The 112,211-nt window shown below is 52.3% G+C and carries 111 protein-coding genes, 1 pseudogene and 2 CRISPR repeat arrays (1 of these 114 running past the window's edge); of the genes and pseudogenes, 71 read left to right on the top strand and 41 right to left on the bottom strand.

Going from position 1 to position 112,211, the window contains the following annotated elements:
- From gatD to A0127_RS00540, 4 genes are all read left to right on the top strand, one after another.
- Positions 1-875: the 3' portion of a Glu-tRNA(Gln) amidotransferase subunit GatD gene (gene gatD / locus A0127_RS00555; protein WP_062386488.1), read on the top strand. Its footprint begins 448 nt before the window's first position; the window shows 875 of its 1,323 coding nt (coding positions 449-1,323); its start codon lies off the left edge, out of view; its stop codon occupies positions 873-875.
- Positions 876-880: 5 nt separating this feature from the next.
- The gene (gene gatE, locus A0127_RS00550; RefSeq protein ID WP_062386485.1) at positions 881-2,770 is read left to right on the top strand and encodes a Glu-tRNA(Gln) amidotransferase subunit GatE; all 1,890 of its coding nucleotides are present in this window, start codon (positions 881-883) and stop codon (positions 2,768-2,770) included.
- 33 nt (positions 2,771-2,803) lie between these two features.
- The gene (locus A0127_RS00545) at positions 2,804-3,313 is read left to right on the top strand and encodes a hypothetical protein (RefSeq protein WP_156471129.1); all 510 of its coding nucleotides are present in this window, start codon (positions 2,804-2,806) and stop codon (positions 3,311-3,313) included.
- A 108-nt stretch (positions 3,314-3,421) separates the two neighbouring features.
- Positions 3,422-4,078: a hypothetical protein gene (locus A0127_RS00540; RefSeq protein WP_062386479.1), complete on the top strand. Its 657-nt coding sequence runs from the start codon at positions 3,422-3,424 to the stop codon at positions 4,076-4,078.
- Here the strand turns inward: A0127_RS00540 and hmgA are convergent.
- Together hmgA and A0127_RS00530 are read right to left on the bottom strand one after the other, a co-directional pair.
- The gene (gene hmgA, locus A0127_RS00535; protein WP_062386476.1) at positions 4,075-5,301 is read right to left on the bottom strand and encodes a hydroxymethylglutaryl-CoA reductase (NADPH); all 1,227 of its coding nucleotides are present in this window, start codon (positions 5,299-5,301) and stop codon (positions 4,075-4,077) included. The two genes, A0127_RS00540 and hmgA, sit on opposite strands and share 4 nt — an antisense overlap.
- Positions 5,302-5,315: 14 nt before the next feature.
- Entirely contained in the window at positions 5,316-6,062 is a 747-nt protein-coding gene (locus A0127_RS00530) for a MinD/ParA family ATP-binding protein (protein WP_062386473.1), read from the bottom strand.
- Between the two features lie 183 nt (positions 6,063-6,245).
- Between A0127_RS00530 and tdh the strand changes: the two genes are divergently transcribed.
- From tdh to truA, 6 genes are all read left to right on the top strand, one after another.
- Positions 6,246-7,298 carry an L-threonine 3-dehydrogenase gene (gene tdh / locus A0127_RS00525; RefSeq protein ID WP_062386470.1) on the top strand — a complete coding sequence of 351 codons (1,053 nt, stop codon included), beginning with the start codon at positions 6,246-6,248 and terminating at the stop codon, positions 7,296-7,298.
- A 128-nt stretch (positions 7,299-7,426) separates the two neighbouring features.
- On the top strand, positions 7,427-8,932 hold the full coding sequence (gene pheS / locus A0127_RS00520) for a phenylalanine--tRNA ligase subunit alpha (RefSeq protein ID WP_062386466.1): 1,506 nt from the start codon (positions 7,427-7,429) through the stop codon (positions 8,930-8,932).
- A gap of 39 nt (positions 8,933-8,971) precedes the next feature.
- Entirely contained in the window at positions 8,972-9,190 is a 219-nt protein-coding gene (locus A0127_RS00515) for a hypothetical protein (protein WP_054841162.1), read from the top strand.
- Positions 9,157-9,597 (top strand): putative toxin-antitoxin system toxin component, PIN family, encoded by a 441-nt coding sequence (locus tag A0127_RS00510; RefSeq protein ID WP_231855773.1) that lies wholly within the window; start codon positions 9,157-9,159, stop codon positions 9,595-9,597. The genes A0127_RS00515 and A0127_RS00510 overlap by 34 nt, the downstream gene beginning before the upstream one ends.
- A gap of 5 nt (positions 9,598-9,602) precedes the next feature.
- Positions 9,603-11,309 (top strand): phenylalanine--tRNA ligase subunit beta, encoded by a 1,707-nt coding sequence (gene pheT / locus A0127_RS00505; RefSeq protein ID WP_062386464.1) that lies wholly within the window; start codon positions 9,603-9,605, stop codon positions 11,307-11,309.
- Between the two features lie 237 nt (positions 11,310-11,546).
- Complete coding sequence (gene truA, locus A0127_RS00500) at positions 11,547-12,350, top strand: tRNA pseudouridine(38-40) synthase TruA (RefSeq protein ID WP_062386461.1); 804 nt, start codon at positions 11,547-11,549, stop codon at positions 12,348-12,350.
- On the opposite strand, the gene A0127_RS00495 is transcribed toward truA, so the two are convergent.
- The gene (locus A0127_RS00495; protein ID WP_062390797.1) at positions 12,306-13,691 is read right to left on the bottom strand and encodes a DEAD/DEAH box helicase; all 1,386 of its coding nucleotides are present in this window, start codon (positions 13,689-13,691) and stop codon (positions 12,306-12,308) included. The two genes, truA and A0127_RS00495, sit on opposite strands and share 45 nt — an antisense overlap.
- Before the next feature lie 70 nt (positions 13,692-13,761).
- Between A0127_RS00495 and A0127_RS00490 the strand changes: the two genes are divergently transcribed.
- A complete protein-coding gene (locus A0127_RS00490) occupies positions 13,762-15,027 on the top strand; it encodes a UbiD family decarboxylase (RefSeq protein WP_062386458.1) in 1,266 nt (421 codons plus the stop codon).
- Here A0127_RS00490 and A0127_RS00485 read toward each other — a convergent pair whose 3' ends face one another.
- A complete protein-coding gene (locus A0127_RS00485) occupies positions 15,028-15,858 on the bottom strand; it encodes a hypothetical protein (RefSeq protein WP_062386454.1) in 831 nt (276 codons plus the stop codon).
- A 98-nt stretch (positions 15,859-15,956) separates the two neighbouring features.
- Between A0127_RS00485 and A0127_RS00480 the strand changes: the two genes are divergently transcribed.
- From A0127_RS00480 to A0127_RS00450, 8 genes and pseudogenes are all read left to right on the top strand, one after another.
- A complete protein-coding gene (locus A0127_RS00480) occupies positions 15,957-16,172 on the top strand; it encodes an LSm family protein (protein WP_011249884.1) in 216 nt (71 codons plus the stop codon).
- A 10-nt stretch (positions 16,173-16,182) separates the two neighbouring features.
- Positions 16,183-16,917: a molybdopterin-guanine dinucleotide biosynthesis protein B gene (gene mobB, locus A0127_RS00475; protein WP_062386451.1), complete on the top strand. Its 735-nt coding sequence runs from the start codon at positions 16,183-16,185 to the stop codon at positions 16,915-16,917.
- A 301-nt stretch (positions 16,918-17,218) separates the two neighbouring features.
- On the top strand, positions 17,219-18,229 hold the full coding sequence (locus A0127_RS00470) for a TAXI family TRAP transporter solute-binding subunit (protein ID WP_062386449.1): 1,011 nt from the start codon (positions 17,219-17,221) through the stop codon (positions 18,227-18,229).
- An 87-nt stretch (positions 18,230-18,316) separates the two neighbouring features.
- Positions 18,317-18,694, top strand: a complete 378-nt coding sequence (locus A0127_RS00465; protein WP_331710446.1) for a DUF1850 domain-containing protein — start codon at positions 18,317-18,319, stop codon at positions 18,692-18,694.
- 2 nt (positions 18,695-18,696) lie between these two features.
- Positions 18,697-21,001, top strand: a pseudogene (locus A0127_RS00460) (TRAP transporter permease).
- Between the two features lie 82 nt (positions 21,002-21,083).
- Positions 21,084-21,233 carry a hypothetical protein gene (locus A0127_RS10570; RefSeq protein WP_197463585.1) on the top strand — a complete coding sequence of 50 codons (150 nt, stop codon included), beginning with the start codon at positions 21,084-21,086 and terminating at the stop codon, positions 21,231-21,233.
- 102 nt (positions 21,234-21,335) lie between these two features.
- Positions 21,336-22,310 (top strand): beta-ribofuranosylaminobenzene 5'-phosphate synthase family protein, encoded by a 975-nt coding sequence (locus A0127_RS00455; protein WP_062386443.1) that lies wholly within the window; start codon positions 21,336-21,338, stop codon positions 22,308-22,310.
- Entirely contained in the window at positions 22,310-23,101 is a 792-nt protein-coding gene (locus A0127_RS00450; RefSeq protein WP_062386440.1) for an N-glycosylase/DNA lyase, read from the top strand. The genes A0127_RS00455 and A0127_RS00450 overlap by 1 nt, the downstream gene beginning before the upstream one ends.
- A 63-nt stretch (positions 23,102-23,164) precedes the next feature.
- Here the strand turns inward: A0127_RS00450 and A0127_RS00445 are convergent, their stop codons facing one another.
- The 4 genes from A0127_RS00445 to A0127_RS00430 form a co-directional block, all read right to left on the bottom strand.
- Positions 23,165-23,899, bottom strand: a complete 735-nt coding sequence (locus A0127_RS00445; RefSeq protein ID WP_054841167.1) for an acetate--CoA ligase family protein — start codon at positions 23,897-23,899, stop codon at positions 23,165-23,167.
- Between the two features lie 3 nt (positions 23,900-23,902).
- Positions 23,903-25,327 (bottom strand): acetate--CoA ligase family protein, encoded by a 1,425-nt coding sequence (locus tag A0127_RS00440; protein ID WP_062386437.1) that lies wholly within the window; start codon positions 25,325-25,327, stop codon positions 23,903-23,905.
- Between the two features lie 100 nt (positions 25,328-25,427).
- Positions 25,428-26,198: a sugar phosphate isomerase/epimerase family protein gene (locus tag A0127_RS00435; protein ID WP_062386434.1), complete on the bottom strand. Its 771-nt coding sequence runs from the start codon at positions 26,196-26,198 to the stop codon at positions 25,428-25,430.
- Positions 26,195-27,391, bottom strand: a complete 1,197-nt coding sequence (locus A0127_RS00430) for a magnesium transporter (protein ID WP_231855772.1) — start codon at positions 27,389-27,391, stop codon at positions 26,195-26,197. The genes A0127_RS00435 and A0127_RS00430 overlap by 4 nt, the downstream gene beginning before the upstream one ends.
- A gap of 112 nt (positions 27,392-27,503) precedes the next feature.
- Between A0127_RS00430 and A0127_RS00425 the strand changes: the two genes are divergently transcribed.
- Complete coding sequence (locus tag A0127_RS00425; RefSeq protein ID WP_054841168.1) at positions 27,504-28,109, top strand: potassium channel family protein; 606 nt, start codon at positions 27,504-27,506, stop codon at positions 28,107-28,109.
- Positions 28,102-28,677 carry a potassium channel family protein gene (locus A0127_RS00420; protein ID WP_062386428.1) on the top strand — a complete coding sequence of 192 codons (576 nt, stop codon included), beginning with the start codon at positions 28,102-28,104 and terminating at the stop codon, positions 28,675-28,677. The genes A0127_RS00425 and A0127_RS00420 overlap by 8 nt, the downstream gene beginning before the upstream one ends.
- 4 nt (positions 28,678-28,681) lie before the next feature.
- Here A0127_RS00420 and A0127_RS00415 read toward each other — a convergent pair whose 3' ends face one another.
- Positions 28,682-29,386 (bottom strand): nucleotidyltransferase domain-containing protein, encoded by a 705-nt coding sequence (locus tag A0127_RS00415; protein ID WP_062386424.1) that lies wholly within the window; start codon positions 29,384-29,386, stop codon positions 28,682-28,684.
- 82 nt (positions 29,387-29,468) lie between these two features.
- Between A0127_RS00415 and A0127_RS00410 the strand changes: the two genes are divergently transcribed.
- Positions 29,469-29,891: a hypothetical protein gene (locus tag A0127_RS00410; RefSeq protein WP_062386421.1), complete on the top strand. Its 423-nt coding sequence runs from the start codon at positions 29,469-29,471 to the stop codon at positions 29,889-29,891.
- On the opposite strand, the gene A0127_RS00405 is transcribed toward A0127_RS00410, so the two are convergent.
- The 6 genes from A0127_RS00405 to minD all read right to left on the bottom strand — a co-directional run bounded on the left by A0127_RS00405 (position 29,885) and on the right by minD (position 36,335).
- Positions 29,885-31,024 (bottom strand): hypothetical protein, encoded by a 1,140-nt coding sequence (locus tag A0127_RS00405; protein WP_231855771.1) that lies wholly within the window; start codon positions 31,022-31,024, stop codon positions 29,885-29,887. The two genes, A0127_RS00410 and A0127_RS00405, sit on opposite strands and share 7 nt — an antisense overlap.
- A 111-nt stretch (positions 31,025-31,135) precedes the next feature.
- Positions 31,136-32,155, bottom strand: a complete 1,020-nt coding sequence (locus A0127_RS00400) for an L-threonylcarbamoyladenylate synthase (RefSeq protein ID WP_062386415.1) — start codon at positions 32,153-32,155, stop codon at positions 31,136-31,138.
- 95 nt (positions 32,156-32,250) lie between these two features.
- Entirely contained in the window at positions 32,251-33,285 is a 1,035-nt protein-coding gene (locus A0127_RS00395) for a glycosyltransferase family 4 protein (RefSeq protein ID WP_062386411.1), read from the bottom strand.
- 21 nt (positions 33,286-33,306) lie between these two features.
- Positions 33,307-34,758 (bottom strand): asparagine synthase (glutamine-hydrolyzing), encoded by a 1,452-nt coding sequence (gene asnB / locus A0127_RS00390; RefSeq protein ID WP_062386407.1) that lies wholly within the window; start codon positions 34,756-34,758, stop codon positions 33,307-33,309.
- Between the two features lie 99 nt (positions 34,759-34,857).
- A complete protein-coding gene (locus A0127_RS00385; RefSeq protein WP_062386404.1) occupies positions 34,858-35,601 on the bottom strand; it encodes an ATP/GTP-binding protein in 744 nt (247 codons plus the stop codon).
- The gene (gene minD / locus A0127_RS00380; RefSeq protein ID WP_062386401.1) at positions 35,598-36,335 is read right to left on the bottom strand and encodes a cell division ATPase MinD; all 738 of its coding nucleotides are present in this window, start codon (positions 36,333-36,335) and stop codon (positions 35,598-35,600) included. Before minD ends, A0127_RS00385 begins: the two co-directional genes overlap by 4 nt.
- 97 nt (positions 36,336-36,432) lie before the next feature.
- Between minD and A0127_RS00375 the strand changes: the two genes are divergently transcribed.
- The 3 genes from A0127_RS00375 to A0127_RS00365 all read left to right on the top strand — a co-directional run bounded on the left by A0127_RS00375 (position 36,433) and on the right by A0127_RS00365 (position 39,324).
- Complete coding sequence (locus A0127_RS00375) at positions 36,433-38,241, top strand: PINc/VapC family ATPase (protein ID WP_062386398.1); 1,809 nt, start codon at positions 36,433-36,435, stop codon at positions 38,239-38,241.
- A gap of 49 nt (positions 38,242-38,290) precedes the next feature.
- Entirely contained in the window at positions 38,291-38,656 is a 366-nt protein-coding gene (locus A0127_RS00370; RefSeq protein WP_062386396.1) for a hypothetical protein, read from the top strand.
- A gap of 101 nt (positions 38,657-38,757) precedes the next feature.
- Entirely contained in the window at positions 38,758-39,324 is a 567-nt protein-coding gene (locus A0127_RS00365; RefSeq protein ID WP_062386393.1) for a Maf-like protein, read from the top strand.
- Between the two features lie 578 nt (positions 39,325-39,902).
- Here the strand turns inward: A0127_RS00365 and A0127_RS00360 are convergent.
- The 4 genes from A0127_RS00360 to A0127_RS00345 all read right to left on the bottom strand — a co-directional run bounded on the left by A0127_RS00360 (position 39,903) and on the right by A0127_RS00345 (position 43,769).
- The gene (locus A0127_RS00360; RefSeq protein WP_062386390.1) at positions 39,903-41,144 is read right to left on the bottom strand and encodes a sugar phosphate nucleotidyltransferase; all 1,242 of its coding nucleotides are present in this window, start codon (positions 41,142-41,144) and stop codon (positions 39,903-39,905) included.
- Between the two features lie 88 nt (positions 41,145-41,232).
- Positions 41,233-41,499, bottom strand: coding sequence for a winged helix-turn-helix transcriptional regulator (locus A0127_RS00355; RefSeq protein ID WP_054841503.1), 267 nt, complete (start codon positions 41,497-41,499; stop codon positions 41,233-41,235).
- A gap of 34 nt (positions 41,500-41,533) precedes the next feature.
- Positions 41,534-43,522 carry a ferrous iron transport protein B gene (feoB, locus tag A0127_RS00350; RefSeq protein WP_062386379.1) on the bottom strand — a complete coding sequence of 663 codons (1,989 nt, stop codon included), beginning with the start codon at positions 43,520-43,522 and terminating at the stop codon, positions 41,534-41,536.
- A gap of 19 nt (positions 43,523-43,541) precedes the next feature.
- Positions 43,542-43,769 (bottom strand): FeoA family protein, encoded by a 228-nt coding sequence (locus tag A0127_RS00345; protein WP_062386374.1) that lies wholly within the window; start codon positions 43,767-43,769, stop codon positions 43,542-43,544.
- A 251-nt stretch (positions 43,770-44,020) separates the two neighbouring features.
- Between A0127_RS00345 and A0127_RS00340 the strand changes: the two genes are divergently transcribed.
- The 3 genes from A0127_RS00340 to A0127_RS00330 are packed head-to-tail and all read left to right on the top strand — an operon-like array spanning position 44,021 to position 46,212.
- Entirely contained in the window at positions 44,021-44,386 is a 366-nt protein-coding gene (locus A0127_RS00340) for a DUF4870 domain-containing protein (protein ID WP_062386371.1), read from the top strand.
- Positions 44,387-44,417: 31 nt separating this feature from the next.
- A complete protein-coding gene (locus A0127_RS00335; protein WP_062386368.1) occupies positions 44,418-45,236 on the top strand; it encodes a DUF7411 family protein in 819 nt (272 codons plus the stop codon).
- A complete protein-coding gene (locus A0127_RS00330) occupies positions 45,208-46,212 on the top strand; it encodes an AIR synthase family protein (RefSeq protein WP_394347085.1) in 1,005 nt (334 codons plus the stop codon). The genes A0127_RS00335 and A0127_RS00330 overlap by 29 nt, the downstream gene beginning before the upstream one ends.
- A gap of 1 nt (position 46,213) precedes the next feature.
- Here A0127_RS00330 and A0127_RS00325 read toward each other — a convergent pair whose 3' ends face one another.
- From A0127_RS00325 to pepQ, 4 genes are all read right to left on the bottom strand, one after another.
- Positions 46,214-47,287: an mRNA surveillance protein pelota gene (locus A0127_RS00325; protein ID WP_062386362.1), complete on the bottom strand. Its 1,074-nt coding sequence runs from the start codon at positions 47,285-47,287 to the stop codon at positions 46,214-46,216.
- 11 nt (positions 47,288-47,298) lie between these two features.
- Positions 47,299-47,559: a type II toxin-antitoxin system RelE family toxin gene (locus A0127_RS00320; RefSeq protein ID WP_054841506.1), complete on the bottom strand. Its 261-nt coding sequence runs from the start codon at positions 47,557-47,559 to the stop codon at positions 47,299-47,301.
- Positions 47,549-47,746: a hypothetical protein gene (locus A0127_RS00315; protein WP_054841507.1), complete on the bottom strand. Its 198-nt coding sequence runs from the start codon at positions 47,744-47,746 to the stop codon at positions 47,549-47,551. The genes A0127_RS00320 and A0127_RS00315 overlap by 11 nt, the downstream gene beginning before the upstream one ends.
- 78 nt (positions 47,747-47,824) lie before the next feature.
- Positions 47,825-48,871 (bottom strand): Xaa-Pro dipeptidase PepQ, encoded by a 1,047-nt coding sequence (pepQ, locus tag A0127_RS00310; RefSeq protein WP_062386360.1) that lies wholly within the window; start codon positions 48,869-48,871, stop codon positions 47,825-47,827.
- Positions 48,872-48,962: 91 nt separating this feature from the next.
- Between pepQ and A0127_RS00305 the strand changes: the two genes are divergently transcribed.
- The 4 genes from A0127_RS00305 to A0127_RS00290 all read left to right on the top strand — a co-directional run bounded on the left by A0127_RS00305 (position 48,963) and on the right by A0127_RS00290 (position 52,219).
- Positions 48,963-49,616, top strand: coding sequence for an HAD family hydrolase (locus tag A0127_RS00305; protein WP_062386357.1), 654 nt, complete (start codon positions 48,963-48,965; stop codon positions 49,614-49,616).
- 79 nt (positions 49,617-49,695) lie between these two features.
- Complete coding sequence (locus A0127_RS00300) at positions 49,696-49,956, top strand: 50S ribosomal protein L35ae (protein WP_062386354.1); 261 nt, start codon at positions 49,696-49,698, stop codon at positions 49,954-49,956.
- A 45-nt stretch (positions 49,957-50,001) separates the two neighbouring features.
- A complete protein-coding gene (locus A0127_RS00295; protein ID WP_062386351.1) occupies positions 50,002-51,141 on the top strand; it encodes a tRNA (guanine(10)-N(2))-dimethyltransferase in 1,140 nt (379 codons plus the stop codon).
- Positions 51,125-52,219, top strand: coding sequence for a VIT1/CCC1 transporter family protein (locus A0127_RS00290; RefSeq protein WP_062386348.1), 1,095 nt, complete (start codon positions 51,125-51,127; stop codon positions 52,217-52,219). Before A0127_RS00295 ends, A0127_RS00290 begins: the two co-directional genes overlap by 17 nt.
- Here the strand turns inward: A0127_RS00290 and A0127_RS00285 are convergent.
- From A0127_RS00285 to A0127_RS00265, 5 genes are all read right to left on the bottom strand, one after another.
- A complete protein-coding gene (locus A0127_RS00285) occupies positions 52,216-52,623 on the bottom strand; it encodes a type II toxin-antitoxin system VapC family toxin (protein ID WP_231855770.1) in 408 nt (135 codons plus the stop codon). The genes A0127_RS00290 and A0127_RS00285 overlap by 4 nt on opposite strands.
- Positions 52,604-52,825 carry a type II toxin-antitoxin system VapB family antitoxin gene (vapB, locus tag A0127_RS00280; RefSeq protein WP_054841510.1) on the bottom strand — a complete coding sequence of 74 codons (222 nt, stop codon included), beginning with the start codon at positions 52,823-52,825 and terminating at the stop codon, positions 52,604-52,606. The genes A0127_RS00285 and vapB overlap by 20 nt, the downstream gene beginning before the upstream one ends.
- 72 nt (positions 52,826-52,897) lie before the next feature.
- On the bottom strand, positions 52,898-54,265 hold the full coding sequence (locus tag A0127_RS00275) for an MATE family efflux transporter (protein ID WP_062386345.1): 1,368 nt from the start codon (positions 54,263-54,265) through the stop codon (positions 52,898-52,900).
- A gap of 98 nt (positions 54,266-54,363) precedes the next feature.
- Positions 54,364-54,555 carry a 50S ribosomal protein L37e gene (locus A0127_RS00270; RefSeq protein WP_011249926.1) on the bottom strand — a complete coding sequence of 64 codons (192 nt, stop codon included), beginning with the start codon at positions 54,553-54,555 and terminating at the stop codon, positions 54,364-54,366.
- A gap of 20 nt (positions 54,556-54,575) precedes the next feature.
- On the bottom strand, positions 54,576-54,806 hold the full coding sequence (locus A0127_RS00265; protein ID WP_062386341.1) for an LSm family protein: 231 nt from the start codon (positions 54,804-54,806) through the stop codon (positions 54,576-54,578).
- A gap of 160 nt (positions 54,807-54,966) precedes the next feature.
- On the opposite strand from A0127_RS00265, the gene A0127_RS00260 reads away from it, so the two are divergent.
- From A0127_RS00260 to A0127_RS00205, 12 genes are all read left to right on the top strand, one after another.
- Positions 54,967-57,264: an alpha-amylase family glycosyl hydrolase gene (locus A0127_RS00260; RefSeq protein WP_062386338.1), complete on the top strand. Its 2,298-nt coding sequence runs from the start codon at positions 54,967-54,969 to the stop codon at positions 57,262-57,264.
- Positions 57,265-57,357: 93 nt separating this feature from the next.
- Positions 57,358-59,070, top strand: a complete 1,713-nt coding sequence (glyS, locus tag A0127_RS00255) for a glycine--tRNA ligase (RefSeq protein ID WP_062386335.1) — start codon at positions 57,358-57,360, stop codon at positions 59,068-59,070.
- A gap of 21 nt (positions 59,071-59,091) precedes the next feature.
- Complete coding sequence (locus A0127_RS00250) at positions 59,092-59,856, top strand: sulfite exporter TauE/SafE family protein (RefSeq protein WP_062386332.1); 765 nt, start codon at positions 59,092-59,094, stop codon at positions 59,854-59,856.
- An 86-nt stretch (positions 59,857-59,942) separates the two neighbouring features.
- On the top strand, positions 59,943-60,938 hold the full coding sequence (locus A0127_RS00245) for a TIGR01177 family methyltransferase (RefSeq protein ID WP_062386329.1): 996 nt from the start codon (positions 59,943-59,945) through the stop codon (positions 60,936-60,938).
- A gap of 495 nt (positions 60,939-61,433) precedes the next feature.
- Positions 61,434-63,548: a CRISPR direct-repeat array (repeat unit 29 nt; unit sequence GTTTCCGTAGAACGTAGTCGTGTGGAAAT).
- Between the two features lie 183 nt (positions 63,549-63,731).
- Positions 63,732-64,445 (top strand): CRISPR-associated endoribonuclease Cas6, encoded by a 714-nt coding sequence (gene cas6, locus A0127_RS00240; protein WP_062386326.1) that lies wholly within the window; start codon positions 63,732-63,734, stop codon positions 64,443-64,445.
- 8 nt (positions 64,446-64,453) lie between these two features.
- Entirely contained in the window at positions 64,454-65,782 is a 1,329-nt protein-coding gene (locus tag A0127_RS00235; protein ID WP_062386323.1) for a hypothetical protein, read from the top strand.
- Positions 65,769-66,752 (top strand): type I-B CRISPR-associated protein Cas7/Cst2/DevR, encoded by a 984-nt coding sequence (gene cas7i / locus A0127_RS00230; RefSeq protein ID WP_062386319.1) that lies wholly within the window; start codon positions 65,769-65,771, stop codon positions 66,750-66,752. Before A0127_RS00235 ends, cas7i begins: the two co-directional genes overlap by 14 nt.
- A complete protein-coding gene (gene cas5, locus A0127_RS00225; protein ID WP_331710445.1) occupies positions 66,745-67,437 on the top strand; it encodes a CRISPR-associated protein Cas5 in 693 nt (230 codons plus the stop codon). Before cas7i ends, cas5 begins: the two co-directional genes overlap by 8 nt.
- A gap of 461 nt (positions 67,438-67,898) precedes the next feature.
- Positions 67,899-68,995: a CRISPR direct-repeat array (repeat unit 29 nt; unit sequence GTTTCCGTAGAACGTAATCGTGTGGAAAG).
- Between the two features lie 77 nt (positions 68,996-69,072).
- On the top strand, positions 69,073-70,026 hold the full coding sequence (cas1b, locus tag A0127_RS00220; protein ID WP_062386311.1) for a type I-B CRISPR-associated endonuclease Cas1b: 954 nt from the start codon (positions 69,073-69,075) through the stop codon (positions 70,024-70,026).
- Positions 70,026-70,283, top strand: a complete 258-nt coding sequence (gene cas2 / locus A0127_RS00215) for a CRISPR-associated endonuclease Cas2 (protein WP_062386307.1) — start codon at positions 70,026-70,028, stop codon at positions 70,281-70,283. The genes cas1b and cas2 overlap by 1 nt, the downstream gene beginning before the upstream one ends.
- Complete coding sequence (gene cas4 / locus A0127_RS00210) at positions 70,283-70,783, top strand: CRISPR-associated protein Cas4 (protein ID WP_231855769.1); 501 nt, start codon at positions 70,283-70,285, stop codon at positions 70,781-70,783. The genes cas2 and cas4 overlap by 1 nt, the downstream gene beginning before the upstream one ends.
- A gap of 3 nt (positions 70,784-70,786) precedes the next feature.
- The gene (locus A0127_RS00205) at positions 70,787-72,877 is read left to right on the top strand and encodes a CRISPR-associated helicase/endonuclease Cas3 (protein ID WP_062386304.1); all 2,091 of its coding nucleotides are present in this window, start codon (positions 70,787-70,789) and stop codon (positions 72,875-72,877) included.
- Between the two features lie 8 nt (positions 72,878-72,885).
- On the opposite strand, the gene A0127_RS00200 is transcribed toward A0127_RS00205, so the two are convergent.
- From A0127_RS00200 to A0127_RS00180, 5 genes are all read right to left on the bottom strand, one after another.
- Positions 72,886-73,623, bottom strand: coding sequence for an endonuclease/exonuclease/phosphatase family protein (locus A0127_RS00200; RefSeq protein ID WP_062386300.1), 738 nt, complete (start codon positions 73,621-73,623; stop codon positions 72,886-72,888).
- A 45-nt stretch (positions 73,624-73,668) separates the two neighbouring features.
- Positions 73,669-74,322: an alanyl-tRNA editing protein gene (locus A0127_RS00195; RefSeq protein WP_197463603.1), complete on the bottom strand. Its 654-nt coding sequence runs from the start codon at positions 74,320-74,322 to the stop codon at positions 73,669-73,671.
- Between the two features lie 77 nt (positions 74,323-74,399).
- On the bottom strand, positions 74,400-75,806 hold the full coding sequence (locus A0127_RS00190) for a CGP-CTERM sorting domain-containing protein (RefSeq protein WP_062386293.1): 1,407 nt from the start codon (positions 75,804-75,806) through the stop codon (positions 74,400-74,402).
- 116 nt (positions 75,807-75,922) lie between these two features.
- On the bottom strand, positions 75,923-77,212 hold the full coding sequence (locus A0127_RS00185; protein WP_062386290.1) for a dicarboxylate/amino acid:cation symporter: 1,290 nt from the start codon (positions 77,210-77,212) through the stop codon (positions 75,923-75,925).
- 99 nt (positions 77,213-77,311) lie between these two features.
- Entirely contained in the window at positions 77,312-78,010 is a 699-nt protein-coding gene (locus A0127_RS00180) for a biotin--[acetyl-CoA-carboxylase] ligase (protein WP_062386287.1), read from the bottom strand.
- Between the two features lie 84 nt (positions 78,011-78,094).
- Between A0127_RS00180 and fba the strand changes: the two genes are divergently transcribed.
- From fba to A0127_RS00120, 12 genes are all read left to right on the top strand, one after another.
- Positions 78,095-78,940 carry a class I fructose-bisphosphate aldolase gene (gene fba / locus A0127_RS00175; protein ID WP_062386284.1) on the top strand — a complete coding sequence of 282 codons (846 nt, stop codon included), beginning with the start codon at positions 78,095-78,097 and terminating at the stop codon, positions 78,938-78,940.
- 191 nt (positions 78,941-79,131) lie between these two features.
- The gene (gene oadA, locus A0127_RS00170) at positions 79,132-80,931 is read left to right on the top strand and encodes a sodium-extruding oxaloacetate decarboxylase subunit alpha (RefSeq protein ID WP_062386281.1); all 1,800 of its coding nucleotides are present in this window, start codon (positions 79,132-79,134) and stop codon (positions 80,929-80,931) included.
- 171 nt (positions 80,932-81,102) lie between these two features.
- Positions 81,103-82,842 (top strand): carbon starvation CstA family protein, encoded by a 1,740-nt coding sequence (locus A0127_RS00165; RefSeq protein WP_062386279.1) that lies wholly within the window; start codon positions 81,103-81,105, stop codon positions 82,840-82,842.
- 40 nt (positions 82,843-82,882) lie between these two features.
- Entirely contained in the window at positions 82,883-83,167 is a 285-nt protein-coding gene (locus A0127_RS00160) for a hypothetical protein (RefSeq protein ID WP_062386274.1), read from the top strand.
- A gap of 12 nt (positions 83,168-83,179) precedes the next feature.
- Positions 83,180-83,461 (top strand): hypothetical protein, encoded by a 282-nt coding sequence (locus A0127_RS00155; RefSeq protein WP_062386270.1) that lies wholly within the window; start codon positions 83,180-83,182, stop codon positions 83,459-83,461.
- A 10-nt stretch (positions 83,462-83,471) separates the two neighbouring features.
- Positions 83,472-84,467 carry an ArsA family ATPase gene (locus tag A0127_RS00150; protein WP_062386266.1) on the top strand — a complete coding sequence of 332 codons (996 nt, stop codon included), beginning with the start codon at positions 83,472-83,474 and terminating at the stop codon, positions 84,465-84,467.
- Positions 84,457-84,741, top strand: coding sequence for an iron-sulfur cluster assembly protein (locus A0127_RS00145; RefSeq protein ID WP_054841518.1), 285 nt, complete (start codon positions 84,457-84,459; stop codon positions 84,739-84,741). Before A0127_RS00150 ends, A0127_RS00145 begins: the two co-directional genes overlap by 11 nt.
- A 1-nt stretch (position 84,742) precedes the next feature.
- Positions 84,743-85,396: a hypothetical protein gene (locus A0127_RS00140; RefSeq protein ID WP_062386263.1), complete on the top strand. Its 654-nt coding sequence runs from the start codon at positions 84,743-84,745 to the stop codon at positions 85,394-85,396.
- Positions 85,397-85,454: 58 nt separating this feature from the next.
- Positions 85,455-85,739 (top strand): AbrB/MazE/SpoVT family DNA-binding domain-containing protein, encoded by a 285-nt coding sequence (locus A0127_RS00135; RefSeq protein ID WP_231855768.1) that lies wholly within the window; start codon positions 85,455-85,457, stop codon positions 85,737-85,739.
- A complete protein-coding gene (locus A0127_RS00130) occupies positions 85,736-86,140 on the top strand; it encodes a type II toxin-antitoxin system VapC family toxin (RefSeq protein ID WP_054841520.1) in 405 nt (134 codons plus the stop codon). Before A0127_RS00135 ends, A0127_RS00130 begins: the two co-directional genes overlap by 4 nt.
- 3 nt (positions 86,141-86,143) lie before the next feature.
- Positions 86,144-86,923, top strand: coding sequence for an alpha/beta hydrolase (locus A0127_RS00125; RefSeq protein ID WP_062386256.1), 780 nt, complete (start codon positions 86,144-86,146; stop codon positions 86,921-86,923).
- A gap of 21 nt (positions 86,924-86,944) precedes the next feature.
- Entirely contained in the window at positions 86,945-87,742 is a 798-nt protein-coding gene (locus tag A0127_RS00120) for a hypothetical protein (RefSeq protein ID WP_062386252.1), read from the top strand.
- On the opposite strand, the gene A0127_RS00115 is transcribed toward A0127_RS00120, so the two are convergent.
- Positions 87,739-88,758, bottom strand: coding sequence for an adenylosuccinate synthetase (locus tag A0127_RS00115; protein ID WP_062386248.1), 1,020 nt, complete (start codon positions 88,756-88,758; stop codon positions 87,739-87,741). The two genes, A0127_RS00120 and A0127_RS00115, sit on opposite strands and share 4 nt — an antisense overlap.
- Positions 88,759-88,867: 109 nt before the next feature.
- Here A0127_RS00115 and A0127_RS00110 point away from each other — a divergent pair, with 109 nt between their 5' ends.
- Both A0127_RS00110 and A0127_RS00105 read left to right on the top strand, forming a co-directional pair.
- Positions 88,868-89,137: a hypothetical protein gene (locus A0127_RS00110; RefSeq protein ID WP_062390792.1), complete on the top strand. Its 270-nt coding sequence runs from the start codon at positions 88,868-88,870 to the stop codon at positions 89,135-89,137.
- Positions 89,138-89,173: 36 nt separating this feature from the next.
- Entirely contained in the window at positions 89,174-90,100 is a 927-nt protein-coding gene (locus tag A0127_RS00105; RefSeq protein ID WP_062386244.1) for an SDR family oxidoreductase, read from the top strand.
- Between the two features lie 15 nt (positions 90,101-90,115).
- Here A0127_RS00105 and pfdA read toward each other — a convergent pair whose 3' ends face one another.
- A complete protein-coding gene (pfdA, locus tag A0127_RS00100) occupies positions 90,116-90,556 on the bottom strand; it encodes a prefoldin subunit alpha (RefSeq protein ID WP_062386241.1) in 441 nt (146 codons plus the stop codon).
- 313 nt (positions 90,557-90,869) lie between these two features.
- On the opposite strand from pfdA, the gene A0127_RS00095 reads away from it, so the two are divergent.
- The 3 genes from A0127_RS00095 (at position 90,870) to A0127_RS00085 (ending at position 93,545) form a co-directional block, all read left to right on the top strand.
- On the top strand, positions 90,870-91,079 hold the full coding sequence (locus tag A0127_RS00095; RefSeq protein WP_054841524.1) for a hypothetical protein: 210 nt from the start codon (positions 90,870-90,872) through the stop codon (positions 91,077-91,079).
- A gap of 185 nt (positions 91,080-91,264) precedes the next feature.
- Positions 91,265-92,311 carry an MFS transporter gene (locus tag A0127_RS00090; RefSeq protein WP_231855767.1) on the top strand — a complete coding sequence of 349 codons (1,047 nt, stop codon included), beginning with the start codon at positions 91,265-91,267 and terminating at the stop codon, positions 92,309-92,311.
- A 97-nt stretch (positions 92,312-92,408) separates the two neighbouring features.
- Positions 92,409-93,545 (top strand): iron-containing alcohol dehydrogenase, encoded by a 1,137-nt coding sequence (locus tag A0127_RS00085; RefSeq protein ID WP_062386238.1) that lies wholly within the window; start codon positions 92,409-92,411, stop codon positions 93,543-93,545.
- Positions 93,546-93,574: 29 nt separating this feature from the next.
- Here A0127_RS00085 and A0127_RS00080 read toward each other — a convergent pair whose 3' ends face one another.
- Positions 93,575-95,059: an MFS transporter gene (locus A0127_RS00080; protein WP_062386235.1), complete on the bottom strand. Its 1,485-nt coding sequence runs from the start codon at positions 95,057-95,059 to the stop codon at positions 93,575-93,577.
- 87 nt (positions 95,060-95,146) lie between these two features.
- On the opposite strand from A0127_RS00080, the gene A0127_RS00075 reads away from it, so the two are divergent.
- From A0127_RS00075 to A0127_RS00060, 4 genes are all read left to right on the top strand, one after another.
- Positions 95,147-97,906, top strand: a complete 2,760-nt coding sequence (locus A0127_RS00075) for a DEAD/DEAH box helicase (protein WP_062386232.1) — start codon at positions 95,147-95,149, stop codon at positions 97,904-97,906.
- Between the two features lie 258 nt (positions 97,907-98,164).
- A complete protein-coding gene (locus A0127_RS00070; RefSeq protein WP_062386228.1) occupies positions 98,165-98,596 on the top strand; it encodes a DUF835 domain-containing protein in 432 nt (143 codons plus the stop codon).
- A gap of 44 nt (positions 98,597-98,640) precedes the next feature.
- The gene (gene smc / locus A0127_RS00065; RefSeq protein WP_062386225.1) at positions 98,641-102,207 is read left to right on the top strand and encodes a chromosome segregation protein SMC; all 3,567 of its coding nucleotides are present in this window, start codon (positions 98,641-98,643) and stop codon (positions 102,205-102,207) included.
- 3 nt (positions 102,208-102,210) lie between these two features.
- Positions 102,211-102,876 carry a segregation and condensation protein A gene (locus A0127_RS00060; RefSeq protein WP_062386222.1) on the top strand — a complete coding sequence of 222 codons (666 nt, stop codon included), beginning with the start codon at positions 102,211-102,213 and terminating at the stop codon, positions 102,874-102,876.
- Here the strand turns inward: A0127_RS00060 and A0127_RS00055 are convergent.
- On the bottom strand, positions 102,873-103,295 hold the full coding sequence (locus tag A0127_RS00055) for a hypothetical protein (protein ID WP_062386219.1): 423 nt from the start codon (positions 103,293-103,295) through the stop codon (positions 102,873-102,875). The two genes, A0127_RS00060 and A0127_RS00055, sit on opposite strands and share 4 nt — an antisense overlap.
- A 129-nt stretch (positions 103,296-103,424) precedes the next feature.
- Here A0127_RS00055 and A0127_RS00050 point away from each other — a divergent pair, with 129 nt between their 5' ends.
- Complete coding sequence (locus A0127_RS00050; protein ID WP_197463584.1) at positions 103,425-103,823, top strand: DUF5658 family protein; 399 nt, start codon at positions 103,425-103,427, stop codon at positions 103,821-103,823.
- Between the two features lie 2 nt (positions 103,824-103,825).
- Positions 103,826-106,258 carry a DEAD/DEAH box helicase gene (locus A0127_RS00045; RefSeq protein WP_062386216.1) on the top strand — a complete coding sequence of 811 codons (2,433 nt, stop codon included), beginning with the start codon at positions 103,826-103,828 and terminating at the stop codon, positions 106,256-106,258.
- A 95-nt stretch (positions 106,259-106,353) separates the two neighbouring features.
- Here the strand turns inward: A0127_RS00045 and A0127_RS00040 are convergent, their stop codons facing one another.
- Positions 106,354-107,193, bottom strand: coding sequence for a M55 family metallopeptidase (locus tag A0127_RS00040; protein ID WP_062386213.1), 840 nt, complete (start codon positions 107,191-107,193; stop codon positions 106,354-106,356).
- Positions 107,194-107,343: 150 nt separating this feature from the next.
- Here A0127_RS00040 and A0127_RS00035 point away from each other — a divergent pair, with 150 nt between their 5' ends.
- Positions 107,344-107,580 carry a hypothetical protein gene (locus tag A0127_RS00035; protein ID WP_062386208.1) on the top strand — a complete coding sequence of 79 codons (237 nt, stop codon included), beginning with the start codon at positions 107,344-107,346 and terminating at the stop codon, positions 107,578-107,580.
- Here A0127_RS00035 and A0127_RS00030 read toward each other — a convergent pair.
- From A0127_RS00030 to A0127_RS00020, 3 genes are all read right to left on the bottom strand, one after another.
- Complete coding sequence (locus A0127_RS00030) at positions 107,569-108,333, bottom strand: geranylgeranylglyceryl/heptaprenylglyceryl phosphate synthase (RefSeq protein ID WP_062386204.1); 765 nt, start codon at positions 108,331-108,333, stop codon at positions 107,569-107,571. The genes A0127_RS00035 and A0127_RS00030 overlap by 12 nt on opposite strands.
- A gap of 213 nt (positions 108,334-108,546) precedes the next feature.
- Entirely contained in the window at positions 108,547-108,750 is a 204-nt protein-coding gene (locus tag A0127_RS00025) for an antitoxin family protein (RefSeq protein WP_062386201.1), read from the bottom strand.
- 11 nt (positions 108,751-108,761) lie between these two features.
- Positions 108,762-109,190, bottom strand: coding sequence for a GIY-YIG nuclease family protein (locus tag A0127_RS00020; RefSeq protein ID WP_054841531.1), 429 nt, complete (start codon positions 109,188-109,190; stop codon positions 108,762-108,764).
- A 63-nt stretch (positions 109,191-109,253) separates the two neighbouring features.
- Between A0127_RS00020 and A0127_RS00015 the strand changes: the two genes are divergently transcribed.
- The 3 genes from A0127_RS00015 (at position 109,254) to A0127_RS00005 (ending at position 112,159) form a co-directional block, all read left to right on the top strand.
- Entirely contained in the window at positions 109,254-109,661 is a 408-nt protein-coding gene (locus A0127_RS00015; RefSeq protein WP_062386198.1) for a DUF2095 family protein, read from the top strand.
- Between the two features lie 88 nt (positions 109,662-109,749).
- Complete coding sequence (locus A0127_RS00010; protein WP_062386195.1) at positions 109,750-111,528, top strand: ribosome biogenesis/translation initiation ATPase RLI; 1,779 nt, start codon at positions 109,750-109,752, stop codon at positions 111,526-111,528.
- A 79-nt stretch (positions 111,529-111,607) separates the two neighbouring features.
- Positions 111,608-112,159, top strand: coding sequence for a ferritin family protein (locus tag A0127_RS00005; protein ID WP_062386191.1), 552 nt, complete (start codon positions 111,608-111,610; stop codon positions 112,157-112,159).
- Positions 112,160-112,211 lie beyond the last annotated feature (52 nt).

Genomic DNA, 112,211 nt, shown 5'->3' with positions numbered 1-112,211 from the left:
ACATGAAACCAGAGTACTGGAAGAGAATAGCTCACGAAACAGCTAAAGCGCTAAACTCCGGCGAAGACGGAGTCGTTATTGCCCACGGAACGGACACTATGGGCTATACGGCAGCTGCACTAAGCTTCATGCTCAAGAACCTCACAAAGCCCATAGCTCTCGTGGGTTCCCAGAGGAGTTCCGACAGACCGAGCAGCGACGCGGCGATGAACCTAATCTGCGCCACGAGGATGGCAGTTAGCGATGTTGCCGAAGTTATGGTGGTTATGCACGGAGAAACCAGCGACACCTACTGCCTCGCCCACCGCGGAACCAAGGTCAGGAAGATGCACACGAGCAGGAGGGACACCTTCAGGAGCATCAACGACGTACCGATAGCGAAGGTCTGGCCGGAAGGGAAGATCGAGTATCTAAGGGACGACTACAGGAAGAGGAGCGAGGGCGAGGTTGAGGTTGACGACAGGTTCGAGGAGAGAGTAGCCATACTCAAGATCTACCCAGGCGTGACCAGCGAGCTTCTTGAGTTCTTGGTTGACAAGGGATATAAGGGAATCGTCCTTGAGGGAACAGGCCTCGGCCACACGCCAAACGATATGATTCCAGCCATTGAGAGGGCCGTTGAAAACGGTGTAGCGATATGCATGACGAGTCAGTGCCTCTACGGAAGGGTAAACCTCAACGTTTACTCGACCGGAAGGAGACTCCTAAAGGCGGGCGTTATACCCTGCGAGGACATGCTCCCTGAGACTGCCTACGTCAAGCTCGGCTGGGTTCTTGGGCACACGGACGACCTTGAGGAAGTGAGAAGAATGATGCTGACCAACTACGCCGGCGAGATAACACCCTACACAAGGTTTGACACGTTCCTGAGGTGATGATGATGGCCGATAAGTTCAACTACGAGGAACTCGGTCTTAAGGTCGGCCTTGAGATACACAGACAGCTCGACACCAAGAAGCTCTTCTCACCCGTCCCGAGCGAGCTCACCGAGGAGGTTGACTTCACCTTTGAAAGGAGACTAAGGCCAACGATGAGCGAACTGGGAGAGATTGACCCTGCTGCCCTTGAGGAGTTCAAGAAGGGAAGGAAGTACATCTACGAGGGCAACTACAGGCTTACCGACCTCGTTTACATGGACGAGGAGCCACCGAGGGGGCCGGACAGAGAGGCCCTTGAGGTTGCCCTCCAGATAAGCTACCTACTCAACGCCAAGCCCGTCGATGAAGTTCATTTCATGAGGAAAATAGTCATAGACGGCTCAAACGTCTCCGGCTTCCAGAGGACGGCGATAGTGGCTGTAAACGGAAAGGTTGACACCCCCTGGGGAAGCGTTGGAATCCCAACAGTGTGCCTTGAGGAGGATGCATGTAGAATCGTCGAGAGGAAGGAGAAGGAGGTAATCTACCGCATCGACCGCCTTGGAATTCCGCTGGTCGAGATAAGCACTACCCCTGACATTCACCACCCGGAGCAGGCTAAGGTCGTGGCCAAGTACATAGGCGACGCTTTGAGGGCCACCAGAAAGGTCAAGCGCGGTCTGGGAACCATCAGGCAGGATCTCAACGTCTCGATCAGGGGAGGAGCGAGGGTCGAGATAAAGGGTGTCCAGGAGCTTGATATGATCCCGCTCATCATAGAGAGGGAAGTTGAAAGACAGCTTAACCTGCTTAAGATAAGGGACGAGTTGAAGAAGAGAGGCGTTAGGCCTGAGGACATCAAGGAGGAGTTCCACGACGTGACGGAGATCTTCCAGAACACGGAATCGAAGATAATCGTGAGGACGATAAAGAAGGGCGGCAAGGTTCTCGCGGTAAAGCTCCCTAAGTTCCGCGGATTAATCGGAAAGGAGATTCAGCCGGGAAGAAGGCTCGGAACGGAGATGGCCGACAGAGCCAAGAAGTACGTGAAAGGAATATTCCACATCGACGAATTACCTAATTATGGAATTACAGAATTAGAGGTTAATGCTGTTATTGAAAAACTTGGTCTTGGCGAGGATGACGCCTTCGTTCTGGTTGCCGCTGAGGAAGAGACTGCCAAGAACGCGCTCCGCGAGGTAGTCAAGAGGGCTAGAGAAGCCATTGAAGGAGTTCCGGAGGAGACAAGGAGGGCTTTACCCGACGGCAACACCCAGTACATGCGCCCGCTCCCAGGGAAGGCGAGGATGTACCCCGAAACCGACATACCCTCAATATTCATCCCGCCGGAGGAGAAGGAGAGAATAAAAGCAAACCTGCCTGAACTCCCGCAGGAGAGAGTAGAGCGCTATGTCAAAGAGTACAAGATCGACAGGAGCTTAGCGGAGACCCTGGTAAACGACGAGCGCGATGAGCTCTTCGAGGAGCTGGTAAAGAAAGGAGTTAAACCGTCATTAGCGGCCTCAATACTCGTCGTTGTTCTCAAGGGGCTCAAGAAGGAAGTCCCGATCGAAAACATTACCGACGGGCACATCAGGGAGGCCTTTGAGCTCTACCTCGAAGGGAAGATAGCGAAGGAGGCCTTTGAGGAGATATTCAAGGAGCTGGCACTCCACCCGGAGAAGACTGCAGATCAGGTGGCTGAAGAGAAGGGGCTGACGCTCCTCAGCGAGGAAGAAGTCGAGAAGATCATCGATGAAGTTATCCAGCAGAACATTGAAGTAATCAGAGCCAAGGGCATGGGGGCCATGGGAATGATAATGGGAAGGGCAATGGCGAAGCTCCGTGGAAGAGCCGATGGAAAGCTCGTCAGTTCCCTCGTAAGGAAGAAGATCCAGGAGATAGCGGGCTGAAGTTTTTAAGCCCTTTTTCTCCCATCCTCTTTTGTGAGGGAAATGAAAGCCAGGTTTATCGTCTTCTACTGCATAATGGACGATCAACCTCGAGGTCTTGACATAAATGGCTACCTCAAACTTTTCGAGCCTGACACCCAGACTCTCACCGGTGCTCTCTTTCAGGTCGCTCAGACTTCAGAGGTAATAACCGTTCTGAATGCCACTGCAGGCAATTATTCCGTTATTTACGTTGTTCCTGGCAAGATCGAGGAACTTCAGTGCAGAGAAGCTTATGAGTTCCTTGTTCAGAGGGAGAAAGGCCTCTCAAAAGTGGCAGAGGATATAATTGGTAGGGATTCAAGAAGATCTATCCTGACCGGGGCTTTAGTTCTGGCTGGCATAGGGATCCTGTTCTACGTCGGCTACTACTATCACGCACTCTCCGAGATAAACAACCTGCTCCTCTTTATCGGACTTTTTCTCAGCCTTCTCGGTGGAGTGCTCAGGGGTTATCAGAAGAAGAGGGTCAGAGCATCGGCTCCTCGTCACAGGTCGGAGTGAGGGAAACTGCTCATCATCCCCCTCTGAACATCTCATGGAATGTTTTTAGGTTTAGCTTTTTCCACTCAGAACACAACGCTTTTAAAATCTGGAGTAGTATTTCGATTGATGGAGACTGGTGAAAAGTTCCACAGAGTTCTTCCCACTGGGAAGCCCAAAAAATACGTGATGTACGCGCAAATTAGGTGTGATGTTCTTTCAACCTGCGCCTCAAAGATTGAGACGATTTTCAAAATGGCTGGAGTTGAGTTCGTCAGGCTTCTTGAACCCGACCCCGAAACTCTCGCCTCTTACTCGGACAGGATCTACTCGGGAAAAGCAGTTGAAATAATTGAGCTAACCGACGGAATGAGCAGGATGTTCTACCTGGCCGCTCCACTGGCTCCAGTTAGACTCGAGGAAGGGCTCAAACCCGAATTTACCCTCTTTTTTAATGTGAAGAGTAGGGAAGCGCTCGAGGCACTCCTTAGGGTAATAGGTGGAAAGAGAATCAGCGGGAGAAGGTACAAACATCGTTCCGAGATAAACTTTGCGATAAGCTTTCTCGGCAGTCTTCTTCTTTCATCCCTCCTCAATACTGGGAACTATTTCCTTCAGTTACTTCTCCTGCTTGCTCTAACTCTTCTGATATATCTTGCACTCGACTACCCCTTCTCCTTTCTCTATCTCAAAGGCATTGAGGTTCTCTCATACGATCCCTTTGCAAAGAAGAGCGTTAAAATAGTCAAAGTTGTGAGAATAAAACCAAAACAAGAAGAAATCTAACGTCCAAGCTCCTTATGGGCCTTTGCCAGGTGCTTCGCCGCTATCGCCGCCAGCAGGGAAAGCTCGCCAGCGAGGACTGCTCCAGCGACTATCTCTGCGAACTTCTTGGCATTCGTTCCCGGCGGGTCTCCACCTCCGGCAACGCCCATAATCGAGAGAGCCTCCCTCTGCGTGGGGACTCTTGTACCCCCACCAACTGTCCCAATCTCAAGGCTCGGCATGGTGATGCTGATGTAGAGGTCCCCCTCCGGAGTTACCTCCGCGAGAGTTATACCGTGTGATCCTTCCGTTATCTGGGCTTCGTCCTGTCCGGTAGCGAGAAATATTGCGCCGACGATGTTTCCGAAGTGGGCGTTGAAACCGTACGAGCCCGCCTGCGCTGAACCAACGAGGTTCTTGCGGTAGTTCACCTCGGCTATGAGTTCAGGCGTTGTCTTCAGCTTCTCCTCAACGATCTTCCGAGGGATCACGGCCTCGGCAATGACGGTCTTACCCCTCCCAAGGAGGAAGTTCGCTGCGTTGGGCTTCTTGTCGACGCAGAGGTTACCGGAGAGCGCAAGGTACTTGACATCGGGGAACTCTTCTTCGATTACCTTCATTATCTCCTCGCTTGCTATCGTGACCATGTTCATACCCATTGCATCGCCGGTCTCGAACTCAAAGCGGAGGTAGAGGTTGTTGCCCACGATAAAGGGCTTAACACCCCTCAGCTTCCCGTGCCTGGTGACCTTTGAGACGGCCTTCTCCTGGAGGTAGTCTAGGTTGTCCTTTACCCACTCTGCAACTTCCCTTGCCCTCCTCGCGTCAGGACACTTGAGAAGTGGCGCGCGCGTCATCTTGTCGTCTATCAGGGTCGTCTTAACGCCTCCAGCAGCAGTCAGGGCAGAACAGCCGCGGTTAACACTTGCAACCAATGCCCCCTCAGTCGTGGCGAGGGGGATGTAGAACTCCCCTTTCGCGTACTCACCGTTAATTTTAAGCGGCCCAGCGACACCCATCGGTATCTGGACGACGCCGATCATGTTCTCAATGTTCTTTCCTATGACCTGGTTAGGGTCTATTGAGTAGTGCCCGATGTTCTCAAGCTTTATCCCGAGCTTTTTCTCAAGGGCCTTTCTCCTTATTTCAGTCGCTAGCTTTTTGTCTCCGTTCGTGTACTTCTCGACCTGGTAGAGCTTAATTTCGCCGCTTGCCACCCTACCAACAAGCTCTTCAATGTTCATTTTAACACCCCCGGTTATTCGCCAAAAATCCATTCCTCAAGAACATCGCCTATCTCCTTAAAGGCTATCGCAGCATCGCTGTTTGGCATGTATTTAACTATTGGAACACCTGCATTTACGGAGGCTGGAACATTTGAGTCAAAGGGCACCCACCCCAACACCGGCACATCGAGGTCGGTTTCAATGGCGTTTATAATCTCATCAACTACATCTTCACTTTCACGGACTTTGTTGAGAACCACCCCAATGTTGAGGTTGTACCTCTCTCCCAAGGCTTTGAGCTTTTCAATCTCGTTTTTAACCATGACTTCAAAAGAGTATATTGGAGAGCGCTCTATCTCGACAACTATGATTTGGTAGTTGGCCAGCTGAAAAGTTGGGAGTGTATCAAAAGGCACTCCTGTTGGAGAGTCTATGAAAACCACTCCAAACTTGTAGCGAACCTTATCTATAACATCCACGAGCTTTCGCGGGGATATCCCCAGAACGTCCTGAAGCTGGGTGCTTCCGGGCATTACATAGACGCCGGTCTCTCTGTGCTTGTATATTGCCCATTCTGGGTCTATATCTGGGTTCTTCATAAGGGTGTGCACAGAATACTTCACGGCGTCCAGACCAAAGTGAAAACCGAGATTTGGTAGATAAAGGTCTCCATCAATCGCCAGAACGCGGTACTCTTTCATGGCGAGGTGAGAGCTTAAGTTGGCCGTTGTCGTTGTTTTTCCAGCCCCACCTCGTCCTGTCACGACGATCACTGCCATCCCTATCCCTCTAGCCATTAGTGTGCAGTTTATGGGATATAAGGTTTCCGATTTTCTCCACAGATAATCTTCGAAATTTTACACACATATGTCCCCTAAAGAATAACCTTGAACGCATGAACACAAAAGGTTTATATCTCAAGCTGTTTAGACTGTGATTGTAAGGTTAAGGAGATGATCGCTATGGCCGAGAAAATGCAGGCTATTATGAAAACTAAGCCGGCCTACGGCGCCGAGCTTGTAGAAGTTGACGTCCCAAAGCCCGGGCCGGGAGAAGTCCTCATCAAGGTACTCGCAACGAGCATCTGTGGGACTGATTTACATATCTACGAGTGGAACGAGTGGGCACAGAGCAGGATAAAGCCGCCCCAGATAATGGGTCACGAAGTTGCCGGGGAGGTCGTCGAGGTTGGTCCCGGCGTTGAAGACCTCCAGGTTGGGGATTACATCAGCGTTGAAACCCACATCGTTTGTGGTAAATGCTATGCCTGCCGGCACAACCGCTATCACGTCTGCCAGAACACCAAGATATTCGGCGTTGACATGGATGGCGTCTTCGCTCATTATGCCATAGTCCCGGCCAAGAACGCCTGGAAGAACCCGAAGGACATGCCGCCGGAGTACGCGGCCCTTCAGGAGCCGCTTGGAAACGCCGTCGATACCGTTCTTGCAGGCCCGATTGCTGGAAGGAGCACCCTCATCACCGGTGCTGGTCCTCTCGGCCTTCTAGGTATAGCCGTAGCAAAGGCGAGCGGCGCTTACCCAGTCATAGTCAGCGAGCCGAGCGAGTTTAGAAGAAAGCTGGCCAAGAAGGTCGGGGCCGATTACGTCGTCAACCCCTTTGAGGAAGACCCTGTCAAGTTCGTTATGGACGTAACCGACGGAGCGGGCGTTGAAGTCTTCCTCGAGTTCAGCGGTGCCCCGAAGGCCCTTGAACAGGGCCTCAAGGCGGTGACACCCGGAGGACGCGTCTCACTCCTTGGCCTCTTCCCGAGAGAGGTAACCATAGACTTCAACAACCTCATCATTTTCAAGGCCCTCGAAGTCCACGGCATAACCGGAAGGCATCTCTGGGAGACCTGGTACACCGTCTCAAGCCTCATCCAGAGCGGTAAGCTGAACCTCGACCCGATAATCACCCACAAGTACAAGGGCTTCGAGGAGTTCGAGGAAGCCTTCGAGCTTATGCGCGCTGGAAAGACCGGAAAGGTAGTGTTCTTCCCGCACAAGGGATAATTTCTTTTTCTCCTCCCCTATTGTTCTCACTTTAGTGAATCTCTGAGGCTCGGCATTCCAGTTATCTTAGACTTCCTAACCGCAATTCTCTTAAGTTCTCCCTCTCACTCACACCGGGAGGTGGCAGTATGGAGCTAAGCTACCAGGAAAAGCTCACACTCATTAAGCTCGCAGAGCTCAAGAGGGCTAAGGTTGAGGAGCTTGTAAAGGAGAGCGGTCTCGAACAGGTCGCGGTGATGCGCGCCCTTCTCGGACTCCAGGCAAAGGGGCTCGCAAAACTCCACGAGAGGAGCGAGAGGGTTGTCAAGCTCACCGAGATCGGAAAGAAGTACGCTCAAATCGGCCTTCCAGAATGGAGGGCTTTGAAGGTTCTCCGCGAGAAGGGTAAAGTAACGCTTGACGACCTTAAGGATGTTCTCAGCGAGGACGAGCTGAAGCCCATCGTTGGCCTTCTCAGAAGGGAAGGCTGGGCAAACGTGAGGAAGGAAGAGGGAAAACTAGTTCTAGAGATAACAGAGAATGGAAGGGAAGCTTCAGAAAGACCCATTGACAGGGCCCTGAAACTCCTCGCCGGGAGGGGCGAAGTTCCGGTTAAGGAAATCGAGAAGCTTGTACCGGTAAAAGAGCTGAAGAGGAGAAAGATCGGCGAGGAGGATGTTATCACTGAGAGGGAAGCCGAGATAACCAGAGAGGGAGAGGAACTCGTTAAGAAAGGCCTTGAGCTTAGGAAAGAGGTCTCAGTCCTTACACCCGAGCTCATAAAGTCCGGCAAGTGGAAGGAAGTTGAGTTCAGGAAGTTCGACATAACAGCCCCCGTAAGGAGGATTTATCCGGGCAAGAAGCAACCGTATAGGGCCTTCCTCGACAAGATAAGGAGAAGGCTCATAGAGATGGGCTTCATCGAGATGACCGTTGACAGCCTCATAGAGACCCAGTTCTGGAACTTCGATGCACTTTTCCAGCCGCAGAACCACCCGGCAAGGGAGTGGACTGACACTTACCAGCTCAAGTACCCGAAGGTCGGCTCTTTACCTGAGGATGAGCTCGTGGCGAGAGTAAAGGCGGCGCACGAGCACGGCGGCGATACTGGCTCAAGGGGCTGGGGCTACGTCTGGTCGCCGGAGAGGGCGATGCTCCTTATGCCTCGCGCCCATGGAACAGCACTCGACGCCAGACAGCTCGCTAAGGGCGTTGAAATACCTGGCAAATACTTCACGATACAGAGAGTTTTCAGGCCCGATGTCCTCGACAGGACACACCTCATAGAGTTCAACCAGATAGACGGCTTCGTAGTTGGGGAAGACCTCAACTTCAGGCATCTCCTTGGAATACTCAAGCGCTTCGCCGTCGAGATAGCCGGGGCGAAGAAGGTCAAGTTCCTTCCGGATTATTATCCGTTCACTGAGCCGAGCGTCCAGATGAGCGCCTACCACCCGGAGCTCGGCTGGGTCGAGTTCGGAGGTGCAGGAATATTCAGGGAGGAAATGACAAAGGCCCTTGGAATCGACGTACCCGTGATAGCCTGGGGAATAGGAATTGACAGGTTAGCCATGTTCAAGCTCGGAATAGACGACATCCGCTACCTCTTCAGCTACGACCTGCGCTGGTTGAGAGAAGCGAGGCTGGTGTGGTGAGGTGATCGAGTAGTAAAAGGCCGTTGAAAGCCAGGGGTGATGCCCGTGCCCAAGATTGTTGTCCAGATCCCAGAGGGCGTGAGAAAGGAATTTGTAGAGCTCCAGATTAAGCGGGCTATTGAGGCCGAGAGAGCGAGGATGGAGTTCATTGAGGACATCGTGCGGAGGCTCGGGATTGACGAGGAGGACATTGAGGCGATAGAGAAGGCGAGGGATGAGGCTTGGTGGGAGTTCAAGAAAGAATTAGGGCTGGAGTAATCCTGGACACTAACGTCATAATCTCCGCCCTCATACCTAAAAACTCGAAGCTAAGAGGGTTCCTGCTTACAACCGAAATACCGCTCCACGCTCCTGATTATATGCTTAGAGAGCTTGAGAAGTACTGGAGAGTCATTGAGAAAAAAGCCAAAAAAAGAGGCATAACCGAGCCCGAATTAGCTCACTTCAGAGAAGAGCTCCTAGGGAGGATTATTTTTCATCCGCTTTCCGAGTACCGCGGCTTTATAAATGAAGCCTACAGAATATGCAGAGAGTTTGATGAGAGGGATACTCCTTTCGTTGCACTCGCCCTCTCGCTGAGGCTTCCGATAGTAACCAATGATAAGGATTTGCTAGCCCACGCTGGTGAGTATGAGGCAATTCCTCTGAACGATGTTTTGAGGTGATGTTCATGCCGAAGTTCGACGTTTCAAAGCGCGACCTTGAGAGGCTCGTTGGAAAAGAGTTCAGCGTCGAAGAGTGGGAAGACCTCTTCCTCTACGCCAAATGTGAGCTGGACGACGTCTGGGAAGAAAACGGTGAAATCTACTTCAAGGCTGACTCAAAGGACACGAACAGGCCCGACCTCTGGAGCGCTGAGGGAATAGCGAGGCAGGTGCGCTTCGCCCTTGGCTTCCAGAAGGGTTTGCCGGAGTACGAGGTTGAAAAAAGCGACGTGGTCGTTTACGTTGACGAGAAGCTGAAGGACATAAGGCCCTACGGTGTCTATGCCATCGTTGAGGGCCTGAACATCGATGAGGAAGCCCTGAGACAGATGATAAACCTTCAGGAGAAGGTAGCACTCACCTTCGGAAGGAGGAGAAGGGAGGTCGCGATAGGCATCTTCGACTTCGACAAGGTCAAGCCGCCGATATACTACTGCGCCGCCGAGAAGACCGAGAAGTTTATCCCGCTCGGCTACGACGAGGAGATGACGCTTGAGGAAATCCTTGAGAAGCACGAGAAGGGCAGGGAGTACGGACACCTGATAAAGGACAAGCCCTACTATCCGCTCCTCGTGGACAGCGAGGGCAAAGTTCTCTCGATGCCTCCAGTGATCAACTCAGAAACCACAGGAAGGGTCACCACCGAGACCAAGAACGTCTTCGTCGACATAACCGGCTGGGACTTGAATAAAGTCATGCTTGCCCTTAACGTCGTCGTCACAGCTCTCGCCGAGCGCGGTGGAAGGATAAAGAGCGTCAAGGTCGTCTATCCTGACTTCGAGATAGAGACTCCCGACTTAACGCCTAAGGAGTTCGAGGTCGAGCTCGACTACATCAGAAAGCTGGCTGGTCTCGACCTGAGCGACGAGGAGATTAAAGAGCTCCTTGAGAGGATGATGTATGAGGTCGAGCTTGAGGATGGAAGGGCAAAGCTCCGCTATCCGGCCTTCCGCGACGACATAATGCACGCGAGGGACGTTCTTGAGGACGTTCTCATCGCCTACGGCTACAACGAGATCGAACCTGAGGAGCCGAAGCTCGCTGTTCAGGGAAGAGGGGACAAGTTCGTCGAGTTTGAGGACGCCGTTAGGGAGCTTATGGTAGGCTTTGGCCTTCAGGAGGTCATGACCTTCAACCTCACGAACAGGGAGGCCCAGTACGAGAGGATGAACTTGGAGTTTGGAAAGGACTACTTCAGCCACCCGCCCGCTGAGCTCGTGGAGATAGAGAACCCGATAAGCCCGAAGTGGTCTGCCCTTAGGAACTGGCTCATACCGAGCCTTCTCGACTTCCTGAGCCAGAACACCCACGAGGAGTACCCGCAGAAGCTCTTCGAGGTGGGGAAGGCGACTCTCATAGACGAGAGCAGGGAGACGAAGACGGTCAGCGAGAGCAAGCTGGCCGTTGCTTTAGCTCATCCGCGCGTGACATTCACGGAGGCAAAAGAAATCCTAGACAGCGTTATGCGGCACCTCGGCTTCGAGTATGGACTTGAGGAAGCAGAACACCCGAGCTTCATTCCTGGTAGGGTTGGTAAGATCATCGTCAACGGAGAAGTGATAGGAGTCATAGGGGAGATACACCCGGCGGTGTTGGAAAAGTGGGGCATTGAGATGCCAGTTGCGGCCTTCGAGCTGTTCCTGAGGCCGCTCTACACGGAGCCCTATCTATGATTTCTCCCTTTCCAAACTTTTCTCGAAGATGGCCTTCATTATCTCAAAGTTCTCAAGGTTTGCCATTATCTCGATATCAACTATCATTTTCATCACCGGTTCTACCTGTGCGACAGTGTTTATCAACTTTTTCCAGATATCTCTGTCATCTATTCCAGATTGAATTTTACAAACATCAAGTTCTCTGCCAGGGTGTCAAGGAAAACCATTTTATACCGTTCCCGAAAAGTGGATGCCATGAAGCTCGCACTGAGGGTGGCCTACGACGGGAGTGCATTCTACGGCTTCCAGCGCCAGCCAGGCGTAAGGACCGTTGAGGGCGAGTTAATTAAGGCTCTACAAAAGCTTGGGATAATCGACAGTCCAGAAGAAAACGACTTCAAGGGGGCTTCAAGAACAGATAGAGGGGTATCTGCATTCTTCAACGTGGTCTCCTTCGTCCCATCTGGGAGGCCAGACCTTGCCCGTCCGGAGGTTCTCAACCACCATCTAAGCGACGTCTGGGTTCTCGGTGTTGCTGAGGTTCCCGATGATTTTCACCCGCGCTTCTGGGCGAGGTCAAAGACCTATCGTTACTATCTAGTGAATGAGGGCTTCGACCTCAGTGCCATGAGGGAGTGTGCGAGCCTTTTCGTTGGGAGGCATGACTTTTCGGCCTTCGCAAAGCTCGAAGCAGGGAGAGATCCAATAAGAGAAGTCGAGAGAGTTGAAATCGTCGAGAGGCAGGGCTACATCGTGATTGAAGTCCAGGGAAAAAGCTTCCTGTGGGAGATGGTGCGGAGAATTGTAAATGCCCTCCGCTTCTGCGGGCTTGGCCTTCTCGAAGCTGAAGAAGTTGAAAGTATGCTTTCAGGAGAGTATGTGAAAAAAATACCGCCGGCGCCGCCTGAGGGGCTGGTACTGTGGCACATAGAGTACCCGGGGATTGGGTTCGAAGGTGATGAAAAGGGCATCAAAAAGGCCAGGAGAGACATTTTTGAGCGCTATTCAAGGGCCTTAACGAGAGCGGCGCTTTTTGGGGACTTTCTCCTCGAATATTAACTCCATTCCCTTGTCGTAGTATTTCCCGTAGTATTGCTTGAGGGCCTTTTGACGCTCTATGAAGTGCGTGTAGAGGAGCGGGTCGTCGTCCTCGATGTCAACTATAAGGGCCTTCATTCCCTTCTTTGGCCTCAGCGCACGCCCTATTGTCTGAATCGTCATTATGTCGCTCTTTCCGCCGCCGGCAAGTATTATAGCCGATATCTCCGGTATGTCAACGCCCTCCTTGAGAAGGGTCGAGATTAAGACCGGAATTTCGCCGTTCTTGAACGCTTCCAGTATCTCCCAGCGGTTCAGGCTCTGGGAACTTAGAAACTCGGCCTTGACTCCCTCCTTCTCCAGCATCTCCTTCAGAATTTTTCCGTGCTCAATCCTCCTGACGTCTATGAGAACCCTGTGCCCCTTCTTGGCGAGTTCGACGGCCTTCTTCACTATCGCCCTGTTCCGTTCGTCGTTGTTCATGATCATGTCCTCATAAAGCTCCTTGTAGCGTTCGCTGAAGGAAGGCATCTTTGATTCGTAGGTTATGATCTCGAACTTTGGCTTTGCCAAAAAGCCCTCTCTTATGAGGTCTTCGGCCTTGACCTCGTAGATTATCGGTCCAACCACCGCCTCAATCTTGATCTCCTCTCCCCTTACGCGCCTCCACGGAGTTGCCGAGAGGCCGAAGCGGTAGACCTGAGGGAGGCTTATGCCGAGCTGGTAGAACTTTTCAGCTGCTGAAGTCCTGTGGCACTCGTCGAAGAGGACTATTGCATAGTCCCTCTGGAGCTTATCAACGCCTCTCGACAGGAGGGTCTGTATCATGGCAACGGTCACCGGGCCCTCTTCCCACTTGTTGTCTCCCACGATGCCAGCCTTTATCCCGAGGACTTCCTCAATCCTCTCCGCCCACTGGTAGAGGAGCTCCTTGGTGTGGACGACTATAAGAGCAGAGAGGTCAAGCTCATGGATTATCCTGAGGCCGACTATCGTCTTTCCGCTCCCGACAGGGAGAGCCAGAACGCCCATCTTCTCCTTCAGTGCCTTCTTGACGGCCCTCCCCTGGTAGCGCCTCATCTGGAACTTCTCGTTCCAGGTTGAGTTGAGCTTTTCGCCGCGTATCTGCCTCTCGTCCTTTATCCTAACGCGGTAGCCCTTGCTGTTGAGGAACTTTTTCACCCTGGGTAGAAGGCCGACGGGAAACGTCTTCTCGTAGGGGTCGTAGAGGCTCTCGGGTTTCTCCCATTTCCCGTAGTCCTTCTTGTAGGTGAGCAGGTCATAGATCTTGAAGTAGACGCTCGGGTCAGCTTTCTCTATGTACACCAGTGCTGAGCCATCTGGAATCCGCAGGACAACCATGGGCATGGCCAATCGCCGAAAGTTTAGAAAAAGGCTTTATAGACCTTTTGGAAGTTGGTATGGTGATAGCATGCTGGGGGAGATACTCTCACGGTTTGAAGACCTGGTTGTTATCAAGGAGCCCGTAAAGAAAGAGCTGGAGATAACCCGCTATCTTTTGAAATATCCCGACAGGCCTGTTCTTTTTGAGGACGTAGAGGGCTGGAAGGTTGCTGGAAACATCTGGAGCACCCGCGAGAGGATAGCATCTTACCTCAACACCACGAGGGAAAAGCTCATCCACCTGATAGCGGAGGCAATGGAGAACCCGAGGCCTTACAGAATGGCTGAGGACGCTCCCTTCCTTAAGAACCCAACTGGGGATTTCTCCCTCAAGGAGCTCCCAATACCCAAGTACTATCCCAGGGACGGCGGCCAGTACTTCACCTCGGCTATGGTCATAGCGAAGGACGATAACGGCTTTGTTAACGTGTCCTTCCACAGGATGATGGTGCGCGATGAGAAAAGCGCCGCTATAAGGCTCGTTCCGAGGCATCTCTACTCAATGTGGAAGGAGAAGGCCGAGAGGGGAGAAGACCTAGATATTAGGATAGTGGTTGGCAACCCAGTACACCTCCTCCTGGCCGGGTCCGTGAGCACGGCCTATGGGGTTAGCGAGCTGGAGATAGCATCGGCCATGAGCGAAATGGCCTTTGGAAGACCGCTCGAAGTAATAGACCTTGGCGGGATTCCAGTTCCGGTAGAGAGTGAGTTCGTTTTCGAGGCCAAGATAACGCCGGAGCTCGTCGATGAAGGACCCTTCGTTGACATAACCGGGACATACGATATAGTCAGGAAGCAACCGCTAGTAGTGTTTGAGAAGATGTACCACGTTGAAAATCCCATCTTCCACGCCCTGCTCTCCGGCGGTTATGAACACTACATGCTGATGGGCCTTCCAAAGGAGCCCCAGATATACGCGAGCGTGAAGAGAGTCGTGCCAAAGGTTCACGGGGTAAGGCTGACCGAAGGCGGGGCAATGTGGCTCCACGCCGTCGTTTCGATAACCAAACAGCACGAGGGCGACGGAAAGAACGCAATTTTAGCCGCTTTCGCCGGCCACCCGAGCCTGAAGAGGGTTATAGTGGTCGATGAAGACATAAACATATACGATGACAGAGAAGTCGAGTGGGCGGTAGCTACCCGCTTCCAGCCGGACAGGGACCTGGTGATAGTTCCGAACGCTAGGGGAAGTTCCCTCGACCCCTCAGCTGAGAAAGGACTTACGGCGAAGTGGGGAATTGACGCGACGAAGCCTCTGAGCAGAGAAAAAGAGTTTGAGAGGGCGAGGGTGTAATCACTCTCCCATTTCCCTGATCTTCCTGACTTTTCCTCCCTTTATTTCGATGTACCCGAGCTTCTTCAGGAGCTTGAGTGTCTCCTCTATGGCCTCCTTTGAGTAGTTTATCACAAGGGTTCCCCTGGGCGTTGGTATCGCCATTGGAGCGGCCCTCATGAAGTTTTTCACAAGTTCTTCCTCCGGGATCTTCCTGTCCTTTAGAACTCTCAGGATTTCCTCCGCGAGGATGCCCCTGCTTATGAGGGCAAAGTAAGCCTTGAGTAGAACTTCCTCCGGGAAGTACTTGCCCGCTATTGAGCCGATTTTGTTTATCCTAGCTATGTCCAGCTCCAGGAATTCAAACTCGTACTCGGGAAGGAGGTCCGTAAACACGAACTGCTTGGCTACCTTTTCAGCCTCTTCAGGATTGTGGACGATGTTGAACGGGAACTTAAACTCGAACCTTATGGAAGATGGATCAGTGCCTTCCCTGAGCTTAACGGTCTTTCCATCGTAATCAAGCACTCCGGCCCTGTGGAGCTGGTCGAGAATGTCTCCAACCCAAGCCCCTTCAGAAAGGAGCTTTTCAGCCTCTTCCCCAACTTTCAGGTGCTCAAGTATGTGGCTCACACTCTCCTTAAATGAGATGAAGCCCTCTCTCAAAGCCTCTTTATCAACGCCCTCAATGCTTTCAATAGTCTTTTCGATCTCATCAATGGTCCCCGTGAGCATGTAGCCAATAAAGCCGTCGTAGCCGAGCCTCTCCCTGACCTCAAACTTTATCCCTTCCTTCCGCAGTTCGGCGGCGAGGGAATCCCTGATGTGCTTACCTCTAACGATCAGTCTCATGATACCACCCCTCAGCCTGGGGAAGGGACATTTATAGGCTTTGTGGAGAACACGAAAGTTAAAAAGCCCAAGTCATGTGCAGGATTGGGGGAGAAACCATGAGTGAGAAACAGTACCTGCTTGATAAAACACTCGAGCGCTGGAAGGGACAGAGGGTTGCTGTAGGGATTGGAAGCGAGATCAGTTTTTCGGGAATTCTTGAGGACTTCGACGAAGAAGTGATACTGCTCAAGAACGTCACTGACTACGCAGGCAATAAGGCGAGGGAGCTTATCGTGAAGATAGACGATATGAACTGGATAACGCTCCTGTGAGGTGCCTGCGATGAGAGCGGTAGCGTTTGTGGGCTACAAGAAGAGCGGGAAGACGACCACAGTAGAGGCCGTCGCCAGAGTTCTCAAGGAGAGGGGTTACAGGGTGGCAATAGCGAAGAGCATGCACGCGGAGTTCGACAGGAAAGGCACTGACACTTGGCGGTTTTCCCGAGTGGCCGACGCCGTTCTGGTTAGGGCAGAGGATACTGATGCCATTCTCTTCAAAGCCAAGGACATAAACGCGCTCTTCTCAATGGTCAGCGCTGATTTTCTGCTCCTTGAGGGATTCAAGTCTGTGGAGCACGTTCCGAGGGTAGTTTGTGCTAGAGCGCCAGAAGAAGTCGAAGAACTTGACAAAGGACTTGCCATAGCGGTTAGCGGAGTTGTTGCATCGAGGGAGATAACCAAAATCAAAGGCCTCCCAGTTATCGATGCCACCAGAGAGCCAGAAAAACTCGCAGACCTAGTGGAAGAGAAGGCCTTCATGCTCCCTAACATTGATTGCGGCCTCTGCGGCTTCCGCTGTGCTGAGATGGCGAGGATGATAGTGAGAGGCGAAAAGACCACCCAGGACTGCGTTGTCCTTAGCCAGAAGCCGAAAGTCATTGTCAAGATAGACGGACAGGTTCTTCCCATGAAGGACTGGGTTCAGGAGCTCGTAGAGAAGACAATAAAGGGCATGCTGTCAGCGATGAAGGGCTACCGTGAAGGCAAGAAAATTGAGATAATAGTGAGGAGTGATTGAGAAGAACACTCTCCCTATTAACACTTTCAATAGTTAGAAAAATGCATCCTTATGCACTCTTCTTTCTGAATGTAAAGATTGCTTTCCTTTTTGGAGTTTTTCAGGGAAGTTTTATTTGCTAAATAAAATGGTATCATAGAAAAATTTCCAGGAAAAAATCGAAAAATTGTGAGTCTTTTTGATTTACAGTCGCGTAAAAGTTTACAACCGTAAAGTATATAACCGTGCTCCAAGATAAAAATGTTCTGAAATGCACTTTAGCATATTTGAATGAACATAAATGAAGAATGAGGTGGAGAAAATGAAGATGAAAGCTCTAGGCCTCGTGGCCCTTTTGGTCTTTGCTCTTGTGGCCAGCGGTTGCATTGGTGGAGGGGGTGAAACAGCCTCCTCCGAAACTAAGGCAACGTACAGCGGAACCATTACAATCTACACCGGTGGAACCAGCGGTGTCTACTTCCCGCTTGGCTCTAAGTATGCCGAGATACTCAATAAGAACGGTATAAAGGCCAAGGCAGTTACGAGCGGTGCCAGCGTTACCAACGCCAAGGCCATCGGCGAAGGAAAGGCTCAGGCAGCTATTCTCCAGAACGATATAGCCTACTACGCCTACAACGGCCTCTACATGTTCCAAGGACAGGCCGTTAAGAACATACGCGGTGTCGCGGCGCTTTACCCTGAGACCATCCAGTTCGTCGTAAGGGCGGACAGCGACATTAAGTCTCTCCAGGATCTCGCCGGTAAGAAGGTTGCCATAGGTGCCGCAGGAAGCGGTACTGCAGTTGCCGCCGAGCAGATACTCAAGGCAGCTGGCGTCTGGGACAGCATTCAGAAGGTCAACCAGAAGTTCAGCGAGGCCGCTCAGAGCCTTAAGGTCGGCCAGATAGATGCCGCTGTTATCGTCTCCGGTGCCCCAACCCCGGCCGTTAACCAGATAGCCGTCCAGACCCCGGTCAGGGTTCTCCCGATTCCGGACGACATCCTCAACAAGCTCCATGACCAGGGATACATATTCTACGTCAGGCAGGTTCTTCCGAAGGACACCTACAACGGCATGACTGAGGACACCCCGACCGTTGCCGTTAAGGCAATCCTCGCCGTCAGCGCCGACCTTCCAGATGACGTCGTCTACCAGATGACCAAGATACTCTTCGACCCGAACAACCTCGCCGAGCTTCACAAGGTACACGCCAAGACCAAGTACATAAGCCTCGACACGGCCCTCGATGGTATGAGCATCCCGCTCCACCCAGGAGCGATTAAGTTCTACGAGGAGAAGGGCATAAAGGTCCCGGACAAGCTTAAACCGTGATGGGTGAGGTATTTGAGGAAGTCCTTTCTTTTTTTGACATTCTTCTTGATTTTACTGGTTTTCTCTGTTGCTGAGAGGAGTGTTCTCGTGATAACGGATGGGAAGGCCGAGAAGGTGTATCCCCTGGGTGAGCACGAGATAACGATAGAGTACATCCACAGCGTGGAGCGGAGTGAGGTGATAGAGACGCTGGTGGTAAACCGGAGTGGCATCTACGCAACTGGCATGAAGTGGAAGGACTTCGGTGCTGGCCTTCCAGAGGACTTCCAGGACTGGAACGGGAGCTGGTACGAGAAGAGGATCAACATCTATCTCGGAAAGAGCCTTGACTACTGGTTCATCCCGGTAAACCAAGCTAACATAACGGTTGACGGTTCCCTTGCCTTTGCTCCTCGCTCCGATACATTGATTAAGTTTCAGATCAAATCATGTCCTATACTGCTGACTGCGATTGGGAGGTGCTGATAATGGGTGAAGAACCGCCACAGTTTGAGAAGGCCAAGGAAGTCGTTATAGAGAGAATTAGAACTCTTCCCCCAATGCTCGATAACGTCGTTAAAACAGCCGCGATCCTGATAGGTATCTACGAAATACTGTTCATCTTCAACTTCAACTACACCCTCTACGACATGTTCCAGAAGATGGGGATAAGGATCGGAATCCTCCAGGCGACTTTCCAGACAAAGCAGGGCGAGGCCTTCGTCCTGGCCATGATACTCATAATCACCTACCTGCTCTACCCAATAAGGCGAAAGGAGAAGTACCTTCAAAAGGTTCAGTGGTACGATTATGTTCTGGCCATACTCGGTGCGATCTCGTCTCTCTATCTCTTCGTCGTCTATCAGAGGTACGCCGAGTTTGCCGACGTTTATACCACCGATGTCATCTTTGGAATCCTAGCCATAATCCTCGTCCTCGAGGCAACGAGGAGGGTTCTTGGATGGGTTCTTCCAGCGGTCGTTGTCGTGTTCCTCGCCTACGGCATCCACAACATAGGGTTTGACTGGATACGCTTTACTCAGCAACTCTACTTCGACGAGGGAATCTTCGGCATACCGTTCTTCGTCATGACGATATACGTCTTCGCCTTCGTGTTCTTCGGCGCTTTCCTGCTGAAGATAGGCATAAGCGACTACATAACGGAGTTCATGATAACGCTCTTCGGTTCGAGACCCGGTGGACCGGCAAAAGCCGCCGTCATCTCCAGCGGCCTGATGGGAACGGTGAGCGGTTCAAGCGTCGCCAACGTCCTGACTACAGGAACTTTCACCATACCGCTGATGAAGAAGGCAAGGCTATCCACCTGAAATAGCCGGTGCCGTTGAGCCCGTTGCCTCAACTGGCGGCCAGCTAATGCCACCGATCATGGGCGCTGCGGCCTTCATCATGGCGGAGTTCCTTGGGGTTCCCTACAACAAGCTCATCATAGCCGCCGTTATCCCGGCGCTCGTCTACTACGCAGGCGTTTACCTCTTCATTGACCTCGAGACCAAGAGACTCGGCCTCAAGGGAATGCCGCGGGAGCACTTCTCAGGCCTTGACTACTTCATAAGGAAGCTCTACATTCTCCTGCCAATAGTTGTCATCACCGTCGCCTTAGTCTGGGGTATTCCGCCGCACATCTCGGCAATTTCATCCCTCGGCGTGGCCATCTGGGTTGCCTGGATTTCAAAGGACAACATAAAGGGCCACGAGGGGCTCTACGTTGCTGTTGTCCTGCTCGCAACCACCCTGATGTTCACGGGCAAAACCCTGGCCACCCCTGTCGCTGGGCTCTCGCTCATGATCCTCCTCGGACTTGCTGCCGTAGGATTCATAAGCGACAAGGTCGAGTTCAACGAGAAGTTCTACATAACGGCACTCTTCCTCCTCTTCATAGCCCTGACCAAGTACATAGGAATGACAAAGGAGCAGATACTCCTGCTCAGTGGTGTCTTCGGCATAATTTTCTCCCTCATCATCGGCTGGTACTCGAAGAGCGAAGATGGGCGGGCAATGTACCGGGCTACCTACGAGTCCATGATAGACGCTGGAAAGACGAGCACGAGCGTCATGCTTGCGGCGGCGAGCGCAGGCCTTATACAGGGTGTCCTCACTATGACCGGCCTCGTCACGAGTCTCGGCTATCGCCTCGTTGACCTCACAGCGGGCAACCTCTGGCTCCTGCTGATGCTCACGATGGTCTTCAGCCTCATCCTTGGAATGGGCGTTCCAACGACGGCCAACTACATCATAACCTCTTTAGTTGCGGCTCCGGCCATATTCAACGCCGTCCAGGGTCTCTACCCGTACTCAGACCCTGTTCCAGGATTTGCAACTCCAATAGCACTGCTGGCGGCACACTTCTTCGTATTCTACTTCGGAATCCTTGCCGACGTTACTCCCCCTGTTGCACTTGCGAGCTACGCCGGTTCAGCATTAGCTGGCGGAGACTTCTGGAAGACGGCGATGAACGCGGTCAAGTACGCCCTCGCGGGATACATTGGGCCGTACATCTACTTCACGCACCCGGAGATGTTCATCATAACAGTCAAGCACTGGACCGCGATGACTGCCCTTCAGGTGCTCTACGACCTCGGTGCAACACTGCTCGTGATGTACCTCCTCGCAATAGCGCTGACCGGCTGGTTTGGAAAGCACCAGAGAAAAGAGGTCAGGGGACTTGCGGGGGCACTCGGCATTATCTCAGCAACCCTCAATCCAGTGATAGTTGGGGTTAGCTTTGTCTTTGTCTTAGCCCTTAGGGTCTTTGGGGCAAGGCTTTCTTCCTGACTCTTCTTTTTGTCTCTTCGACAGCTGTCGGTGAGTTAGATTTATAAACCTTTGACAGCCTGACAATAGATACGGTGGGAATATGAAGTGGGAGCTCACGCTCTACGGCGGGGAACACCACGGAAAAACCCTTGTCGTCGAGGCGGAAAATGTTGAGGAAGCCCGGAGGATAGCCCTCCGGGAAGCAAGGCGGAAGGACGCCCTCACCTACGAGCTTGCAAAGATTGAGTGATCCATTCTTACGCTCACCTTCTCCCATTATTCCCGTTAGTTCCCCCTAAGCTTCATTAGGGTTAAAAGGCCAGCTTTCCTTTGCATTTGTGGTGGTGGGATAGTGATAGTGCGCACACCGAGGAGACTCCACCTCGGCCTCATCGACCCCACTGGCAGCCTCGGCAGAAGGTTTGGGAGTTTGGGGGTTGCGCTCGAAGGTGGCTACGAGGTAAGGGTTCTTTCCTCAGAAAAGCTGGAGATCAGAGCTCACGGAGAAGATATCAAGACAATCGAAAGAACCATAGAGAAAATGAACGCTGCATTTGGGACGGGAGTAAACTACCTCGTTGAAGTCAGACGTGGAATTCCGAGGCACGTTGGCCTTGGCTCCACTACCCAGCTCAGCCTGGCCGTTGGAACTGCAGTGGCAAGGCTCAACGGGATTCAGGTCTCGATCGGGGAACTTGCTAGAGTCCTTGGAAGGGGTAAGAACAGCGGCGCTGGAATATACACCTTCGCCTACGGCGGCTTTGTGCTGGATGGCGGTGTCAAGAACTCCATCCCGCCGTTAGTACTCCGCGAGGACTTTCCAGAGGAGTGGGCTTTCCTCTTAGTAATCCCGAAGCTTAAGCGCGGCCCAGATGAGGAGGAGGAAAAGCCCGCGATGGAGTCCAGCTTTGGCAACGTTGAAGCGGCCAGAGAGATAAGCCACAGGGTTCTGCTCGGCCTTTTGCCAGCCCTCAAGGAGCGCAACATAAAGGCCTTTGGAGAACACCTGAGCATTATACAGAAGCTCGTGGGCAGACACTTTGCTGGATTCCAGGGCGGGGAGTTCAGGGAGGACATATCTCTGATAGTGGAGTTCCTCAATGAAAAGACGTATGGAGCAGGTCAGAGCAGCTGGGGACCGACGGTCTACGGCCTGATCCTTAAGTCCGAGTTCCAGAGACTCAGCAGTGGGGTTTTCGACTACCTAAAGGATCACGGGATAAAGGCCAGGATTGAACTGGGAGTTCCAAGGAACAGTGGGGCAGAGGTCGTGGAGGAGAACGCCTTCCTGAGCAGGATTATAAAAAGCGTTGCCGGTGGTCAGTGATGAGCCTGGAGCGTTTTGTGAAAATAAAGTACAGGACGAACGAGGAAAAAGCCGGCAAACTTATAGAAGGTCTTAAAGAGCTGGGTATCGAGTGCGCGAGGACTATCGAGGAGAGGGTAGACCTTCAGTTCGACGCCCTCAACCACCTCCACGAAAACCTGAACGACGATGAGACTTTCATCAAGCTGGTAATAGCCAACTCCATAGTCAGCTACCAGCTAAGCGGTAAGGGAGAGGACTGGTGGTGGGAATTCTCGAATTATTTCTCCCAAAACCCTCCAGGAGAGAGCATAGTTGGGGCATATTCCAAGTTTTTACCCTCATCGAGGACCAACCGCCGTCTCGTTGCCGGAAAGATCAAGAGGTTGGAAAAGCTCGAGCCGTTTCTAAACTCGCTGACGCTCCAGGAACTTAGGAGATACTACTTCGAGGATATGGTGGGACTGCGGAACGACATTGCAGAGGTCTTGGGCTCTCCAAAAACTGCAAAGACCGTGGTTTTCGCCGTCAAGATGTTTGGCTACGCGGGAAGAATAGCTTTTGGGGACTTCGTCCCGTACCCAATGGAGATAGACATTCCCGAGGACGTCAGAATAAAAGCTTACACAGAAAGGATAACTAATGAGCCGCCGGTGAGCTTCTGGAGAAAAGTCGCCGAAGAAACGGGAATTCCACCGCTCCATATAGACTCAATCCTGTGGCCAGTGCTTGGGGGGAAGCGGGAAGTAATGGAACGGCTGAAGAAGGTCTGCGAGAAGTGGGGGCAGGTTCTTGAGCTGGGCAACCTGTAAGAGTATTGCTCAGAAATGCCCAAAAGTGACAAAAGGGCAAAAAAGAAAGTTGTTGAGGGTTTTTCACTCCTTTTTCTCCTCTGGAGCCTTCGCTATTATCCTGGCATCAACGACAACGGCTCCCTTGCCCTTCTCGTAGACGAAAACCGGATTGAGGTCCATCTCCTTGATGTAGTCCCTGAGCTCGTCAACGAGCTGAGATACTTTAAGGAGCATGTCCACGATGGCGTCTATGTCAGCAGGCTCCTCACCTCGCGCTCCAGCAAGAATCGGATAGCCCTTGATCTCTGTTATCATCTTTCTTGCATCCTTCTCGGTTATCGGGATTATCCTGAAGGTCACGTCCTTGAGCACCTCGACGAAGATGCCGCCGAGACCGAACATTATCGCGTGGCCGAACTGCGGGTCTTCAGTGACACCGATGATGATTTCCCTTCCAGGCCTGAGCATCGGCGCTATGAGGACGCCGAGAATCTCGGCATCGGGGCGGTACTTCCTCGCGTTCTCGTGAATCTCCTCCCACTTCTGCTTCAGCTCCTCGGGGGACTTTATATTGAGCATGACGACCTTGGCGTCGCTCTTGTGGAGTATCTGAGGCGACATGAGCTTCATAGCAACCGGATATCCAATCTCTTCGGCGTACTCCAGTGCTTCATCAAGGGTCTTGGCAAGCTTTTCGTTTGGGACGGGCAGGCCGTAGGCCTTCAAGACCTGCTTGGCCTCGTACTCAACGAGCGCAGTCCTTCCGGACTTCAAAACACTCTCAATAACCTTAAGGGCCTCTTCTCTGGCGCTCATACTTCATTCCCCCTTAACCTTGCGGAGGTATTCCGCATACCTCACGAGGCCTGCCATGGCACGGACTCCCCTCTCAGGGGTCGGGTAAACGGGGACGCCCCTCTCCTCAAGCATCCTCGCGTAGCGGTCAGTCTTCCTTCCGCCCATTGCAACGGCAACTATCGGCTTGTCGCTTTTCTTCTGGTAGTCGGCGAGTATCTCGATGATCTTCTCCTCTTCGAGGAGCGGAACCTGGAAGAGGACGATGATGACTATGGCATCGACGTTCGGGTCCTTCGTGAAGGCCTCGATAGCTATCCTGTACCTCTCGGCATCAGTGTCGCCGACGACATCGGTCGGGTTCCCAGCTACCGCGTGCGGCGGAAAGTTCTCCTTGAGGAACTTTATGGTTTCGTCACTCAGCTCGGCCATTTTGAGGCCGAACCTTGCTACGGCATCGCTCGCCATAACGCCCGCTCCACCGCCGTCGGTGATTATGCCTATCCTGTCGCCCTTCGGGAGCTTGTGGCCAAGGGCTGCGAAGGCCTTAGCTAAGTCGAACATGTGCTCAAAGTCCTCAGCACGGATTATGCCCGTCTGCTTGAAGACGGCGTCGTAGATGGTGTCAGCTCCAGCGAGCGAGCCAGTGTGTGAAGAAGCGGCTTTAGCACCGTACTCCGTTCTCCCACTTTTCAGGGCTATGACAGGCTTAACTTTGGTTATCTTTCTGGCTGCATCCATGAACTTCCTTCCGTCCTTGACACCCTCGATGTAGAATGTCACAACCTTTATCTCGTCGTCGTGGATGAAGTACTCCATTAGATCGGCGTCGTCAACGTCTATCTTGTTGCCGTAGCTGACCATCTTTCCGATGCCAACATCCTCGCCGGCCGCCCAGTCGAGCATAGCAGCAGCAAAGGCTCCGCTCTGGCTGACGAAGGCTATTGGTCCGCTCTTTGGCCTGTCCATCTTCTCCTCGGGCAGGAAGACGGTATCAACACCCGTGTCTGGAACGTAAACGCCGACACAGTTGGGGCCGATGACCCTTATTCCGTTTGCCCTCGCTATCTCAAGTATCTCCTGCTCCATTCTCTTGCCTTCCTCGCCGAGCTCACCGAAGCCCCCGGTGATGATTATGACGGCCTTGATGCCCTTCTCAGCTATATCCCTCATTGTTGCTGGAACGAACTTGGCTGGAATCGCAATAACGGCCAGATCAGTGTCATCGGGGAGCTCTTTAACGTCGTGATAAACCTTATAGCCCTCTATCTCGTCGAGCTTGGGGTTAACGGGGTAGATCTTGCCCTTGAAAATTCCACGCTCCTTGTTCATTCTGAAGTTCTCAAAAATAACGTTTCCGACCTTTCCCTTCTTGTCGGTGGCGCCGATGATTGCGACTGCCTTCGGTTCGAAGAAGGGCTTGAGTTCTTCAACGATCTTTTCTGCCATTTCTATCCCTCCTGAGAAAGCAACTTTCGAGTAAAAATTCCGTGGAAATGTATAAAAATGTTGCGCAGAGAAAAATTCGAGCGCTGATGAATTTAAAAGTTCACCAGTGGACTGATTTTATGAAAAGAAGCCCCTTCCTCCCCTCTTCAAGCCCCTTGACTTCCAGAACCCATGGGACTTTTGGAAGCTTTTTGAGAATCCTTCCCCACGGAGCGTTTCCCTCGCCGGGTGTTAGATGCTCGTCAGAGTTGCCATGGTTATCGTGTATGTGAACGGCCACTATCCTGTCCCCAAAAAGCTTTAAAAAACCTTCAAAGTCTCTCGTTGTCGTGTTTAAGTGCCCTATGTCAAATGTGATCCCGATGTCTATGCCGTCCACGAGGAGAGCAAGTCTCTCGGGCATTTGTGCATCAAGGATTGGGAACTTCGGCATGTTCTCAACTCCAACTGGGACCCCATACTCAGTTGAAATCCTCGCCAAGGCCTTAAGAGACCCCCTATGAATCTCTATATACTCCTTTTGGTACTTCCTGCTCACTGGGGAGCAGTGGCCGGGATGGACGGTAACCGCTTTCACCCCCAGCTCCGAGGCAAGCCTTATCGTCTCTTCGAGGATTTTAAGGGAGGCTTTCCTTATTCTCTCGTTGAAGGAGGCTATGTTAAGGTCGCTGAAGGGGGCGTGGACCGTTACGTTAAGCCCAACGCTCTCAAGAACCTCCTTGAAGAGGGGCAGATTCTCCCTACTCAGGAAGTGGGGCCATTCGCTCACTATCTCCACTCCCTCGAAGCCAAGGGCTTTCACCTTCTCGGCCCATCGGGGGAAGGCATCCATCCTCTTCCCTGGATAAGCAGTCATGGAGAGACTTATCATGCTCCCACCATCAGCTTTGCCAATAATACAATGAAGAGCGTCCCCATAACGTCGGATATCGTAGTAACAGTCGGTATTGCCACATTGTCGGGATCAATATCAAAGCGATGGGCAATGTAAGCTACGATTATTCCTATAAGCATATTCACAAGAACCAGGAAGGGATAACCCAAAACAAATGGCCAGATAATCTCTCCCTGATGACCGATTAGACGGGTGACGTAGACGGCAATATAGTTCGTTAAGAAGCCGATTATGGGTGCGAGGAGAAGAAGACTGCCAACATCGAGATAAAAATCGTGAGTTTTCAGCGCCTTAACTCCTGAAAGGTTAAGCCTAGTGGAGGTAGTTGCAGCAGCTATCGAGGCGAAGTTGCCGACACTGTCGAGGACGGAAGGATAGATAACGCTAAGGATTATCACCTTGGATATCACATCGCTGAAGGACTCGAGGGTTGAACCGGAGAATATCTCGATAATCCCAAGGACTGTGAGAACCGTTGCAACCTCCTTAAAAGCCCTCCTATGCTCGCGAGTGTAGTGGGACTTCAGAAGCAGGACGGCAAAAAGAACCAGCATAACGGCAGTAAAGATGTAGAACAGCGAGGGATAATCTTCATAGAAGAAGATCAGGTAGATTAGACTGGGAATCGTGACTATATCTGCCACCGAAGTTATCAGGGGGGCAGCAATCATGTCAGGATCCGCTCCCCAACGGTACGGGAAGATAGTTATCAGGGCAGTGGCGTAGCCGAGCAGAAGGCCAATAATGAGAATAGAGGCTATAACTATGAGAAGAACCACAAGAGATGAACTCGAGAAACCAAGCTTTATCGCCCCAGCGACCCAGAGGACAAGGAGCGGTATCGTAGAACTTCCAATGGCCATGGAGATGTTGGTCGTAACTTCCTTGTCAAGGATCCCCCTGATTTTACCGAGGTGGAGTGCAGTCGTCATTCTGGATGCCATAGCACCAAAGACGTTCCCACGAAGGTCGCTGAGGCCGGGGAGAATCACAAGAAGGAGGGGATAACTCGTTGCTATCATTGAAAAGTGCTTACCGAGAACACCGCCACCGATGAAATCAAGGACTAAGCAGAGCAATAAAGCCGGAAACGTTACCAGAAACGTCTGCTTTAGCCTCTCGCGCCAGTCTCTCGTACCGACGCTTACTTCCACTGGCAACATCTTCATCACCTTCCACTCTGCTCACCCCCGGCTTTGTTTAGGATCATTTTTTATAAACATTGTGAGACGAAAAGTAAATAAGCACTTTTCCGTGACTTCTGAACGGAGGAGAGAGTCTATGGAAGAATGGGACGAGGTCGAGGTTCCCGATAATGTTAAAGACATCTTCGTCGAGATGAAGAACACCGCAGAGCTCATGGTTGATCTTGCCTATTCGGCGGCTCTCTTCAAAGAGAAGGAAATGGCGGAAGAAGTTCTCAAGCTGGAAGAATACTTGGATCTCCTTAACTACAACTTAACAGTCCGGGCGGTTCTATCGGCCAGAAACATCCGTGATGCTGAGAGGATAACTTCGATACTTCAAATGGCTAGGGCCATAGACGATATTTCGAACGCAGCTGCAGATCTTGCCAAGATGGTTCTGGAAGAGAAGATACACCCACTGATAACTGAGGTTATCCTCGAGAGCGAGGAGACGATAGGAAAGGTTGTTGTTTCTCCCGAGTCCGTTCTCGTTGGAAAAACTCTTGACGAGCTCGATCTTTCCACAAACACCGGAGTGTGGATAATCGCGATAAGGCGCGGGAAGCGCTGGATCTTCGATCCGGACGAAGACACAAAGATAATGCCGGGGGATATACTCATCGGCAGGGGGACGAGAACCGCTCTAGACTACCTGAAGGAGATAGCAAGAGGCAATATAAAGGTGATGCCGAATGAATGAATTCGAACAGATAAGGGGCTGTTTGGTTGAGATGAAGGATCTCTCCTCCCTTATGATTGACTTAGCGTTTTCTTCCGTCCTTTACAACAGCGAGGACATAGCGGAGGAGGTATACCTTCTCGAAGAGAAAATGGATGATCTGACAGTCTATGTAAAGAAGCTTGCCCTCCGCGCGGCGAAACACGAAGGCGACCCCGAAAGCCTCCTCAGCATAATCGACCTGGCCGACATAAACGAACGCATCAGCGATGCCGCTTATGCGATAGCCGACATAGTACTGAGGGACATCGAACCCCACCCGATCATCAGGAAGATAATGGAGGACACCGAGGAGGAGCTCGGAAGGGTCACTGTCAGGCCCGGTTCAGTCCTCATCGGCAAGACGCTCGCCCAGCTCAAGCTGCCGAGCAAGATTGGAACGAGGATTCTGGCGATAAAGAGGGGAGACCGCTACATCTACAACCCCGGAAAGGACGACAGGATTGAGGAAGGGGACGTTCTCATAGCGGTCAGCTCCGACATGAACAAGCTGAAGGAACTTGCAGGGGAAGAGATCGAGGAGGAGTAAAGATTCAGATGCCTCCCCTCTCCCGTACCTTTCTCCTCACGTTGGGGTCCCGGTCGGCTATGATCTTCAGCGCCTCCTCAAAGCTCATCCAATCGGGAACTTCCTCGTTGAGATAAATCCCCGTCCTCCCGATACTGTCCCTTCTCGTCAGGACGTGCACCCTCTCGGTAACAATATCAATGCTCACTCCGAGTATTTTGGCAACTTCCGGCTCTCTCCCGACGACTTCCCTCTCAATGTGTCCCCTATCCGTCGGTATTATGAGGATGAGCTTCTTGTTAACTCCAGGCACTCTCTCCTTCGTCTTGACACCCCAGATGTCGATTGCCCCGCCCCAGCGGTAGAACTCCAGCTCCCTGTCCGTTGGTTCAAGCAGGGGAAAGGTAACGCTCGTCTCCTCATCTATCTCAATGACGCCCTTTATCAGGTGCCAGGGCGTTGCCATGACGATTTTTCTCCGTCTCACAAGGCCTTCGAGGGCCAGCTCGATCAGGTAGCTTGGAACCTTGATCGGGATGAAGATGTCTATGTCACTGTCCTTTCTAACGTCTCCCCTCGCGACGCTTCCATAGAGGAGGGGGTCAAAGTCCTTCAGTCTCTCCATAATCTTTAGGGCCTTCTCGCGCTTTTCCCACAGGTAGCGCCAGCGTTTTGGGGAGTACACAACCTCCCGCTCGTCCCAGATTTTCACGACTTTTTCCCTTGGCATCAGTTCGTTCTCCGTCGCTTTCCTTATAAGCTAACCGATACTGTTTTATAGTACCGGATCAAGCCCACTCTGGTGAACAAAGATGCCGGTGGTCGCACACAACCTCACGAAAGTTGAGGTAGAAAAGCTCGCGGTAAGCATACCCACAGGTCAGATTCAGGTAAACTTGAGCCCAAAAATAGAGGATCTCAGGTTAGGGGAAGTAAGAACTCCAACTGGAAAGATAAACGGTGTTGAAGTGGTGTTCAGCTTTGAAGTGACTTATCAGCCCGAGATTGCGAGGGCTGTCATCAAGGGGATGTTAATGTACCTTCCCCCGAAGAAGGAAATGATTGATGAAATCCTGAACCTCTGGGAAGAGGAGAAAAAGGTAAACTCGGTGCTCTTTGTGGAAGTTACCAACTTCCTCACCAGCGAACTTTCGCCGCTCCTGATGATCATTTCCAAGGAGATGAGGCTCCCGTACCACATTCCGCTTCCGAGGGCACAGCTGAGGACTCAGTAATATCCCTCTGCCTCTAAAATCTTTTTGTTCAGCTCTTCAAGCTGCGAGTTCTTTTCAAGAATCTTGACCAGGAGCTCATAAGCCTGGGCCAGTCTTTTTCTGGACACGTAAAACTCCGCAATCTCGATGATGTCTAGAAGGTCGTAGAGCCTCTGATTGGCAATATAGGTCTTTAGCAGGGCCAGCCGTATCCTGATTTTCTGTTCAATGTTCGAACTGATGTTGAGGGCCTCTTTGTAGTTTTTAATTGCTTCATTGAACTTGTTTATTCCAATCAGGGCCTCAGCAAGCTCAATGAGCTTTTCCTGCGTCATTTTATCGTCTCCTGCGGCGCGATAGGAACTCGCTATCTGGTAGAGCATCCTAACGGCGTTTATCCCAACGAGCTTTGCCCTGCCCGTGTTCTCGCAGAGCATATAAGCATACTGGGCCTTAACAAGGTTCGTCGCAGTCCCGTCAAGATTACCCTCGGAGTACGAAAGCTTGCTGGCCTTTTCATAGTTCTTAGCGGCCGTTTCCATAATCTCAAGATAGTGAGAGTCGTGGCCAAATATGGCCCTGACATACTTAGCGAGCACATAAAACGCATCCGCAGCGGCTGAGAGGTCTCTATTTTCAACGAGATTCTCAGTGATTTCACCATAAATGTCGAGGAGTTTCCCAGCAACACGCTTTATGTCAGTCTCGCTTCCGACTATCTTGTAGTAGTGAAAAGCCGACTCATAGACCCTGGCTGCTATTTTAACGTCTCCAGAACTTTCAAACGAACTTCCCAGCTCCTCGTAGATGTTCCCAAACCTCGCACCGTACTTGGTCATGAACTTCGAGTCCCCTGTGATCGCAAATACCTCAAGAACGTTCAGGGTGTACTGGTCGAGAGTATCCAAGTCAACATCGGGCTTTGATATCTCCTCTTCAACAAGGTTTATGTAAAGGGATGCCGCCTTAAGCAGGTACGGCCTAGCTTTCTCGGGGGAAGCCTTTCTGGCGAGATATCTCCCGATGTACCTGAAAAGCCTCGCAGCGTCCTCGTAGTCCTTTCTCTCCTCATACCTCCGGGCAGCTCTGAGTATTAGCTTCAATCCCTCTTTAACCCTGCCGCTATCAACGTATTTAAACCCAATTTCCTCCATCTCTTCCGGGGAAGCACCTTCGGGTAAATCCAACTCTCTCACCCCAGATCGTTACATTGGTGACCATGCAGGTACTAAGGAAATGTCCATGGACTAATATTTAAGCGTTGCCTATGCTTTAACTATGTTGTAGCCGGCCGCTTTTCTCAGACGGTTCATCACCGCGAGCCCTACTCCCTTCTCCTCAATTCCCTCGGCTATTATCATGTCCACACCACGCTTGTCAAGCTCCCTGAGGGCCTTGAAGAGATTCCTGGCGACTTCTTCAGGGGTTTGCCCAAGGAAGTAGAACTCGTCAGCCTCCACTTCAAAAGTTGCCATCACACCAACGCGGTAGCCCTTTTTCCTGTACTCATATACCAGCTCACGGATTTTTCTTCTCCTGTTCTCTGGAGTTCCTTCAACAACCACCACACTCGCGTTTGGGGCATAGTGCTTGTACTTCATCCCCGGGGCCTTTGCGAGGTCTGCGTTCTTGCCCTTAACGGCGGGGTGTACCTTCACAGGCCCGATAACTTTCTCTATTTCCTCCAGAGGGATACCACCAGGCCTCAGGAGAAATGGGGGCTCTTCGGTGAGGTCAATGACCGCCGATTCAACACCGATCCACGTCTCTCCGCCGTCTATTATTCCCTCGATTTTTCCGTAGAAGTCGTCAATTACGTGCTCAGCCGAAGTTGGGCTGGGCTTTCCGCTTATGTTGGCCGAGGGAGCTGCCAGTGGAGTGCTTGCCCTTATGAGGGCAAGTGCTATCGGGTGGGCGGGCATCCTGACGGCGACAGTGTCGAGGCCGCCGGTTGTGACCAACGGTACTTCGTCGCGCTTTGGGAGGACGAGCGTGAGCGGTCCCGGCCAGAACCTCTCCGCGAGGATCTTTGCCTTCTCGGGAACCTCCCTGGCCACTTTCCCCAGGTCATCGAGGCTGGCTATGTGAATTATCAGAGGGTTATCCGCGGGTCTTCCTTTGGCCTCGAATATCCTCCTGACGGCCCTCTCGTTCAGGGCATCAGCGCCAAGACCGTAAACGGTCTCGGTCGGAAACGCCACGAGCTTCCCCTCAAGGATGAGCCTCGAGGCAACCTTTATCTTTCTCTCGTCCAGACCGTCTCGCATGTTGATAACTATCGTCACGTCCCTCACCTCGCCGGTGTTTGAGAAAACCGACAGTCATGACCGATAATTCTGAACGCCCTCTCGACTTCCGGTGAGAAAAGCTGGTTAAAAAGCTATCCCACGAGGGACGAGTACACCCGTTCAACTTCTTCTGCAACTTTTTCCCAGGAGTACTTCCCGGCAACGCGTTTTCCCGTTGAACCCATTTTTCTGGCTGTCTTCGGACTTTCCAGGAGTGCCCTAACTGCCTCCACGAGTTCATCAAAGCTGGTGAACGTTAGACCGTTCTTCCCATCCCTGATAAGCTCTGGAATTGCACTGACCCTCCTTCCAACCGCAGGGACTCCAAGAGAGTTTGCTTCGAGAACGACAAGACCGAATCCCTCTCTTTTGGAGGGCAGGATCAGTAGAAGGCTCTTGCTTAAAATCCCCCCAACATCCGTGCGGTAGCCGAGGAAGCGGACGTTCGGCGGAGCTTCTGCCTCAAGCTTTTTCCTGAGGGGGCCGTCACCCACAACTAGGAATTCAGTGTGGGAAAAGAACCTAGCGAGCTCTACAAACGTTTCCGGGGACTTATAGTCCCGGAGGGCGCCGATGAAAGTCACGTACTCTCTCTTCTCCATTTCAGGCTCATCAAACTCGGGAACCCCATTAGGAATTACTCTGACGTTTTTAGCCCCTAGAGCCCTTGCGAGCCTCGCCAAGTGGTGGCTGACAGCTATAACAGCGTCCGCCTTTCTCAGGCTTTTTGTGACGTAGAACCTGCCTAGAGGAGATTTGGGAGTGTTCTCAAGGTCGCTTCCGTGAGCTGTAACCACGAGGGGCAGGCCCGTCTTCTCCTTGGCCAGTGCACCGGAGAAGGATGTTGTTCCAGCAAAGTGGCAATGTACAACATCAAAATCGAACTCTCGGTGGAGCTGAGCTACCTTCCTCGCGCCCGCAAAGGCGAAAGTACTTCCCCTCAGGCCGTACACCGGCGGAACCCTGAGCTGATGGACAAACTCCCTCTCGAACTCCCTCACCTTGACGGGACCATAAGTGAGCACGCGAACTTCGTGGCGCTTTCTAAGTTCCCTAACAAGGTTGTCGAGATGCCTTGCAACACCTCCGCCGTGGGGAGGGTAGTGCCCTACCATTAGGATTCTCATGAGGGAAAGTTAAAGGTGAAGTTAAAAAGCGTTTGGGAACGTCTCCCTGAAGAGCCTCTCCGCGAACTCTCTGAGCGTTAGACCCTCTTCTCTGGCTATCTTCTCAAGGAGCTTCTGCGCCCTGCTGCCGTATTGGGCGGCCTTCTTCTCCCTCCCAGCTATCCACTCCGGAATTCCGAGCCTCAGGGCGAGCTTTCTGAGGATGACTTTCCGGGTTCCGTCCGCTATCTTCGCTTCGAGCGGCAGTTTAAGGGCAAAGCTCACAACCGGAAGGGCTAGGAAGGGATACCTTCCCTCAACTCCGTTCAGCATTGCTATCTTGTCGTCCCTTGCAAGGTTCCTCTCGGAGATGAGGGCTAACTCTTCCTCCATAAGCTCGGGCCTCTCAAGGTACTTCGCGTAGCCTCCGAAGAGCTCGTCCGCACCCTGCCCGCTGAGGAGAACGCGCGTACCGTCTGAAGAAGCTAGGGCTGATGCAAAGTAGAGCGGCAGTCCTATGGCGAGGTTCATCGGGTTGGGCTCTTCGATGGCATAAATTACCCTTTTTACGGCATCTCTGACGTCTTCGATGTCGAACGTTATTTCCCTCAGCTTCCAGCCAAAGTGGTCGGCCACTTTCCTTGCCCACTCTGTATCGGGGCTGTCCTCCGTTCCAGCAGTATACAGGACTACATCAGAGTATTGCGACGCTAAATAGGCAACCAGAGTGCTGTCCAGACCGCCGGAGAACAGAACTCCAGTTTTTCCGCTGACCCTGTTCCTCACAGCATATCTGAGGAGTTTTTCAACACCTCCGACGGGGTCTTTCCTTTCGCATTTTGCCTTGGATTTTAGATTCTCAAGGGAGAACAGCCTGGCCCGCCTCACCCCGTTCTTCTCAAGAACGACGAGCTCTCCCGGCTGGACGGGTTCAACTTCCTTCTCACCCACCGCCCAGAGGACTTTCTTCTCGCTTGCAAACAGGCCGTTACGTGAGAAGTAGAGCGGCCTGATTCCCATTGGATCCCTAAACAGGTAGATGCGCTCTCCGTCGGAGAATGCAACGGCATAGTCCCCCTCAAGCATCCAGAAGAGTCTTTTAACTATCTCGGGATAGCTCAGGTGTTCTTCCCCCAAAAACTCGATGAGCCTGAGTATAACCTCGCTGTCAACGTCGCTCTCAAACGAAACCCTTCTCCCTTCCAGATATTCTCTCAGTGCCGCGTGGTTGTATATCTCACCGTTGTGGACAAGGGCGAGATCATTTATGAATGGCTGGGTGAAGTTCTTTGAACCAGTCATGGCCAGCCTGCACTGGAGGAGGCCGATCCTCCCATCCGGAATCTCGCTCAGCTTTGAAAAGTCATCAGATTTGAGGACTCCCCCTTCGGTCCAGACTCCAAAGCTGTCAGGGCCCCTGTGCTTTCCGGCTATCGCCATCGTGATGAGCTTTTCCTTGAGGTTTCTGCCTATTCCCCCGGCGATGAGGCACATGAGCATCACCCTGGGCATTTAAAAGCCAGAAGAGATAAGCCTTCTCCCTTCCCACGTGGAAAAGTGTTCCAGCTTGTTTCTTCCCTTTTGAACAGCTGTTCAGGTCAGGTCGCCACAGGTGCAGTAGTGCTCATAGGCCACGGTTTCGAGGTCCTCGAAGCCCTCACCCGTCTTCGCCGAGAGGTAGAGAACCCTCGTGGGTGGTGCAAGCTCCGGGAGTGCTGAGCACAGCTTGTATGCCAGAAGCCCCTGAGTGGATGGTTCAAGCTTCAGCCTCGCCGTGAGGTAGTCTATGTCATCGAGGTACTTCCGTATTCCCCCGAGGTCTTTGACGGTGTCCACCTTGTTCAGGGCAGGTACTGTCGTTATTCCCAGCCTGAGGTCTATCATGAGGCCGAAGAACACCGCAAAGCAGAAGTCGGAGGGCTTCCTAAGCACTTCCGGTGAGAAGAGATAAACCCCGAGGGCATCTGGAAAGGCCTCCATCAGCTCGACCCCGAACTCGTGGAAGAGAAAAGTTTCCATCTGGCCGGGGGTGTCTATCAGGACGTAGTCGGACTCCTTTTCAAGTTCTCTGATCTTCTCAGCGTATTCCCCCGTGTATTCCGCCAAGATGTCGTAGCTCTTCACTATAGCCCCGTTCGGCCCGAGGCCTTCATCCATAAGGCTCCACGCCGTTACCTTCTCCCTGACGTCAAGGTTGGGAGTGTACGGCAGTCGCTTTACTCCAGTGTCCAGATTAACATAAGCTACTCTGTACCCGTTTTCGGATAGGTATTTCCCAAACTCTGCGGTTAAGGTCGTCTTTCCGCTCCCGGCGGTACCTATGAACGCCAGTATCATCCCATCACCCTTGCCTTGAAGCCCGCTATCCTGCTCACTTCCTCGGCCAGCTTCATAAACGCCCTAGCACCCTCTGAATCAGGAGCGTATTCAACAACCGGAACTCCCTCAAGCGTCGCCTCTCTGACCTTCGGGTCTTCGGGGATAACCACCAGCAAGGGAACTTCCATGACCTCCTCAGCTGCGTCGGGCGGTATATCGTTCTCGCTCCTTCCGTAGCGGTTGAGGACGAAGCCGAGAACAGCCAGCCCGGCCTTTCTGAGAACTATGCTCACCTTCATCGTGTCGGTTATGCACGATATCTCAGGGTTCGTGACCAGGATTACCTCCTCGCCGCTCATCATGGCGTTCATCGCGTCCATCTGCAGGCCCGCAGGGCAGTCAATCAGCACGAAGTCGTACTCCGATTTCAGCGGCTTTATCGTTGAGGGGAGCCTCCTCGGGTCTGCCTTAAGGACGTGCTCCCAGTCAACCGCCGCTGGAACCAGGTCAACGTTCTCATAGCTTGTTGAGTAGATAGCGTCTTTGATGTCAGCTTCCCCCGCAAGAACGTCGTGTATCGTGGTTTCGGCGTCGTCTATCCCCATGACAAGGCTGAGGTTTGCCATGGTAAGGTCGGCATCAATAGCGAGGACTTTGTAGCCCATCCCCCCGAGGGCCACTGAAAGGTTGGCCGTAGTGGTTGTTTTTCCAGTTCCACCCTTGCCGCTGGCTATCGAGATTAGATGACCCATGAGCGTCACCCCTATGTTTTCGCTTCCTTTCCCTTATGAACTTTAGGGCACGCTAACCTTTATGAAGCCTACGCTTCACTCTGGGTAGGTGAGAAAGATGAGGGTGCTGGTTCCGGATACGAGTGTTATAGTTGACGGCAGGCTCACGCAGTTCCTGTCAACCCTCGGCGAGAAGGTCAAGGTCGTTGTCCCCGAGGCAGTCGTTGCCGAGATAGAGCACCAGGCCAACGAGGGGAAGGCAATAGGCCACGTTGGTCTAGAGGAGTTAAAGAAGCTCCGCGAGATGGCCGACAGGGGCGAGATTCTCCTCGAGTTCTACGGCGAGAGGCCCGACCTCTGGCAGATAAGACGTGCTAGGGCCGGCGAGATTGACAACATGGTCAGAGAGGTAGCTCAGACCCTCAGCGCGACCCTCATAACTGGCGACCAGGTTCAGAGGGACATAGCGATAGCCAAGGGCATAGACGTGATATACCTGACCACCAAGAAGGAAGTAAGACACCGCCTCGAGGACTTCTTCGACGAAACGACGATGAGCGTCCACCTAAAGGCAGGAATAAGACCGCTCGCGAAGAAGGGAAGGCCCGGCGAGTGGAGGCTTGTTCCGATCAGGGATGAACCGCTCACCGATGTGGAGCTTGAGGAGATAGCAGATGACATCGTCGAGAGGGCAAGGCGCGACCCGGAGAGCTTCATAGAGCTTGACGAGCCGGGAGCAACTGTGGTTCAGCTCAGGAACTACCGTATCGTCATAGCTAAACCTCCGTTCTCGGACAGGATAGAGATAACCGCGGTCAGACCTATAACCAAGCTCTCAATAGAGGACTACGAGCTGAGCGAGAAGCTTTTGGAAAGGCTCAGGGACAAGGCCGCTGGAATACTCATAGCCGGTGCCCCCGGTGAGGGTAAGACGACCTTCGCCCAGGCTCTAGCTGAGTGGTACGCGAGTATGGGTAGGATAGTCAAGACTATGGAGAAGCCCAGAGACCTTCAGGTCAGCGAAGAGATAACGCAGTACACAGCCTTGAAGGGGAGCATGGAGCTTACCGGGGACATACTTCTCCTCGTGAGGCCGGACTACACGATATTCGACGAGATGAGGAAGACCAGCGACTTCAAGATATACTCCGACCTCAGGCTGGCTGGGGTTGGGATGATAGGCGTCGTCCATGCGACGAAGCCGATAGACGCCATCCAGCGCTTCATCGGAAGGGTCGAGCTTGGAATGATACCGCAGATAGTAGATACGGTGATCTTCATCAAGGCCGGAAGGGTCGCCAAGGTCCTGACCCTTGAGTATCTCGTTAAAGTGCCGAGTGGAATGAAGGAAGAAGACCTCGCGAGGCCGGTTATAGAGGTTCGCGACTTCGAGACGGGCGAGCTTGAGTACGAGATCTACACCTACGGCGAGGAGGTAAGCGTAGTTCCCGTCAAGAAAGAGGAGAAAGCCCCCGCGCTCAAGCTGGCAGAGAAGAGGCTCAAGCAGGAGATAAAGAAGTTCCTGCCCGATGTCAACGCCGAGGTCGAGATAGTCAGCCCCCACAAGGCGGTGATCTACGCCGACGAGTTCGACATCCCTTCGATAATTGGCAAGAAGGGCAAAAGGATAACCGAACTTGAGAAGAGGATAGGCATAAGCATCGACGTCAAGAGCTTCGCCGAGAGGGAAGAGCTCAAGCCAAAGGAGAAGATCCCCGTTGAAGTCGAGGAGAAAAAGAAGACAATTGTCCTCAGGGTATCGCCGGAGTACGCCAAAAAGCCGCTCAAGTTCTACGGCGGCGAGCAGTACGTCTTCACGGCCACTCCGAGCAGGAAAGGCCTCGTCAAGGTCAGCAAGAGCACACCGATAGGCAAGGAGCTGAAGAGGCTCCTCGATGCGGGGATACCGATATGGGCGAGCACCTGAGAAGGGCAGGCTTTTAAACTCTCCTCTTCTATTTTCCCCGGTGGTGAAGATGAAGTACCAGATAGTCGTGACCCCCGAGACCTTCCACCGCTTTGACAAGCACAACCTCGAGCACATATGCCCTCCCATCGTTATAGAAGCGAGGAGCTACGATGTGGCTGTGGAGGTAGCAAACGGCATTCACAAGGTAGTTCTTGCGAGGTTCAAGGCGAGCGTTGAAGAGTCTCAGGGCGAGGAATGTGAGGTTCTCTACCGGAAATACGCGGTTGAAAAGGACGGAAGAAAGGGCATCCTCCACGTCAGGCTGAGGGACATTGAAAAATGCCCGCCGATAAACGGAAACAGCTGTTCAATCCTCGAGTTCGACAGAGACATCGAGTGCATAATCAAGGAGATAGAGGAGTGCCTCGCTTAGGCTCGGTTGCGAGGGTACTCATCACGGGTCAGCTAGCGAAATTGTCGTCATCGCCCGGAGACCTTAGGGCGGTTTCCTTTTAACTCTTGGGGGGTGAAGGCTTGCTAGTTCTAGCCTCAGCATCGCCGAGGAGGAGGGAGATACTTTCGAGGTTCATAAGAGAGTTCCAGATAGTTCCGAGCAATGCCAGCGAGGAGTGTTCCATAGCCGACCTGAGAGAGCACGCCCTTGAGCTCGCGAGGAGAAAGGCGAGGGAAGTTTACGAGAGGCTTGGCAAGAAGGCGACTGTGATAGGGGCCGATACCGTCGTCAGCATAGACGGGAAAATACTCGGCAAGCCGGGGAGTGAGGAAGAAGCCTATCAGATGTTAAAAACCCTAAGCGGGAGGGTTCACCTGGTGACGACGGGCTACTGCATCATCCACCGCGGAGAGGAGCACTGCGGTGCCGTCGTCACGGAAGTGAAGTTCAGGGAGCTGGACGATGACCTTATATGGGCTTACATCAGGACTGGGGAGCCAATGGACAAGGCCGGAGCCTACGGGATACAGGGGAAGGGTGGACTATTCGTCGAGTGGATGCGGGGGGACTACTACAACGTCGTGGGTTTTCCCATCGAGATAATCTGGAAGCTCAGGGAGCTGGGTTTTGACGTTCTATCACGCTGAAAGGGCTTTGATTTGTGTAGGGCTTCTTTTCCTGATTTTGTTTTGGAATTAAACCCTTAATGGGTGTCTGGAAGTCTTTAGCAACATTTAGTTATTATTAAACAAAGGGTTACGTATTCCCCTAATTCTTGTAACGAAATTTTTTCGGAATTCTGAATGGGGGGCATTTCAAGGCTCTTTTAGTACCTGTTCTCAATTAAATATGATATTTTTGGAAAAAACTGCTTGAAAACTGGCCAAGTTCTTCTTAAGACCCTAAAAACGCTCGGGAAATCTTCTGAACATTGTTGTGTATCAAGCTGATGGGAAAAGCACGACCCTGCTTTGGCCCGAAAGTGCCGTTAAAATTCCCGAATCTGAGGCCTAGAGAATCTTTTCAGAGTGCCCCTTGCGGAAAAGCTTATAAGATTCGAGCGTTCTTAGTAGTTTGTAAGGCAAAAGAAGGAAAAACCGCCCTGTTGCAATAAGACTCTAGGAGAATTGAAAGAGGTGGAGGTAGATTAAGCCCGCCCTACTAAAGTTCGTTGCAATAAGACTCTAGGAGAATCAAAAACCTAAAAACGGGAGAAAGGAAGGCATCAGAACAGCCACTGATTCTCGATACACTCGTCACACGGCGGCTTCTCGCCTGCGATGGCCTTGAACTTCTTGTAGATACACTCCGGAAGGCCTAGCGGACAGCGGTCGGGATACTGACCCGGCCTGACCTTCGTCGGATCGAGCTTGATCTTTATGTAAGCCTCGTACTCCTCGACCTTCTTCCACGGGAGTATCTTAGCTCCGTAGATGACCAGATCGTCAGCTATCTTTGCGTAGTCGCCGACGACGGCGTTCTCCTTGATGATTACGTTCTTACCAACGACGACGCCCTCGCCGAGGATGGTGTCCTTCAGCTCGGCACGCTCTTTGATAATGTCGCTGCCAATAAGTATCGAGCGCTTAAAGTAGGCCTTGTCCTCCACGATTGTATTCGGGCCGATGTATGTGTAGGCCTTTATCTTGACACCGTGGCCGATCTTCGCTCCCTCGTCGATGTAAACCGGGCCCTGAATTTCAACGTCCTCTGGGACTTCAGCACCTTCCCTGATGGTAATGTAGCCATTGTCCCTCGCTATCTCGTCCATGGCTATCTGGTGGGCGTAGAAGAGGTCGTCAGGTGTTCCAAGGTCAACCCAGTATGCATCCCTGGGCATCCTGTATGCGTAAACCTCGCCCCTGGCCACGAACTTGGGAAGGACTTCCCTCTCGAAGTAGACCTCCTTGCCCTTCGGGATCTCCTCAAGGACTTTCTTGTTCACGACGTAGATTCCAGCGTCCACGAGGTTCGTCTTCGGCCTGTGGGGCTTCTCCTCGAAGTGAACAACTTTTCCGTTCTCGTCAGTCTCGACGACACCAAAGCGCTCCGGGTCGTAGACCTTGGTTACCGCGACCGTTATCAGCCCGTCGTTGTTCTTGTGGGCCTCTATCAGCTCCCTGAAGTTGAAGTTGGTGAACACGTCACCATAGATAACCAGGAAATCGTCGCTAACGTATTCCTCCACGTTCTTGAGCGCTCCCCCGGTCTCAAGGGGCATCGGGTCGTTTACGAAGCGGATACCCTTTGGATAATCGGCCATCTTCTCGTCTATGAACTCTCTGATCTCGCCGCGCATGTAGTGGACTGAGAGAATGACCTCATCGATCTCGGGTATCTTCTCAATGTTCTCGAGGAGGTACTGGAGGTTCGGCTTTCCGAGGACTGGAACCATCGGCTTCGGCCTCGTTGAAGAAATCGGCCTGAGGCGGGTTCCAAAACCACCCGCAAGAATAACTGCCTTCATGAGCATCACCAGTATAAACTTCACAGGGAGGCTTATATATTTTACGGCCGTAAAATATATCCCTCGCAGTGAACAATAGCCTGCAGGCCTACTTCTCCAGAGAGAAGGCCTTCTCGGTCAGTTTGAACGCTCTAGCTCCGGTGGGTCTCAAACACGAACCGTAGCAGACCTTCTTCAAAGGACAGGTCTCGCAAGCCTTTGAGCCGAACTCCACTTTCTCAACGTACCCGAGACTCTCAAGGATCTTTATGATGTCCTCCACCTCGTTAACGGAGATTCCGAGCTTCTCAGCGATTTCACGCTCGTTCGTGACACCAGCTTTTATCAGCTCCAGAACGTCTTCAAGCTTTCCCATGTGATCACCTCACGTTTAGAGGGGTAAAAGAAAGTCAGGAGAGGCCCAGAGCAATGCCCGCATGCCATATTAGAATGCCCACGATGGAAGCCACCGCTATCATGTAAATCGTGGTGAATAGCGCCCACTTCCAGTTGCTCTCGGCCCTTATGGCGCCGATGGTTGCTATGCACGGGATGTAGAGGGTCGTGACGACGGCGAGAACGTAGGCCTGGAGTGCCGTCATCGCGATTTTTATTGCCTCCGTAGTTCCATATATGACGCCGTAGGTTGAGATAACGTTTTCCTTGGCTATGATTCCAAAGAGCAGGCTCACTGCTGCCTTCCAGTCAAGGCCCATCAGCCTCATGTAGGGCTCAAAGAAGTGGCCAAGCCTCTCCGCGTAGCTCTTTCCGCTTCCTATGGGAACTGGGTAGTTGCTGAGATACCAGATGAGTATTGCACCAAGGAGTATCACCGTTCCGGCTTTCTTCACGAACTCCTTGCTCCTCTCCCAGGAGTGAATTATCACCGTCTTCCAGCTCGGGATGAGGTACTCGGGGAGCTCAATGACGAAAGGACTTTCCTCGCCCTTAACCACGAAGTGACTGACGAGCCAGGCCGAAAGCAGAGCAACAGCTATCGCTATCAGATAGACGCTCAAGGCCACGAGCGCGTGGTTGGAACTGAAGAAAGTCCCGGCTAGGAAGCTTATCACGCTCAGGCGGGCAGAACAGGGGATGAACGGGTTCACGAACATTGCAACCAGCCTGTCCCTTTCATCCTCAAGCGTCCTAGTTGACATCACCGCCGGGACATTGCAGCCGAGGCCGAGGATCAGCGGTATCACGGCCTTTCCAGGGAGGCCGAACTTCCTCATGATGCCCTCCATCAGCACCGCTACCCTGGCCATGTAGCCAACGTCTTCTAGTATAGATAGGGCAAAGAACAGGAGGAAAACCAGCGGGAAGAAGCTGAGCACCGACCCCACGCCACCGATTATGCCGTCAACTACCAGGCCCCTGAGAGTCTCGTTTGCTATGTGGGGGGCAAGCCACTGTCCGAAGGAGTCAAAAAGGTCGCCTAACCACTCCTGGAGGGGTAAACCAAGGGCAAAGACGAACTTAAAGACCCCGTAGAAGACTATGGCAAGTGCTATGAAGCCGTAAACGGGGTGTATTAAGATTTTGTCAAGCTGGTCTGTCAGGCTTTCTCCGCCTCCACCGGTGGCAGTATAGCTCATGAACTCGTGGGTGAGCCTGTCTATGAACTCGTACTTCTGACTGGCTATGATTAAATCCATCGCCCTGCCGTAGCGCGCCTCCGCCTCACCTATGTGGGTCATTATCTCCTTCAGATTCTCCTCACCAATGTGCCTGAGGACGAGCTTCATGACCTCGTCATCACGCTGGAGAAGCTTTATGGCGAGCCAGCGAAGAGGATAGCGCTTTTCAAGCTCAGTATCCTTGAGACAGCCGATTATGTGCTCTATCTCTCGCTCCACCTCTGGATCGTACCTTGGAACAACTGGATTCGTTTTTATCGTCCCGTTGGCCATCTCGTATATCTCCTCCTTCAGCTCCTTGACACCTATGCCTTCCTTGGCGCTCATCGCTACGACCGGAACTCCGAGCGCCTTTGACATCTTCACCGGGTCTATCCGTATCCCTTTTTTCTCGGCCAGGTCGATCTTATTGAGGGCTATGATAACGTTCTTAAGACCCATCTCAAATATCTCCATTGTGAGGAGGAGGTTCCTTAGGGGGGCGGTCGCATCAACAACGTTCACGACAACGTCGGGGTTCCCGTTAAGGAGAAAGTTCCTCGCAACAAGTTCGTCAATAGAATGGGCCGTTAGGGAATACGTACCAGGCAAGTCAACCACTAGAAACTTTTCACCTTTATACTCGAAAACACCCTCCTTTTTCTCGACCGTAACGCCGGGCCAGTTGCCGACGTGCTGTCTCATCCCAGTCAGGTCGTTAAAAATCGTTGTTTTGCCAACGTTTGGATTACCTGCGAGAGCGACAACCTTCATTGCCATTTTAACCACCCGAGAAAACCTAAAGCTTCCTTACAAGGATTCTCGAGGCCATACCCCATCCTACGGCAAACCGAGTTCCGCTAATATTGACAATAACTGGACCCGGGTTGTAAGCTTCGATGACCTGGACTATTGCACCGGGCGTTATTCCCATTCCAAGTAGTCTGTTCCGAAACCCCGGACCGCCTTGGATGTTAACGACGATCCCCCTCTCCCCCGGCTTTAGCGAACTCAATGGAACGATCATGAGCATCACCGTTAGGTTTTCCTAATCCCAATTCAAGTCTCTCGATGTCCTTAAAAGCCTTTGGTGAGCCTAACAAAACTCAGCGGTTCGAAGAGGAGAGTGGAGAAGTTCAAAAAGTGCACTAGCTATACTATGCACTGCAGATAAAAAGGGCTCTACTCATGAAAAATGAAAAATCCAAAGTCTTATGTAGTCTGAAGTTGTAACCATTCTGCAATCAATCCACATAAGGTGGGAAGGAGGTATTAGCTATGGAAGAAGCACCAACTGAGGCATCACTAAAGAGGACTTCTCTCGGCCTTGATGAGAACGTCGAGGGACTGCTTGCATACCTGTTGTGGTGGGTTAGCGGGATAATACTCCTGCTCCTTGAGAAGGAAAGCGATCTCGTCCGTTTCCATGCTATGCAGTCAACGATAATCTTTCTTCCGCTGTGGATTGCCATCAAGATCTTCTCGTACATACCACTCCTCGGCTGGATTATCGCGGATCTCCTCGGTTTAATAGGCCTTATTGTCTGGATTGTCGGCATGGTCAAGGCCTACCAGGGGGAGCGCTACAAGTTCCCAATCGCGGGAGACCTGGCAGAACAGTGGCTCGGCAAGGTGGAGGTCTGAAGATTTTTAACGCCCTTTTCAAACTTTCTTTATGCTCGCGGAAGTCATAGAAGACACAAGAAGATTTGCCGAAAAAAGGGGTCTTTTCGAAAAACAGATTCTTATGCTGTTCTCTGGGGGAAAAGACAGTTCTCTAGCCCTCCACATCCTAAAAGAAGCGGGCCTCGAAGTCTCGGCTCTCACCTTCTTCCACCGCTGGAGCTGGAAAGAAACCCTAAGATGGGCGATGAAATTCACCAAGAAGCTCGGCGTCGAGCACTACCTCGTGGACGTAACAGAGGGCCTCCTCCGCGAGGCTGCCGGCAGAAAAGGGCCGGTCTGCATCAACTGCAAGAAGGTGATGCTCTGGAATGCCAAGTGGTTCGCCCTCAACAACGGCTTCGACGTTTTAGCCAAAGGCGATAATGCGAACGACAAGATAATCGGCGCCCTCCTCGACCAGTGCGAGGGGGACATCCAGCTCTGCGAGATCCCGAGAATTGGTATCCCGTTCTTCCGCCCTCTGATAAAGTATCCCGCCGACGTCGTTGAGAGACTCGCAGAAGAAGCAGGGATAAGGCCCTACCGCATGTATGAGCACGCGAGGCGGAGACAGTGGAGAGAGGGCTGTCCGCTCCAGTACATAGACAAGGAACAAATAGTAACTCCCCAACTCATGGATTTAGCCTACAAGGTGAACTATGAAGTGAGCAAGGTAGCGAGGAGGAGAAAGGTCAGGGTGAGCGTTCGCGTCCCGAGCTTCGAGATAATGTGCTGGGACTGCGACGAGGAGACGCTGGAGGAGGTCAGGTCGATAATCAGGCGCTTTGGAGGGAACGTTGGTGCTCCCGCTAGGAAAGCTGAGAAATGATCTCCTTCGCGAGGTCGTCTTTCCCAATCTTGGAGTGGAAGATAGTAAGGTAATCCACGGGCCGAGAGAGGGATTTGACTCGGCTGTTCTTGAATACAACGATGACCACTACCTCGTGGTCGCCACCGACCCCATACTCGGCGTTCCAGAGGAGACCTTCGGCTTTTTCGCCTACCACTTTGCTTCAAGTGATGTGGCGGTTTTCGGGGCAAGGCCGAGGTGGCTCGTCGTTGACCTCCTCTTCCCCGAAGGGACTTCGAGGGAATTCCTTGAGGCAACGATGAAAGACCTAAACGCGGAATGCCATAAGTACGGCTCGACAATAATCGGCGGCCACACCGGTGTTTATCCGAGCATCTCCGAGCCAACGGCGACAACGACGGCGATGGGGATAGTTAGGAAAAGCCAGCTGAAACTTCCCCTCGCCAAGCCCGGGGACAGAATAGTAGTAACCGCCAAGGTCGGCCTCGAATTTGCGGTTTCGGCGGCCTATTTCAGGGCTGATGAACTCTCAAAAGTTCTTAGTAAGAAAGAGCTCATGAGGCTCAAGCGCTCCTTCTATTTCGAAACTGTTGTTCCTGACGCACTAATCGCTAAACCCTTCGTGAGGGGCATGCACGACGCAACGGAGGGCGGTTTAACGGCCCTCCACGAGATAGCGGACAACTCTGGAGTTGGCTTCAGAGTCCACCCGGAAAAGCTCCACATTGACCCGCTCGTGAAGAAGGTGCTGGAGTTCTATGACCTTGAACCCTGGAGCGTCTCCTCAACGGGGACGCTGATAGCCATAACGCCTCCAGAAAAAGTTAATTCCCTAATTACAGAATTACTTAAAAATGGAATTCTAGCATTTGAGCTGGGCGAGTTCACGGAAGAGAAGGACAGGGTTCTGGTTGAAGGAAACGAAGAAAGACCGTTCCCAGAGTTTACAGAAGATCCCTACACCATGCTATACAAGAGAAGGGGGAGAAATTGAGCTACTTCACCCTGAACCTCAGCAGTGCCGCAAGCCCACCCAAGGCCTTCAGCTTTTCTCCCCCTTCGTGCTCCGAGCTGACCACAACTACCTCTCCGCGGGAGTACCTCACAGCGTCCATCAGCTCCTCGACCTTCTCTCTGAGTTCGCCCTTGAGGAGCTCGTCGAGGACCAACAGGGTCTCAACCGCGCCGTAGTTCACCGCTTCTTCGACTTCCTTAAGACCGTAGGCAACCAGCCCGTTGTTCCTGGCAATATTTTCAAGGACTTTCTCAACCAGCTGGACTTCCTTCGCCACGCGGTTTTCCTGATAGACCCTATCAACGACCCCGCGCTTTATGACCTCATAGATGCCCGTCCTTCCCGTGACGCTGGTGTCCTCTATAACGACCTTCTTAGCCAGCTCAGGGTACTTTTCCTTCAGGAACTTGTAGAAGTCCTCTTTCACAAAGCCCGGGCCTGCAACGATGGCCTTCTCGACGTTCTCTCGCTTCATCACTTCTTCCATCGTCTTCGCCACATCGTGGAAGAACTTCATCTCCTCGCTCTCTCTATCTGTGTTGTATCTCTTCCCGCCGAGGTTGTGGTGTATGCTGTTGAGTATCTCAACCCCGTACTCTCTCACGAGCGCCATATCGGCCTCGCCATCGTCAATAACCACTATCATTACGCGCGCCCTCTTTGAGGCCTTAACGGCCTCCCTGAGCCTCTCAATGTGGTGCTCCTTCCACCGCGGCTTCTGGATTGTCACGACGGTTCCCTGCTCTATCGCTATCGTGTGGTACTTGCCGAGCGGAACGTCCTCCCTGCTGGCGTAGACTATAGGGCCAGTAACGCGCACCTGGTTGGCGAACTTGTGGAAGTTTATCTTCTCCGCTTTAACGCCTAGGAAAACTGGGATAACCTCAACCTTCTCTGCCCTTAATGAATCAGCCCTCTGGGCCTGCTTCCTGAGGGTTTTGGCGTAGACGATGTCGCCGGGGTCTATTATGTGGTAGAGGTGCCAGAGGTCGTCAAGGGTTTCCGCCTTCACCTTGACCTTGCCTTCCTTGGGCTTCTCTTCGAGTATCTGCATTTTATCACCTCTCAAAGGTTGTCATAGACTCCTTCGCGCTTTCCTAAACGTACAACGTAAACGATCTTGGCCTCGTCGTCCACGGTGTATATTATCCTCCAGTCTCCAACGCGGACACGATAGAAAGGATGGCCTCTAAGCTTCTTGTATTGCATTGCCCAGGGATTCTCCTTCAGTTTAAAAAGAGCACTAACAATTCGCTTTCTATCTTCAGGAGGAGCTTTTTTTAGTGCTTTTTCACTTTTTCCACTCAGGATTAGTTCATAGCTCATTGAGGACGTCCTCCAGCCTCCTGCCGTGCTTCTTTGCGTCTTTAAGCTCTCTGTAAAGTTCTTCTATCTCTTTCTCATCAAGATCAAAGTAACCTGTGAAGTTATCGATTTTTGAGTTCAGGATCTTTAGCTCCTCCTTTATCTCCTTCAGTTCGCGAAGGATGAGCTTTTCAACACCTGCCTCCATAGGCTTTCCCCCGCTTCATAAAGAGAAAATCTGGTTAATAAACTTTCGCGAGGAGAAATGAGAAAATAGAAAGAACGCTCAGATCAGCTCCCTCTCCGTCTTCGTGAGCCTCTCGGCGCCGTTTTCGGTTATGACTATCGTGTCCTCTATCCTTACCCCACCGAACTTTGGGATGTAGATGCCAGGCTCGATGGTTATCACCATCCCCGGCTTGAGAACGGTCTCGTCGTTCTGGTTTATCCCGGGCCACTCGTGTATCTCAAGGCCGACACCGTGACCAGTCGAGTGGATGAAGTAGTCTCCATAGCCGTATTCCGCTATTACGTCCCTGACTATTGTGTCAAGCTCTTTGGCGGTTATCCCTGGCCTTGCCTCTTCGACGCCCTTCTTCTGTGCCTCAAGGACAATCTCGTAGATTTCCCTCTGCTTCTCGTTTGGCGAGCCGGCTACGACGGTCCTCGTTATGTCGGAGTGGTAGTGGTTGAAGAGTGCCCCCTCGTCGATGACAACGAGCTCTCCCCTCTCAATTCTCTTGTCGCTCGCTATTCCGTGCGGAAGTGCCGAGCGCCAGCCGCTTGCTATTATCGTGTCGAATGCCGTCTTTTCAGCCCCCTCCATCTTCATAACGTACTCCATCTTGGCCGCGACTTCCCTCTCCCTGACCCCCTCACGCACCTCTTCTATGGCGACGAGCATGGCCTTGTCCGCTATCTGACAGGCCCGCTTTATGACCTCGATCTCCTCGGGCGTCTTAACCATTCTCAGCTCCTTGATGACATCGTCAACGACGGCAAACTCCTCAACGCCAACCTTCTCCTTAAGGCTCTGGACGCTGGAGTAGCTCGTCCTTCCCTCGATGCCGAGCCTCTTGAGATTGAAGGCCTTCAATTTCTCGTACAGGTCAGCCCCTTTCTTGAAATACTCAACTGGGACTCTCGAGTTCTCCTTGGCCTCTTCATACTCGAGCTGTGGGACGAGGAAGAGCTCCTCATCGGGAGTAACCAAGAGGTAGCCCCCCAGAACCGGGGCGGAACCGGTGAAGTAGAAGAGGTTAGGCTTGTACGTTATCAGAATTCCATCAAGTTCTTTCTCGGCTATAAACTCCTTCAGCCTCTCGATCCGCATTCTGACCACCAGTGATGACTCTCTCAGGAGAGATAAAACAGTTTCGGAAGGAATATAAACTCCAGTGTTTACTGTCAGCTAGGTGTCAGGAGTGGTCGTCTATCTCTTTGATTTCGATGGAACCCTTGTGGACAGCACCGGCGCCGTCGAGAAGGCCCTGCGGATAGCCATCGAGAAGACAATCCCTGCGGTGATAGAGAGCGACCTCTACGACGAGTACTATAAGGCGCTGTTCCTCTTTATAAAGGGCAAACTAACATACCAGCATCTCGGAGTCATCCACGAGCTCGTCGCTCAAGGTACAATACACGAGTACTACCGTCAAATGCCCAAGTACATCAAAGACTTTCCACACGCGAGGAGAGTCATCAGAACTCTAAGAAAGCGCGGGAGAACGGTTATCAGCTTCTCCGGCGAGCACACCTATCCAGGCGGCAAGGTAATATTCCTCAAGAGGACAAAGTGGTACGACGAGTTCGACGAGGTGATCACCTTTAAGAGCACCAAGGATATGCTCACGAAGTTTGAGACCCTTAGGGAACTTTATCCGGACGAACCATTTGTTTGGATCGACGACAGCCCCAGCAGGTTCACGTACATCCTCGATGAAAACACCCTGCTCGTCCAAAAGGCATCGCCCCATAAGAGCGACGTTGCCCTGCTCTTCGAGAGGCAGAATTTCCTGAAAATAAAGTCACTGAGAGAGGTGCTCGACATAGATGAGGGCCTCTCGGAGTTTCTGTGAGACTCGAAATTTTTAAAAACTGCCCGCTTAACCTATGAACGGCACCACACCTTAGCCAAGGGCTAAGGGGGTGGTGGTCGTGAGGAAGGCCGTCGTTCTGTCCTACGCTGGGTCCCACGAGCACAGGGATCCAAACAGAGTGATTCTCAAGCCGCTCGACGTCAACGACAGGGGCAACGCGGCGAGGCTCATCGGCAGGAGGGTTGTCTGGAGGACTCCAACTGGGAGGAAGCTCATCGGAAAGATCGTCAGGACTCACGGTACCCGCGGCGAGGTTAAGGCAGTCTTCAAGCCCGGCCTTCCGGGTCAGGCCCTTGGCGACTACGTTGAAATCCTCTGACGCAACTCCTTTAAGGCCCCTACCTTTTCTTTATCCGGTGAGAGAATGAAGCTTGTGGAGGTAAAGGAAGGTCTCGCGAGGATCCTCGTACCAAAGGCAGAGAGAATATACGATGCCCCCGTCTTTTACAATCCCATAATGTCCCTGAACAGAGATATAAGCGTTCTCGCGGTTAAGGTTCTTGGGCCGAAGGGGGTTCTAGATGCACTCTCCGCAACGGGAATCAGGGGCATACGCTACGCCCTTGAAACTCCCGCTGAGGAAGTATGGTTGAACGACATCAATGAGGAAGCCTACGGGCTTATGAAGAAGAACGTGGGCCTTAACATCGGGGGGGAGCTCTACGAAGAGGGTGACAGGTCGTACCTCTGGGGAGAGAAGATCGTCGTCATAAACAGGGGCGACGCCAACAGGCTGATGGCCGAGAACTTCAGGTACTTTGACTTCCTTGACCTCGATCCCTTTGGCTCGCCAGTAGAGTTCCTCGACACCGCCCTCAGGAGCGTAAGGCGGAACGGCGTTCTGGCGGTAACTGCTACAGACACCGGCGTCCTGTGCGGCGCCTACAGGAACGCCTGCTTGAGGAAATACCTCGCGGAACCGATAAGGGGTCCCCTCTGCCACGAGGCGGGGCTCAGGATACTCATTGGAACCATCGTTAGGTACGCGGCCAAGTATGACTTGGGTGTTGGAGTCCTGTTGGCTTATCATCGAGACCACTATTTCCGGGTCTTTTTAAGACTGGAGAGCGGAGCGAAGAAGGCGGACAGAAGCGTTTCCCAGCTCGGCTACCTATGGGCCGACAAAAGTGGAAGGTTCGAGTACAGAAGAGGTTTTTTACCAGACAAACCAGGGGCGAGCGGCCCGCTCTGGCTCGGCCCATTGAAGGACGAAAGTTTCGTCGAGAAACTTATTGAATCTGCCAAAGACCACCCGCTCGCCCACAAGAAGACGCTGCCGTTCATCCAGCTCATCTCAGAAGAGCTCGACGTTCCCTTCCACTACGACACGCACACCCTAGCTAGAGCCTGCTCCCTGACTCCACCGAAGCTTGATGTCATAATCCAGCGCCTTAAAGATCTTGGATATAGTGCCACGAAGACCCACTTTTCCCCAACCTCTGTGAAAACTGACGCTCCCTTCAGAGTGGTTGCGGAGGTGATGAAGAATGTCCAGGCTGATTGAGCTCGCTGAGAAATTCTACAGGGACGAGTACACGGATTCAGTCCTCTACTCCAGGCTGGCTAAGGCGGAAAAGGACGAGAGAATCAAAGCAGAGTTCCAGAGGCTGGCCCAGATAGAGTCTGATCATGCTAGTTTTTGGTACGAGTTTCTCAAGAGACGGGGTATAAAACCGGAGAAGCCGAAGATAGGGCGCTTCCACTTCACATCGGTTTTCGTCCTCAGGAGAGTACTCGGTGCGGGGGCTGTGGCCTCTCTTCTCGAAATGGGCGAGAGGGACGCGGTAAAGAAGTACTACAGGTTTCTGACCGAGTACTCCTCAGAGATGAGCGAAGATGAAAGGGAGAAACTTAAGAGTGTCATCCTCGACGAGCTTGAGCACGAGAAGTTCTTCAGGGAAGAGGAGAAAACATTCCACACCGAGAACATCCGCGACCTGGTTTTGGGCATGAACGACGGCCTCGTCGAGATTCTCGGTGCAGTTACGGGCCTTTCGGCTGTCTATCCCAACAGGCCAGAACTCGTCGGCATAAGCGGCCTAATCGTCGGTGTCGCTGGCTCGCTCTCGATGGGGATAGGGGCGTTCATCTCAGTCCGTTCCCAGAGACAGGTCAACGAGGCTCTCAGGGAGAAGATGGAAGTCCTCTTCAGGGTCTCCCCAGAGAGGGCCAGGGAAGAGATAATGGAAAGGTTAATTGAAGGGGGCCTACCGAAGGAGATCGCGGAAAAAACCGCCGAAGAACTCGCCCAGAAGGGGGATGCGGTGATAAGTCTTCTTATCGGGGAGAACAATGAGAACGAAGTCCGGTCGGCCCTTTATACGGGTCTCTCCTATCTGCTCGGAGTGGCGTTTCCAGTAACACCCTACTTCCTGGCGTCGAGTTCCTTAACGGCCCTCCCGTTCTCAATCCTGCTCGCTGGTACAGTCCTTGGCCTCGTCGGCACGATGGTGGCACTACTATCGGGAATCTCCATCAGGAAGAAGGCCCTGGAGATGGTATCAACAGGCCTCGGGGCGGCGTTCCTAAGTTACCTCTTCGGAAGGCTGATGGAGGCAGTCTTTCACGTCTCGGCCCTTTAGAGGTAGGTGACCTCAACGCCGAGCTTTTCCGCCGTTTTCCCCTGTTTTTCATCGCTTGTAGCGAGCTTTCCATACTTTAGGGCCTGGGCTATGTAGAGGGCGTCGTAGACCGTTATCCTTTCCTCACACGCTATCTCCCGCGCTTGGGACAGGTATTCAAAAGGATTTTCGAGAAATAAAACACTTCTCATAAGGTCTAAGGCCTGGCTTCTTCTTTCAAACTCTTCTCGGTCTATGCGAGAGTACAACACGCAGTGCTTCCACAGGGCGTTTGACACTTCAACTAACGCATATTCCAGGGACGCAAGGTCGTTTCCCCTTATGAACTCCTCGATTCTCTCCCATCCAGGTTCTAAAAGGATGTACCTGGCAAGAGACGATGCGTCAATTACTATCACGGTCATCCCTCACGTACTTTCTTGCAGCCCCTTCATCCGCAGGAGTTCCACCAGAGAGGAGCCTGTGGATTTCGTCAAGTTTTTTCTGTTTTTCTGCCCTACGAACCCTCTCTTCAATGAACTTCCGTATCTCCTCGCTCCAGTTGATGTCAAGCTCCCTCATCTTCGCCTTGAGCTCGTCGGGAATACGCACACTTATAACCGCCATACGATCACCGTTTACACTTTTGTAATACAGTAATATAAACATTTTGGAGAAGAGCCAGAAAAGGAAAACTGCTCAGACCTTAACGTACTTCCACCTGCCTTTCTTGAATATCCACCAGTACATAACAGCGCTCGTGAACGTCTCAAGGGTCATCGCGAGCCAGGCCGCTATGACGCCCATCCCCTCTATCACGAAAGGCCCTACCGCAAGCCCAAACCCGAAGACGTAGGAAGGAACTATCCTGAAGAGGAGCTTGCTTATGGCTGTCACGTACATCGGGCTCTTCGTATCGCCGGCTCCCCTCAAAGCTCCGCTCAGGACGAAGACCCATCCGAGGGGGACTTCGCTCACCCCAACGATAAGGAGGTAAATGCTCGCCAGGTGGAGCACCTCATGGTAGTGCGGGTCGCTTGAAGACAGGAAGGGCATGACGAGGTAGCGCGGGAACGCTATGAGGATGACTGCCATCACGCCCATGAAGACGCTCACCATCTTCAGGGCCTCGTAAACAGTCCTTTCAGCCTCTTCTGGCTTTCCAGCACCGAGGTTCTGACCAACGAGGGCAGAGGAAGCGACGTTGAATCCAAAGGCGGGCATGTAGGCTATGCTCTCGACCCTGAGACCTATCTGGTGGGCAGCTAACGCCACATCCCCAAAGCGGGTGACTATGCTCATATAGAGGAAGTTGTAGAAGCTGAAGAGGCCGCGCTCCACCAATGTGGGGACGCCTATTCTGAGTATTCTGACGACCATCTCCGGATGGAAGCTCCAGCTTGGCCTGAACTTGAGGACGAGCTTTCCAGCCAGGAGAAGGTACAGGCCAATCAGAGATGAAGACGTGATCCCAATCCCCGAGGCCCAAGCAGCTCCCACGGCACCCATCCGCGGAAAGCCGAGCTTACCATAGATCAGGAGATAGTCAAAAGTGGCATTGACGACGTTCATGAAGATACCGAGCTTCATGGGAGTCTTCGTATCCCCCGCTCCCCTTAGAGCCGAAAAGAGCGTAAAACCGACGAACCTGATTGGATAGAACAAGAACACGACCTTAAGATAAGCGTAGGCCGTTCTGAGGAGTTCTCCCTTGGCACCCATAATCCAGAGAACTTCATCTCCGAAAAACCAACCGAAGAGCATAACTGGGATTCCGAGGAGGAAAGCAAGGTAGAGGCTCTGCTCTAGAACGAGTTCTGCCTGAGGATAATCCTTGGCACCAACAAAGCGGGCTATCAAGGCGAGAGTCCCAACAGAAACTGCCATCATTATGGGGAACATGAACCAGCTTACCTGTCCGCCGAGGCCGACGGCCGCTATCGCCAGTGCACTGACGTGACCGACCATTAGAGTGTCCACTAGGTTGAGCAGCGTCTGTGAGATGTTGCCAAGTATAGCAGGCCACGCCAGTGCCCATATTTTCCTCTGGGTCTCGTTGCGGAACATTAAGATGCGCCTCTAAACGAACAGAGAAACGTTTAGTTAATAAGGGTTGCGGTAGTGTTGCAGAACTACGTAAGTAGGTCAGAGAAAAGAAAAAGAGTTCAGTAGGAGAGGTTCCTCTTCTTCCTCCACTTGTGGGACCAGCTGTACTTCCTCATTCTCCTGCTCCTCCCGAAGCCGCAGGCGGCACAGTAGCCCTTCTTGACGTTGAAGGCCCTCCTACCGCAGCGCCTGCACCTTATATGAGTTGGAGTACGGTTCCTCTTGCCCTTCGGCGCAGTTCCGGCTCCCATGCTATCACCCCGCTAAGCTCTCACTCAAGCTCAACTGGGGAGATGGCCAGGACGTTGTCTCCCCTTATGACGATTTTACCGTACTTCTTAACGACCTCGCCGTCCTGGATGAGCTCGGCATCGGCGAGGACAACGTTAAGGTGGATGTCGTAACCGATGAGCTTACCCCTGAACTCGTTCCCCCTCTTCAGGAGCACGAGGACGTCCTTGTCAAGGGACTTGTGGATAACATCGAGTGGTCTTTCCGCCATTTTCACGCACCTCCAAATAATCAAAGCTCATAGCCTAAACGAGGGAAACGGTTTATAACTCTTTCCGTTCTTCTGGCCACACCCAACATTAAAGCTGGAGTTCTCGTCTCCAGAGGAAAGGGCTATAAATTGTATCACTCAAAGTGATTAAGGTGAAAGCATGAAAAAAGGTAGCCTGTTGCTAATTCTCCTGCTTCTGGCCTCAGTAGCAAGCGGCTGTATCTCAGAGAGCCATGAAAATCAACCGGCAACGACTTCGACAGTTCCACCGACGTCAATACCATCCTCCCAGTCTTCCACTTCTACGGCCTCTACCTCAACGTACGGCCCTTCCGAAAAAACAGAACTCGGACTGCCTTCGGTTAACTACACTCCCATCTACATCGGCATAGAGAAAGGCTGTCCCTCCGGAAGAGTCCCCGTAAAGTTCACATACAACCCCGGAAACAGGACCGTAAAGTCGGTCAGCCTCCGCGGGAGCTTCAATGACTGGGGAGAGTGGCCAATGGGGCTGAAGAACGGCACATGGAGGAAGACCGTCTGTCTCCGCCCTGGAAGGTACGAGTACAAATATTTCATCAACGGCCAGTGGGTCAAGGACATGTCCGACGACGGGACAGGAAAGCCCTATGACCCCGATGCCGATGCCTACGCACCCGATGGCTATGGCGGAAAGAACGCCGTGAGGGTAGTTGATGGCCATGAAGTGTTCTACGTCGAGTTCGATCCAAAGGACCCTGCCTATCTCAGCATCGCGGACAACAGAACCGTGGTCAGGTTTGAGGTTAAGAGGGACACGGTTGAGTCCGCGGTTCTTGTCACGGATCACGGAAACTACACGATGAGGCTCCAGCTCTGGTGGGACTCCAGCGAGATGTGGCGCGCTGAGATGCCGGTTGAACCTGCTGATTATTACATTCTCATAACTTCCTCTGACGGCGAGAAGTTTGCCGTCCTAGACACAAGTGAAACCCCGTTCTTCCACTTTGATGGCGTTGAGGGGTTCCCCCAGCTGGAGTGGGTGAGCAACGGGATAACCTACCAGATATTCCCTGACAGGTTCAACAACGGAAACAGGAGCAACGATGCCCTAGCTTTGGACCACGACGAGCTAATTCTGAACCAGGTCAATCCAGGGCAGCCAATCCTCTCCAACTGGAGCGACCCGATAACACCCCTCCACTGCTGCCACCAGTACTTCGGCGGCGACATAAAGGGAATAACGGAGAAGCTCGACTACCTTCAGAGCCTGGGCGTGACCATAATCTACCTCAACCCGATTTTCCTCTCAGGAAGCGCCCACGGCTACGACACCTACGACTACTACCGGCTCGACCCCAAGTTCGGGACCGAGGAGGAGCTGAGGGAGTTTCTCGACGAGGCCCATAGAAGGGGGATGAGGGTAATCTTCGACTTCGTGCCCAACCACTGCGGCATTGGGAATCCCGCCTTCCTCAACGTCTGGAAGAAGGGCAGCGAAAGCCCCAACTGGGACTGGTTTTTCGTCAAGAAGTGGCCCTTCAAGCTCGGCGATGGGAGCGCCTACGTCGGCTGGTGGGGTTTTGGGAGCCTCCCGAAGCTCAACACTGCCAACCCTGTGGTCAGGGAATACCTGATAGGAGCGGCCATCCACTGGATAGAGTTCGGCTTTGACGGCATAAGGGTTGACGTGCCGAACGAAGTCCTCGATCCGGAGACGTTCTTCCCGGAGCTGAGAAAGGCAGTCAAGGAGAAAAAGCCGGACGCATATCTTGTCGGAGAGATATGGACGCTCTCTCCGGAGTGGGTAAAAGGGGACCGCTTCGATTCGCTCATGAACTACGCCCTCGGAAGGGACATCCTCCTGAACTACGCCAAGGGCCTGCTCAGCGGGGGAAGTGCAATGAAAATGATGGGACGTTATTACGCTTCCTACGGTGAGAACGTAGTTGCGATGGGCTTCAACCTCGTTGATTCGCACGACACCTCGAGGGTTCTCACTGATCTCGGCGGCGGCAAACTGGGTGACACGCCGTCAAACGAGTCAATTCAGAGACTTAAGCTCCTCTCAACGCTCCTCTACACCCTGCCCGGGACTCCCGTCACCTTCCAGGGAGATGAGAGGGGACTGCTCGGAGAAAAGGGGCACTATGACGAACAGCGCTACCCGATACAGTGGGATGCTGTGAACGAAGACGTCCTGACCCACTACAGGGCATTGGCGGAGCTCAGAAAAAGAGTTCCTGCATTGAGGAGCAGCGCAATAAGGTTCTACACTGCCAAGGGGGGCGTCATGGCCTTCTTCAGGGGACACGACGACGAGGTTCTCGTCGTTGCCAACAGCTGGAAGAAGCCGGCTTCACTGGAGCTTCCTGAGGGAGAGTGGAAAGTAATCTGGCCTGAGAATTTCAGCCCGGAACCGCTTCATGGCACAGTTGAAGTGCCAGCCGTAGGTATCATCATCCTTGAGCGGGGTTGACCCCCGCTTCCGTTAATTTGTTTGGCACGCTGACAATGAGCATCCCAAAAGCTTTTTATGAACTGGCTTTACTCCAGTTTCAGGTGGTGAGTGATGGGAGAGAAGCCCGACAAGTACGAGATTCTCCAGGATTTGATGAGGAGGAGAGGTTTTGCCTGGGGGAGCTTTGAAATCTATGGCGGCTCACGCGGATTCTATGACTACGGACCGCTTGGAGCGACGATAAAGAGAAAGATAGAGAGAAAGATCAGAGAGGCCTTCCAGAGGGAGGGCTTCTTTGAAGTAGAGACACCCGATATAACGCCTGAGAAGGTGTTCATAGCAAGCGGTCACGTTGAAAAGTTCGTCGACCCGCTGGTAGAGTGCAAAAAGTGCGGGGCAAGGTTCAGGGCAGACCACCTGGTTGAGGAAGCCCTCGGAATAGACACCGAGGGAATGAGCGCGGAGCACCTCACCCAGCTCATCCGCGAGCACGACATCCGCTGTCCGGAGTGCGGCGGTGAGCTTTCTGACGTCTGGTACTTCAACCTCATGTTCGAGACGAAGATAGGCCCCTACGGCGACCAGAAGGGTTACCTCAGACCCGAGACTGCCCAGGGCATCTTCGTGAACTTCAAAAGGCTGAACGCCTTTGCGAGGAACAAACTTCCCTTTGGCGTCTTCCAGATAGGCAAAGCATACCGAAACGAGATTTCGCCAAGACAGGGTATGCTTCGCCTCAGGGAGTTCACGCAGGCAGAGGCGGAGATATTCTTCAACCCCAACGAGACAGCGCATCCGCACTTCGACGAGGTCAAGGACGAAGTCCTCAGGCTCTACCCGATAGAGCACCAGCTCAAGAAACTCGGTATGATCGAGATAACAGCAGAGGAAGCCGTAAAGAAGGGCTACATAATGAACACTCTCTTCGCCTACTACATGGTCATGGTCAAGAGGGTTCTCCTCGACATCGGCATTCCCGAGGACAAAATCCGCTTCAGGCAGCAGCTCCCCGAAGAGAGGGCGCACTATTCAAGAGATACATGGGACGCTGAGATACACAGCGAGCGCTTTGGCTGGGTGGAGTGCGTCGGGATAGCGAACAGGGGCGACTACGACCTGAGCAGGCACATGCGCGAGAGCGGCGCCGACTTAACGGTCCTCATCCACTACGACGAGCCGAAGATTGTGAAGAAGCTTGAAGTAAGCCTCAACATGAAGAGGGTCGGTCCTAAGCTGAAGAAGGACGCCAAGATGATAAACGAGCTGATCAAGGACTGGGACGAGGAGAAGAAGCGCGAGCTGGTTGAGCTCCTCGAAAAAGAAGGAAAAGTCACGATCGAGGGCTACGAGCTCGAGAGGGACGACTTCATAATCAGGGAGGTCGAGGAGAAGATAACCGGTGAGAAAATCGTCCCGCATGTCCTCGAGCCGAGCTTTGGTATAGACAGGCCATTCTACCTGCTCCTCGAGAACAGCCTTGTCATCGAAGAGGACAGGACTTACCTGAAGATCAAGAAGGACATGGCCCCAATCGAGGTAGCGGTTTTACCGCTCGTTGCCAAAGAGCCGCTCAAGAGCATAGCCTACGATATCTTCAGGACGCTCCAGAAGGAGGGCTTCATAGCCGTCTACGACGAAAAGGACACCATTGGAAGACGTTACATGCGCTATGACGAGATTGGTACGCCCTACTGCGTGACCGTTGACAACCAGACGCCGGAGGACGGAACCGTGACGATCAGAGACCGCGACACAAGGGAGCAGGTCAGGGTGAAGATTGAGGAGCTTCCAAAGAAGCTGAAGGAGCTGATTTTCGAGAACTGAACAAAGACAGGTGGTGGTTTCGTGCTTAAGTACGTGGGATACTTTGTAGTTGGCATTGTCATAGGCATCCTCGCCGCCATGTTCGGCCTCGGCGGTGGCTTCCTGATAGTCCCCACTCTCAACTTCCTGGGCGTTGAAATACACCACGCAGTAGGAACTTCCAGCGCAGCGGTCGTGTTCACTTCCCTGAGCTCGGCGATAGCCTACCACAGACAGAGGAGAATACACTACAAAGCGGGCCTCCTGCTGGCCTCAACGGCCGTTATCGGAGCTTACATCGGGGCCTGGGCCACGAGCTACATAAGTGCCGCCCAGCTCAAGGTTATCTTTGGCGTTGTCCTCTTCCTCGTGGCCATAAGGCTATACCGCAAAAAGAGCAGGGAGCCACATGAGGTTGACCTGAAGGAAATCAAGCTGGACTACAAAGTAGTCCCAATTGGCGGCTTCATAGCTGGGGTAGCCAGCGGCCTCCTCGGAATCGGCGGGGGAGCGATAAACGTGCCCTTCCTCACTTACATGGGGCTTCCTATCCACTACGCGGTCGCAACTTCGAGCTTTGCCATAGTCTTCACGGCCACGTCCGGAGCAATAAAACATTACATGCTGGGCAACGTTGAGGTTGAGTGGCTCGTCCTCCTCGTCCCGGGCCTGATAATCGGCGCCCAGCTCGGCGCGAAGATTGCCAAGAGGACTAAGGCCTCCCAGCTTACGAAGGCATTTGCCGTTGTGATGGCTTTTCTGGCGATAAGGATGATCCTCAAGGGGCTGGGCTATCCGGTCCCGTGAGCATTCTCTCCTTTTCTTCACATGTAAATTGTTGTCGCCACCTGTTTTCGTCGGCAAACTTTAAAACTCCCGCCCGAACTACGACCATGCTCTATGTGGAGATACTCGGAAACCTGCCCGAAATGGCACGGGACGAAGTGAAGGCAATGCTCGAACTCGGCGGTGGAGAGATTATCGGCCAGGACTACCTCTTCATCAAGGTCGATGCGGGTGAGAAAGCCTTCCCGTTTCTCGACAGGCTTGGATTAGCCCACGAGTACGGACTCCTTCTGGTTGAAGCTGATTCCATTGAAGAACTCCTCCAGAAGGCTGGAGAAGTGGAGTGGTCTATAGAGGGGGCTTTCAAAGTTGATACCGAGACTATGGCCAACTGCAGGCACGATGTCCTCGATCTGCCGAGGAAGCTCGGGGCTGTTATACACGCGAAGGGCTTCCGCGTGAACCTCTCAAGGCCGGACACTGTTGTCCGGGTTTACTGCGGCGAGAAGTTATACGCCGGGATAAGGCTGAGGTACTTCGACCCGAAGGACTTCGAAAGGAGGAAGGCCCACCACAGGCCCTTCTTCAGGCCGATTTCCCTCCACCCGAGGATCTCAAGGGCGCTCGTGAACCTGACGAAGGCAACGCAGGAAATCCTCGACCCCTTCATGGGGGCAGGTGGGATACTCATCGAGGCCGGTCTGCTGGGCCTGAAGGTTTACGGCGTGGACATAAGGCCGGAGATGGTGGAGGGAGCAGAAACCAATCTCAAGCACTACGGGGTGAGGGACTACACCCTCAAGCTTGGCGACGCGACAAGGCTGGAGGAGCTGTTCCCCGGCAAGAAATTTGAGGCAGTAGCAACCGACCCGCCCTACGGCACCGCCGCGACCTTAGCGGGGAGAAAGAGGGACGAGCTTTACAAAAAGGCCCTGAGGAGCATCTACGGCGTACTTGAGGACGGAGGGAGACTGGCGATAGCTTTCCCAGCTGACTTCGACGGGAAGGCGGAGGCCGAGGCGGTTGGGTTCAAGATGCTCGGAAGCTACTACCAGAGAGTCCACAAGAGCCTTGAGCGGTATTTTTATGTGTTCCAGAAGTAGCACCGGGAAGGGCAAGAATGGCTCTCGGGCTAACTTTTAAGCTTTAAAGCTCTGCTTGTCCTCAGATGAGTAATTAGGAGGAGATAAACGTCAACTTTGAAATTTTAAGGCCCAATATAGGAGATCAGCTTTTGTTTACCACGTCAGTGGTAATTTTTCGTAAAATGTATCCATCCGTAAGAAAAAGGCCAGAAGGCCCCAATGGTTCTGTTGGACAATTCTAGGGGAAGTTTAAATAGTCTGGAAGGCCTGAAACAAGATAGACAAGAATTTCAGACCGATATAGAGGTTTAAATCCATCTATTTCATTTTCGATTTTTTGGATAGGTAATAGAACCCAATTTGTGCATGAAATTGGGGTTAGAAAGTCTGTGAACGCTCCTCTAGTTTTGTGGCAAGTTTATAAGTGGAGTGCAGTGCTACAGGTTTCCGGAGAAAGTCTTAAATAGGAGTTGGAAATCACTTTATTTGTCAAATGAAGGAGGAAAGTGAAGGGTTTCCGTAGAACGTAGTCGTGTGGAAATCAAGGCCATCATGGGTGAGCTGGAGAAGTTGGGCAGGGCGTTTCCGTAGAACGTAGTCGTGTGGAAATGAGTATTCATTGCCTACAAACCGAGACCAGCGTGGAAGACAAGTTTCCGTAGAACGTAGTCGTGTGGAAATCTGACAAGTTCGAGGCGATGATTGGAGCTTATTTTGACCAGGTTTCCGTAGAACGTAGTCGTGTGGAAATGGCACAACCTCCTCCAGGTACTTCACTGCGTCCTTGCCGTTTCCGTAGAACGTAGTCGTGTGGAAATCTTCTCTCCGAGCGTTCTTGAAACGCTCCTCCTCGTCCGGTTTCCGTAGAACGTAGTCGTGTGGAAATACGGAGGAAGCCTTCACTCTCGTAGCCGAAGCTTGAGGTTTCCGTAGAACGTAGTCGTGTGGAAATCGAGCTTCCTCTTCGAGACCCACCTATCTAGGGCGCGTTTCCGTAGAACGTAGTCGTGTGGAAATAGCTGTCGAGAATGCTCGTATCTTTTGAATATATGAAGAGGTTTCCGTAGAACGTAGTCGTGTGGAAATAACAGGTTGATACACCTGCCTAAAGCACTCAGGGAACAGTTTCCGTAGAACGTAGTCGTGTGGAAATCAGCCTTAGATGCGACAAGAGCATTGTCGATGTAAATGTGTTTCCGTAGAACGTAGTCGTGTGGAAATCTGGCCTGAGGCTGGCCCACGTGGTTGAGCTCCTGAACGTTTCCGTAGAACGTAGTCGTGTGGAAATGCTTTCTTTTTTGTGAGTAATACGTTGAGAAGCCCCTTTCGGTTTCCGTAGAACGTAGTCGTGTGGAAATACGGGACAAATCCGAGCCTCGTGACGGGCAGAATCGGGGTTTCCGTAGAACGTAGTCGTGTGGAAATCCTCGGCAACCTGAGCACGCAGACCGTCACGGACGATGTTTCCGTAGAACGTAGTCGTGTGGAAATGTCGCTGTAAAGCCATCATTTGTTTTCACAGCTATTCTGGTTTCCGTAGAACGTAGTCGTGTGGAAATCGCCGTCGAGTTCAAACTCCGGGTACTGGAGAACACGTTTCCGTAGAACGTAGTCGTGTGGAAATTAGCCATCAAGGCCTGGCGCTTCGACTCAACAGGGGTTTCCGTAGAACGTAGTCGTGTGGAAATCATATGTTCTTCCGTTCACCTTAATGGCATAAACACCCTTGTTTCCGTAGAACGTAGTCGTGTGGAAATAGCTCCTTCCTCAGTTTTTCATTTTCAGCTTTCAGAGTTTCCGTAGAACGTAGTCGTGTGGAAATATTTTGGGAACCTTACGACGGTTGAGCACGCGGAAATTGTTTCCGTAGAACGTAGTCGTGTGGAAATCTCGAAGAAGTCCGGCCTGTACAGGAAAGAGGGCGACGTTTCCGTAGAACGTAGTCGTGTGGAAATCAATGTTCCTCGTTGGCTTTCAGAAGTTCCTGGAGAAGTTTCCGTAGAACGTAGTCGTGTGGAAATCCCACCTGATTTGGGGCATTGCTCTCATGATCTTCGGGTTTCCGTAGAACGTAGTCGTGTGGAAATACGAAAAACATGCAGCCAGCCCGAGGCCTACCAGTTTGAGTTTCCGTAGAACGTAGTCGTGTGGAAATACCCTCTCCTCGAGCTCCTTCACGCGGATCTGAAGACCCCTCACGTTTCCGTAGAACGTAGTCGTGTGGAAATGAACCAAATAGCCCCGTCTCTATGTCTTTCAGCTCGAGGGTTTCCGTAGAACGTAGTCGTGTGGAAATTAGAAGTGTTATTGCTGGCACACATCAAACCTGAAAAGTTTCCGTAGAACGTAGTCGTGTGGAAATCCGGGCCTTTCAACGGCCCGCCCGCGGGACCTTCCCCGGTTTCCGTAGAACGTAGTCGTGTGGAAATCCACGCTAATACTAACCTCGTCGCCCGCATTCTGAAGTTTCCGTAGAACGTAGTCGTGTGGAAATTCAGAGAGGAGCACATTCCCGTCGTCATCGCGGCTGGTTTCCGTAGAACGTAGTCGTGTGGAAATTTTTGAATTCTAGCAGAAGAGCCAGAAAAAGAAAGGGTAAGTTTCCGTAGAACGTAGTCGTGTGGAAATAACTTTTGCTTCCGTGTAATTATCCCGTTGCCGTTCTGTTTCCGTAGGACATAATCGTACGAATTCCAGCATCTAGTCTTCTCTCCCACAATGATAATATCCCAAATAGCTATTTGAAAGTAAAATTTATAAGCACGGATAACAAAGGATGTAATCGACAACTCGTGTTGTCTGGTGAAAATTATGAGACTAAAGTTAACACTAATATCCTTAAATAACGAGTTTTCGCGACCGAATAAGCACGCAGTCCAAGGCTTTATTTACCACATGCTGAAAGGAACTGAGTACGGGGAGAGACACGACCAGCCGAAGTTCAAGTTCTTCACGTTCTCTGACTTTTTCTTGGACAGGGAGGGGAGGCCGACTTTTATAGTTTCCTCCCCAGAGAGAGGCTTCATTAATGCCCTTCACTCGACCATCAAGGAAAGGGAGAGTATCCACATCGGGAAGAATGAGTACCAAGTTGCGGAGCTCAGAAAGTTCAGGCTCCCTCTTAGGAAAGCCTTCCAGACAGGCTCACCGGTTGTCATCTACAGGAACGCCAGCAAAAACGAGTACTTCAAGCTCCACGCCCATAGGGACCTGCGCTTTTTTCTCGATCGTCTTAAAGAGAACGCCGAGAAGAAGTACAACGCCTTCTATGGAGAGGAACTTTCCCTCGAAGGCCCGTTGTTTGATAGGATGATACCAAAAGTTAGACAGAATGGGAAGATAGACGTTTACGTGAAGGTCGTCAAGAACGGGGTTCCTTTTCCAGTCATCGGCTCCAACTGGGAGCTTCTCGAAAAGGAGCGCATAAAACCAGAGGAGAGGAAGTTCTACCGCTTCCTCATGGATGTCGGCCTTGGGGAAAAGAACAGTCTCGGCTTTGGCTTTGTTAATCCTATTTGGAGGTGAGTTGCCGGATGCTAGACGCATACCTCAAGAACGGCGAGCTCTTTCTCCGGGAGATGGGAATTGAGGAGATAACACCAGGGGTCATCAATGAAAACTATCTACTGCCAGTCTCGGAGATGACCAACGGCGCTCCCGTTGATTCAGAGCAAGACGCGATATCGGTTCTCCGAGCGTTCAAGTTTGAGCTTCCAAAAAGTGACAACAAAGTGAAGATCCATCAGAGCCTCACCAAATCAAAAAAGGGAGTATGTTCGCTTTGCGGGCAGAAGAAAGAGATAGTGAGTAATAAATCGTTCATTTTTCCCTTCGAGAGGAAGATAGATTCAATAGTATCGGACAATGGCAGATTACACTTCTGCATCGAGCATGCCTTCAAGCTCTACTCCGCGATGGCCTACCTCTACACCGTCCCGGTTGGAGGCTCAACGCTCCGCTTTTTCTTCGACGCCCCTGAACGCGATCTGAAGCGCTTCAAGAAAACCTTCAAGGACGACTTCTGGATGGAAAACTTCAAGGTCACGGCAGAGACAAGGGACGGAAAGAAAAGGTACTCCATAAGCGCCAAGCTGGCACTCAGCAGGTACCACCCGAACGAGGCCTTCTTTGCCGTTCTCCACGAGTTCGTCAAGTTCCTCAAGAACAGGAGGATGCTGAAGGAAACCGTTGAAGTTGGAAGAACCGTTAGGGCATACCTGGTTTACGGCTCGGGCCAGATATACAAAGAGAGAACGATAGAGGGCACGACCCTTGAGAGGCTCATCGGGTTCATTGATAGAGTTCAGGAAGCGGGGAAGGAGACGAACTGGGGAAAACGGCACCTCGAAAGGAGGGACTCCGGTGTGGTGCTCTTCTACGAGATGCTTGAGATACCGAGGGGAAAGGACAGGGCTAAGAACTTCCTTGAGCGGGAGGAGTTCATCTCAAGGCTCCTCTCGGGAAGGTTCGATTTCGTTCTTTTAAACGGGATTTTCATGGAGCGGGTGAAGAACAAACTGCCGCTCCCTGCCTACTACCTCACCTGGGCCCGCTCCTACTTTGAAGCCTTCGGGGGTGATGTTGTGGACAAGGAGACTTTCGAGAAGATTAACGGGCTCGGCTACGCCCTTGGGAAAGCCATGAAGGGCACGAACCTTGAGCGCTACCAGTGGGAGCTCTTCAGGGCAAGGGGCTTCGAGGAGTTTGTGAACAAGCTCGTTGAGCTCCAGGCGAAGCTTGAGACGGGCCTCGACCTCAGGCCCGTCTACGAGAACCGCAATGAATGGAAGGTCGTGAAGGCGATCCTGCTCAACGGGATGCTGAACGCTCTCTACGGAGGTGATAAGGGTGAAGGCGATTGAGGTCGTTACCCTGACGAAGGTTGAAGGTGCAAACTTGAACTCGAACGGGACTGAGGGCGTTATCGCCGTCCTCAAGAAGGTGCGCGACCCCATTGATGGTAGGGAGTACGTCAGAGTGAGCGGCCAGAGCGTTAAGTACCACCTCAGACAGCTGTTGAAGGAGCTTGGTTGGGATCTGAGCCAGGTCGTTCCAAAGAGCGAGGGCGGCCAAAAGGTCATAGTTTCCCTCGGCGAGCCGCACAAGTACATAGACGACGACCTCTTTGGCTACATGCTCGCAGGAAAGAAAGTTGGTAATGTGAAAGACCCCAAGAGGACAGCCGTCGTCAGAACAAACGGCATGATATCAATCTTCCCCTATCAGGAGGACAGGGACTTTGGGGTCCGTTACGACCCGAGCGGGGACAACCACAACATATACGAGACCGAGATAACCACCAACGTCATGAGGGGCAACTTCTTCATAGAGGTTGACAGGCTCGGCGTTTTCAAGGAGGGCCTTGAGGTTCCCAAACTTGAGGGCCTTGAGGCTAAAAAGGAGAAGGACGCCACGGGAAAGGAAGTTACGCTCTACATTCTCCCGAAGGAGGAGCGGGAGAAGCGCCTGAAGGCCCTGCTTGAGGCTATAATGCAGTACCACGGCGGCGCAAAGCTCAGCAACTTCTTCACCAAGGTCTATCCCGAGGTGATGGTCGTCGCCCTGCTGAGGTACAAGATTCCAGTAATCGGGGACGCTCTCCGCGTGAAGCCCGGCTACGTTGACGGAAAGCTCGTCCTCGACGTTGACCTCCTCAAGGAGACCGTGGAGGCGTTTGACGACAACATAGAGAAGCTCTACATCGGCCTCTTCGAAAACCGCTTCGCCAACGTGGACGAGCTTAAGAAGGCCTTTGAGGGAATGGAGAAGGTAGAGGTTCTCAGCATGAAGGAGCTGAGGGAGAGGATACAAAACCTGAAGCTCGGTGAGTGACGTGCTGGGCCTCGTCGTGGAAGTAAAGCCCCTGCAGGCGCACTTCAGGATTCCCTACAACTCCCTCCTCCTCGACAGCTATCCATTCCCACCGAGGACAACGGCGATAGGAATGGTCGCTGGGGCCATGGGGCTGCCGGAGGAGGGCTTCAGAAAGCTCTTGAATGAGCTAAAGTACGGTGTCGTAGTAGAAGACCCTGGAGCGAGGGTGGAGGAGACGGCGGCGATATTCAAGAACGCCAGCGCCCCCATTTATCCAATAACGAAGGTGCTCTTCCACAGGCCTCACTACCGTATGTTCTTTGCGGGCGATGATAAACTAATAGAAAAGGCCTACGATGCCCTCCTCGATCCGGTATTTGCCCCCTACGTTGGGGACAGCGAGAGCCTACTCTACCCAGCAAAGAGGGAGTGGATGAAAGTAGTCGAGGTCGAGGAGGGGAGGGAAAGCACGCTGAAGAGCATCATCCCGGCCGAGGACTACGCCAGGGGCGCGAGGTTCCTCGTGATGAGACGGAACAACCTGACGCCCAGGGAGTACCGAATGCCCGTGGACTTTACCTACAGCGGGAAGAAGAGGAGGGCGGTCTACCAGCGGGTCATAGCCTTCGCCGGCGGCTTCGTGGAGCTCGCCAATCCAGCGAGCGTGCTACTCTTTGACGGAGAACCTGTTTTCGTGTTCTGAAATCTCATTTCACTTTCTGTTCACTCTATGTTTTTGATTTTAGTTGATTTAAAGGGTTTAAAAAAGATTTATGTTGATTAGAAGAGTTTTCATTTTCTGTTTACCATACTGGTGGTAAGAGTTCGCTGAATGGATACGTTTTGCATAAAAGACATAAAAAGTCCCAAATATGCAAATGAAGTAGAGTCTCTGGAGTTTAGATAGTTGAAAAGTCCTCTTTGTCCATGGATTTTGTTTTCAATGATTTTATTGGCCATAAATTTATTAAACTTAGTTTCGATTTTTGAAATAGAATTTTCAAATGTTTTGAAGTGTGTTGTCACAATTCCAAGCCCTTTGGTGGGTTCTTCGTTTTTGTGTCAGGTTTATAAATGGGGTGCAGTGCCACGGGTTCCCAAAGAAAGCCTTAAATAGGAGTTGGGAAATCACTTTATTTGTCAAATGAAGGAGGAAAGTGAAGTGTTTCCGTAGAACGTAATCGTGTGGAAAGGCCTTCAAGCACAGCTTACCACACTCTTCACTACCAAGTTTCCGTAGAACGTAATCGTGTGGAAAGGCGGAAAGGGTCCTGGCCTGAGCACTGAGGTCAAACCCGTTTCCGTAGAACGTAATCGTGTGGAAAGCCAAGGGAGATATTCTGAACATCGACATCGAAGAGGTTTCCGTAGAACGTAATCGTGTGGAAAGAGCTTGTCGAGCTCCTGGAGTGCCTGATGTACTGCCTGGTTTCCGTAGAACGTAATCGTGTGGAAAGTCCACTGCACAGGCTCGTCGTTCTGGACTTTCTCTTGTTTCCGTAGAACGTAATCGTGTGGAAAGGAGTTGCTTTTCGAGGGTAAGACTCTGGAAATAGCCAGAGTTTCCGTAGAACGTAATCGTGTGGAAAGCTTCTCGCCGGCTCGCTCGTGCCGGCCGGGATGGTGAGGTTTCCGTAGAACGTAATCGTGTGGAAAGATCTTGAGCGGGAGAAAATTGAAGGGGAGGTCGCGAGGTTTCCGTAGAACGTAATCGTGTGGAAAGTATTCCTCGATCCTGTGACGTATTGCATCCATCACGAAGGTTTCCGTAGAACGTAATCGTGTGGAAAGTCCGCCGAAGAACGCGGCGTTTGTGAGGGATGATTGCGTTTCCGTAGAACGTAATCGTGTGGAAAGGGGCACTGATGGACGCTTTTCACCCACAGGGCTATGCCAACGTTTCCGTAGAACGTAATCGTGTGGAAAGCTGATACGACCGCTCCGACCATCTCAAGCGTTAGCCTCGGTTTCCGTAGAACGTAATCGTGTGGAAAGTTCAACAATTCTCAAGGTTCCAGACCCTCTCGCTTATGTTTCCGTAGAACGTAATCGTGTGGAAAGTTACAAGGTCAAAGTCGTTTATGACACCGACAAGACCCGTTTCCGTAGAACGTAATCGTGTGGAAAGATTATACGGACCAAAGTAGATAATGAAGTGCTTAGGGGGTTTCCGTAGAACGTAATCGTGTGGAAAGCCCTTGGTGCCTCCTCCATGGTGACGAACCTGTAGAGGTTTCCGTAGAACGTAATCGTGTGGAAAGGTGATGCTGGTCCTCGGGCCGAAATCAGTGGAGTTCTCCGGGAAAGTTTCCGTAGAACGCAGTCGTGCGGTGGTGCTATGAAGAAGCCCGTGTACATAACCCAGATGGGTGTCCTTGAGAGGAAGGGCAACACCCTCTTCTTCGAGAACGAAAACGGGAAGAAGGCCATTCCCGTGAACTCCACAAGCGAGGTGCACTGCTTCAAACCAGTAACGCTGACGAGCGGCGCCATAAAGCTCCTCTCCGAGAAGAACGTTCCCGTCCATTTCTACAACAAGTACGGCTACTACAGAGGCTCCTACATGCCCGCCGAGGGGCAGGTGAGCGGGAGCGTTGTTATAAGGCAGGCTGAGCACTACCTTGACAGTGAAAAGCGCCTCTACATAGCAGGCCAGTTCGTTAAGGGAATAAAGGCCTCAATGCTCGCCCTTCTGAAGTCCTACCGCGCCGATGCCTCAGCAATCGAGGAAGTTCCAGTTGAGGGAGAAAGCCCGGCCGAGCTTATGGGAGTTGAAAGCACCCTTTGGAAGGAGTTCTACACGATCTTCGGGTCGCTCTTAAAGAACTTCGAGTTCAAGGAGAGGAACAGAAGGCCGCCTAAGGACGAGGTCAACGCCATGATAAGCTACGGCAACTCCGTCCTATACACTGTGGCCCTCTCGGAGATAAGGAAGACCTACCTCCACCCTGCCATAAGCTTCCTCCACGAACCTCTCGAGAGGAGGTACTCGCTGGCCCTCGACTTCGCCGACATCTTCAAGCCGGTAACGGTCTTCCGCGTCATTCTGAGGCTCGTAAACAGGGGAAAGATAAAGGAAGAGCACTTCGAGAGGGACGTTGGAGTCATGTTCAACCGCGAGGGGCTGAGGGTTTTTCTGCCAGAGCTTAACGGCGAGCTTGAGAGGAAAGTCCTCCACCCGAGGCTCAAGAGGAACGTTTCCATTAGGTACCTCATCAGGCTTGAAGGGTACTCCCTCGTTAGGCACCTATTTGGGGATAAGACTTACACCTCTCTGCGGGCGTGGTGGTGATGTACGTCATAGTTGTCTATGATGTTGACGTTAAGCGTGTCTCGAAAGTTCACCGCTTCCTCAGGACTCACCTCCACTGGCGCCAGAACAGCGTCTTCGAGGGCGAAGTGACGAGGGCACAGCTTTACGAGATAAAGAGAACGCTTGAGGACCTCATTGAGGATAACGACTCCGTTCTAATCTACGAGCTCCCAGGTTCAAACTTCACGCTCCACGTAATTGGAACCGACAAAAGCCCCGTGGGGGAGATAATCTGATGGAGGAACGCGTTAGGATAACAGGAGTTATGGTGCAGTACTACTTCGCCTGCAGGAGGGAGCTGTGGTTCTTCTCGCGTGGGCTCAACTTTGACTTCGACAACGACGACATGCTTATAGGTAGGATGATCCACGGCGATGCCTACGAGCGGGACTGGAGGGAGGTTCTCCTTGAGGGGGCGAAGCTCGACGTCGTGAGGAAGAGAGATGGCCTCCAGGTGATCGAGGTGAAGAAGAGCTCAAAGCTCGAGGAACCTGCGAGATGGCAGCTGAAATACTACCTCTACCTCCTCCGGAAGGCCGGGATGAAGGCCAAGGGGCTCGTTTCCTATCCGAGGGAGGGCACTGCCGAAGAGGTCGAGCTGACCGAGGATGACGTTGAAACCCTTGAGAACGCTTTTAGGGGAATCGAAAAGGTTATTTCCCTTGAGAGCCCACCTAGAGCCGAAAGAAAGCCTTACTGTAAAAGATGTGCCTATAGAGACTTCTGCTGGGTGTGAGCTATGGAGTGGGAAGAGCTGGTCGAGCTTATGAAGAAAAAGAAAGCGAAGCCCGATAAGAGCCTCTACGAGCACTCCAAGGGGGCGGAAGGGATAGCGAAGGTGCTGCTCTCGAAGGTGCCGCACGATCCATCCCTCGAACCCTGCCTCCTGCGGCACGTCTTCCTCCACGACCTCGGCAAGCTCGACGACAGGTTCCAGGCAAAGCTTGAAGGAAATGTGAAAAGGGCTCCACCGCACGCTTACCTTGGAGTAGAGCTTGCCTCTGCCTTCCTGGCGTGCAATGAACCCTTCAGGAGCATTGCCCTCGCTTCAATCCTGTCACACCATTCCGATCTCCACCAGGGCCTCTACGAGCGGGAGATTGATAGGGGAGAGAAGCTGATAGTTGATGGAAAAGTACTATCCAACCCATCCGACTTCGTCTGGGAGCTCAGAGAGGCCGTCCTTGGGGGAGACCTTGAGGACTACGGCCTCGATCCGGTCAACGTCCGCGCGCTCTACACCCTCTTCAACGGCCTTCTCCGTGTTTCGGACTGGCTTGAGAGCGCGGGAATGAAAGCAGAAACCTACCATCTCTCCGGAGACTGGGCAAGAGAGAAGACTCTCGAGTACCTGGAGAAAAGGGGCTTTGAGCCGAGGGACTATCAGCTGGCCGTCCTCGGAAAGGGAGGGGGATACTTTAGACTGCCTACAGGTGACGGAAAGACGGAAACGAGCCTTTTGGCGACCCCTGACGAGGCGGTTAAGCTCGTCTACTCCCTCCCCACCATAACCACCACGGAAGCCATGAGAAGGCGCTTTGAAGCGGTGTTTGGGGAGAAAGTTTCCTTTGCCCACAGCCTTCTGTTCCTAAGCCTTTACTACAGGGGAGCGCTCGACGAGAGGCTCCTCCACCGCTATGCTATGAAACCGGTCTTCGTCTCGACGGTGGACCAGGTTCTCCTCGCTTTCCTCAACTACCCGCGTTATCCTGTGAGGGAGTTCGCCCTGAGGGGTGCACATTGGATAATAGACGAGATACACGCCTACAGCCCCTATACTCTCTCCCTCATTCTGGACGGAATTGAGTACGCGAGGAGACACCTCGGGGCGGAAGTAACGGTCATGTCGGCTACCCTGCCCTCTCCCCTCGCGGAGGAGCTTGAGAAGAGGGGCCTGAAACCACTGATTCCGTTCAAAAAGGTGGAGGAGAGGTATTCTTCAAGGAAGAGGGTTGATGTGGAAGTGAGGGACGAACCCCTGCTCAACGCGGTGGACGAGATTGCCGGGGAGAGGGGAAAAGTGCTCGTGGTTGCGAACACCGTAACGAGGGCGAGAGAGCTCTACACGGAGCTGAAGGGGAAGAGGGAGGACGTTTACCTCTTCCACTCCCGCTTCACCAACGAGGACAAGAGGAAAAAGATGGAGCTCGTTGAGAGTATCGAGAGCGGTATCCTCGTGGCGACCCAGGTGGTTGAAGTTTCGCTCGACATAGACTATGACGTCCTCTATACTGAGGTCGCCCCACTCGATGCCCTTGTGCAGAGATTCGGGAGGGTGAACAGGAGGGGGCTGAAGAAGGGAAAAGCACTTATATTCGAGCCTGAGGGGGAGAAAACCCACCTCCCCTACGACAAAAAGAGCTTCGAGGCGAGCGTTAATCTGCTCGGTGAGCTTGAAGGGATTGGAAGCGAGCTCTACCTTCTCAGACTTAACGACAGATTCTACGAGGAGATCTGGAGCGGATTTGAGAGGGCCATAAGTCAACACTGGTTGATGAGGAAAACCCTGAAAACGCTGTCTAGGTGGAAGGGGAGCGAGGACTGGCTGTCAACAAGGGACACCTTCATTAGCCTGCCTGCCGTTCCAAGACCGTTCTTGGACACCGCCCTTGAGTACGCCTCGAACTGGGAAGAGCTGAGCGACGAGGAGAGGCTGAGGGCTACGATATTCGTCATCGAAAAGACGGTGAACGTTCCGATATGGGTGCTGAACGAGGCGAAGTTCTCCAGCGAAGACCTCTACGAGCGCTTCGGTGTCTTCGGCATCGAGATGGACTACAACAGCGATGTTGGGATAGTGGAGAAAAAGAGGAAAGCCATGGTCTTCTGATCTGCTTTTTATCTTTTCACTTCGAATTCCAAATAAACCCCAAAGTGGTCGCTAAGCCCTTTATCCATCAGGATTCTCTTCACAGAGAGCACTTCTAGGTCCTTTACGAAGACATAGTCTATCCTCATCTTCGGGCCTTCCGCAGGGAATGTGAATCCTGGATCATCGTTAATGACTCGGTAGGCATCCACAAAACCACGTTCCTGCAGGAGCCCAACCACAGGGGAGTCTTCGGTGTCGTTGAAGTCTCCGGCTAGGAGCACGGCGGCATCCTTTGGAGATAACTTGTCCAGAGCCTCAAGCAGCTTCTCGGCCTGGAACTTCCTCACCAAAGGGTTCTCGTGGTGGTCGAGGTGAACGGAGGCGAAGATAAGCGAATTTCCTTCCACATCAACTTCCACGATCGCGGCCTTCCTCGGGAGGAGCGGGGGAATTGGGATATCGTTCAAGTCCGCCGCCCACGTACTTCTGAACGGGTGCCTTGAGAGGACGGCCACTCCTTCAGGGTACTTCTCATAAAAGAGGTGCGTCTCGACGAAGTAGGGATAGTATTCTTCCCCAGTTCTTTCTTCGAGCAGTTCCGCGAGCCTCCCCGCCGTTGTTCTCTCGCCATCCACTACTACTTCTTGGAGGGCGCAGAGGTCTGGTTCGAGCTCAGAGAGAAGGTCAGCTATGCGAGAAAATCTAATATCGTCGTTCTCCTGCTTCCCGTGTAGGTTGAGGGTGCAGACTCTTAAAACCGCCAAGATAATAAAGCCCCCTGAAAGTAAATGGAGAAGGGCAGCAAAAATTCAGTCCTCAAGCCATATCTCAAGCCTCTGCTTGCCCCTTCCGAGACTGGAGCGCTTGAGCTTCTTGAGGTGGCCTATCTCCTTTATGTCCCTCACGTGCGTTCCGCCGCAGGGAATTGGCTCAAAGTCCCTTATCTGGGTATAGCGCGTTTCACCTTCCCACCATATCTTCATCTCGCCGCCCTCATCGACATAGCGGTTGAAGAGCTCTATTATCTTCTCCTTGTACTGGTTGACGTTCTCGGGGTACTCTATGTCATACCTGCCCTTCTCGGCGCTCATCCCGCTCCCGTAGAGCCTCCAGTTGCCCCTTCCAAGGACTTCGTTGAGGACGTGGTCGAGAAGGTGCATCGCGCTGTGTATCCTCATCAGCTTGTAGCGGTAGTCCCAGTCTATCTTCAGCTCAACTTCATCTCCAATCTTGAACTTCTCAGGCTCAGCGACAACGTGCCAGACGTTGCCTTCCTCGTCCTTGTAAACATCCAGAACTTCAACGCCGTTTATAGTCCCCCTGTCGTGGGGCTGGCCGCCCCCGGTCGGGTAGAATACCGTCTGGTCGAGAAGGAGGGCGTTGTCCCTTATTTCCAGAACCTTCGCTTTGGCCTCCTTCAAATAGGCGTCCTCGTAGTAGAGCTTCCTCGTGGCCATTATCATCACCAGCAGAAAATAAGACCTCGCCATTTAAATGAGTATCGAAAGGAAAGAAGAGGAAAACCAAAAGCGAAAAGCTTTCACTTCCTCCTTCTGAGGAGGAGCGGCACGACGGCAAGGCCGACGAGGAAAGCTGGACCACAGGTGCTCTTTGAGCCCGCTTCAACGTCGTTTACATACCTGAACTCGACCTTATCGGGCACCTTCGCCATTAGGTCTTTGTAGTCCTCGGCCGGAACGCCGTAGCGGAGGAGGACGTTGCTGGTTATCACAACTTCCCTCTCGCTAACGTTCTCTATTTTCATTGTGACCGATCCAGCCTTGGAGCTCACAGAGATGTCGCTGGGAATGGAAGTGAAGTGATAGCCCTCGGGTAGGATTATTCTGGTTATCTTCGTCTCGTTGACTTCGGCGTTCAACCTGTATGGGAAGTCGAGGGTTCCGAGTTCAAGTTTCGGGTTGTAAACATAGACGTAGCTGTCGTTGGCCCTCTTTACAAGACCCTGGAGAACCCAGTGGTACTTAACGACAAGGGGGCCGGTTGAGTTGAGGTTGAGGATTCTAACGTTCCCACCTATGACCTGTATTCCCTCAGCCTGGAACTGCTGGAAGTACCTCTGGTAGAGGGACTGCTCCGCGTTCTGGACTCCCCCACTGATGAACTGAACCTTCAGGTAGTTCACGTAGTCCGCGGGCTCTATGTACTCCTCGACAGTATCGAGGATCGTCTCGTTTTCCCTGACGGTGATGTTGTTCCTGATTACCATGTTCCAGGTGGTGTAGTTTTCGCTCCCCTCCTTTCCGGTATAGGCTATCACAACTGGCTGAAGCTTTGAGTAGAGAACCTTGAGGCTGTCCTGGGAGATACCTTCCTTCAGATAGATGACGGAGTGAACGTTGATAACCCTGCCAGAGCTCTCAGTCTCCAGCTTTATGTAGCTCCCGTTTGATTCAACGTCAAATCCTCTGGTGAGGTTTTTAATGACGGCCCCTTCGGGGAGGGTTATCGTAAAGTAGTTCTCAAGGTAGATTGAGCCGTTAACTGCGGCAGGGTTTATTCTAACCAGGTCAGAAATCCTAAGCGCATCGAGTGTTATTTCCCAAACACCGTCGTAGGAGTAGTACCTCGCAAAGTTCACCAGTCTGCCCCTTACAACGGTCGTGAGCGGCCCTGTGGTGTTGTAGCCGATTATCTCACCGGTGGCGTTCTCCAGGGTAAGCCCGAGGCCTGCCAGTGCCTGGACTTTCTGGGCAACGAACATTTTCGTTGCGTTCTCGATACCCATTTCAAGTATGCTCTTCTTGGTCGCGTTCACCATGTCCTCTGGGCTGTAGAAGATAGTCTGGAGGGTCACGTTCGCACTGCCGTCCCATCCAACAATGTATTCGCTCTTCTGAACCTCTTTGTAGTCCTCCCCTGCGGAGACCGCACCCGCGAGAAGTCCGAAGAGGACAAGGAAAACCATCAAAAATCCAAACTTTCTCATGCCATTACCTCCATGCATTCTCCAGAGGGGAAACCCGGGAGAGTATATAACCTTTGCCCAGATCCGTGAGAGTGAAGAAGAGACCAGAAATGGGATAAAGGAAAACAACCATTAGTTTAATGCCACTTGCTCTCGTCCAGCTCGTTCTCGGTCTTTGCTACGATAACGGTTCCCGTGAGGTCACCAGTAACGTTGACCATCGTCCTGCCCATGTCGAGGATAGCATCGATGCCGAGTATCATGGCGTAGGCGAGCGCTACAGGGCTTCCAGCGGTAAGATCGAGGCCGACGCTCTGGAGGACCATTGCGAGCATTATTGCACCAGCGCCGGGAACACCTGCGGTTCCTATTGAAGCCAAAACTGCCGTTAGGACGACGACAAGCTGCTGGCCGAGCGTAAGTGGGTGTCCTATAGCGTTGGCGACGAAGAGAACCGTAACACCTTGGTAGAGGGCAGTACCGTCCATGTTTATTGTCGCACCGAGCGGTAGGGTGAAAGAGAATATGCCCTTGTCAACGCCCATCTCTTCCTCGGCGACGCGCATTGTAACCGGGAGGGTTCCGCTTGAGCTCCTCGTAACGAATGCTGTGATCATGGCGTCCTTAGCCTTTTTAATGAACCTGATCGGGTCAATACCGAAGACCTTCAGAAGGATGAAGTATGTGATGACTATCTGGAGGAAGAGACCAGTGTATACCGCCCCAACGACCTTCGCAAGCGGTCCGACGACCTTGACGCCCTGCTCGGCCATGACGTAGGCGATGAGAGCGAAGACGCCTATCGGTGCGTACTGCATTACTCCTCCTACTATAAGGTACATTGCCTCGGCTAGGCCATCAAAGACCCTCAGGAGGGTTTCGGCTGACTTTCTAACTCTCTCCTCGTCCCTGTTCATCAGGTAGGTTATCGCTATTCCGAGGATTATTGCAAAGAATATTACGGGAAGGACTTCGCCCTTGGCAAGGGAAGCGAACGGGTTCGTTGGGACTATGTTTAAGAGCGTCTGGACGAGTGAGGGCGACTTAGCCTCTATGGCTTTCCCCGTGCCGGTGCCGAGGTGCACGTTGGCACCGACGTTGAAGAGCCTGCCAACGATGAGACCGAAGAGAACAGCCATGGCAGAGGTAACGAGGTAATAGACGACTATCTTGAGGCCGACGCGACCGAGGCGCGCTGGACTGATGCTTGCCGCACCGACGACAAGCGACGCTAGAACTATTGGCATCACGAGCATCTTCAGCAGTCTGACAAATAGGTCACCGAAGGGCTTGATATAGGTCTTCACAGCCTCTGCATAGCCGAAATGCCCTGCTATCAGGCCGAAGACGGCACCGAGAACCAGACCCCAGAGAATTTTCCACAGAACCGGATAGTCGAGATACCGCCTCAAAAGGCTTTTTCCCATTCTTTCACCCCCTTATTGGCTGGCTTATTGCCAGCATAGCCCAATTAGAAAAGGAAGTTTATTAGGATTGCTCCAGAAAAATTGTCAAAAAGTCAAAACTTACCGGTTAATTCTAACCGATACATCACCATACACTACTTTAACTGTCTGACCATCAACGTCCAAAAGAAGTGAGCCGTCATCTGATATGTTAATTATCCTGCCAACAAGGTCATTATCATCGCGCAGGACTCTTACTTCCTTCCCGATTAGTATCGTCCTCTTGCGAATTTCCTCAACAACTAAATAGGGATTTTCAAGAAATGTCTTATACCAGCGGCCGAGATGCTCAAGCAGCCTTTTTAAGACTTCTTCAATGCCAACAGATCTGCCCAGGATGTCTCTCATGGAAGTTGCACTACCCTCCAGTTCCTCAGGTATCTCGTTGTTCACGTTGAGGCCAATGCCCATTATCACGTAGCCCCTCTTCACTTCGGTCAGAACCCCGGAAATTTTCCTGTTTCCAACCCAAACGTCGTTAGGCCACTTTATCCATGCCTCAATGCCGAAGTCTCCCAGCGTGTCCGCAACGGCCAGAGCACCCACGAAGACGAGCCTCGGGTCAATCTTGGGGGGTTTCAGGAGAACGCTCATCCACAGACCGCCCTTCGGAGAAGCCCAAGAGCGGCCCTTTCTTCCTCTACCAGCTGTCTGTCTCTTCGCAACCACAACGGTTCCTTCAGGAGCATCTGGAATGAGCCCCTTCGCGTACTCGTTGGTCGAGTCAACTTCACTAAGGCGGAGGATTTTCCATTTCATGCCTTCCAGTTGATCAATGAGTTTAAACCGTTAACGATGGAAAACCTTAAATTCCCCTTTAATATATCACTCTCGGTGATTAGTATGGACGCATACCAGAGCGTTGGTATTAGGAGAAGGCTTAAGAGGTTCTTCCGCAGGGACGGGAGGGCTTTGATATTCGCTATGGACCACGGCTTCGAGCACGGGCCGACTGATTTCGAGCCCGTCTGGGAGCACATTAACCCGAGGATTATCATTAGAAAAGTTGTTAGGGCAGGCATTGACGGCGTCATGATGCTTCCAGGTATCGTCAGGATGGCCGGCGATGAGGTCAAGTCGGATAGGGGTCTTATGGTAAAGCTCACCAGCAAGACCAACCTCAGGCCGAAGGAAGAACAGCTCCTCCAGAGCCAGCTGGGTTTTGTTGATGACGCGATAAAGCTCGGTGCCGATGCGATAGCGGCAACCGTTTACTGGGGCTCACCGCAGGAGGACGTTATGATGCGCCAGTTCGCGGAGATAGCGAGCTACGCCCACGACCTCGGCTTCCCGGTGGTTCAGTTCGCTTATCCAAGGGGTCCGTACATCAACGAGAAGTACGGCAGAAAGGAGGACTACCGCGTCGTCATGTACGGTGCAAGGGCCGCGGCTGAGACCGGGGCCGACATGATAAAGACCTACTGGACGGGATCAAAGGAGACCTTCGCCAAGGTCGTTGATGCCGCCGCTGGCGTTCCCGTTCTCCTCAGCGGAGGAGCGAAGACAGAGAACCCCTTGGACTTCCTAAATGTTGTTTGGGAGGTCATCGAGGCTGGAGGGGCCGGAGCTGTCGTCGGAAGGAACATCTTCCAGCGCGAGAACCCGGAGCCGATGATAAAGGCCCTCATAAGAGTTATCCACAGAAACGAGGATCCGGAAGAGGCTGCAAAGGCCGAGGGGCTAATTTGACCCGGTTCTATCTTTTTTCATTGATTTGGACACTTTTTCAATGAAATAATCACTCTGATGTTCCTTTATGTTCAGCAGTTTTCATAAGGGACACGGGAGTACTATTTTGCTCGTTCAATGCCTAAAATTTCATCGTCAAAAGCCGACAACATTAAAAACTGCTATGAGAAATAAAAACTAAGGTGAGGAGAATGGGAAAGGTGGAGATAATAGATACGACGTTTAGGGATGCTCACCAGTCACTAATAGCGACGCGCCTTCGGACAGAGGATATGCTCCCCATAGCGGAGAAAATGGACAGAATCGGCTTCTACTCAATGGAAGTCTGGGGAGGGGCGACCTTCGACGTCTGCATCCGCTACCTGAGGGAAGACCCCTGGGAGAGGCTCCGCCTCCTGAGGGAACACATAAAGAAGACGAAGCTCCAGATGCTTCTCAGGGGCCAGAACCTCGTCGGCTACCGCCACTACCCAGACGATGTCGTCGAAAAGTTCGTCGAGCTCGCACATAAGAACGGAATAGACATCTTCCGCGTTTTCGATGCCCTCAACGACGTCAGGAACATGGAAGTCGCGATAAGAAAGGCAAAAGAAGTCGGAGCAGAGGTTCAGGGGGCAATAGCATACACGACAGGCAAGGTTTTCACACTCGAGTACTACATGAAGAAGGTTGAGGAACTTTTAGCCCTTGACGTGGATGTCATAACAATAAAGGATATGGCAGGCCTGCTGACGCCTTGGAAGGCGTACGAACTGGTCAGTGAGATAAAGGAGACCTACGGTGTTCCGGTCAATGTGCACACCCACTCAACTACGGGAATGGCCGTCGCCACCTACCTCAAGGCCGTAGAAGCGGGGGCTGACTTCATAGACACCGCAATAAGCCCCCTAGCATTCGGTACTGCGCAGCCGGGAATTCAGACGATATGGCACGCTCTCCCCGAGGCCGTTGGGTCATATATCGACAGGGAGCTGATCCACGAGGTCTCGCGCTACCTCAAGAAGCTCCTGGAGGAGAAGTACGGGGGACTGCTCCACAAAGAGGCGCTGATGGTCAACCCCTACGTCCTCAAGTACCAGGTTCCGGGTGGAATGTTCTCTAACCTCATAAGCCAGCTCAAGGAGATGAACGCCCTGGATAAGCTCGACGAAGTCCTTGAGGAGATACCCCGCGTGAGGGAAGACCTCGGCTGGCCGCCGCTCGTCACACCTACCAGCCAGATAGTCGGCACTCAGGCGGTTCTCAATGTCCTCTTTGGAAGGTACGAGAGGATAACCCAGCAGGTCAAGGACTACGTGAAGGGACTTTACGGAAGGCCTCCGGCGGAGATAAACCCTGAAGTCAAGAAGAAAATCCTGGGCGACGAAGAGCCCATAACGGTCAGGCCAGCCGACCTTCTGGAGCCGATGCTTGAAAAGTGCAGGAAGGAGCTTGAGGAGAAGGGATATACCGCAACGGAGGAAGACGTCCTGACGTACTGCCTCTTCCCGCAGGTTGCGCTGGAGTTCTTCGATGTGAGGAAAGAGGGAAGAAAGACTCCAGAAGTGCCGCCTACCGCCCAGAAGTTCAAACTCTATGTGGACGGTGTTGAGTTTGAGGTCGGGATTGAGGGAATCGATTTGAGCGCGCTTAGATATCTGCCCCAGATAGCAAGCGCTGGAGCAACCGCTCCTGCACCACAAAAGAGTTCCGCCTCAAGTGTTCCTGCTTCTCCGTCTCCGGTTTCAACTCCTGCCCCCGCTCCTGCAGCGCCAGCTTCCACTCCAGTGCCCGCTGGTGAGGGTGTTGTTACAGCCCCAATGCCTGGGAAAATCCTGAGAGTGCTCGTGAAGGAAGGCGAGCAAGTCAAGACTGGGCAAGGACTCCTCATTCTGGAAGCGATGAAGATGGAGAACGAGATTCCAGCGCCGAAAGACGGTGTGGTAAAGAAAATCTTGGTCAAAGAAGGCGACACCGTAAACACCGGCGACCCACTAATAGAAATGGGATGACTTTTGGTTGCCCTTTTCGTTTTTATCCCTTTGGAAAAGTTCTAACAAAGCACTAAAGAGTTGCTCTTATGCTTTCTAGTTAAAAATCGAAATATCTTCAGCCCATTGCCGAAAGACATTTAAGTACAGAAAATGTACATTAGAGTGCAAAACTCAAATGGAGGTGCAGAGATGAACTCGGCTGTAATTGTTCTGCTGGCCGCTGCAATATATGTGGCCATGTATTTCACCTACGGTAAGAGCCTTCAGAACAAGGTCGTTAAGGCCGACCCCAACAGGCCAACGCCTGCCCACAAGCTCTACGACGGCGTTGACTACGTTCCAGCACACCCGCTCGTCCTCTACGGGCACCACTTCGCTTCGATAGCCGGTGCAGGACCAATAGTAGGCCCGGCGGTGGCAATGGCCTGGGGTTGGCTTCCAGGGCTGATCTGGGTCTGGTTCGGAAACGTCTTCATCGGTGCCGTCCATGACTACCTTGCATTGATGTCATCGGTTCGCTACGATGGTAAGTCCGTCCAGTGGATCGCAGGAAAGCTCATGAGCAAGAGAACGGGAGTGGCATTCGAGCTCTACATATGGTTTACCCTCCTGCTCGTTGTGGCTGCGTTCGTCGCAGTAACTGCCAAACTCCTGACAATAACCCCTGAGGCAGCAACTGCAACTCTGCTCTTCCTCTTGGTGGCAGTGATTCTTGGATGGCTACTCTACAAGATGAAGATGAACTTCACAGTGGCAACGGTAATAGGACTTGTGCTGCTGGCCATATCTGTTTGGATCGGCCTCAACCACCCGCTTGTCTTCGTTAATGGTCAGACCGACACAAGCTCCGCTGCGTATACCACCGCATACCACTACTGGAACATAATTCTGCTGGTCTATATTATCGTAGCCGCATCTCTCCCAGTGTGGATTCTCCTCCAGCCCAGGGACTACCTCAATGCATACATCCTCTGGTTCGGCCTGCTCTTCGGAGGCATAGCCTTTGTACTTCTCGCTAAGGACTTCACTGCACCAGCGTTTACATCCTGGAGCGCGTACGTAATCAAGGGTACGAAGGCCGTTCCCTCACCGTTCTGGCCGACGGTGCCGCTTATAATAGCGTGTGGTGCGCTCAGCGGCTTCCACTCCCTCGTTGGTTCCGGAACTTCAAGCAAGCAGCTTGACAACGAGATCCACGGCCTCCTCGTTGGCTACGGCGGCATGTTCACAGAGGGCTTCCTCTCAACCATTGTCATAACGGCCATAGCGGTCTACGGTGTCCAGCTTACCGGGCTTGAGCCAGCCAAGTGGGCAACAGAGTACATCACCAAGGGCGGTCTTGGAACCTTCATCGGGGGCTACGCTAAGGGCGTCAGCGAGTTCTACGGCGTAAGCGAGACCTTTGGAAAGACATTCGCTACCCTCTGGGTCTCGGCCTTCACACTGACCTCCCTCGACACCGCCACAAGGCTTGGAAGGTTCGCCTGGCAGGAGCTCTTCGGAATGGTCGCCGACACGAGCCAGGGTGTGTGGAAGTTCATCACCAACAAGTGGGTTGCCTCAATAATCATAGCAGGTCTCGGCACTTGGCTCGCATGGGGTGCAGGTTACAAAGTCCTCTGGCCGGCTTTCGCAGGAATGAACCAGCTCCTGGCCAGCATAGCAATGATGACTGCAGCCCTTTGGGCCGCCAAGGTTCAGAGGGCCGGCAAGTGGTCCTGGGCCGTCCTGATACCGGCACTCTTCCTCTGGATAACGGTGACTGCAGCACTGATCTGGTACATAGCAGTAGTGCCGCTGAGCGGAAGCACCCTTATAGCGGTCAAAGGCTCGCTCCTCATCGGCCTGCTCCTGAACTTCCTCCTCGCCTGGGACTTCTACATCGCCTGGAAGAGGCCGGAAGAGGAGTACGCTGCAGCCGCGGCCTGAAGTTCTTTGCATATTTTTAACCTTTTTTGAGGGACAAGGGATGCGGAAAATCAGAGGTATTGTTTCAAAGCTCGCTCTCCCGCTCCGCTTCCTCTGGGAGTTTCACAGGGGATTTGAACTGTACTACATCCAGGGGATAAAATGGGAAGAGCAAGAGCTTGAAAACATATTCGCGCTCATACTCTTTGGAGATTACGTAGGCCTGCCCCACCCTCCAACCGGGCTTACATACAGGCTCCTTCCATACGTCATTAGAGAGCTGTACGTGATGGAGCAGAAGAGCAAGAAAGAGGTTTCCCTGAAAACCGGATGGATAGGCGTTTGAGGGGGAATAAAAATGCCGAAAAGAGTCCTTGAGAATATAAGGGCGTTCCTGAAAGGATTTGCAGAGTCGTTTAAGCACAATTCAACCGAATACCTTGAGTTTGAGCTTAGGGAGCTTGAGAACGTCTTCGCTCTCACCCTCATGGGGGAATTCGTAGGAATACCGAGTCCGCCAACGACTCTGGTTATAAGGCTCCTCCCACACATGACTCGCGAGCTGTACGTGATGCAGAGAAGGGCCGTTGAAATGGACGACATTCTCGGCGAGCTCGCGGGGATGTTTGAAATCACATGAGGTGGTGGCCATGCGAGAATTCTTCCTGCCGAAGAAAGACTACCGTGTTGTTTTCTTCATAGGGAAAGGCGGAGTCGGCAAGACGACAAGCTCTGCGGCAGCTGCTGTTGCCCTCGCCGATAGGGGATACAAAACTCTGATAGTCTCCTTAGACCCTGCCCACAACCTCGGCGATGTTCTCATGGAAAAGCTCTCAGATAAGCCAAAAAAGATAGCGGAGAATCTCTACGCGAGCGAGCTGGACATGGAAAAGCTGATAAAGAGCTACCTGAAGCACCTGGAGGAAAACCTCAAGCACATGTACCGCTACCTGACGGTCATAAACCTCGAAAAGTACTTCGAGGTTCTCAGCTTTTCACCGGGGATAGAGGAGTACGCAACGCTGGAGGCTGTAAAGGAGATACTGATGAAGGGTGACGAATGGGACGTTATAGTGTTCGACACTCCCCCTACGGGACTGACACTCAGGGTTCTCGCGCTCCCGAGGATATCACTCATCTGGACGGACAAGCTCATCGAGATACGGCGGGCAATTCTGGAGAGGAGGGCCGCGATAGCCAACATCCACGGCGAGCAGGAGTTCGTGGTAGAAGGAGAGCGGATAAAGCTCCCCACCAAGGAAGAGGAAGACCCCGTGATGAAGGAGCTAAAGGCCTACAGGAAAGAAGTAGCATTCGTTGAGAGTGTCCTCACTGACCCGGATAAGACGAGCGTTGTGGCCGTTATGAACCCCGAGATGCTCCCGCTGTATGAAACTGAGAGGGCCTACGAGAGCCTCAAAAAGTTCAGGATTCCGTTCAACATGATAGTAATGAACAAGGTCTTCGAGCTGAAGGGGAAAGTTCCGGAACTGAAAGCCAAACTGGAGGCGCAGGAGAGAGTGCTGAGGGAGGTCTCTGAAAAGTTCAAAGGAGTTGACATCGTGAAGATACCCATCTTTCCCGAAGAGCCCCGCGGCGTGGAGAGGCTCAGAGAACTTGGAGGGGCGATAATAGGTGAACGCTGAGGAAATATATGAGAGACTCCGCAGGGTGAAGGAGCCCATAACGGAGATGGACATAGTCAGTCTGGGCCTCGTTGAGAGGGTTACCGTTGACGAAGATGGTGTTAAAATTTACCTCCGGCTCGCCGAGGGAATACGGCACCCGTTCCAGAACGCCCTCAGCTGGCCGGTCAGGTGGAGAATCGTTAGAGATGTGGTTAAGGCCCTTGATGATGTACCAAAACTTGAAATACTCGAGGCCAGAAATCTTACGAGATACTATCCGGAGGAGGATTGAGATGGACAATCAGCTCCTGTTTACGATAATCTTTGTGCTGGCGGGGATATCCGTGATCCAGTACTACCGCGGAAGGAAGATGAACCTGATCCTCATGGAGCACTACATAAGGATGATCAAGGACGTCGTGAAGCCGGAGGACGAAAACTACACGTGGCTCGGCGGTTACATTGGCTTCCGCGCGGAGTACAAGGTAAACCGTGACAACATAAGGAAGTTTGAATACACACTCACGCTCCTTCCAAGGCACAGCATCCTCTACTTCCCGATTTCATTGGTCACGAGCAGACACGACAAGCTCTTTATAGTCGTCAAACCCTTCGCCCAGATCAAGCGCGAGGCTCACCTCATCCAGAAGGGTTACTACAGGCTCAGGCCAGACATCGAGAACGTTGAGCTACTGCAGAGGGAGGAAATCGAGATAGCGGGCAAGAAGTACGAAGCATTGTTTGAGAAGAAGCGGGACGTTGAGAAGCTTAAATCCTTCGTGGAAAGTTTCTCAAAGCCAGAGAACATCAAACACGTAGCACTGACACCGAAGACGAACGTCTTCTACGTCCAGATGAGGCCTGAGCCAGACACGATAAGGGATGACGTTGAGAAGATAGTCCGTTTTGTCAAAGAGAAGCTCAAAGAAAGCCCGTTCTCCTCTTGACCTTTCCCCCTTCTTCGCGGCGCAACCCTTTTATGAGTTAAACTCCAAGTTATACTTGGTGATACCAGTGGTTAGCATCCGCCTTAAGGTCGGCCCAAAGGGCCAGATAGTAATTCCCAAAGTCTTCAGGGAGGCCTACGGGATTAAAGAGGGTGGGGAGGTTATAGTGGAGCCTACGGATAGGGGACTGGTGATAATGCCCAAGAAAAGTAAAGAGGAGCTGATAAAAGAACTTCTGGAATGGAAGTATAAAAGAGCAAAGGGGAAGCCCGCCAAACTTGGGGAACTCAAAGGAGTGAGCCTTGAAGACGAATTTGACGAGGTCTGGGGGATTGAAGAATGAAACTTTTCGTTGACGCGAACCTTCTGGTGTATCTGCTAACAAAAACCCCCGATGAAGCAAAAAGGCTCGTGGAATTTTATGCGGATCTTGTGGAGAAACATACGCTCTACACTAACCCTCTGGTGCTTGACGAGGCCATCCACGTGTCGAAAAAGAAGTACAAGGTTCCCTACGAAACATCCATCCAGTTCATAGACGAAAAAGTCCTCCCATACGTTAACGTCCTCCCGCTGACTGTTATTGATTATCTCACTGCAAAAGAGCTCGTTCTTGAGTATGACCTCCGCCCTTCAGATGCCCTCCATGTGGCCACGATTCAGAACAACGGCCTTCAGGCGATTGTGAGTGAGGACGAGGATTTTGATAAGCTCCCTATCAAGAGAATATGGCTGGAGGTTTGAGGTATGGAAATCTACAAAGCCAAGTTTGGAGCCCCCGAGAGGGGCTGGGTCGTTCTCGTCCACGGCCTTGGGGAGCACAGCGGGAGGTACGGAAAGCTCATCTCGATGCTCAACGATGCTGGCTTTGCCGTTTACACCTTCGACTGGCCCGGACACGGGAAGAGCCGAGGAAAGAGGGGACACACCAGCGTCGAAGAGGCTATGGAAATAATTGATTCTATAATTGAAGAATTATGTGAAAAGCCCTTCCTCTTCGGACACAGCCTCGGAGGTTTGACCGTCATCCGCTATGCCGAGACTAGACCTGATAAGATACGAGGCGTCGTCGCGTCCTCCCCGGCCCTGGCCAAAAGCCCCAAAACACCGGGCTTTATGGTTGCCCTCGCCAAGGTTCTGGGAAGAATAGCCCCCAGTCTGACACTCTCCAACGGCATTGACCCAAATCTCCTTTCAAGGAATCCGGATGCAGTGAAGCGCTACATCGAAGACCCTCTCGTCCACGACAGAATCTCAACAAAGCTCGGAATGAGCATCTTCAAGAACATGGAACTGGCTCACAGGGAAGCGGACAGAATTAAAGTACCCATTCTCCTGCTTGTGGGTACGGCCGACGTTATAACACCCCCCGAAGGCTCAAGGAAGCTCTTCGAGGAGCTCAAGGTGAAGGACAAGGAAATCAAGGAGTTCGAAGGAGCATACCATGAAATCTTTGGGGATCCAGAATGGGGGGAGGAGTTCCACAGGACGATAGTTGAGTGGTTGATCGCTTACGGCGTAGTTTAGGACGAGATAAGGAGGAACACAATGCTGATTGACACATTTTCCTCTTTTCTCAGACAGTGGGACGGCAGCGTAGATAGTTGGTTGAGGTATATCAAACAGTATCCAGAGCTTTTTGAAAAAATCAGAGGGGACTACGAGCGCTATGGAATGAACTGGAGGGAGTTCACGCAGGTGCTCTCAAAAAGAGCAGTGGAGGAGCTCATCCTTGCCCACGAAAAGCTGCTTGAAGTTCTTCCAAGGGTGGAAACAAAGATTGAGGAGCTTTTTGGAATCAAACCGAAGGACTACAACGTGGTTATCTACATAGGTCTTGAAAACGGAGCCGGCTGGGTAACGGAATTTATGGGAAAGCCCTCGATTCTCTTCGGCTTGGAGGCAATATCCGAGCTTAAGTGGTACAACAAACTTGATGGGCTAGCTGTCCACGAGTTTGGCCACTTGGTTCACTGGCTTTTGAGGGGAGAAAACATAGAGATGCTTGAAGATGAGCAGATGTTCTTGCTTTATACAGAGGGCTTCGCCCAGCGAATTGAAGACATAATACTCGGAAGGCCATGGCACCTAGAGGAGGAGGGATGGTTCGAGTGGTGTGAGGAGAACGAGGGACTCCTGAAGGCCGAATTCCTGAGAAGGATAAAGGAAAACGAACCCCTAAACCCGTTTTTCGGCTCGTGGTATACGCTCTTTGGGAAGCAGTTTTTGGGTTACTATCTTGGATATAAGTTCATCCGCTGGCTTGAAAGAGACCATTCTCTGGAGAAAATTGCGAAACTTGAAAGAGAAGAGATCAAAGATAAGATCCTGGAGTTTCTCCTCTAAATGTTCTCTCTTCTGTCGATAACGTGCTCTAGCTCCGGCCCAGTCTTGATGAGGGCAACCGGGACACCAACCCTTTCCTCTATTTCCTCAACGAACTCCTTTGCCTTCCTCGGAAGTTTGTCATAGTCTGTGATACCAAAGGCTCCCCTGTCGTACTTGTCGAGCATTGTTATCGCGAGCATCGTTGCGCCGTTTATTCTCGCAGAGTAGCGGGCGAACTCAAAGTCAAACCAGCCTACCCTCCTCCTTCTCCCAGTGACAGTTCCGTACTCGATCAGACCGAGCCTTTCGGCCTCTTCCTGGGACATCTCCGTCGGAAACGGCCCTGCACCAACTCTCGTAGGGAAGCTCTTGAAGACGACGATTACGTCATCCACCCTCGTTGGACCGATTCCAACGTCGCTCGCAATGGCAGAGGCCGTTGTGTCCTTGGAGGTGACGTAAGGATAGGTGCCGTAGTAGAGGCTCAGGCCGAAGCCCTGCGTTCCCTCAACGAGAACGAGCTTTCCGTCGTCAAGGGCGTCATTGATCTCCGCGGCAACATCCGTCAGGTACGGCTCAAGCTCCCTGATGTCCCTTGCGAGCTTCGCCCTCCTCATGACCCTGTCGGCGTTCGCCGGCCCGCAGCCGCTCCCGGTAGTTCCAATCTCCTCGTGCAGGTGGTGGTTGCTCCGGTCAAGCTGTTTGTGCTTCTCCTCGATTATGGCACAGCGGTAATCTATCCCGACTCTCTCCCCAACGTTGAAGTCCTTTAGGTGTTCAAGCTCGTGGAAGAAGACCTCTGGATCAACGAGAACGCCAGCACCGACGAGAAGCCTCGCCTTGGTCTGCATAAAACCTGTAGGGAGCTGCCTCACAGCATACTTCTTGCCATTGATGAAAACGCTGTGGCCTGCGTTCGTTCCGACGCCGCCGCGTGCTATAACCTCGGGCTCGTCCTTGAGGGCAAGGTATGCTATAACAGAACCCTTGCCCTCATCTCCCCATTGACCACCAACAACGATGTAGCTCGGCATGGCTCTTACCCATATTTAAGTCAAGAGGGTGTTTATAATGATTTCTGTATTGACATGTAATTGTCAGACCCCTCACGAAATCATTAAATCTTTTTGTGAAAATTTTTACATGGTGATGACTACGGCCTGCATTGAGATCCTCCCAGATAAGAAGGTTATTACTGTAAGGGGCGAAGATGGCAGAGCGCTTGCCCAACTAACTATTGACGACTTAGCAGAGGTTGTCGAGTTCAGATACGCTACGCCGTGGAACGTTACAAAGGACTCACTAGATAAGGTAGCGCTCGTTCTGGAAGACCTCGCATACATTACACAAAGCTATGACAAGCTCCCAGAAAAGAAAATCCTCATCGACATGCTAAAGAAAAGAAAGTATTAAAAGAGACCACGGGCTTACAACCAAAGGGCATTCACCATGATCAGGAATAAGTTAGTTGTCGTCACAGGGGGGGCGGGTTTTATAGGCTCGCATCTTGCCTGGGAGCTGGTAAAAGACAACGACGTAATAGTCGTTGATAACCTCTACACTGGAAAAGAAGAAAACGTTCCGCCCGGAGCAAAGCTCGTTAGGGCAGACATAAGGGACTATGAAGCCACAGCCGAGCTGATAAGCAATGCTGACTACGTCTTCCACGAGGCGGCGCAGGTGAGCGTCGTCGAGAGCATCCGCGATCCCGCTTTTACAGAAGAGGTGAACGTCCTCGGGACGCTCAACGTCTTGAAGGCCCTTCTTGAAGGACATGGGAAGCTCATTTTCGCCTCTTCTGCAGCTGTCTATGGAGACAATCCTCACCTGCCGCTAAAGGAGACGGAGAGACCCCGGCCCCTCTCTCCCTACGGCATAACCAAAGCAACCGCCGAGGAGTACCTCCGCGTCTTCCACGAGCTTTACGGCCTGCCAGTTGTTTCCCTCCGCTACTTCAACGTCTTTGGGCCTAGACAGAGCGCCAACCAGTATGCAGGAGTGATAAGCATCTTCATCAACCGCGCGCTGAAAGGAGAACCCTTGGTCATCTTCGGCGACGGAAAGCAGACGAGGGACTTCATCTACGTCAGGGACGTGGTCAGGGCTAACCTTCTGGTAGCCGAAAGCAGAAAAGCCAATGGGGGGGTTTTCAACGTCGCGACAGGGAGAGAGACTACAATCCTTGAGCTCGCTATGAAGATAATCGAAATAACAGGAACTACGAGCTCGATAGTCTTCGACAAACCGAGGCCCGGCGACATAAAGCACAGCAGGGCCGACATTAGCGAGATCAGAAAACTGGGCTTCGAGCCAGAGTGGTCCCTCGAGGAGGGACTGAAAAAGACTGTAGAGTGGTATGCCAAAAATAAACTGTAGTGAGAGCCATTTTCTTCACTTCTTGACGCTGAAACCCATTGCCTGCTTCTGCTGAATCTCCTGGGCCTTTTTGGCGAGATCCCCCAGCTGGACTTCGAGCTTCTTAAGGGCTTCCTGTGTCTTTGCTATTGCCTCTTCGTACTCCTTTATGCGCTTTTCGAGATACGCAATCGAGTCATCAAGGCTCTTCTCGACGGCGTAGCCAGCCCCAACGCTAACTATCGCGTTCTTGGCATCAAGGATTTTGCCCTTGAGGAACGATCCAGCCCCAATGGGGACAAGGATCTCGACCGCACCCTCCTCCTTCTTAAGGCCTTCGAGGGTCTCCTTGACCGCCTGGAATTCGTTCTTTCCGAGAGTCAGAAGCTCAAGGTTCTGGGCGAGCAGTTGAGCCTGAGCCTGAAGGAGCTGATACTGGTATGCGAGTTCTTCAAGCTTCTTGGTGTCCTCCGCCATTTCAACCACCGGAGTAAGTCCGGGGCGGTGCTTTTAAGATTTTAGCTTGAACTTACATATCAAATCGCATAACAGAGAGCAGTCTAAAATTGCTCCCGCCAACTATCTGCTCATGGACATTGTTTCCCATCTTATGAAGCATTACTGACTTAGGAATCGTTCCTCTCGTTCAGAGGCAGTATTTTTGCCTAACAAAGACAATCGAGCTTGAATCCTTCAGAAAGCAAAAGATATGCTGCTAATCAGCGCAGCAAAGTTTATAAACCCTTTAGCTCCATGTCCGACGCCCCTCGTAGGAGGGGAGGTGGTCGGCATGTACTACCCACCCAAGAAGAAGGTCCCGCCTAAGGTTGAGGAAGAGGAAGAAGAGTTCGAGCCTCTCGAAGCAGTCGAAGAAGCCTACGAGAACTGGGACGAGGAAGAAGAGTTTGACGAGGACTGGGAAGAAGAGGAAGAGTGGGACGAAGACTGGGAGGACGAAGAAGACTGGGACGAGGACTGGGAAGAGGACGAAGACTACTGAACTCTCCTCCTTTTGAGGTGCTTCCATGAAAGGTCGGCCGGTAAAGAGACAGAAGACCACCCTCAAGACCCTTGAAAAGCGCCGCCAGATGCGGCACCGGCCGGATCCCGGCAGGTGGTTCTATTCTTTTATCCCGTTTAAGGTTCGCCACCGGCGGAGCTGCACCTTTAATTCCACTCCTCACGATGAACGTCGGCGGCGGGCCGGCTGATGTGGGGATAGTCAACGCAGTGGGCAGTACATTCTCAATGCTCGGCGGCCTTTTCTGGGGGAAGCTCAGCGACAGGCTCAACAGGAGAAAGGTATTCCTCCTCATTGGGTTCCTGGGGACTGCGATAGCCACGCTCGTCTTTGCTTTTGCTCACAGTGTCTCCCAGGTTATTGCCATAAACGCGGCCTACACATTCTTCATAGCCGCGACGATACCAATTCCGATACTCATAATAACGAAGGTCTTCCGCCTTGAGGACTGGGACTACGCGATAGGGAAGTTCAACGAGATCGGCGGCTGGGCGTGGGTTCTTGGTCTCATAGCGGGCCTGCTCTTGACGCCCGTGCTCGGAATTAGGGGAACTTTCATTGCTCTCGGAGTCATAGGGCTTCTCTCGTTTCCATGGGGAAAGAAAACAATACGAGAAGTTCCGCTTCACATTGACAGAAAAATCCTGGGTGTCTACGCCGGCTATGTCGTTGAGAAGTTCAGATACCTTCCGAACATGATAACCCACCTACCGAGGTTCTCTACGAAGGGCTTTGGGAGGCTCTACTTCTCATCCTTTCTGTTCTGGGTGGGGGCAATGCTCTACTTCACCCAGTTCCCGGTTCTCCTCAAGTCGAGAGGCTTCGGTGCCACTCACCTCTATCTCATGAGCATAGGGAACTCCACCATATCGGCCTTCATGTACACGCGGGTCGGTCTGAAACTCAAAAAGAGCGGGGGCTACCTTGCCCTCATTCGTGGGCTTTCAGTTAGGGCATTTGCTTTCTCGCTCCTTGCGGTATCCACGCTAATTGAGGGCCAAGTTTTTGTGCTCTTTGCCTTTGTATCTTACTTCCTGGCGGGCTACACCTGGGCGTACATAGGAATCTCGACGACCTCGATAATCTCGCGCTTCGCTCCCCCTAAGGAGAGGGGTGCACTGATAGGAACTTACAACATGATAAGCTCCCTGGGTGCGATAGCTGGGAACTTCCTCAGCGGTTTTCTGACGGAAGGGCTAGTTTTACCGTGAACTTCACGGTTGCAACTGCCCTTCTTCTGGTTTCAATACTTCCGCTCCTCGGCGAGAACGTTAAAAGCAGAAAACCCAACTAACTCTGGTGACGACTATGTTCTGGCTCAAGACGAGGATAATTGAGGGGGAAGGATCACTTGAGAGCCTCAAGAACGAGGCCAAGGGGCACGAGCGGGTTCTCATACTGGCATCTGGTTCTATGAAGAGGCACGGTTTTCTGAGCGAGGCCGAGGACTACGTTAGGGAAGCCGGAGCAGAGGTCATGAGCATAACAGGCCTCCCGACCGAACCCAGTGTGGAGGTCATTGAGGAGTTCCTACCGAAGGTGAGAGAGTTCAGGCCAGACCTTCTCGTGGCTATAGGTGGCGGTAGCGTCATTGACACTACCAAAGCACTCAAGGTCTTCTATGATGCCCCCGAGCCCGTCTTTGAGGAGATAGCTTTCATTGACCGCTTCTCAAGGCCAAAACCTGTGCCGAAGCTCAAAACTCCCTTAATCGCTATTCCCTCAACGAGCGGGGCTGGAAGCGAGGTCTCAGCGGCGAGCGTTCTGAAGAAAAACGGGGTAAAGTACAACATCGTAACGCCGGAGATAGCGCCCGACGTGGCTATCCTCGACCCGAGACTCCCGAGAACGATGCCGAGGGAAGTAACCAGAAACTCCGGCTTAGATGTCCTCGTTCACGGGATAGAGGCATACACGACAAAAGTCGCCGGGCCCTTCAGTGACGCCATGGCAATTCGGGCAATAAAGACCGTCTTCGAGTGGCTTCCTAAGTCGGTTGAAGGCGATCCCGAGGCGAGGGCAAGGATGCACTACGCGGCGACGATGGCTGGGATAGCGTTCCTCAACGCGAGGCTTGGATTAGCTCACGCGATGAGCCACAAGGCAGCATGGATAGGGCCGCATGGATTGCTCAACGCGATATTCATACCCTACGTAATGGAATTCAACGCAGAGATGAGCGAGTATGCAAAAAGGCGCTATGCTGAGATAGCACGCGAACTCGGACTGAAGAGTGCGGAAGAGCTGATAAAAGCCGTTAAGGAGCTCAACGAGAGCCTTGGAGTTCCAAAGCTTAACGAGCTTGTTGACGAAGAGACCTTCATGGCAAGACTCGACGAGATGGCAGAGAAGGCCTACCGTGATGGGCTGATAACGTTCAACCCCGTTGAACCAAAGCCAGAGGAGATAAGAGAGCTTTATCTGAAGGCTTTCTATGGAGAATGAATGGAACAAAATAACAGAAGGAAAGGGCGTTACTCAACTATAACTTCCTCTTCTCCTCCTTCCTTAACCTCGCGTATCTTTCCCCTCTTCATGACCTCAACAATGGCAAATGCCAGCAGGGCCAGGAGGAGATAAACCATGGACGCTCCCCCAAAGAGCACCTCGTAGGCCTTCTCCGTCGGGATCTTGATCTGGACGAAGGCCGGAGCCCCCGGCGGGTGGAAGAGGACGTAGTAGGTGCTCATCACCGTTCCCGCTATTGCCGGCCCCCAGGTAGAGCCGAAGTTCCTGAAGAGTGTGTTTGAACCAGTGGCAATGCCCATCATTCTCTTCGGTACTGAGAAGGTCAGCACGTTGATAAGAGATATGTTCATGAGGTTTATGCCCACCCCAACGAATACAAGCGTTGTCACAAACTGCCAGAGGGACATCTTCGTTGCGTAGAGGGACATTACTGCGAGAGCGCCGCTTCCTATGAGGGCACCCGCTATTGCTATGGGCTTTGCTCCTATCTTGGGCATGAACTTTCCGGCGAGCGGGGCAACGATGAGCATGACGAGGGCCATTGGGGTCATGAGCAGGCCGCTCTGGAGTATCGTCTTTCCAAAGCCGTAGGGTTCCGGCATCTGGAGGAGGTAGGTGTTCGCCTGGCTCATCATTGAGAGGCCAAAGGCCGCTAACATTATGCCCAGGTTGGCTATGGCGGGGTTCCTTGAGGAGATTATGCCGAGCGGCAGCAGCGGGTTTTCCGCTCTCATCTCCCAGAGGACGAGCAATATGGCACCAATGACACCAACCGCAAATAGCACGAGGGTTTCTTTAGCGGTCCAGCCTATGTTTGGCGCCCTCGTGACCGCCACGAGCATGGGCACCACGAAGACCGTAAGGAGAACCGCCCCGACCCAATCAACCTTTCCGGGGTTTATGTAGCGGCTCTCCCTGAGTATCCTCCAAGCGAGGAAGAACATCAGCACGGCGAAGGGAGCCGCCGAGTGGTAGGTCCACCTCCATCCCCAGTTCTGGGTGACCCACGCGCCGAGGGGGAGCGCTATGACCATACCCACCGCGAACATGGCACTTATCATTCCCTGTACCTGCGGCACCATACTTGGCGGAAACTCCTCGCGGACGAGGGCAAACGCGAGCGGCATAATTGCCATTCCAAAGCCCTGGATGGCTCTAGTAACGAGTAACCACTGGAAACTCGGCGCGAAGCCGTTGAGGATGACTCCCAGCGTGTAAAAGCCGAGCGCCACGAGGAACATCTTCTTTTTTCCGTACATGTCTCCAAGTTTTCCAAAGAGGGCGACGCTAACGGTCCCAACGAGGAGGTATATGGTCAAAATCCAGCTGACGTCGTTGGGGTTTATCGCGAACTCCTTCTGGATCGTCGGCAAAGCCGGCGTCAGCATCGCCTCGGTGTACATGACGAGGAGCGGGAGGAGAACGACCACAATAACCGCTTTCTTTGCGTAGGTCAGGTCGTAGGTCTCACCATTCTCGACTACCTGCATTTTTCACCACCGATGTATCGAACGATATATCACTTATAAAGCTAGCGGTCGGTAGAAATTATAAACCGTTTTTAACTATGTGAGCACATGCACCCCCTCCTCAAGAAAGCCATAAAGGATCGCTTTGGGAGGCTCAACAGACTCCAGCAGGATGCCTTCCGCGAGGTTAGTTCCGGGAAGAGCGTTCTGATTATAGCGCCTACTGGCTCAGGAAAAACAGAGGCCGCCGTTCTGCCCGCCTTCAACGAAATCCTTGAGGAGGGGCTGAAGCCGATTTCTGCCCTCTACATTGCCCCGCTGAAGGCCCTCAACAGGGATCTCCTCGAGAGGCTCGAATGGTGGGGTAAGAGGCTCGGAATAACCGTTGAGGTGCGCCACGGAGACACCTCATCCTACAGGAAGGCGAAACAGGTAAAGAACCCCCCGCAGATGCTCATTATAACCCCCGAAACCCTCGGTGTGATTTTGACCGTTAAATCCCTCCGAAAGCACTTGACGAATGTGAAGTTCGTCATCGTGGACGAGATAGCAGAACTTGTAGATAATAAGCGCGGCGCCCAGCTCCTCCTCGGTCTTGAGAGGCTCGCTGAGATTGCCGACTTCAGGAGAATCGGGATGACGGCAACGGTGGGTAACGAGGACGAGGTTAGGGAGTGGCTGAAGGCTGATGTCATAGTCAAGCCTAACTGGAAGAAGGCCTACCGCTTCCACGTGCTGTATCCAAAACCTGAAGAAAAAGACGAAGAGCTCGCCAGAAAGCTCAGCGTTTCCCCTGACATCGCGGCGCGCCTCAGGATTCTATGGGACATCGTTGAAAGGCACGGAAAGGCCCTGGTATTCACTAACACGCGTCAGTTTGCAGAGATTCTCGCCCATCGGCTGAAGGCGTGGGGGAAACCCGTTGAAGTCCACCACGGCTCGCTCTCGAGAGAAGCAAGGATAAACGCCGAGAAGGCTCTCAAGGAGGGAAAGATAAAGGCACTGGTGTGCACATCCTCGATGGAGCTCGGCATAGACATCGGTGACGTTGACGTCGTGATTCAGTACATGAGCCCGAGGCAGGTAAACAGGCTAGTCCAGAGGGCTGGAAGGGCGAAGCACAGGATAGGGGAGGTAAGCGAGGCATACATTATAACGACGAACGTTGAGGACTACCTTCAGAGTCTGATCATAGCCAAACACGCTCTTGAAGGCCGATTTGAACCCCTTGAGCCGATCGGCGGACTGGACGTTCTGGCCCATTTCGTCGTCGGCCTGCTCGTTGAGTACAGGCGACTTCCGAGGGAGAGGCCCTACGAGATAGCGAGGAGGGCGTACGTTTACAGGGATTTGAGCTGGGAGGACTACCTTGATACGCTCAAGGTGCTCGAAGACGCCCGAATAATAGGCTACGACGAGGGGATCAACCAGCTCTACCTGCGCAGGGGGGCCTTTCAGTACTACTATGAAAACCTCTCAACGATACCCGATGAAGTCTCCTGGAGGGTCATAGACGCCAAGAGCGGAAACATCGTTGGAAGGCTCGACGAAAGCTTCGTGATGGACCTCGAAGAGGGCATGGAGTTCGTGATGGGCGGGAAGAGCTGGATAGTGCTCAAGATAGACGATGAGGCTAAAATCATCAAGGCGCGCGAGAGCCCGAGCATCGAGAGCGCCATACCAAGCTGGGAAGGCGAGATGATACCCGTTCCCTTCAGCGTTGCCTTTGCCGTCGGCAGGCTGAAGAGAGAGCTTGTCTTCGACTTCAAGAACGCGCTGTCACTCCTTGAGGGTGTTGAGTTCAGCAAGGAGGAACTAAAAAGGGCATTTGAAGAGATAAAGGATGAGCCGTTCTCGACTGATAGGGACATCTTTGTGGAGAGCACTCCGAAAGCGCTCGTTATCCACGCCGACTTCGGCAACAGGGCGAACGAGGCTATCGGCAGGATAGTCCACTCCCTCCTGATCCTCCGCTACGGCAGGGTGTTCTCGGTGAGGGCGCAGGCACACGCGGTAGTCTTCAAGACACCGTTCCAGCTGAACCCCAATGAGGTCAAGCGCTACCTCTACCAGGAGCCGGAGAGCGTTGAGTTCATCGTGGCGAGATCTTTGAGGGATTCCCATGCCTACCGCTGGAGGATGCTGAACGTTGCAAAGCGCTTCGGGGCCCTGAGAAGGGACGCGAAGATAAGGAAAGTAGAACGACTCTTCGAGGGGACGGTCATTGAGAGGGAGACGCTGAACGAGCTCTATCACGATAAGGTTGATGTAAAGACTGCCGAACTGGTCATGGAGATGCTGAAGGTAGGAAGCCTCAGGGTCAAAACCGCCCTCAGGAAAGAGCCCTCGACACTTGCCAGGCTGAACATGACCGTTGGCGGAGAGTTCCTATTGAGCGGAGTCCTTGAGAGGGACGAAGTCCTTGAGCTGTTCAAAAGGAGGCTCCTTGAGCACGAGGTAGTTTTAGTCTGCACCAACTGCGGCTGGCATTCGAGGACTAAGGTTGCCCGCTTGAGGAGCATCGGGGAAAGGGAATGTCCTCGCTGCGGCTCGAAGATGCTCGCCGTTGCTCACCCGATAGATGCGGAGGAGTTTTTACCTGTTCTCGATAAGGTCAGGCACGGGGAGCCCCTTGATAAGAGAGAGGAGCGGGTTTACAGAAAGTTGCTGAAAGCCGCGGACTTGGTTGATACATACGGCTTTGATGCCGTTTTGGCCCTGGCCAGCTATGGAACCGGGCCTGATACAGCGGCTAGGATACTCGCCCAGTACAGGGGAGATGCTCTGTTGGTAGCCCTGATGGAGCGTGAGAGGGAGTTCATAAGGACGAGACGCTTCTGGGTCGATGAGGGACAAAGAAGAAAATGAAAATACAGTGCCCAGGTGTAATGCACTTTGTGCTGGTATTCAATGAGATTCAAAATTTTCTGCCCATCGGGTTCCACCTATATTGTCGAATCTGTGTCTGTAATAGATTTTCCACATTATAAAACTCAGTTATACAGCCTAGGAACAAAGATGACATTATATGTTCCATACTTGGATGTATACCTTTAGTCCGAAGTAAACCTTATAAGGAGTAACGAACAATTTTCCAACGTAGTGAGCACTAGGGGATGTCTGGTGATGCACGTGGCCCTCCCATTGAGGAGAAAGAGGGACGTTCAAACTCCAATCATAGACTATCGAGAGCTCGACAGACTACTTACCCAGGATAGCTACAAAAAGCTTCTCATAACTCGTCGGCCGATTGTCAATTCCACTCCTAGCGACGTGGTACTGATCTGGGTGAGCAAGGCAGGCCACCCCAGGGCCATAAAACCTACTGACCTCCACATACTCGAGAGCATCGTGTGGAAAGAACTTCAAAACGGCACCAAATCTGTAATTCTGGACGCACTCGAATACCTTATAATTGAAAACGGCCTGGAGAGTGCGCTGAGGTTCGTCGGAAAGCTGAGGGACATAGCCATCCTGAACGGGGCGAAGTTTTACGTCACTGTTAGTGAAGGAATTGACGAAAAAACCCGCGCCATGCTCCGCAGAATAGTTGAGTGAAGTTTATATACTGTGGACTCTTCTCCAAGATTTAGGTGTGGGTGATGCCTTACATTGAGAAAATTGAAATGAAAGGTTTCAAATCTTATGGTAACAAAAAGGTTGTAGTGCCGCTTGCGAGGGGTTTTACTGCTATAGTAGGAGCAAACGGTTCTGGAAAGAGCAACATCGGAGATGCCGTTCTGTTTGTCCTTGGAGGACTTTCTGCAAAGGCTATGAGGGCCAGCAGAATAAGTGACCTCATTTTTGCCGGCTCAAAGGGTGAGCCACCTGCCAAATATGCAGAGGTGGCCATGTATTTTAACAACGAGGACAGGGGCTTTCCGATAGATGAAGACGAAATCGTGATAAAAAGGCGCGTCTATCCCGATGGAAGGAGTACGTATTGGCTCAACGGGAAGAGAGCAACGAGGAGCGAGATAATAGACCTCTTAAGCGCTGCCATGATCTCTCCAGAGGGGTACAACCTCGTCCTGCAGGGCGACATAACTAAGTTCATTAAAATGTCTCCAATCGAGAGGAGGCTCATCATAGATGAAATCTCTGGAATAGCCGAGTACGATGCCAAAAAGGAGAAGGCCCTAAAAGAGCTGAAGCAGACAGAGGAGAACCTCGCGAGGGTTGACCTCCTGATAAGGGAAGTGAAAGCCCAGCTCGACAAGCTTGAAAAAGAGCGCAACGACGCCCTCCGCTACCTCGACCTTAAGGAGAAGCTGGAAAAAGCGAGGGTTACGCTCCTTCTGGCGGAAATAAAGAGGCTTGAAAAGTTCATTGAGGAAGGCGGATCGCGGGAGGAAGAAATTGAGGGGCAGATCAAGTCCCTTGAAGACAGGCTGAAGGAGATAGCCAAGGAAATAGTCGCGAAGGAAAAGGAACTCGCCGAAATAGAGCGCCAGCTTGAGGAGAAGAGCGGCGACGGCATTCTCGAAATAACGAGGAAGATAAGCGAGGTCAAGTCCAAGATAGAGGTCGCGAAGAGGAACATAGAAAACGCGCAGAAGGAGATAGAGGAGAGCCAAGCCCGCCTCAGAAAGGCAAAAAACGAGTTAAAACGTGTTTCTGATGAAATAGAGAAAAGCAAAGGAGCTGTGAAGCGCTGGAGAAAGAGGAGAGAGCAGCTCCTCGTCCAGATAAAGGAGAGGGAAACCGTCAGAAACGAGCTCGTTATTAAGCTGGGTGAGATAGACAAGCGCTTCTCCGAGGCCAGGGAGGAGTTCGACAAGGTGGTTGCTGAGCTTGAAGAGGCCAAAAAAGCACTCTACATGAAGGAAGGTGACATATCCAAGTTTGAAGAAGAGATCAGCAGGGCCAAAGCCAGGATAACCCAGTTTAACGCTAGGAGGAACCTTCTGAAGGAGAAAATAGCGGAGGCAAAAGCTTCTCTCGAAGCCAAGAGGTCTGAGCTGTCCCAGATAGAGGGCAAAATATCCAAAGTGGAATCAAGGCACAGAAAAGCCGAGAAGGAGCTCGAAGAAAAAACAAGGGAGCTCCATAAGGTAGAGAGTGAGCTGGCTAAGGCAAGAGAAGAGCTGATTAAAGCTGAAGCCCAGAGGGAAGTCAGGGGCAACAGAGCCGTCGAGTTTCTGAAGTCCCAGAGAATAGAGGGCCTATATGGCACTCTTGGAGAGCTGATAAGCGTTCCCAGGGGTGAGTATGCTTTAGCTGTTGAAGTCGCACTCGGCGGCAACTACGACAACGTCGTGGTGGAGGACGACAGGGTCGCCGAGAGGGCTATAAAGCTCCTCAAGGAGAAAAAGCTCGGCAGGCTGACGTTTTTGCCACTCAACAAGATAAAGCCGCGCTCCATGAAGGAAAAGCCGAAGCTTGGAATTCCAGCTATGGACGTCGTCTCCTACGACCCCCGCTTCAGGAATGCGGTTGCCTACGCCCTCGGGGATACCCTCATAGTGAACGACATGGACGAGGCGAGGAATGTCGGAATAGGAAAGGTCAGAATGGTCACCCTCGGCGGGGAACTCCTCGAGAGGAGCGGTGCGATAACTGGAGGCCACTACAAGCCGAGGGGCAGGCTGGGAGTCAACGTTGACGAGATAAAGAAGAGGGTCGAGACCCTCAAGAGCCAAAAGGAAGCCCTTGAGGCGCAGATGAACGCCCTAAAGGTAGAGGTTAAGGGGCTTGAGAACGAGCTTTTCGAGCTCCGCATGAAGAAGAGCGAGCTTTCAAAGGACATTCAGGTCATCCAGAAGGAACTCGACTCCTACCTTGCCGAAGACCGCTCCCTCAAGGAAGAGATTGAAGAAAACGAACATCTCATCTCGGAGCTTGAGAAAAGGATAGAGGAATCGAAGGGCGAGATGGCAAAGCTCAGGGGGAGAATAGAGAGACTTGAGGGGAAGAGGGAGAAGATAAAGAAGGCCCTTGAGAACCCGGAAGCGAGGGAGCTGAACTCAAAGATAAGGGAAATTGAAGCGGAGATATCCAAGCTCAAGGAAGAGTTAAGCAGGGTTGAGAGCAAGCTCGAGAGCCTCGACTCGAGGATAAACGAAGAGCTCCTCCCAAGGAAGGCCGACCTCGAGGAGGAGATAGAAGGCCTTATCAACAAGATAAACGCCCTGAACGCCTACATCGAGGAGAATAAAAACGCCATAACAGAGCTTGAGAAAGAGCTTGAAGAGCTGAAGAAGGCTGAAGAGAACGTCAAGGGCGAACTCAAGGAACTCCGCGATAGGAGGGAGCAGATAAGGAAGGAAATAGCCGAGCTCAGAAGGGAGAAAGACGAGCTTACCTCAAAGCTCCAGGAGCTTAGGATAGAGGCTAATACACTAAAAGTCAGATTGGCGCAGGTCGAGACAACACTCCGGGAGAAGAAGGCCGAGCTCAAGCACTTTGATGAAAAGCTTGTACGCTCGATAAAGGAAATCCCGCTTGAAGTTGAGAAGCTCAGAGAGGACATTGAGAGGATGGAGGAGGAGATACGCTCGCTTGAGCCCGTTAACATGAAGGCCATTGAGGACTTTGAAGTTGTCGAACGCAGGTACCTTGAGCTGAGCAGCAAGCGCGAGCAGGTTCTAGCCGAGAAGGAAAGCATAGAAGAGTTCATAGAGGAGATCGAGGGGCAGAAGAGACAGGTCTTTCTCCAGACCCTCAATGCAATAGCTAAGAACTTCTCTGAGCTGTTTGCAAAGCTCTCACCAGGAGGAGAAGCGAAGCTCATCCTTGAGAACCCTGAGGATCCGTTCTCAGGAGGGCTTGAGATAGAGGCGAAGCCGGCCGGTAAGGACGTCAAGAGGATAGAGGCCATGAGCGGCGGTGAAAAGGCGATAATAGCGCTCGCCTTCGTCTTTGCAATTCAACGCTACAAGCCGGCCCCCTTCTACCTGCTCGACGAGATTGATGCCCACCTCGACGATGCAAATGTCAAGCGTGTTGCTGACCTAATCAAGGAAGCTTCCCAGAACAGCCAGTTTATCGTAATAACTCACAGAGATGTCATGATGGCGCAGGCAGACAGGATAATCGGTGTCAGCATGAGGAACGGCGTTTCAAAGGTGGTCTCCCTCAGCCTCGAAAAGGCCAGGAAGATACTTGAGGAGATAAGGAAGAGGGACGAGGCCGAGCACAGGGAGATGTTCGGCCGGCTGGAGGCGTGATATATGGAATCCAGATTCGAGCCGGAGATAACACCCGTCGACATCCTCCTCCAGCTCGTTCAGATGGGAAAAGTTGATCCATGGAACATTGACATAGTTGACCTAACGGAAAAGTACATAGAGCGCCTTAGGGAGATGAAGGAGCTTGACCTGCGCATCTCGGCGAGGGCAATTCTGGCAGCTTCCATTCTTGTCAGGATGAAGAGCGAGGCCCTTCTCTACTCCGACGAGGAGCAGGAAAACGGGGAAGAAGAAAAGGAGCGCATCCGCGTGGATGTCGAACCGCTGGCACCGCCCTTGAGAAGGGCGGAGCGCTACTACACCTTCGAAGACCTCATCGAGGCCCTCATGGACGCCCTTGAAGAAGCTGAGAGGAGGAAGCCGAGAAAGAGGAAGCGCGAGGAAGTCGAGGAGGAGATCTTCGTCGTTGATGACTTCCGCGTTGACATTGAGAAGCACGTGAACAGGCTGTATGAGATAGTCAGAAAACTCTACAGCGAGACCAGAGAGCCGATACGCTTCTGGGATTTGGTCTTTGATCCGCAGCCGAAGATAATAGCCAGAACATTCCTCTATCTGCTTTTCCTGTCCAACATGGGGAAGGTAGACCTCCTCCAGGAAGAGCCTTTTGGAGAAATCCTGGTAGTCCCGCTGGAGGAAAACTCCTAACTCCTCTCCTCCCTTTTCGCTGGGCGGAGGGTAATGACTAGGAATGGAGGTTCGCTCCCAACGTAGAGGCTCTTCTTTTCCCTGTTCAGGTAGAAGCAGTATTCACCATCGGGGACTGCCTCAATAAACTTTTCGGGCCTGGTAACCTTCGCAACCCGCCCATCGAAATATACGCACTCGTAGGAGCCCATTATGTCCCTAACCCGCTCAAGAATCTCGCTCTTCTGAAGCCTCTCACAGTCTAAACGAGTGCACACGAGTGACTTCCTCCCGTCTGTAAATATCGTGATTTTCTCGTTGACATCGATCCGCTTGGAGCGGTCCAGAAAGGCCCACAGCTCGGAGTATATCCTTTCGAGCCTGCCCCTCTTTGCAAGCCTCTTCTTCAGCCTCTCCTTTGCATGGCGGGTGAACAGCATGAAAGAACATTACAGGAGAACAATTAAAATTTGTCGATAAGGTAGCTACACATGTAGATACATATGTAGGTTATGACTTCATCAAAAAGTATTTAAAAGATGATAAATAAAAGAGGACTGAGGTCAAAAATGGTGGAAACAAAAGGAAAGGTTTATAGCGTAGTTTTTTTGGCGTTCTCATTCCTCGACGCGCTTACTACTTGGGTTGGAGCCCATAAGGGCTTCTCCGAGACAAATCCAATCGTTGCGAGCAGACTTTCCGATCCAGGGCTGTTCTTCGGGAGCTTTGCGTTTTTCACTGTGCTCGGGCTTCTGGTAATACTCGTGTCAGGCTATATGAGCCGCTTTTCCAGGGTCTTTGGGTATCTCTCCCCACTTTTCATCCTGCTGAAGGCACTGCCAGTGTTCAACAATGTGTATCTTCTGGCAGGGAGGAGTGTTATATTTGCTTCACTTCCTGTGGGGTTCCTGCTTCTATCCCTCGTTAGGAACTCAGGAAAACTTTTATTCTCTCCCACCAAGAGTTGATTATGCAGTACCTCAGAAGAGACCTCATAGAGCCCCGTGTTTACCAGGAGGTCATTTACGCCAGGTGTAAAGAGTCCAACTGCCTCGTTGTCCTCCCGACAGGGTTGGGAAAGACCCTCATAGCCATGCTCATAGCTGACTACCGCCTCTCAAAGTACGGCGGAAAGGTTCTCATGCTCGCCCCGACGAAACCGCTCGCAGTTCAGCACGCTGAGAGCTTCAAAAAACTCTTCAACCTCCCGCCTGAGAAGATAAACATCCTGACAGGGGAGCTGTCTCCAAAGAAGAGGGCTGAAGTCTGGAAGAATAGTGTCATAATAACCGCTACCCCCCAGACCGTTGAGAACGACATCCTAACTGGAAGAATATCCCTTGAGGACGTGGTTCTCCTCGTCTTTGACGAGGCCCATCGAGCAGTCGGGAACTACTCTTACGTCTTTATAGCGAAGGAGTATCTGAAGACCGCAAAACATCCGCTCGTTCTGGGCCTTACGGCCTCCCCCGGAAGCGACGAAGAAAAAATAAGGGAAATAGTGAGAAACCTTGGGATAGAAAGGATAGAGGTTCGGACTGAAAGCTCTCCCGACGTCAAGCCCTACGTCCAGAGGATAGCCTTCGAGTGGGTTAAGGTTGACCTCCCGGGCATCTACAAGGAAGTCCGCTCCATCCTTCGCGAGATGCTGAAGGAGAGCCTCAAGCCCCTCGCCCAGTTTAAGCTGGTTTCGACGTATTCCCCGGACATCTCAAAGAAGGAAGTCCTCCAGGCAGGCTCAAAGATCAACCAGGAGGTAGCGAGGGGGGACTACGAGCTCGGAAGGCTGAGGATGCACCAAGCGAAGGCTGTAAAGCTCCTGCACGCCCTTGAACTGCTTGAAACCCAGGGTCTCACCGCCCTTCGGGCCTACCTGAAGAAGCTCAGGGAGGACAAGAGGACAAAGTCGAGCAGAGAACTAATGGAAGACCCGCGCATGAGGAAGATTATCTATTTGCTCGTCCAAGCGAAGGAAGCAGGCATAGACCATCCCAAGATGGAGAAACTGAAGGAGCTCGTTAAAAAGCAGCTCGAAGAAAAACCAAACTCCAAGATAATAGTCTTCACGAACTACCGCGACACCGGAAAGAAAATCGTCGAGGAACTGCGCTCTATTGGGATCTCCGCCGGGAGGTTCATCGGGCAGGCGAGCAGGAAGAATGATAGGGGGATGAGCCAGAGGGAGCAGAAGGAAGTCCTCGACCGCTTCTCAAGGGGAGAGTTCAACGTCCTCGTTGCCACGAGCGTCGGGGAAGAGGGCCTGGACGTCCCTGAAGTTGACCTTGTAGTGTTTTACGAGCCGGTTCCCTCAGCAATAAGGAGCATTCAGAGGCGGGGAAGAACCGGGAGGCACAGGCCGGGAAGGGTCGTCATCCTCATGGCCAAGGGGACGAGGGATGAAGCCTACTACTGGGCTTCCCGGAGAAAGGAGAAGGGAATGTTCGATGCGATAAAGAAAATCGCGAGGGAGCTTGAGGAGGCACATAGGGAAAAGGCGGCGGTTCAAGAGGAAATTGATAGAGTACATGCTGGTGTTGAAAAGTCAAGGAGGAGTGTCGATGTGTCCAAGGGGAAGATCACCCCGCTGGACGCTTTCCTGAAGCCGAAGAAGGCTGAGAAAGCCGAAGCGGAGAAGGGTGAAGATGCTAGAAAAGCCACATCCCAAGCCCCCGAAGAAAAATCAGCTGAAAAGCCGAAAGAAACGACCGAAGAGCTTCCGATAAAGCCCATCTTCGTGAGAAAGCCAAAGGGGATAGTGGTCTATGTAGATTCCCGGGAGCTGAGGAGCGGTGTCCCGAAGCACCTCAGGGAGCTTGGAGCTGAAGTTGAAGTGAGAACCCTCGACGTTGCCGACTACGTTGTTAGCGAAGAGGTGGGCATAGAGAGGAAGAGCGCCAACGACTTCATCCAGTCGATAATCGATGGAAGACTTTTTGATCAAGTGGAGAGGCTGAAGAGGGCTTACGAGAAGCCGGTAATCATCATTGAAGGGGAGCTGTACGGCATAAGGAACGTCCACCCCAATGCAATAAGGGGAGCGATAGCGGCGGTGACCCTGGACTGGGGAGTCCCGGTACTGTTCTCATCAGGCCCAGAGGAGACCGCCCAGTTCATCTACCTCATGGCGAAGAGGGAACAGGAGGAGCGGAAGAAGGAAGTCCGGCTGAGGAGCGAGAAGAAGGCCCTAACGCTGGCCGAGAGGCAGAGGCTGATCGTTGAGGGCCTTCCAAACGTCTCGGCAACGCTGGCCAAGAGGCTGTTAAAGCACTTCGGCAACGTCGAGAGGGTCTTCACGGCAACGGAGGAGGAGCTGAAGGAAGTTGAGGGGATAGGGCCGAAGAAGGCAAGGGAGATAAGGAGGGTCATCACGGCACCCTATGTTGAGGAAGAGGATAAGGCTTAAGTTTTCGAAATTGTAGTGGAGACCGCCCCCGGGAAACCGCGGGGGATGAGCGCCTCGGCGAGCCGTGATTCCCCTTCGCTCCCCGGGGGCACACTTCAGCCGAAGAGCGCCCTCACGCCAGATGCAGCAAATATCAGAAGTTCTATCATCTTATAGGCCTCTTCCACGCTGTTTGCTTCAAACTCGACAGTCTTACCATCCATCCTCCTGACCCGGGGACACAGCTCGGCTGCGTCAGCAAAGCCGCTGTTCAGGAAGCGCACCCCTACTTTAACGGGCTTCTCCACACTCAGGGGTTTTATAGCTCCCTCTTTCCAGCGCTTTACAGCCTCTTTTGTGCCTTTTATGAGGAGCTTCTTTATTGCTTCCATTGAGGGGCTGATGGCTGAGTACCTTGAGAAGCTCTCCTTGAGGGGAACACCAACGGTCTCCGGAAGTGCCTCTTTCACGTCCCCTTCAAGCAGTGCCCTGTCGCCAGCAACTAGGATGACGGGAACGCCCCATTCTCCGAGCAGGTAGGCGTTTAGAAGGGTCTCGCTGACGGGCCTCCCGTTCACGGTTATCCAGTCTATCGTGGCACTGCTGTAAGTGTGGTCAAAAGTCGCCCCTCTAACGCCACTCCTTGCGTGATAGCCAAGAAAGATGGCCACGTCACTTCCCTTACCTCCAACAACCATGCTGAGGGGCCTGGGAAAACCCCTAACGAGCTTTACAAAGCTGGGCATTTCTTCGGGGATGATGTTCACCATGGGACCATGGCTGTCGGCGACAACGACCTCCTCAAAGCCGAGCTCGTGGAGTGTCGTTGCGGTTATCTTAACGACCTCTGTCGCTATTTTTCTGGCCTCTCCATAGAGCACCTTCTTTACGCTCAGGTGTTCGGGACTGACGACGTGGGGTAGACCCTCCAAGTCGAGGGATATGAACGCCTTCATTGGCACCACCTCTTTTCTACAGGAATCGGAACAATAAATCCCTTTTGATCTGGCGATAACTACCAGGAATATCCCGTGGACAGCCTAACAACTACCGCTCATGAAAAAGGTTTTATATGCCTTCTTTTATAGAATAAAGTGGTGATAAGCATGCAAATCGTCGAAATAAACATGAAGCTCCCCTACAAGGAGAGGGGGGCAATACTATCGAAGATCGTTTCCAAGCTAGGTGACAGGATAAGGGACATACACTTCCACCCGCCTGATATTAATGGCCTGAGTGAGGTCAGAATAGAAATCCTGAGCGAGGGAACCAAAACCCTTACCGAACTTAAAAAGCTCATAAATAAAGGAAGAGTGTCCTTTAGGGTTCTTTCAACGGTCTGATTTTACACCCCTGTTTAGTTCTTCCAGCTTTTCCCTGGCCCTTTCAACGGAGCCCGCCTTTTCTATTGCGGTTCCGGTGACAATGATATCGGCTCCAGCCTTTACGGCAGCCCTCGCCTGCTCCCCAGTTCTGATGCCGCCGCCGACTATCAGAGGAACATCAATAACGCGCTTTACAAGGCCTATCATCTCGGGCGGAACTGGTTGAGGTGCACCGCTTCCCGCCTCAAGATAGACGAGTCTCATCCCGAGATACTGGCCGGCTAAAGCGTATGCTGCTGCTATCTTCGGCTTGTGCCTTGGGATGGGCTTTGCATCCCCGACCCAGCCCACGGTCTCTCCGGGCTCAATGATCAGATAGGCCATCGGGATTGGCTCTATGCCGTAGCGCTTGACCTGAAAAGCTCCCAACGCCTGGGCGCCGGTTATGAAGAACGGGTTTCTCGAGTTGAGAAGGCTCATGAAGAAAATGGCATCGGCGTATTTGCTTATCCCGCCGTGTGAACCTGGAAACAGGATCACGGGAAGGTTCGAGCTTTCCTTTATGGCCCTAACAACGCTGTCGAGGACTTCTCCCTCGGCTCCTGTTGAGCCGCCAACCATTATCGCATCAACGCCAACTTCTTCGCTTATCCTCGCCAGTTCTCCCGCGAGTTCAGGCGAAACGTCGTCCGGATCGAGAAGAAAGAAGTGGAGCTTCTCTTTTTCTAGCTTTTCGTGAATGTATGTTTCGACTTTTCCAAGCTTGAGCATAGTTACACCCCCATAAACTTTCTGATGTCATCTTCACCCATGGATTCGTCAATTAAGAGACAGTGCACGCCAAGACTGTTAGCATGGGCACACATAGGTTTATCACGGGTTATTAGAGAGTATCCCCTCTCAAGGGCAAGGGCTAGGAAATAAGTCTGCTTTAATTGAGGATGATTCGAATTGTAAAAAAAGGCTCCTATAATGACGTTTGTATCAATAACGAACCCTCTTTCTCCCTCTAACATCGTCCAGCACTTCCTCGATATCTGTGTTAACGGGAATTCCCTTAACATTCTCCATTAAGTCCCAAATTGTTTCTCCAACAATAACTTTAACCTTGGCCCCCTTGGGGAGATTAACTTTTTTGAGAGGCCTAAACTTCTCCCCATCATAGACGGCCTCGATAACTGTCCCCATTGTTTTCCACCTTATTCAAGTATTTCCTCAGCACTTTTAACGGTTTTCCAGCTGAGACCAAGTCTGGCAAGAACTCCGATGAGGATTTTGTCAGGCTCCCCTTCGAAGCGGTAGAGGTTTGTGCTAACTCTGACGTCTCCAGCTCCGAAGCCTTCCACCGGCTCTCCAAACTTCGAGACCTCCAGTGAAAGCTTCTCCTCAAGTCTTTCTTCGCTCGGAATTAGATAGGCTCTCAAAAGTTCCGCCTCTTTGAGGAGGTAGTCAATGTGCCAGTGGAGCTTCTTGTCTTCTCTGAAGTGCCTTTCTACCCTCTTTTCGAGAGAGTTCATAGCGGAGCCAACGTAGACGTAGTAGCCCGCCTTTAATGGAAACTCCCTGGCTTTAGTGCGGATGATTTTGTCGTTCTCCAAGAGAATTACGAGAAAGTAGGAACCCTTCATATGTGGCGGTTTGCTGCAGGGTTTATAAAGAGTTCCGCCGAGTCCTAAACAAAGGTGTTGATCATGGTCGAAGACGAAAAGAGAGAGGTTAAAAAGCGCCCCGTTGATGAGTTCGCATGGCAGGAATACGACCTTGAAGAGTTTAAAAGAACTTTTCCGGCCCTTGCGAGAGAGCTTGAGGAGGAACCTGGCCTGAGCATAGACGCCTACAGGACTTCCGAGGAGAAAGCCCTCGAAGAGGAAGAGCTTGAACTCCAGGACTTCTCCGGCTACAGCCCGACGATAATCGACTTCCTGAGGAGATGTGAGACCGACGATGAGGCCCTGGAGATAATCAACTGGATGGAGGAAAGAGGAGAGATAACCCACGAGATGGCAAAGGAGCTTAGGATAGTCCTGGCCAAAAGGGGAGTAAGGGCCTTCGGGCCGAAAAAGGAGTGGGGCTGGTACGAGAGACACGGCAGGCATTGAGATACCTTGTTCCCCCGGTTTTTCTATGGGGTTGTCACCGCCCGCAACCCTTTAAAAGGCATTTTCCCAGTCCCGCCCGGTGGTGAGAATGCCAAGGATAGCGGTCATCGATTACGACAAGTGCAATCCGGATAAGTGCGGTCACTTCCTCTGTGAGAGGGTCTGTCCCGTAAACAGGATGGGCGGAGAGGCTATCATAATAGACGAGGAGAACTACCGCCCGATAATCCAGGAGGCGAGCTGTACGGGCTGTGGAATCTGCGTCCACAAGTGCCCGTTCAACGCGATAACGATAGTGAACCTACCGGAGGAGCTTGAGGAAGGCTGTGTCCACCGCTACGGGATAAACGCCTTCGTCCTTTACCGCTTACCTGTAGTCAAGGAGGGTATGGTCGTCGGTGTCCTCGGTCCAAACGGAACCGGTAAGACGACGGCCGTTAAAATACTCTCGGGCCAGCTCATCCCGAACCTCTGCGGAAACAACGATAACTGGGACAACGTTATCAAGGCATTCCGCGGCAACGAGCTCCAGAACTACTTCGAGAAGCTCAAGAAGGGCGAGATAAGGCCTATAGTCAAGCCGCAGTACGTTGACCTCATCCCGAAGGCCGTGAAGGGGAAGGTTAGGGACCTTCTCAAGAAGGCTGACGAGAGCGGAAAGTTCGACGAAGTCGTTAAGGAGCTTGAGCTTGAGAACATCCTGGATAGGGAAATCCAGCAGCTGTCGGGCGGTGAGCTCCAGAGGGTTGCAATAGCGGCGGCTCTGTTGAGAAACGCCCACTTCTACTTCTTCGATGAGCCCTCAAGCTACCTCGACATAAGGCAGAGGCTCAGGATAGCGAAAACTATCAGGAGGCTCGCCGAGAGCGGAAAGAACGTTCTCACAGTCGAGCACGATTTGGCCTTGCTCGACTACATGAGCGACATCATCCACGTCGTCTACGGTAAGCCCGGTGCCTACGGTATATTCTCCCAGCCCAAATCGACGAGAAACGGTATAAACGAGTTTCTGAGAGGCTACCTGAGGGACGAGAACGTTCGCTTCAGGCCGTTTGAGATAAGCTTCACGAAGAAGAGCGAGAGAAAAGCTCAGGAAGGTGAGATCCTCGTCCAATACCCGAGGCTAGTGAAGGACTACGGCTCATTCAGGCTTGAGGTCGAGGGCGGAGAGCTCTACGTTGGAGAAGTTGTTGGCATCGTCGGGTCGAACGGTATCGGAAAGACGACCTTCGTGAAGATGCTCGCCGGGGTAGAGAAGCCGACGGAAGGAGAGGTTGACTGGTCGCTGACCGTTAGCTACAAGCCCCAGTACATCAAGACAGACTACGAGGGGACGGTCTTTGATCTTCTGAGCAAGATAGACACCTCAAAGCTCATGAGCAACTTCTACAAGACGGAACTCCTCAACCCGCTCGGCATTCCCGACCTCTACGACAGACAGGTAAACGAGCTCTCCGGTGGTGAGCTTCAGAGGGTCGCCATAACCGCCTGCCTGCTCAGGGACGCTGACCTCTACCTCCTCGACGAACCATCGGCTCACCTCGACGTCGAGCAGAGGTTAGCCGTCTCAAAGGCCATCCGCTCTCTCATGGCCAAGAACGAGAAGACGGCGCTGATAGTCGAGCACGACGTCATGATGGTTGATTACCTCAGCGACCGCCTCATAGTCTTTGAGGGGGAGCCGGGCAAGTACGGAAGGGCACTCCCGCCGATGGGAATGAGGGAGGGAATGAACCGCTTCTTAGCCAACATCGGAATAACCTTCAGGCGCGACCCCGACACGGGAAGGCCGAGGGCCAACAAGGAGGGCTCGGTTAAGGACAGGGAGCAGAAGGAGATGGGCGAGTACTACTACCTCTCCGCTTGAGTTCTATCTTTTTTGAGTTTTCTAACGTAGAGTCGGGAAACGTTATAAATTAGATTGCTCAATCACCCCAGGTGGTGGGATGTCAAGGATTGCTTATAGAGAGGATGAGAAGGAGAACCTCAGGAGAATCATTGCCCAAATCTATAAACTCGATTATAAGAACCTCCTCTCCTACTGGGCCACCCAAGAGGTTAAAAAAGCTGAAATGTACCAGCTTCTCTACCATCTTGCCAAAAAGATCAACTGGGATGAGCGGATCGCGGGGCTTTTCAGGGAGATGTACATTGATAGCGTTACCCAGGCCGAAAAACTGATCAGTGTTTTTAAAAAGCAGTTTCCTGAAGAAAAGATGGAATACTCCGAGATTTCTTCCCTGGAGGTGGAGTTATCAGAGGAGCGCTTAAAAGATGCTGTATTCAGTGGACGCTTTAGAGAGGTCCTAGGAACCCTCATTGAGATTGAAAGATTAGCTGAAGAAATTTACGGACATCTAACTGAAAAAACTGAAGACAAGGAAGCTAAAAACGTATTCTCATGGCTCTATAAGATTAGCAGCGAACACTACAACCTTCTGGGGAGATTATATGAGGAAATTTTCGACAAAACAAATTCAGATGATATAAATGGATAAAAACGGGTGATAAATGGATAAAAACGGGTGATAAATGGATAAAAACGGGTGA

Source organism: Thermococcus peptonophilus (assembly GCF_001592435.1).
GTDB lineage: Archaea > Methanobacteriota_B > Thermococci > Thermococcales > Thermococcaceae > Thermococcus > Thermococcus peptonophilus.
Note: the sequence above shows the minus strand (reverse complement) of the source record. Positions and strands in the feature narration are given on the sequence as shown.

What these genes read in the sequence shown, in the direction of transcription:
- gatE (WP_062386485.1), top strand. Translation starts at nt 881, where the DNA reads ATGGCCGATAAGTTCAACTACGAGGAACTCGGTCTTAAGGTCGGCCTT.
- A0127_RS00540 (WP_062386479.1), top strand. Translation starts at nt 3,422, where the DNA reads ATGGAGACTGGTGAAAAGTTCCACAGAGTTCTTCCCACTGGGAAGCCC.
- hmgA (WP_062386476.1), bottom strand. Translation starts at nt 5,301, where the DNA reads ATGAACATTGAAGAGCTTGTTGGTAGGGTGGCAAGCGGCGAAATTAAG.
- A0127_RS00530 (WP_062386473.1), bottom strand. Translation starts at nt 6,062, where the DNA reads ATGGCAGTGATCGTCGTGACAGGACGAGGTGGGGCTGGAAAAACAACG.
- tdh (WP_062386470.1), top strand. Translation starts at nt 6,246, where the DNA reads ATGGCCGAGAAAATGCAGGCTATTATGAAAACTAAGCCGGCCTACGGC.
- pheS (WP_062386466.1), top strand. Translation starts at nt 7,427, where the DNA reads ATGGAGCTAAGCTACCAGGAAAAGCTCACACTCATTAAGCTCGCAGAG.
- A0127_RS00515 (WP_054841162.1), top strand. Translation starts at nt 8,972, where the DNA reads ATGCCCGTGCCCAAGATTGTTGTCCAGATCCCAGAGGGCGTGAGAAAG.
- pheT (WP_062386464.1), top strand. Translation starts at nt 9,603, where the DNA reads ATGCCGAAGTTCGACGTTTCAAAGCGCGACCTTGAGAGGCTCGTTGGA.
- truA (WP_062386461.1), top strand. Translation starts at nt 11,547, where the DNA reads ATGAAGCTCGCACTGAGGGTGGCCTACGACGGGAGTGCATTCTACGGC.
- A0127_RS00495 (WP_062390797.1), bottom strand. Translation starts at nt 13,691, where the DNA reads ATGGTTGTCCTGCGGATTCCAGATGGCTCAGCACTGGTGTACATAGAG.
- A0127_RS00490 (WP_062386458.1), top strand. Translation starts at nt 13,762, where the DNA reads ATGCTGGGGGAGATACTCTCACGGTTTGAAGACCTGGTTGTTATCAAG.
- A0127_RS00485 (WP_062386454.1), bottom strand. Translation starts at nt 15,858, where the DNA reads ATGAGACTGATCGTTAGAGGTAAGCACATCAGGGATTCCCTCGCCGCC.
- A0127_RS00480 (WP_011249884.1), top strand. Translation starts at nt 15,957, where the DNA reads ATGAGTGAGAAACAGTACCTGCTTGATAAAACACTCGAGCGCTGGAAG.
- mobB (WP_062386451.1), top strand. Translation starts at nt 16,183, where the DNA reads ATGAGAGCGGTAGCGTTTGTGGGCTACAAGAAGAGCGGGAAGACGACC.
- A0127_RS00470 (WP_062386449.1), top strand. Translation starts at nt 17,219, where the DNA reads ATGAAGATGAAAGCTCTAGGCCTCGTGGCCCTTTTGGTCTTTGCTCTT.
- A0127_RS10570 (WP_197463585.1), top strand. Translation starts at nt 21,084, where the DNA reads ATGAAGTGGGAGCTCACGCTCTACGGCGGGGAACACCACGGAAAAACC.
- A0127_RS00450 (WP_062386440.1), top strand. Translation starts at nt 22,310, where the DNA reads ATGAGCCTGGAGCGTTTTGTGAAAATAAAGTACAGGACGAACGAGGAA.
- A0127_RS00445 (WP_054841167.1), bottom strand. Translation starts at nt 23,899, where the DNA reads ATGAGCGCCAGAGAAGAGGCCCTTAAGGTTATTGAGAGTGTTTTGAAG.
- A0127_RS00440 (WP_062386437.1), bottom strand. Translation starts at nt 25,327, where the DNA reads ATGGCAGAAAAGATCGTTGAAGAACTCAAGCCCTTCTTCGAACCGAAG.
- A0127_RS00435 (WP_062386434.1), bottom strand. Translation starts at nt 26,198, where the DNA reads ATGATAAGTCTCTCCATGACTGCTTATCCAGGGAAGAGGATGGATGCC.
- A0127_RS00430 (WP_231855772.1), bottom strand. Translation starts at nt 27,391, where the DNA reads ATGAAGATGTTGCCAGTGGAAGTAAGCGTCGGTACGAGAGACTGGCGC.
- A0127_RS00425 (WP_054841168.1), top strand. Translation starts at nt 27,504, where the DNA reads ATGGAAGAATGGGACGAGGTCGAGGTTCCCGATAATGTTAAAGACATC.
- A0127_RS00420 (WP_062386428.1), top strand. Translation starts at nt 28,102, where the DNA reads ATGAATGAATTCGAACAGATAAGGGGCTGTTTGGTTGAGATGAAGGAT.
- A0127_RS00415 (WP_062386424.1), bottom strand. Translation starts at nt 29,386, where the DNA reads ATGCCAAGGGAAAAAGTCGTGAAAATCTGGGACGAGCGGGAGGTTGTG.
- A0127_RS00410 (WP_062386421.1), top strand. Translation starts at nt 29,469, where the DNA reads ATGCCGGTGGTCGCACACAACCTCACGAAAGTTGAGGTAGAAAAGCTC.
- A0127_RS00405 (WP_231855771.1), bottom strand. Translation starts at nt 31,024, where the DNA reads ATGGAGGAAATTGGGTTTAAATACGTTGATAGCGGCAGGGTTAAAGAG.
- A0127_RS00395 (WP_062386411.1), bottom strand. Translation starts at nt 33,285, where the DNA reads ATGAGAATCCTAATGGTAGGGCACTACCCTCCCCACGGCGGAGGTGTT.
- asnB (WP_062386407.1), bottom strand. Translation starts at nt 34,758, where the DNA reads ATGTGCCTCATCGCCGGGGGAATAGGCAGAAACCTCAAGGAAAAGCTC.
- A0127_RS00385 (WP_062386404.1), bottom strand. Translation starts at nt 35,601, where the DNA reads ATGATACTGGCGTTCATAGGTACCGCCGGGAGCGGAAAGACGACCTTA.
- minD (WP_062386401.1), bottom strand. Translation starts at nt 36,335, where the DNA reads ATGGGTCATCTAATCTCGATAGCCAGCGGCAAGGGTGGAACTGGAAAA.
- A0127_RS00375 (WP_062386398.1), top strand. Translation starts at nt 36,433, where the DNA reads ATGAGGGTGCTGGTTCCGGATACGAGTGTTATAGTTGACGGCAGGCTC.
- A0127_RS00370 (WP_062386396.1), top strand. Translation starts at nt 38,291, where the DNA reads ATGAAGTACCAGATAGTCGTGACCCCCGAGACCTTCCACCGCTTTGAC.
- A0127_RS00360 (WP_062386390.1), bottom strand. Translation starts at nt 41,144, where the DNA reads ATGAAGGCAGTTATTCTTGCGGGTGGTTTTGGAACCCGCCTCAGGCCG.
- A0127_RS00355 (WP_054841503.1), bottom strand. Translation starts at nt 41,499, where the DNA reads ATGGGAAAGCTTGAAGACGTTCTGGAGCTGATAAAAGCTGGTGTCACG.
- feoB (WP_062386379.1), bottom strand. Translation starts at nt 43,522, where the DNA reads ATGGCAATGAAGGTTGTCGCTCTCGCAGGTAATCCAAACGTTGGCAAA.
- A0127_RS00345 (WP_062386374.1), bottom strand. Translation starts at nt 43,769, where the DNA reads ATGATCGTTCCATTGAGTTCGCTAAAGCCGGGGGAGAGGGGGATCGTC.
- A0127_RS00340 (WP_062386371.1), top strand. Translation starts at nt 44,021, where the DNA reads ATGGAAGAAGCACCAACTGAGGCATCACTAAAGAGGACTTCTCTCGGC.
- A0127_RS00335 (WP_062386368.1), top strand. Translation starts at nt 44,418, where the DNA reads ATGCTCGCGGAAGTCATAGAAGACACAAGAAGATTTGCCGAAAAAAGG.
- A0127_RS00325 (WP_062386362.1), bottom strand. Translation starts at nt 47,287, where the DNA reads ATGCAGATACTCGAAGAGAAGCCCAAGGAAGGCAAGGTCAAGGTGAAG.
- A0127_RS00320 (WP_054841506.1), bottom strand. Translation starts at nt 47,559, where the DNA reads ATGAGCTATGAACTAATCCTGAGTGGAAAAAGTGAAAAAGCACTAAAA.
- A0127_RS00315 (WP_054841507.1), bottom strand. Translation starts at nt 47,746, where the DNA reads ATGGAGGCAGGTGTTGAAAAGCTCATCCTTCGCGAACTGAAGGAGATA.
- pepQ (WP_062386360.1), bottom strand. Translation starts at nt 48,871, where the DNA reads ATGCGGATCGAGAGGCTGAAGGAGTTTATAGCCGAGAAAGAACTTGAT.
- A0127_RS00295 (WP_062386351.1), top strand. Translation starts at nt 50,002, where the DNA reads ATGAAGCTTGTGGAGGTAAAGGAAGGTCTCGCGAGGATCCTCGTACCA.
- A0127_RS00290 (WP_062386348.1), top strand. Translation starts at nt 51,125, where the DNA reads ATGTCCAGGCTGATTGAGCTCGCTGAGAAATTCTACAGGGACGAGTAC.
- A0127_RS00285 (WP_231855770.1), bottom strand. Translation starts at nt 52,623, where the DNA reads ATGACCGTGATAGTAATTGACGCATCGTCTCTTGCCAGGTACATCCTT.
- vapB (WP_054841510.1), bottom strand. Translation starts at nt 52,825, where the DNA reads ATGGCGGTTATAAGTGTGCGTATTCCCGACGAGCTCAAGGCGAAGATG.
- A0127_RS00275 (WP_062386345.1), bottom strand. Translation starts at nt 54,265, where the DNA reads ATGTTCCGCAACGAGACCCAGAGGAAAATATGGGCACTGGCGTGGCCT.
- A0127_RS00270 (WP_011249926.1), bottom strand. Translation starts at nt 54,555, where the DNA reads ATGGGAGCCGGAACTGCGCCGAAGGGCAAGAGGAACCGTACTCCAACT.
- A0127_RS00265 (WP_062386341.1), bottom strand. Translation starts at nt 54,806, where the DNA reads ATGGCGGAAAGACCACTCGATGTTATCCACAAGTCCCTTGACAAGGAC.
- A0127_RS00260 (WP_062386338.1), top strand. Translation starts at nt 54,967, where the DNA reads ATGAAAAAAGGTAGCCTGTTGCTAATTCTCCTGCTTCTGGCCTCAGTA.
- glyS (WP_062386335.1), top strand. Translation starts at nt 57,358, where the DNA reads ATGGGAGAGAAGCCCGACAAGTACGAGATTCTCCAGGATTTGATGAGG.
- A0127_RS00245 (WP_062386329.1), top strand. Translation starts at nt 59,943, where the DNA reads ATGCTCTATGTGGAGATACTCGGAAACCTGCCCGAAATGGCACGGGAC.
- cas6 (WP_062386326.1), top strand. Translation starts at nt 63,732, where the DNA reads ATGAGACTAAAGTTAACACTAATATCCTTAAATAACGAGTTTTCGCGA.
- A0127_RS00235 (WP_062386323.1), top strand. Translation starts at nt 64,454, where the DNA reads ATGCTAGACGCATACCTCAAGAACGGCGAGCTCTTTCTCCGGGAGATG.
- cas1b (WP_062386311.1), top strand. Translation starts at nt 69,073, where the DNA reads ATGAAGAAGCCCGTGTACATAACCCAGATGGGTGTCCTTGAGAGGAAG.
- cas2 (WP_062386307.1), top strand. Translation starts at nt 70,026, where the DNA reads ATGTACGTCATAGTTGTCTATGATGTTGACGTTAAGCGTGTCTCGAAA.
- cas4 (WP_231855769.1), top strand. Translation starts at nt 70,283, where the DNA reads ATGGAGGAACGCGTTAGGATAACAGGAGTTATGGTGCAGTACTACTTC.
- A0127_RS00205 (WP_062386304.1), top strand. Translation starts at nt 70,787, where the DNA reads ATGGAGTGGGAAGAGCTGGTCGAGCTTATGAAGAAAAAGAAAGCGAAG.
- A0127_RS00195 (WP_197463603.1), bottom strand. Translation starts at nt 74,322, where the DNA reads ATGATAATGGCCACGAGGAAGCTCTACTACGAGGACGCCTATTTGAAG.
- A0127_RS00190 (WP_062386293.1), bottom strand. Translation starts at nt 75,806, where the DNA reads ATGAGAAAGTTTGGATTTTTGATGGTTTTCCTTGTCCTCTTCGGACTT.
- A0127_RS00185 (WP_062386290.1), bottom strand. Translation starts at nt 77,212, where the DNA reads ATGGGAAAAAGCCTTTTGAGGCGGTATCTCGACTATCCGGTTCTGTGG.
- A0127_RS00180 (WP_062386287.1), bottom strand. Translation starts at nt 78,010, where the DNA reads ATGAAATGGAAAATCCTCCGCCTTAGTGAAGTTGACTCGACCAACGAG.
- fba (WP_062386284.1), top strand. Translation starts at nt 78,095, where the DNA reads ATGGACGCATACCAGAGCGTTGGTATTAGGAGAAGGCTTAAGAGGTTC.
- oadA (WP_062386281.1), top strand. Translation starts at nt 79,132, where the DNA reads ATGGGAAAGGTGGAGATAATAGATACGACGTTTAGGGATGCTCACCAG.
- A0127_RS00165 (WP_062386279.1), top strand. Translation starts at nt 81,103, where the DNA reads ATGAACTCGGCTGTAATTGTTCTGCTGGCCGCTGCAATATATGTGGCC.
- A0127_RS00160 (WP_062386274.1), top strand. Translation starts at nt 82,883, where the DNA reads ATGCGGAAAATCAGAGGTATTGTTTCAAAGCTCGCTCTCCCGCTCCGC.
- A0127_RS00155 (WP_062386270.1), top strand. Translation starts at nt 83,180, where the DNA reads ATGCCGAAAAGAGTCCTTGAGAATATAAGGGCGTTCCTGAAAGGATTT.
- A0127_RS00150 (WP_062386266.1), top strand. Translation starts at nt 83,472, where the DNA reads ATGCGAGAATTCTTCCTGCCGAAGAAAGACTACCGTGTTGTTTTCTTC.
- A0127_RS00140 (WP_062386263.1), top strand. Translation starts at nt 84,743, where the DNA reads ATGGACAATCAGCTCCTGTTTACGATAATCTTTGTGCTGGCGGGGATA.
- A0127_RS00130 (WP_054841520.1), top strand. Translation starts at nt 85,736, where the DNA reads ATGAAACTTTTCGTTGACGCGAACCTTCTGGTGTATCTGCTAACAAAA.
- A0127_RS00125 (WP_062386256.1), top strand. Translation starts at nt 86,144, where the DNA reads ATGGAAATCTACAAAGCCAAGTTTGGAGCCCCCGAGAGGGGCTGGGTC.
- A0127_RS00120 (WP_062386252.1), top strand. Translation starts at nt 86,945, where the DNA reads ATGCTGATTGACACATTTTCCTCTTTTCTCAGACAGTGGGACGGCAGC.
- A0127_RS00115 (WP_062386248.1), bottom strand. Translation starts at nt 88,758, where the DNA reads ATGCCGAGCTACATCGTTGTTGGTGGTCAATGGGGAGATGAGGGCAAG.
- A0127_RS00110 (WP_062390792.1), top strand. Translation starts at nt 88,868, where the DNA reads ATGGTGATGACTACGGCCTGCATTGAGATCCTCCCAGATAAGAAGGTT.
- A0127_RS00105 (WP_062386244.1), top strand. Translation starts at nt 89,174, where the DNA reads ATGATCAGGAATAAGTTAGTTGTCGTCACAGGGGGGGCGGGTTTTATA.
- pfdA (WP_062386241.1), bottom strand. Translation starts at nt 90,556, where the DNA reads ATGGCGGAGGACACCAAGAAGCTTGAAGAACTCGCATACCAGTATCAG.
- A0127_RS00095 (WP_054841524.1), top strand. Translation starts at nt 90,870, where the DNA reads ATGTACTACCCACCCAAGAAGAAGGTCCCGCCTAAGGTTGAGGAAGAG.
- A0127_RS00090 (WP_231855767.1), top strand. Translation starts at nt 91,265, where the DNA reads ATGAACGTCGGCGGCGGGCCGGCTGATGTGGGGATAGTCAACGCAGTG.
- A0127_RS00085 (WP_062386238.1), top strand. Translation starts at nt 92,409, where the DNA reads ATGTTCTGGCTCAAGACGAGGATAATTGAGGGGGAAGGATCACTTGAG.
- A0127_RS00080 (WP_062386235.1), bottom strand. Translation starts at nt 95,059, where the DNA reads ATGCAGGTAGTCGAGAATGGTGAGACCTACGACCTGACCTACGCAAAG.
- A0127_RS00075 (WP_062386232.1), top strand. Translation starts at nt 95,147, where the DNA reads ATGCACCCCCTCCTCAAGAAAGCCATAAAGGATCGCTTTGGGAGGCTC.
- A0127_RS00070 (WP_062386228.1), top strand. Translation starts at nt 98,165, where the DNA reads ATGCACGTGGCCCTCCCATTGAGGAGAAAGAGGGACGTTCAAACTCCA.
- smc (WP_062386225.1), top strand. Translation starts at nt 98,641, where the DNA reads ATGCCTTACATTGAGAAAATTGAAATGAAAGGTTTCAAATCTTATGGT.
- A0127_RS00060 (WP_062386222.1), top strand. Translation starts at nt 102,211, where the DNA reads ATGGAATCCAGATTCGAGCCGGAGATAACACCCGTCGACATCCTCCTC.
- A0127_RS00055 (WP_062386219.1), bottom strand. Translation starts at nt 103,295, where the DNA reads ATGCTGTTCACCCGCCATGCAAAGGAGAGGCTGAAGAAGAGGCTTGCA.
- A0127_RS00050 (WP_197463584.1), top strand. Translation starts at nt 103,425, where the DNA reads ATGGTGGAAACAAAAGGAAAGGTTTATAGCGTAGTTTTTTTGGCGTTC.
- A0127_RS00045 (WP_062386216.1), top strand. Translation starts at nt 103,826, where the DNA reads ATGCAGTACCTCAGAAGAGACCTCATAGAGCCCCGTGTTTACCAGGAG.
- A0127_RS00040 (WP_062386213.1), bottom strand. Translation starts at nt 107,193, where the DNA reads ATGAAGGCGTTCATATCCCTCGACTTGGAGGGTCTACCCCACGTCGTC.
- A0127_RS00035 (WP_062386208.1), top strand. Translation starts at nt 107,344, where the DNA reads ATGCAAATCGTCGAAATAAACATGAAGCTCCCCTACAAGGAGAGGGGG.
- A0127_RS00030 (WP_062386204.1), bottom strand. Translation starts at nt 108,333, where the DNA reads ATGCTCAAGCTTGGAAAAGTCGAAACATACATTCACGAAAAGCTAGAA.
- A0127_RS00025 (WP_062386201.1), bottom strand. Translation starts at nt 108,750, where the DNA reads ATGGGGACAGTTATCGAGGCCGTCTATGATGGGGAGAAGTTTAGGCCT.
- A0127_RS00020 (WP_054841531.1), bottom strand. Translation starts at nt 109,190, where the DNA reads ATGAAGGGTTCCTACTTTCTCGTAATTCTCTTGGAGAACGACAAAATC.
- A0127_RS00015 (WP_062386198.1), top strand. Translation starts at nt 109,254, where the DNA reads ATGGTCGAAGACGAAAAGAGAGAGGTTAAAAAGCGCCCCGTTGATGAG.
- A0127_RS00010 (WP_062386195.1), top strand. Translation starts at nt 109,750, where the DNA reads ATGCCAAGGATAGCGGTCATCGATTACGACAAGTGCAATCCGGATAAG.
- A0127_RS00005 (WP_062386191.1), top strand. Translation starts at nt 111,608, where the DNA reads ATGTCAAGGATTGCTTATAGAGAGGATGAGAAGGAGAACCTCAGGAGA.